Origin of the sequence: Mesobaculum littorinae (assembly GCF_004011175.1) — a bacterium.
GTDB classification, from domain to species: domain Bacteria; phylum Pseudomonadota; class Alphaproteobacteria; order Rhodobacterales; family Rhodobacteraceae; genus Tranquillimonas; species Tranquillimonas littorinae.
This window is the reverse complement of sequence record NZ_RQXX01000007.1, coordinates 54,554-153,699: the sequence shown is the minus strand read 5'-3', so window position 1 is coordinate 153,699 and position 99,146 is coordinate 54,554. Positions and strand designations below refer to the sequence as shown.

Annotated in this window: 92 protein-coding genes and 1 other RNA gene (1 of these 93 cut by a window edge); 30 read left to right on the top strand and 63 right to left on the bottom strand. The window is 68.3% G+C overall.

Going from position 1 to position 99,146, the window contains the following annotated elements:
* Positions 1 to 281: 281 nt before the first annotated feature.
* From EKE94_RS16665 to EKE94_RS16630, 8 genes are all read right to left on the bottom strand, one after another.
* Positions 282 to 1,214: an HNH endonuclease gene (locus tag EKE94_RS16665; RefSeq protein ID WP_127907758.1), complete on the bottom strand. Its 933-nt coding sequence runs from the start codon at positions 1,212 to 1,214 to the stop codon at positions 282 to 284.
* A gap of 175 nt (positions 1,215 to 1,389) precedes the next feature.
* Positions 1,390 to 1,740, bottom strand: a complete 351-nt coding sequence (locus EKE94_RS16660; RefSeq protein ID WP_127907757.1) for an H-type lectin domain-containing protein — start codon at positions 1,738 to 1,740, stop codon at positions 1,390 to 1,392.
* Positions 1,741 to 1,884: 144 nt separating this feature from the next.
* Positions 1,885 to 2,319: a F0F1 ATP synthase subunit epsilon gene (locus EKE94_RS16655; protein WP_127907756.1), complete on the bottom strand. Its 435-nt coding sequence runs from the start codon at positions 2,317 to 2,319 to the stop codon at positions 1,885 to 1,887.
* Positions 2,320 to 2,328: 9 nt separating this feature from the next.
* Positions 2,329 to 3,753: a F0F1 ATP synthase subunit beta gene (gene atpD / locus EKE94_RS16650; RefSeq protein WP_127907755.1), complete on the bottom strand. Its 1,425-nt coding sequence runs from the start codon at positions 3,751 to 3,753 to the stop codon at positions 2,329 to 2,331.
* 16 nt (positions 3,754 to 3,769) lie between these two features.
* On the bottom strand, positions 3,770 to 4,651 hold the full coding sequence (locus EKE94_RS16645; RefSeq protein ID WP_127907754.1) for a F0F1 ATP synthase subunit gamma: 882 nt from the start codon (positions 4,649 to 4,651) through the stop codon (positions 3,770 to 3,772).
* A 16-nt stretch (positions 4,652 to 4,667) separates the two neighbouring features.
* Positions 4,668 to 6,200 carry a F0F1 ATP synthase subunit alpha gene (gene atpA / locus EKE94_RS16640; protein ID WP_127907753.1) on the bottom strand — a complete coding sequence of 511 codons (1,533 nt, stop codon included), beginning with the start codon at positions 6,198 to 6,200 and terminating at the stop codon, positions 4,668 to 4,670.
* Entirely contained in the window at positions 6,200 to 6,760 is a 561-nt protein-coding gene (locus tag EKE94_RS16635; protein ID WP_164870995.1) for a F0F1 ATP synthase subunit delta, read from the bottom strand. Before EKE94_RS16635 ends, atpA begins: the two co-directional genes overlap by 1 nt.
* Positions 6,761 to 7,123: 363 nt before the next feature.
* A complete protein-coding gene (locus EKE94_RS16630; protein WP_127907772.1) occupies positions 7,124 to 7,870 on the bottom strand; it encodes a class I SAM-dependent methyltransferase in 747 nt (248 codons plus the stop codon).
* 63 nt (positions 7,871 to 7,933) lie between these two features.
* Here EKE94_RS16630 and gloB point away from each other — a divergent pair, with 63 nt between their 5' ends.
* From gloB to EKE94_RS16615, 3 genes are all read left to right on the top strand, one after another.
* The gene (gene gloB / locus EKE94_RS16625; RefSeq protein ID WP_127907751.1) at positions 7,934 to 8,704 is read left to right on the top strand and encodes a hydroxyacylglutathione hydrolase; all 771 of its coding nucleotides are present in this window, start codon (positions 7,934 to 7,936) and stop codon (positions 8,702 to 8,704) included.
* A 176-nt stretch (positions 8,705 to 8,880) separates the two neighbouring features.
* Entirely contained in the window at positions 8,881 to 11,202 is a 2,322-nt protein-coding gene (gene clpA / locus EKE94_RS16620; protein WP_127907750.1) for an ATP-dependent Clp protease ATP-binding subunit ClpA, read from the top strand.
* Positions 11,203 to 11,276: 74 nt separating this feature from the next.
* Positions 11,277 to 12,179, top strand: a complete 903-nt coding sequence (locus tag EKE94_RS16615) for a M23 family metallopeptidase (protein WP_127907771.1) — start codon at positions 11,277 to 11,279, stop codon at positions 12,177 to 12,179.
* A 94-nt stretch (positions 12,180 to 12,273) separates the two neighbouring features.
* Here EKE94_RS16615 and EKE94_RS16610 read toward each other — a convergent pair whose 3' ends face one another.
* From EKE94_RS16610 to EKE94_RS16600, 3 genes are read right to left on the bottom strand one after another with little or no spacing between them, the layout of a single operon-like run.
* Positions 12,274 to 14,589: a peptidoglycan -binding protein gene (locus EKE94_RS16610; RefSeq protein WP_127907749.1), complete on the bottom strand. Its 2,316-nt coding sequence runs from the start codon at positions 14,587 to 14,589 to the stop codon at positions 12,274 to 12,276.
* Between the two features lie 18 nt (positions 14,590 to 14,607).
* Positions 14,608 to 15,819, bottom strand: a complete 1,212-nt coding sequence (locus tag EKE94_RS16605) for a biopolymer transporter ExbB (RefSeq protein ID WP_127907770.1) — start codon at positions 15,817 to 15,819, stop codon at positions 14,608 to 14,610.
* 57 nt (positions 15,820 to 15,876) lie between these two features.
* Positions 15,877 to 16,422, bottom strand: a complete 546-nt coding sequence (locus EKE94_RS16600) for a gamma-glutamylcyclotransferase (RefSeq protein WP_127907769.1) — start codon at positions 16,420 to 16,422, stop codon at positions 15,877 to 15,879.
* A 94-nt stretch (positions 16,423 to 16,516) separates the two neighbouring features.
* Between EKE94_RS16600 and EKE94_RS16595 the strand changes: the two genes are divergently transcribed.
* Positions 16,517 to 17,548, top strand: a complete 1,032-nt coding sequence (locus EKE94_RS16595; RefSeq protein WP_127907748.1) for a DUF2125 domain-containing protein — start codon at positions 16,517 to 16,519, stop codon at positions 17,546 to 17,548.
* Positions 17,549 to 17,558: 10 nt separating this feature from the next.
* Positions 17,559 to 18,758 carry a winged helix-turn-helix domain-containing protein gene (locus tag EKE94_RS16590; protein WP_235856070.1) on the top strand — a complete coding sequence of 400 codons (1,200 nt, stop codon included), beginning with the start codon at positions 17,559 to 17,561 and terminating at the stop codon, positions 18,756 to 18,758.
* A gap of 82 nt (positions 18,759 to 18,840) precedes the next feature.
* Here EKE94_RS16590 and EKE94_RS18975 read toward each other — a convergent pair whose 3' ends face one another.
* The 13 genes from EKE94_RS18975 to EKE94_RS16525 all read right to left on the bottom strand — a co-directional run bounded on the left by EKE94_RS18975 (position 18,841) and on the right by EKE94_RS16525 (position 31,344).
* Positions 18,841 to 19,785, bottom strand: coding sequence for an extensin-like domain-containing protein (locus EKE94_RS18975; protein ID WP_235856069.1), 945 nt, complete (start codon positions 19,783 to 19,785; stop codon positions 18,841 to 18,843).
* Positions 19,782 to 20,714, bottom strand: coding sequence for a prephenate/arogenate dehydrogenase family protein (locus tag EKE94_RS16580; protein ID WP_127907747.1), 933 nt, complete (start codon positions 20,712 to 20,714; stop codon positions 19,782 to 19,784). The genes EKE94_RS18975 and EKE94_RS16580 overlap by 4 nt, the downstream gene beginning before the upstream one ends.
* Entirely contained in the window at positions 20,711 to 21,811 is a 1,101-nt protein-coding gene (gene hisC, locus EKE94_RS16575; RefSeq protein ID WP_127907746.1) for a histidinol-phosphate transaminase, read from the bottom strand. Before hisC ends, EKE94_RS16580 begins: the two co-directional genes overlap by 4 nt.
* A gap of 149 nt (positions 21,812 to 21,960) precedes the next feature.
* Positions 21,961 to 23,385 (bottom strand): homospermidine synthase, encoded by a 1,425-nt coding sequence (locus tag EKE94_RS16570; protein WP_127907745.1) that lies wholly within the window; start codon positions 23,383 to 23,385, stop codon positions 21,961 to 21,963.
* A gap of 393 nt (positions 23,386 to 23,778) precedes the next feature.
* Positions 23,779 to 24,987, bottom strand: coding sequence for an NADH-quinone oxidoreductase subunit D (locus tag EKE94_RS16565; RefSeq protein ID WP_127907744.1), 1,209 nt, complete (start codon positions 24,985 to 24,987; stop codon positions 23,779 to 23,781).
* Positions 24,988 to 25,002: 15 nt separating this feature from the next.
* Positions 25,003 to 25,872, bottom strand: coding sequence for a sulfotransferase (locus EKE94_RS16560; protein WP_127907743.1), 870 nt, complete (start codon positions 25,870 to 25,872; stop codon positions 25,003 to 25,005).
* A 41-nt stretch (positions 25,873 to 25,913) separates the two neighbouring features.
* Positions 25,914 to 26,528 carry an NADH-quinone oxidoreductase subunit C gene (locus EKE94_RS16555; RefSeq protein ID WP_127907742.1) on the bottom strand — a complete coding sequence of 205 codons (615 nt, stop codon included), beginning with the start codon at positions 26,526 to 26,528 and terminating at the stop codon, positions 25,914 to 25,916.
* Between the two features lie 12 nt (positions 26,529 to 26,540).
* Positions 26,541 to 27,074: a NuoB/complex I 20 kDa subunit family protein gene (locus EKE94_RS16550; RefSeq protein ID WP_127907741.1), complete on the bottom strand. Its 534-nt coding sequence runs from the start codon at positions 27,072 to 27,074 to the stop codon at positions 26,541 to 26,543.
* The gene (gene ndhC, locus EKE94_RS16545) at positions 27,065 to 27,430 is read right to left on the bottom strand and encodes an NADH-quinone oxidoreductase subunit A (protein WP_127907740.1); all 366 of its coding nucleotides are present in this window, start codon (positions 27,428 to 27,430) and stop codon (positions 27,065 to 27,067) included. The genes EKE94_RS16550 and ndhC overlap by 10 nt, the downstream gene beginning before the upstream one ends.
* 160 nt (positions 27,431 to 27,590) lie before the next feature.
* On the bottom strand, positions 27,591 to 28,253 hold the full coding sequence (locus tag EKE94_RS16540; protein WP_127907739.1) for a glutathione S-transferase family protein: 663 nt from the start codon (positions 28,251 to 28,253) through the stop codon (positions 27,591 to 27,593).
* Positions 28,254 to 28,299: 46 nt separating this feature from the next.
* The gene (locus tag EKE94_RS16535) at positions 28,300 to 29,556 is read right to left on the bottom strand and encodes a DegT/DnrJ/EryC1/StrS family aminotransferase (RefSeq protein ID WP_127907738.1); all 1,257 of its coding nucleotides are present in this window, start codon (positions 29,554 to 29,556) and stop codon (positions 28,300 to 28,302) included.
* Complete coding sequence (locus tag EKE94_RS16530; protein ID WP_127907737.1) at positions 29,553 to 30,215, bottom strand: HAD-IA family hydrolase; 663 nt, start codon at positions 30,213 to 30,215, stop codon at positions 29,553 to 29,555. Before EKE94_RS16530 ends, EKE94_RS16535 begins: the two co-directional genes overlap by 4 nt.
* Positions 30,216 to 30,843: 628 nt before the next feature.
* The gene (locus EKE94_RS16525) at positions 30,844 to 31,344 is read right to left on the bottom strand and encodes a hypothetical protein (RefSeq protein ID WP_127907736.1); all 501 of its coding nucleotides are present in this window, start codon (positions 31,342 to 31,344) and stop codon (positions 30,844 to 30,846) included.
* 176 nt (positions 31,345 to 31,520) lie between these two features.
* Between EKE94_RS16525 and moaA the strand changes: the two genes are divergently transcribed.
* Entirely contained in the window at positions 31,521 to 32,528 is a 1,008-nt protein-coding gene (gene moaA / locus EKE94_RS16520) for a GTP 3',8-cyclase MoaA (RefSeq protein WP_127907735.1), read from the top strand.
* Positions 32,529 to 32,558: 30 nt separating this feature from the next.
* Here the strand turns inward: moaA and EKE94_RS16515 are convergent, their stop codons facing one another.
* The 4 genes from EKE94_RS16515 to argE form a co-directional block, all read right to left on the bottom strand.
* Positions 32,559 to 33,791, bottom strand: a complete 1,233-nt coding sequence (locus EKE94_RS16515; protein WP_164870993.1) for a GAF domain-containing sensor histidine kinase — start codon at positions 33,789 to 33,791, stop codon at positions 32,559 to 32,561.
* Between the two features lie 203 nt (positions 33,792 to 33,994).
* The gene (locus EKE94_RS16510) at positions 33,995 to 35,161 is read right to left on the bottom strand and encodes a M20 aminoacylase family protein (protein ID WP_127907733.1); all 1,167 of its coding nucleotides are present in this window, start codon (positions 35,159 to 35,161) and stop codon (positions 33,995 to 33,997) included.
* 21 nt (positions 35,162 to 35,182) lie between these two features.
* On the bottom strand, positions 35,183 to 36,541 hold the full coding sequence (locus EKE94_RS16505; RefSeq protein WP_127907732.1) for an NAD(P)/FAD-dependent oxidoreductase: 1,359 nt from the start codon (positions 36,539 to 36,541) through the stop codon (positions 35,183 to 35,185).
* Positions 36,532 to 37,692, bottom strand: coding sequence for an acetylornithine deacetylase (gene argE, locus EKE94_RS16500; protein WP_127907731.1), 1,161 nt, complete (start codon positions 37,690 to 37,692; stop codon positions 36,532 to 36,534). Before argE ends, EKE94_RS16505 begins: the two co-directional genes overlap by 10 nt.
* 212 nt (positions 37,693 to 37,904) lie before the next feature.
* On the opposite strand from argE, the gene EKE94_RS16495 reads away from it, so the two are divergent.
* The 5 genes from EKE94_RS16495 to EKE94_RS16475 all read left to right on the top strand — a co-directional run bounded on the left by EKE94_RS16495 (position 37,905) and on the right by EKE94_RS16475 (position 43,968).
* Positions 37,905 to 38,909, top strand: coding sequence for an ABC transporter ATP-binding protein (locus EKE94_RS16495; protein WP_127907730.1), 1,005 nt, complete (start codon positions 37,905 to 37,907; stop codon positions 38,907 to 38,909).
* Between the two features lie 101 nt (positions 38,910 to 39,010).
* Positions 39,011 to 40,039, top strand: coding sequence for an ABC transporter ATP-binding protein (locus EKE94_RS16490; protein ID WP_127907729.1), 1,029 nt, complete (start codon positions 39,011 to 39,013; stop codon positions 40,037 to 40,039).
* A 19-nt stretch (positions 40,040 to 40,058) separates the two neighbouring features.
* Positions 40,059 to 41,798, top strand: a complete 1,740-nt coding sequence (locus EKE94_RS16485) for a peptide ABC transporter substrate-binding protein (protein ID WP_127907728.1) — start codon at positions 40,059 to 40,061, stop codon at positions 41,796 to 41,798.
* A gap of 171 nt (positions 41,799 to 41,969) precedes the next feature.
* Complete coding sequence (locus EKE94_RS16480; protein ID WP_127907727.1) at positions 41,970 to 42,977, top strand: ABC transporter permease; 1,008 nt, start codon at positions 41,970 to 41,972, stop codon at positions 42,975 to 42,977.
* Positions 42,978 to 43,062: 85 nt separating this feature from the next.
* Positions 43,063 to 43,968 carry an ABC transporter permease gene (locus EKE94_RS16475; RefSeq protein ID WP_127907766.1) on the top strand — a complete coding sequence of 302 codons (906 nt, stop codon included), beginning with the start codon at positions 43,063 to 43,065 and terminating at the stop codon, positions 43,966 to 43,968.
* 321 nt (positions 43,969 to 44,289) lie between these two features.
* On the opposite strand, the gene EKE94_RS16470 is transcribed toward EKE94_RS16475, so the two are convergent.
* Genes EKE94_RS16470 through phbB form a run of 5 tightly spaced genes read right to left on the bottom strand, consistent with a single transcriptional unit; the run spans position 44,290 to position 51,421 of the window.
* On the bottom strand, positions 44,290 to 44,793 hold the full coding sequence (locus EKE94_RS16470; RefSeq protein ID WP_127907726.1) for a hypothetical protein: 504 nt from the start codon (positions 44,791 to 44,793) through the stop codon (positions 44,290 to 44,292).
* A 22-nt stretch (positions 44,794 to 44,815) separates the two neighbouring features.
* A complete protein-coding gene (lpdA, locus tag EKE94_RS16465; RefSeq protein ID WP_127907725.1) occupies positions 44,816 to 46,678 on the bottom strand; it encodes a dihydrolipoyl dehydrogenase in 1,863 nt (620 codons plus the stop codon).
* A gap of 10 nt (positions 46,679 to 46,688) precedes the next feature.
* The gene (aceF, locus tag EKE94_RS16460; RefSeq protein ID WP_127907724.1) at positions 46,689 to 48,002 is read right to left on the bottom strand and encodes a dihydrolipoyllysine-residue acetyltransferase; all 1,314 of its coding nucleotides are present in this window, start codon (positions 48,000 to 48,002) and stop codon (positions 46,689 to 46,691) included.
* Between the two features lie 26 nt (positions 48,003 to 48,028).
* A complete protein-coding gene (gene aceE, locus EKE94_RS16455) occupies positions 48,029 to 50,683 on the bottom strand; it encodes a pyruvate dehydrogenase (acetyl-transferring), homodimeric type (protein WP_127907723.1) in 2,655 nt (884 codons plus the stop codon).
* Between the two features lie 12 nt (positions 50,684 to 50,695).
* A complete protein-coding gene (phbB, locus tag EKE94_RS16450; RefSeq protein ID WP_127907722.1) occupies positions 50,696 to 51,421 on the bottom strand; it encodes an acetoacetyl-CoA reductase in 726 nt (241 codons plus the stop codon).
* Between the two features lie 237 nt (positions 51,422 to 51,658).
* Between phbB and hisB the strand changes: the two genes are divergently transcribed.
* Together hisB and hisH are read left to right on the top strand one after the other, a co-directional pair.
* Positions 51,659 to 52,246, top strand: coding sequence for an imidazoleglycerol-phosphate dehydratase HisB (gene hisB / locus EKE94_RS16445; RefSeq protein WP_127907721.1), 588 nt, complete (start codon positions 51,659 to 51,661; stop codon positions 52,244 to 52,246).
* Positions 52,247 to 52,248: 2 nt separating this feature from the next.
* Positions 52,249 to 52,890, top strand: a complete 642-nt coding sequence (gene hisH / locus EKE94_RS16440; protein ID WP_127907720.1) for an imidazole glycerol phosphate synthase subunit HisH — start codon at positions 52,249 to 52,251, stop codon at positions 52,888 to 52,890.
* Positions 52,891 to 53,007: 117 nt separating this feature from the next.
* Here the strand turns inward: hisH and EKE94_RS16435 are convergent, their stop codons facing one another.
* From EKE94_RS16435 to EKE94_RS16420, 4 genes are all read right to left on the bottom strand, one after another.
* Positions 53,008 to 53,901: an SDR family oxidoreductase gene (locus EKE94_RS16435; RefSeq protein ID WP_127907719.1), complete on the bottom strand. Its 894-nt coding sequence runs from the start codon at positions 53,899 to 53,901 to the stop codon at positions 53,008 to 53,010.
* A 195-nt stretch (positions 53,902 to 54,096) separates the two neighbouring features.
* The gene (locus tag EKE94_RS16430) at positions 54,097 to 54,906 is read right to left on the bottom strand and encodes an inositol monophosphatase family protein (RefSeq protein WP_127907718.1); all 810 of its coding nucleotides are present in this window, start codon (positions 54,904 to 54,906) and stop codon (positions 54,097 to 54,099) included.
* A gap of 90 nt (positions 54,907 to 54,996) precedes the next feature.
* Positions 54,997 to 55,362 carry a helix-turn-helix domain-containing protein gene (locus EKE94_RS16425; protein ID WP_127907717.1) on the bottom strand — a complete coding sequence of 122 codons (366 nt, stop codon included), beginning with the start codon at positions 55,360 to 55,362 and terminating at the stop codon, positions 54,997 to 54,999.
* Positions 55,363 to 55,723: 361 nt separating this feature from the next.
* On the bottom strand, positions 55,724 to 56,578 hold the full coding sequence (locus tag EKE94_RS16420; protein ID WP_127907716.1) for a LysR family transcriptional regulator: 855 nt from the start codon (positions 56,576 to 56,578) through the stop codon (positions 55,724 to 55,726).
* 124 nt (positions 56,579 to 56,702) lie between these two features.
* On the opposite strand from EKE94_RS16420, the gene EKE94_RS16415 reads away from it, so the two are divergent.
* Both EKE94_RS16415 and EKE94_RS16410 read left to right on the top strand, forming a co-directional pair.
* The gene (locus EKE94_RS16415; protein WP_127907715.1) at positions 56,703 to 56,930 is read left to right on the top strand and encodes a DUF1127 domain-containing protein; all 228 of its coding nucleotides are present in this window, start codon (positions 56,703 to 56,705) and stop codon (positions 56,928 to 56,930) included.
* A gap of 156 nt (positions 56,931 to 57,086) precedes the next feature.
* Positions 57,087 to 57,842, top strand: coding sequence for a Bax inhibitor-1/YccA family protein (locus tag EKE94_RS16410; RefSeq protein WP_127907714.1), 756 nt, complete (start codon positions 57,087 to 57,089; stop codon positions 57,840 to 57,842).
* Between the two features lie 371 nt (positions 57,843 to 58,213).
* Here EKE94_RS16410 and rpmG read toward each other — a convergent pair whose 3' ends face one another.
* From rpmG to EKE94_RS16370, 8 genes are all read right to left on the bottom strand, one after another.
* Complete coding sequence (gene rpmG / locus EKE94_RS16405; RefSeq protein ID WP_127907713.1) at positions 58,214 to 58,381, bottom strand: 50S ribosomal protein L33; 168 nt, start codon at positions 58,379 to 58,381, stop codon at positions 58,214 to 58,216.
* A 608-nt stretch (positions 58,382 to 58,989) separates the two neighbouring features.
* Positions 58,990 to 59,382, bottom strand: an RNA gene (gene rnpB, locus EKE94_RS16400) — RNase P RNA component class A.
* 11 nt (positions 59,383 to 59,393) lie between these two features.
* The gene (locus EKE94_RS16395; protein WP_127907712.1) at positions 59,394 to 60,158 is read right to left on the bottom strand and encodes an N-acetylmuramoyl-L-alanine amidase; all 765 of its coding nucleotides are present in this window, start codon (positions 60,156 to 60,158) and stop codon (positions 59,394 to 59,396) included.
* An 86-nt stretch (positions 60,159 to 60,244) separates the two neighbouring features.
* Positions 60,245 to 61,057, bottom strand: coding sequence for a hypothetical protein (locus EKE94_RS16390; RefSeq protein ID WP_127907711.1), 813 nt, complete (start codon positions 61,055 to 61,057; stop codon positions 60,245 to 60,247).
* Positions 61,058 to 61,100: 43 nt separating this feature from the next.
* Positions 61,101 to 62,585 carry an Asp-tRNA(Asn)/Glu-tRNA(Gln) amidotransferase subunit GatA gene (gatA, locus tag EKE94_RS16385; RefSeq protein ID WP_127907710.1) on the bottom strand — a complete coding sequence of 495 codons (1,485 nt, stop codon included), beginning with the start codon at positions 62,583 to 62,585 and terminating at the stop codon, positions 61,101 to 61,103.
* Entirely contained in the window at positions 62,585 to 62,872 is a 288-nt protein-coding gene (gene gatC / locus EKE94_RS16380) for an Asp-tRNA(Asn)/Glu-tRNA(Gln) amidotransferase subunit GatC (protein WP_127907709.1), read from the bottom strand. The genes gatA and gatC overlap by 1 nt, the downstream gene beginning before the upstream one ends.
* A gap of 59 nt (positions 62,873 to 62,931) precedes the next feature.
* Positions 62,932 to 63,600 carry a ceramidase domain-containing protein gene (locus EKE94_RS16375; RefSeq protein WP_127907708.1) on the bottom strand — a complete coding sequence of 223 codons (669 nt, stop codon included), beginning with the start codon at positions 63,598 to 63,600 and terminating at the stop codon, positions 62,932 to 62,934.
* 198 nt (positions 63,601 to 63,798) lie between these two features.
* A complete protein-coding gene (locus EKE94_RS16370) occupies positions 63,799 to 64,743 on the bottom strand; it encodes an AraC family transcriptional regulator (RefSeq protein ID WP_127907707.1) in 945 nt (314 codons plus the stop codon).
* A gap of 77 nt (positions 64,744 to 64,820) precedes the next feature.
* Here EKE94_RS16370 and EKE94_RS16365 point away from each other — a divergent pair, with 77 nt between their 5' ends.
* Together EKE94_RS16365 and EKE94_RS16360 are read left to right on the top strand one after the other, a co-directional pair.
* Complete coding sequence (locus EKE94_RS16365; RefSeq protein ID WP_127907706.1) at positions 64,821 to 65,555, top strand: SDR family oxidoreductase; 735 nt, start codon at positions 64,821 to 64,823, stop codon at positions 65,553 to 65,555.
* A gap of 265 nt (positions 65,556 to 65,820) precedes the next feature.
* The gene (locus tag EKE94_RS16360; protein WP_127907705.1) at positions 65,821 to 66,513 is read left to right on the top strand and encodes a metal-dependent hydrolase; all 693 of its coding nucleotides are present in this window, start codon (positions 65,821 to 65,823) and stop codon (positions 66,511 to 66,513) included.
* Between the two features lie 370 nt (positions 66,514 to 66,883).
* On the opposite strand, the gene EKE94_RS16355 is transcribed toward EKE94_RS16360, so the two are convergent.
* Both EKE94_RS16355 and deoC read right to left on the bottom strand, forming a co-directional pair.
* The gene (locus EKE94_RS16355; RefSeq protein ID WP_127907704.1) at positions 66,884 to 69,238 is read right to left on the bottom strand and encodes an aldehyde dehydrogenase family protein; all 2,355 of its coding nucleotides are present in this window, start codon (positions 69,236 to 69,238) and stop codon (positions 66,884 to 66,886) included.
* 75 nt (positions 69,239 to 69,313) lie between these two features.
* A complete protein-coding gene (deoC, locus tag EKE94_RS16350; RefSeq protein ID WP_127907765.1) occupies positions 69,314 to 70,267 on the bottom strand; it encodes a deoxyribose-phosphate aldolase in 954 nt (317 codons plus the stop codon).
* Positions 70,268 to 70,624: 357 nt separating this feature from the next.
* Here deoC and rpe point away from each other — a divergent pair, with 357 nt between their 5' ends.
* Positions 70,625 to 71,362, top strand: coding sequence for a ribulose-phosphate 3-epimerase (rpe, locus tag EKE94_RS16345; RefSeq protein ID WP_127907703.1), 738 nt, complete (start codon positions 70,625 to 70,627; stop codon positions 71,360 to 71,362).
* Between the two features lie 200 nt (positions 71,363 to 71,562).
* A complete protein-coding gene (locus tag EKE94_RS16340) occupies positions 71,563 to 72,840 on the top strand; it encodes a glycerate kinase type-2 family protein (protein WP_127907702.1) in 1,278 nt (425 codons plus the stop codon).
* Between the two features lie 188 nt (positions 72,841 to 73,028).
* Here the strand turns inward: EKE94_RS16340 and EKE94_RS16335 are convergent, their stop codons facing one another.
* The 8 genes from EKE94_RS16335 to EKE94_RS16300 all read right to left on the bottom strand — a co-directional run bounded on the left by EKE94_RS16335 (position 73,029) and on the right by EKE94_RS16300 (position 81,108).
* Complete coding sequence (locus EKE94_RS16335) at positions 73,029 to 73,961, bottom strand: NAD(P)H-dependent flavin oxidoreductase (RefSeq protein ID WP_127907701.1); 933 nt, start codon at positions 73,959 to 73,961, stop codon at positions 73,029 to 73,031.
* A gap of 26 nt (positions 73,962 to 73,987) precedes the next feature.
* Entirely contained in the window at positions 73,988 to 74,641 is a 654-nt protein-coding gene (locus EKE94_RS16330) for a DUF1523 family protein (protein WP_127907764.1), read from the bottom strand.
* Positions 74,642 to 74,657: 16 nt separating this feature from the next.
* Positions 74,658 to 74,927 carry a hypothetical protein gene (locus EKE94_RS16325; protein WP_328590507.1) on the bottom strand — a complete coding sequence of 90 codons (270 nt, stop codon included), beginning with the start codon at positions 74,925 to 74,927 and terminating at the stop codon, positions 74,658 to 74,660.
* Between the two features lie 3 nt (positions 74,928 to 74,930).
* Positions 74,931 to 76,373: a DUF6638 family protein gene (locus tag EKE94_RS16320; protein WP_127907700.1), complete on the bottom strand. Its 1,443-nt coding sequence runs from the start codon at positions 76,371 to 76,373 to the stop codon at positions 74,931 to 74,933.
* Position 76,374: 1 nt separating this feature from the next.
* Positions 76,375 to 76,734 (bottom strand): hypothetical protein, encoded by a 360-nt coding sequence (locus EKE94_RS16315; protein ID WP_127907699.1) that lies wholly within the window; start codon positions 76,732 to 76,734, stop codon positions 76,375 to 76,377.
* 8 nt (positions 76,735 to 76,742) lie between these two features.
* Positions 76,743 to 78,686 (bottom strand): AAA family ATPase, encoded by a 1,944-nt coding sequence (locus EKE94_RS16310; RefSeq protein WP_127907698.1) that lies wholly within the window; start codon positions 78,684 to 78,686, stop codon positions 76,743 to 76,745.
* A gap of 102 nt (positions 78,687 to 78,788) precedes the next feature.
* Positions 78,789 to 79,904 (bottom strand): hypothetical protein, encoded by a 1,116-nt coding sequence (locus EKE94_RS16305; RefSeq protein WP_206615103.1) that lies wholly within the window; start codon positions 79,902 to 79,904, stop codon positions 78,789 to 78,791.
* A gap of 118 nt (positions 79,905 to 80,022) precedes the next feature.
* The gene (locus tag EKE94_RS16300) at positions 80,023 to 81,108 is read right to left on the bottom strand and encodes a coiled-coil domain-containing protein (protein WP_127907697.1); all 1,086 of its coding nucleotides are present in this window, start codon (positions 81,106 to 81,108) and stop codon (positions 80,023 to 80,025) included.
* Between the two features lie 798 nt (positions 81,109 to 81,906).
* On the opposite strand from EKE94_RS16300, the gene EKE94_RS16295 reads away from it, so the two are divergent.
* The 3 genes from EKE94_RS16295 (at position 81,907) to EKE94_RS16285 (ending at position 85,573) form a co-directional block, all read left to right on the top strand.
* Positions 81,907 to 82,953: a P1 family peptidase gene (locus tag EKE94_RS16295; RefSeq protein ID WP_127907696.1), complete on the top strand. Its 1,047-nt coding sequence runs from the start codon at positions 81,907 to 81,909 to the stop codon at positions 82,951 to 82,953.
* Between the two features lie 400 nt (positions 82,954 to 83,353).
* A complete protein-coding gene (locus EKE94_RS16290) occupies positions 83,354 to 84,832 on the top strand; it encodes an NAD-dependent succinate-semialdehyde dehydrogenase (RefSeq protein ID WP_127907695.1) in 1,479 nt (492 codons plus the stop codon).
* Between the two features lie 3 nt (positions 84,833 to 84,835).
* Positions 84,836 to 85,573, top strand: a complete 738-nt coding sequence (locus EKE94_RS16285) for a phosphotransferase (RefSeq protein ID WP_127907694.1) — start codon at positions 84,836 to 84,838, stop codon at positions 85,571 to 85,573.
* On the opposite strand, the gene EKE94_RS16280 is transcribed toward EKE94_RS16285, so the two are convergent.
* Positions 85,568 to 86,404: a DMT family transporter gene (locus tag EKE94_RS16280; protein WP_127907693.1), complete on the bottom strand. Its 837-nt coding sequence runs from the start codon at positions 86,402 to 86,404 to the stop codon at positions 85,568 to 85,570. The two genes, EKE94_RS16285 and EKE94_RS16280, sit on opposite strands and share 6 nt — an antisense overlap.
* Positions 86,405 to 86,517: 113 nt before the next feature.
* On the opposite strand from EKE94_RS16280, the gene EKE94_RS16275 reads away from it, so the two are divergent.
* Positions 86,518 to 87,465, top strand: coding sequence for a LysR substrate-binding domain-containing protein (locus tag EKE94_RS16275; RefSeq protein ID WP_127907692.1), 948 nt, complete (start codon positions 86,518 to 86,520; stop codon positions 87,463 to 87,465).
* Positions 87,466 to 87,473: 8 nt separating this feature from the next.
* Here the strand turns inward: EKE94_RS16275 and EKE94_RS18730 are convergent, their stop codons facing one another.
* The 6 genes from EKE94_RS18730 to EKE94_RS16250 all read right to left on the bottom strand — a co-directional run bounded on the left by EKE94_RS18730 (position 87,474) and on the right by EKE94_RS16250 (position 93,739).
* On the bottom strand, positions 87,474 to 87,629 hold the full coding sequence (locus tag EKE94_RS18730; protein ID WP_164870992.1) for a hypothetical protein: 156 nt from the start codon (positions 87,627 to 87,629) through the stop codon (positions 87,474 to 87,476).
* Between the two features lie 294 nt (positions 87,630 to 87,923).
* Positions 87,924 to 88,388, bottom strand: a complete 465-nt coding sequence (locus tag EKE94_RS16270) for an Hsp20 family protein (RefSeq protein WP_127907691.1) — start codon at positions 88,386 to 88,388, stop codon at positions 87,924 to 87,926.
* Positions 88,389 to 88,643: 255 nt separating this feature from the next.
* On the bottom strand, positions 88,644 to 89,468 hold the full coding sequence (locus EKE94_RS16265) for a trypsin-like serine peptidase (protein WP_127907690.1): 825 nt from the start codon (positions 89,466 to 89,468) through the stop codon (positions 88,644 to 88,646).
* Positions 89,469 to 89,574: 106 nt separating this feature from the next.
* Entirely contained in the window at positions 89,575 to 90,972 is a 1,398-nt protein-coding gene (gene glcF, locus EKE94_RS16260; RefSeq protein ID WP_127907689.1) for a glycolate oxidase subunit GlcF, read from the bottom strand.
* The gene (locus EKE94_RS16255) at positions 90,972 to 92,213 is read right to left on the bottom strand and encodes an FAD-binding protein (protein ID WP_127907688.1); all 1,242 of its coding nucleotides are present in this window, start codon (positions 92,211 to 92,213) and stop codon (positions 90,972 to 90,974) included. The genes glcF and EKE94_RS16255 overlap by 1 nt, the downstream gene beginning before the upstream one ends.
* Before the next feature lie 86 nt (positions 92,214 to 92,299).
* A complete protein-coding gene (locus tag EKE94_RS16250) occupies positions 92,300 to 93,739 on the bottom strand; it encodes an FAD-linked oxidase C-terminal domain-containing protein (protein ID WP_127907687.1) in 1,440 nt (479 codons plus the stop codon).
* Positions 93,740 to 93,865: 126 nt separating this feature from the next.
* On the opposite strand from EKE94_RS16250, the gene EKE94_RS16245 reads away from it, so the two are divergent.
* Positions 93,866 to 94,597 carry a DUF599 domain-containing protein gene (locus tag EKE94_RS16245; RefSeq protein WP_127907686.1) on the top strand — a complete coding sequence of 244 codons (732 nt, stop codon included), beginning with the start codon at positions 93,866 to 93,868 and terminating at the stop codon, positions 94,595 to 94,597.
* 180 nt (positions 94,598 to 94,777) lie between these two features.
* Here the strand turns inward: EKE94_RS16245 and fliI are convergent, their stop codons facing one another.
* The gene (fliI, locus tag EKE94_RS16240; RefSeq protein ID WP_127907685.1) at positions 94,778 to 96,124 is read right to left on the bottom strand and encodes a flagellar protein export ATPase FliI; all 1,347 of its coding nucleotides are present in this window, start codon (positions 96,122 to 96,124) and stop codon (positions 94,778 to 94,780) included.
* A gap of 76 nt (positions 96,125 to 96,200) precedes the next feature.
* Here fliI and flgB point away from each other — a divergent pair, with 76 nt between their 5' ends.
* The 6 genes in view from flgB to flhA are tightly spaced (at most 57 nt apart) and all read left to right on the top strand, a layout consistent with a single transcriptional unit that may run on beyond the window.
* The gene (gene flgB, locus EKE94_RS16235) at positions 96,201 to 96,599 is read left to right on the top strand and encodes a flagellar basal body rod protein FlgB (RefSeq protein ID WP_127907684.1); all 399 of its coding nucleotides are present in this window, start codon (positions 96,201 to 96,203) and stop codon (positions 96,597 to 96,599) included.
* Positions 96,600 to 96,619: 20 nt separating this feature from the next.
* Positions 96,620 to 97,030, top strand: a complete 411-nt coding sequence (flgC, locus tag EKE94_RS16230) for a flagellar basal body rod protein FlgC (protein ID WP_127907683.1) — start codon at positions 96,620 to 96,622, stop codon at positions 97,028 to 97,030.
* A gap of 9 nt (positions 97,031 to 97,039) precedes the next feature.
* Positions 97,040 to 97,363, top strand: coding sequence for a flagellar hook-basal body complex protein FliE (locus EKE94_RS16225; protein ID WP_127907682.1), 324 nt, complete (start codon positions 97,040 to 97,042; stop codon positions 97,361 to 97,363).
* Between the two features lie 57 nt (positions 97,364 to 97,420).
* Entirely contained in the window at positions 97,421 to 97,690 is a 270-nt protein-coding gene (locus EKE94_RS16220; RefSeq protein ID WP_127907681.1) for a flagellar biosynthetic protein FliQ, read from the top strand.
* Positions 97,687 to 98,586, top strand: coding sequence for a lytic transglycosylase domain-containing protein (locus EKE94_RS16215; protein ID WP_127907680.1), 900 nt, complete (start codon positions 97,687 to 97,689; stop codon positions 98,584 to 98,586). The genes EKE94_RS16220 and EKE94_RS16215 overlap by 4 nt, the downstream gene beginning before the upstream one ends.
* Positions 98,583 to 99,146, top strand: the 5' end (the start) of a protein-coding gene (gene flhA / locus EKE94_RS16210; RefSeq protein WP_407940927.1) for a flagellar biosynthesis protein FlhA. 1,539 nt of this gene lie beyond the right edge of the window; the window shows 564 of its 2,103 coding nt (coding positions 1–564); it begins with the start codon at positions 98,583 to 98,585; the stop codon falls past the right edge of the window. The genes EKE94_RS16215 and flhA overlap by 4 nt, the downstream gene beginning before the upstream one ends.

Sequence of the window (99,146 nt, the reverse complement as noted above, 5' to 3'; positions counted from 1 at the left end):
TGAAACTCAATGAGTCCAGAGCCGAGATACCCGCCGATCACGAAGAGGCCGATGCCGGCTTCACCGACGTTCTTTTCCGGGAACGGCCTGTGAAGGCGACCTCAGCGCATGCGAAGAAGATCGCCACGCACCCTCCCTGCCCCTCCGATCCGGCCGCGCGCCACCGGCCTGATCGATCCGACATCCCGGTCCAAGCAAGGGTGCCCCGATTGCTGCGCCTTAATTGCTTCGGCGACTTCGTCCCCGTCCCCTTTGAAGCAGCGTCGCGTCCGGGCCGATGTTCAGCCCTGGCCGGCCCACGGCGCGGGCCCCTCGGGCAGGCTGCGGCCAAAGACGTTTTCCCGGTGCCAGCGCAGGTTCTCCGGATGCGGCACGTTCCGTGGGTCCTCGGGCCTGACCAGCTTGCCATCGGGCGCCAGCAGACGCCCCACGACGTCCCCGGGCACCTTGTTGTGAGAGACGAGGATCGTCTCGCAGTCGTCGGCGACGGAGATCAGGCCGCGATCGAACATCCAATGGAGCGTGCCGGAGAGGGCGAGACCGTTGCGCACCGAGTCGCTGCCCTGGCTTTCCACGGGGCGGATATGCGCCGCCTGCACCTCCGGCCGCCCGCCGCCATTGCGCAGCATCAGCCCCGACATGGCGCAGCGGTAGCCATACGCCTCCCGCACCTTCCGGCGGAACGCGACCTCGCGGTAGGGCCTCCGGGTAAGGCGCTCGAGCACCGGACGCTCGAAGACCTCGGCGCCCTCACCCAGCTCGGCCGGTTGCGGGTCGTAGCGCGTCGCCTCGATCTGCTCCAGCTCCTGCGGCAGCCCGAGATTGACGATGCGGGCGAAATCCGCCTCGGGCAGCCGCCGCACGGCACGCTGCACCGCACCGCCTTTCTTCGGCGTCCCGTCCGGCTCGGTCAGCGCCGCTTCCATGGGGCGTCCCTCCACCAGCCGCGGCACTTCCCGGTCAAAGGAAAGGAAGGTCCCGGGCTCGATCATGGCGAGGAACCGCCCCTCGGCACCGGGCTTCGGGATCACCCGCTCAATCTTAGCCACCGCGAAATAGCCCCGAGGGCCTGCCTTCACCGGCTCGTAGTAGACGACCCAGTCACCCACCGCGTCCTCGATGGCCTTCAGGTAGGAGCGCGGGAAGTCATAGACGTCGTCCGGCACGTCATCATAGATCGAGTCGGCCTTGTGGAGGAGGACAAGCTTCACCATGCGCCCAGGAAAGCGGTAACAGGCGGAGATGCAAGGGTTTCTTGTATGGCGAGCGCGCGCATCGCGCCTTGCGCTTATCCCGGCGCCGACGCGCGCCCCTGAAGTCCAGCAACGGCCTGGGGCAGTGCAAACAGCCGCCAGGCAGAGCCCCCTGCCCCCTCAGCTCAGCACAGGCTCAGTCCACATCCCAGAGGTCGGGATCGCGTGCCGCGCCGATGGCTGTCCAGAGAATGCGTAGTCGGGCGATGCGCGTGTCGCCCCATGTTCCGAAGCGCAGAGTATACCCCTCGGCCGTGACGTCGACGGCGGTCACGTCGCCGCGCTGGTTGCTGCCGGCATCGGTGTCCCACATGCTGACGGCCACATGCACCACCGGAGGATCCCGGAACGGAGTGTCGAAGCGGACATCCTGCAGAATCTCGCGGGGGCCGGCACCGGTCCACATCTCGCCGTCATGCTTGAAGTCCGAGAACAGCAGGACCTGCCCCTGCGCCACCCCGATCTGCTGCTGGTCGAACCGCCGCATGGCCGTCTCCTGCCCCTGAACGTCCTCCACGGCCCTGCGACCGTCATCATATAGAAAAAGGCCCCGGGCAGGTGCGCCGGGGCCTCTTTATCATGTGCGAGCGTTCCGGAACGCGCCCGTTGGGTCGCGCGGCCCGGTGCGCCGCTACAGGTTCGGCTGACGCGGGTTCAGCCCAACATGCGTGCCCATGGCCACCATGTCCGACAGCACCTTGGCGATGTCGTCCGCCGCCGAATGTTCGCCGGCGTCGCGGGCACGTGCATGGGCCTTTTCAGCCTCGACCATGTAGCCCTCGAGAACCTCCTGCGTCACGTCGCTGGTGTGCAGCGACTGCTCGGCCAGCACCGAAACGCTTTCGCCGTTGATCTCGGCGAAGCCGCCCGTCACCGCGTATTCGTCGACCCCGCCGTCGGGGCCGTCGATCCGCAGGATGCCGGGACGCAGCGTGGTGATGACCGGCACGTGGCCGGGCCCCGCCGTCAGATCGCCGTCGGCACCGGGAATGCGGACCTCGGTCACCTGACGCGACACGAGCCGCCGCTCGGGGCTGACCAGATCGAATTGCATCGTGTCGGCCATGGTCCCTCCTTACGCCGCTTCCGAGGCGAGCCGCTCGGCCTTGGCCTTCACGTCCTCGATGCCGCCAACCATGTAGAAGGCGCTTTCAGGCAGGTGATCGTATTCGCCGGCAACCACGGCCTTGAACGATGCGATCGTGTCTTCCAGCGGAACCTGGATGCCGGGCGTGCCGGTGAAGACCTGCGCCACGTCGAAGGGCTGGCTGAGGAAGCGCTGGATCTTCCGGGCGCGGGCCACGGTCAGCTTGTCCTCTTCCGACAGTTCATCCATGCCGAGAATGGCGATGATGTCCTGCAGCGACTTGTAGCGTTGCAGGATCCCCTGCACGTCACGCGCCACCTGATAGTGCTCTTCGCCCACGACCTGCGGATCGAGGATCCGGCTGGTCGAGTCGAGCGGGTCCACGGCCGGGTAGATGCCGAGTTCCGAGATCGCCCGGTTCAGCGTGGTCGTGGCGTCGAGGTGGGCGAAGGACGTGGCCGGCGCAGGGTCGGTCAGGTCGTCCGCGGGCACGTAGATCGCCTGCACGGAGGTGATCGAGCCGGCCTTGGTCGAGGTGATGCGTTCCTGCATCTGGCCCATGTCGGTGGCCAGCGTCGGCTGGTAGCCCACGGCCGAGGGGATACGGCCCAGAAGCGCCGACACCTCGGACCCCGCCTGCGTGAAGCGGAAGATGTTGTCGACGAAGAACAGAACGTCGGTCCCGGACTGGTCGCGGAACTGCTCGGCCAGGGTCAGGCCGGTCAGGGCGACGCGGGCACGGGCCCCCGGCGGTTCGTTCATCTGGCCGTAGACCAGCGCCACCTTCGATTCCGACAGGTTGTCGGGGCGGATGACGTTGCCTTCGATCATCTCGTGGTAAAGGTCGTTACCTTCACGCGTCCGCTCGCCCACGCCGGCGAACACGGAGAAGCCCGAGTGCACCTTGGCGATGTTGTTGATCAGTTCCTGGATCAGAACCGTCTTGCCCACCCCGGCGCCGCCGAAGAGGCCGATCTTGCCGCCCTTGGAATAGGGCGCCAGCAGGTCGATGACCTTGATGCCGGTGACGAGGATCTCGGAACTGGTCGACTGTTCCGAAAAGTCGGGCGCGGGCTGGTGGATGGCGCGGTGTTCGTCGGCCTCGATAGGGCCGCCTTCGTCCACGGGCTCGCCGATGACGTTCAGGATGCGGCCCAGCGTCGCGTTGCCCACAGGCACGGTGATCGGTTTGCCGAGGTCGGTCACGGACTGACCGCGCACCAGGCCTTCGGTCGAGTCCATCGCGATCGTGCGAACCGAGCTTTCGCCCAGGTGCTGCGCAACTTCGAGCACCAGCCGCTTGCCGTTGTTGTCGGTTTCGAGGGCGTTCAGGATCTGGGGCAGGTGGCCGTCGAAATGAACGTCCACCACGGCGCCGATGACCTGGGTCACTCGTCCTTCTGCGTTTGCCATGTTGTTGTCTCCGGTCCTAGAGCGCCTCGGCGCCCGAAATGATCTCGATCAGCTCGTTGGTGATGACGGCCTGGCGCGTGCGGTTGTATTCGATCGTCAACTTGTCGATCATCTCGCCCGCATTGCGTGTGGCGTTGTCCATCGCGCTCATCCGCGCGCCCATCTCGGACGCGCCGTTTTCCAGCAGGGCGGCGAAGATCTGGGTCGCCACGCTGCGCGGAAGAAGATCGGCGAGGATCTGTTCTTCCGACGGCTCGTAGTCGTACTGCGCCGAGGCCGCCTGCTCACCCTCGTCCACCGCGTCGAACTTGGCAGGAATGATCTGCTGTTCGGTCGGCTTCTGGCTGATGACGCTTTCGAAACGGCCGTAATAAATGGTGGCGATGTCGAATTCGCCCTCATCGAAACGGCCCAGGATGTCCTGCGCGATCTCCTGCGCGTTCGAGTAGCCGACGCGCTTGACCTCGGAAAGGTCGACGTGGCCCACGAACTTGTCGCCGTGGTCGCGACGCAGCATATCGCGGCCCTTCTTGCCGACGGTCAGGATCTTGACGGTCTTGCCCTCGCCCACCAGCTGCTGGACGCGGTAGCGGGCAAGCCGCGTGATCGAGGCGTTGAAGCCCCCGCACAGGCCGCGCTCGGCGGTCATGACGACGATCAGATGGGTCTGGTCGTCGCCGGTGCCCGCCAGCAGGCGCGGAGCGGTCGAACTTCCTTCGACCGACCCGGCAAGCTGCGCCATGACCGCGTTGAAACGGTCAGTGTAGGGCCGCGCATTCTCTGCGGCCTCTTGCGCGCGGCGCAACTTCGCCGCGGCGACCATCTGCATGGCCTTCGTGATCTTGCGCGTCGACTTGACGCTCGAGATCCGGTTCTTGAGGTCCTTGAGGCTCGGCATTCAGTTATCCCCGGGCTCAGGCGAAGTCTTTGGCGAAGTCGTCCAGAACCGCCTTGATCTTGTCTGCGGCGTCGCCCTTGATCTTGGGGTCTTCCGTGGTGATCCACTCCAGCAGGTTCTTCTCGGACCGCAGGTGCTGCAGCAGGCCGCGTTCGAACCGGCTGACATCCTTCACCGCGACCTTGTCGAGGTAGCCGTTGGTGCCGGCGAAGATGACGCAGACGATTTCCGCGTTGGTCAGCGGAGCATACTGCGGCTGCTTCATCAGCTCGGTCAGGCGCGCACCGCGGTTAAGCAGGCGCTGGGTCGAGGCGTCGAGGTCCGACCCGAACTGCGCGAAGGCCGCCATTTCGCGGTACTGCGCCAGTTCCAGCTTCACCGGGCCGGCGACCGACTTCATCGCGTTGGTCTGCGCGGCAGAGCCAACCCGCGACACCGACAGACCGGTGTTCACGGCCGGACGGACGCCCTGGTAGAACAGGTCGGTTTCCAGGAAGATCTGGCCGTCGGTGATCGAGATCACGTTGGTCGGGATGAACGCCGACACGTCGCCGCCCTGGGTTTCGATGATCGGCAGCGCCGTCAGCGAGCCCGAGCCGTTTTCCTCGTTCAGCTTGGCCGAACGTTCCAGCAGGCGGGAGTGCAGGTAGAACACGTCGCCCGGGTAGGCTTCGCGGCCCGGCGGACGGCGCAGCAGCAACGACATCTGGCGATACGCCACAGCCTGCTTGGACAGGTCATCGTAGATGATCAGCGCGTGGCGGCCGTTGTCGCGGAAATACTCGGCCATCGCGGTCGCGGTGTAGGGCGCGAGGTACTGCATCGGCGCGGGGTCCGACGCGGTCGCGGCGACGACGGTGGTGTATTCCAGCGCGCCCGACTCTTCGAGACGCTTGTAAAGCTGCGCCACGGTCGACCGCTTCTGGCCGATGGCGACGTAGATGCAGTACAGCTTGTCGCCCTCGTCGGTGGCGGCGTCGTTGTACGACTTCTGGTTCAGCACGGTGTCGAGCGCGACGGCGGTCTTGCCGGTCTGGCGGTCGCCGATGATCAGCTCGCGCTGGCCGCGGCCGATCGGGATCATCGCGTCGATGGCCTTGAGGCCGGTCGCCATGGGCTCGTGCACCGATTTCCGCGGCATGATGCCCGGCGCCTTGACGTCGGCCACCCGGCGTTCGGTCGCGTCGATCGCACCCTTGCCGTCGATCGCGTTGCCGAGACCGTCGACCACACGGCCCAGAAGGCCCTCGCCGACGCCGACGTCCACGATCGAGTTGGTGCGCTTGACGGTGTCGCCTTCGCGGATGTCACGGTCCGAGCCGAAGATCACGACGCCGACGTTGTCGGCTTCGAGGTTCAGCGCCATGCCCCGGGTGCCATCGGGGAATTCGACCATTTCGCCGGCCTGGCAGGAATCGAGGCCGTGGACGCGGGCGATCCCGTCACCGACGGACAGCACGCGGCCGACCTCGGAGACTTCGGCTTCCGCCCCGAAGTTCTTGATCTGCTCCTTGAGGATAGCAGAGATTTCGGCTGCCTGGATTCCCATTATCCGACCTCTTTCATAGCATTCTGGAGGGAAAGGAGCTTCGAGCGGACCGACGTGTCGATCATTCTCGAGCCCACCTTGACGATAAGACCGCCGATGAGCTTCTCATCGACGGTCGTGTTCAGCTTGATGTCGCGGCCGACCTGGGCCTTGAGCGTTTCGGCGAGGCGGGCGCGCTGATCGTCCGACAGCGCCTGTGCGGCGGTCACCTCGGCGGTGACGACGCCCTTTTCCTCGGCGATCATGGCGCGAAGTTCGGTCAGCAGCTGCGGCAGAACGAACAGCCGCCGCTTCGACGCCATCAACTTGAGCGTGTTGACCAAGATCCCGGTCAAACCCATTTTCACCGCGACGGCGCCGATGGCGGCCTCCTGCGCGGTACGGGTGTAGATCGGCGAGTGGATCAGATCGCGCAGGTCCGCGCTTTCCGACAGCGCCGCATCCAGCGCATCGACGTCGCGATCCACCGCATCGAGCGCGTTGTCTTCCTTGGCCAGTTCGAAGATGGCCGTGGCATAGCGTTGCGCAATGCCGGTTGAAATCGAAGCTGGTTCGGACACGTCCACCCTTTCGACATCGTTATATGCCCCGCACCGTCCCGTAGCCGGGGCAGCGGAGGCTCTGCTTGGATCATGCTGGTAAGCATGTCATCGAAATCGGCGTGGGTGTAGCAGAGGCCTCCCCTACCCGCAACAGCCAACACCCCGCCATGATGCGTCAATGCGTCGTGCAGGAACAATACGTGGCGTATCCGCCGCGCCCTGTCGCGCGACCGCCAAGATCCCCCACACCGACCGTCCGCGGCAACCTGCGAGACCGCGCACCGCCCTGCCCCGCGTTCGCGTCATGGGTGATTGCTGCGGTGGTCTTCCGGTCCGATTCTGGACCGACCCGGCGCGGCGTGGGCTCACGGCACTTGCGCCTCAGACCGGGCGCGCCTCGGGCTGGGCGATACCGTCGAGCGCGCGCAGCGGCCTGCTGACCGCCTCGGGCAGATTGGGACGCGTGGGCGCATGGACCTGCTTCACCGCCTCAACGATCAGCACGCCGCCGGCATAGTGGTTCGAAATCCGCCGCCCCGCGTTTTCCCAGATCGGCCCGGTCTTCAGCCAGAACCGCTGGTCCGAAGGCGGCTGGAACAGGGCCGCGGCATGGCGTTCCGCGCGGAAATCATGCCGCGCCAACTGCGCCTCGAGCTGGCTCAGGCTATAGGGACGGCCGAAGCCGAAGGGCGTGCGGTCGCGCCGCGCCCACAGGCCCGCGCGGTTCGGCACGATGAACAGCGCCCGCCCGCCGGGGCCCAGAACCCGCCAGCATTCGTCCAGCACCGCCGCCTGGTTTTCCGAGGTTTCCAGCCCGTGCAGCAGGATCAGGCGGTCCACCTGCCCCGTCTGCACCGGCCACAGCGTCTCTTCGCACAGGACGGACACGTTGGGCATTCCCGCGGGCCAGGGCATCACCCCCTGCTGGCCCGGCATCAGCGCCGTCACCCGCCGCGCCTCGGCGAGATACGGCCGCAACAGCGGCGCCGCGAAACCGAATCCCGCCACCGTCTGTTTATGGGCCTCGGGCCACAGCCGCTGCACCTGGCCCCGGATCGCCTTTTGCGCCGCACGGCCCAAAGCCGTGCGGTAGTAGAAGGTTCGAAGATCCAGCACGTCGAGATGCATTGCCGCGGCCCGGAAATGTCGCATGTCCTGATGCGAAGATAGGAACAAGGAGCCCGGAACGCCATGCCGCTTGAAATTCTCACAGTGCCGTGTCTCGCCGACAACTATGCCTTCCTGCTGCACGATCCCGCCTCGGGGGAAACCGCGCTGGTCGACGCGCCCGAGGCCGGGCCGATCCTGAAGGTGCTCGACGATCGGGGTTGGCGTCTGAACCACGTTCTGTTCACGCACCACCACGACGACCACGTGGCCGGCCTGCCCGAGCTGCAGACCCACCAGCCCGACCTGCGCACCATCGGCGCGGCGGCGGACGCCAACCGGTTGCCCCCGCTCGATCTTGCCGTGACCGAGGACGAGCCCTTCGAGATGATGAACCACGAGGTCCGCGTGCTGGACGTGCCGGGCCATACCGTCGGCCACATCGCCTATTGGATCCCGCAGGGCGAGGCCGTGTTCACCGCCGACACCCTGATGGCGCTGGGATGCGGGCGCCTGTTCGAGGGCTCGGCCGAGATGATGTGGCACAGCCTGTGCAAGATCGCCGCCCTGCCCGACCGGACCGTGGTCTACTCGGGTCACGAATACACCCAGGCCAACGCGCGGTTTGCCCAGACGATCGAGCCCGACAACGTTGCGCTGCAGAACCGGATCGCCGGGATCGAGGCGTCGCGTGCGGCGGGCAAGCCCACGGTCCCCTCGACGCTGGCCGAGGAGAAAGAGACCAATCCCTTCCTGCGCGCCCACTTAAACCCGGTAAAGGCCGCCCTATCTATGGAAGGAGACGACGACGCCGCCGTGTTCGCCGAGATCCGGCAGCGCAAGGATGCCTTCTAGCCCGCCCATTCCTGCGCCCCACCCGGGTCTTTCGTATCGTTCACGCAATTTGTGAGCGGCACGCGGCAGTTTTCTCTTGAAGCATGGCCCGGAACAACCAAGCTTTAACCTTGTGAGGCCACGGTCAGGACGGGCCCCGACCCATCCCGGCCCAAAGACAGGAAGGAGCACGCCGCGTGCCTTCATTTTCGAATACGCTCGAGCAAGCCATCCACGCCGCGCTGGCGCTGGCCAACGCCCGCCGGCATGAACTCGCAACCCTCGAACACCTGCTTCTGGCTCTCGTCGACGAACCTGACGCCGCGAAGGTCATGCAGGCCTGTTCGGTAGACCTGGAAGAGCTTCGCAGCGTTCTCGTCGATTTCATCGACGACGACCTGTCGACCCTGATCACCGAGGTCGAAGGCTCCGAAGCCGTCCCCACCGCCGCGTTCCAGCGGGTGATCCAGCGTGCCGCGATCCACGTCCAAAGCTCTGGCCGGACCGAGGTGACCGGCGCCAACGTGCTGGTCGCCATGTTCGCCGAACGCGAATCGAATGCCGCCTATTTCCTGCAGGAGCAGGACATGACGCGGTATGACGCAGTCAACTTCATCGCTCACGGGGTCGCCAAGAATCCCTCGTTCGGTGAAAGCCGGCCTGTCTCCGGAGCTCCGGAGCTCGAGGAAGAGATGGCGAGCGAGGATGGCGGAGACCAGAAGGAATCGGCGCTTGGCAAGTACTGCGTCGACCTGAACACGAAGGCCAAGAAGGGCGACGTCGATCCCCTGATCGGACGCGAGCACGAGGTCGAGCGCTGCGTGCAGGTGCTATGCCGTCGGCGCAAGAACAACCCCCTGCTGGTCGGCGACCCCGGTGTAGGCAAGACGGCCATCGCGGAAGGTCTGGCGCGCAAGATCGTGAAGGGCGAGGTGCCCGAGGTCCTGTCCGGCGCCACGATCTTCAGCCTCGACATGGGGGCCCTGCTTGCCGGGACCCGCTATCGCGGCGATTTCGAGGAACGGCTCAAGGCCGTGGTGACCGAGCTTGAGGAACACCCCGACGCGGTGCTCTTCATCGACGAGATCCACACCGTCATCGGCGCCGGCGCCACCTCGGGCGGCGCGATGGACGCCTCGAACCTGCTCAAACCCGCGCTGCAGGGCGGCAAGCTGCGCTGCATGGGCTCGACCACGTACAAGGAGTTCCGCCAGCACTTCGAAAAGGACCGGGCCCTGTCGCGCCGGTTCCAGAAGATCGACGTCGCCGAACCCTCTGTCGAGGATGCCGTGAAGATCCTGAAAGGGGTCAAGGAGTACTTCGAAAAGCACCACGACATCAAATACACCGCCGACGCCATCAAGTCGGCTGTCGAGCTGTCGTCGCGCTACATCAACGACCGCAAGCTGCCCGACAAGGCCATCGACGTCATCGACGAGGCCGGCGCGGCGCAGCACCTCGTGGCCGAATCGAAGCGACGCAAGACCATCGGCACCAAGGAGATCGAGGCCGTGGTCGCCAAGATCGCCCGGATCCCGCCGAAGAACGTCAGCAAGGACGATGCCGAGGTTCTGAAAGACCTCGAAGGCACGCTGAAGCGCGTGGTGTTCGGACAGGACGCGGCGATCACCGCCCTCTCCTCGGCCATCAAGCTGGCGCGGGCAGGCCTGCGCGAACCCGAAAAGCCCATCGGCAACTACCTCTTTGCCGGCCCCACCGGTGTCGGCAAGACCGAGGTGGCCAAGCAGCTGGCGGATTCGCTGGGGGTCGAGATGCTGCGTTTCGACATGTCGGAATACATGGAGAAGCACGCGGTCTCGCGCCTGATCGGCGCACCTCCGGGCTACGTGGGCTTCGACCAGGGTGGCATGCTCACCGACGGCGTGGACCAGCACCCGCACTGCGTGCTCCTGCTCGACGAGATCGAGAAGGCGCACCCGGATGTCTTCAACATCCTTCTGCAGGTGATGGATCACGGCAAGCTGACCGACCATAACGGCCGGGCGGTGGATTTCCGCAACGTGATCCTGATCATGACGTCGAACGCGGGCGCCGCGGAACAGGCCAAGGCGGCCATCGGCTTCGGCCGCGACCGCCGCGAGGGCGAGGATACCGCCGCGATCGAGCGGACGTTCACGCCCGAGTTCCGCAACCGTCTGGACGCGGTCATCAGCTTCGCGCCGCTGCCCAAGGAGGTCATCCTGCAGGTGGTCGAGAAATTCGTCCTCCAGCTTGAAGCACAGCTTCTGGACCGCAACGTCAGCATCGAGCTGTCGCCCGCGGCCGCGCAGTGGCTGGGCGACAAGGGCTACGACGACAAGATGGGCGCCCGCCCGCTGGGTCGCGTGATCCAGGAGTACATCAAGAAGCCGCTGGCCGAGGAATTGCTCTTTGGCAAGCTGTCCAAGGGCGGCGTGGTGCATGTCGGCGTCAAGGACGGCGAAATCGATCTTCGGATCGATCCGCCCGAGACCCGGCGCCTCGGGTCCAAGAAGCCACCGCTTCTGACCGCCGAGTGATCCGCGCCGGCCTTGCGGCGGTTCTGACGCTCACCCTCGCGGCGCCCGCCGCCGCGAGGGACCCCGTTTTGAACATGCCCATCGCCTGCACGCCGGGCGACGACTGCTACATCCCCCGATACTTCGACGCTGACCCGTCCTCCGGGGCGGCTGATTACATGTGCGGCCCCCTGACGGACGACGCGCATTACGGAACGGATTTCGCCGTTCCTTCGCTGGCCGTCATGGAGGCCGGGGTGGACGTGCTGGCCGCGGCCCCCGGCACCGTCCTCGCCATTCGCGACGGCGAGGAGGACCGCATCAAGGGCGCCGAGGACCTTGCCGCGATCGAAGGGCGCGAATGCGGCAACGGCGTGGTCGTGGCCCATGGCGACGGGTGGGAAACCCAGTATTGCCACCTGAAGAAGGGCTCGATCACCGTCACCGAGGGGCGGCGTGTGGCCAAGGGCACGATGCTCGGGCAGATCGGACTTTCGGGAAAGACCAATTTTCCCCATGTCCACCTGTCGGTGCGCCATGACGGGCGCGACATCGATCCCTTCGCGCCGCGCTCGCAGGCCTCCTGCGGCGACGACGACGTGCGCCCCGAGGACATGCTGTGGCAGGAGCCCCCGGCCTATAGCCCCGGTGGCCTGATCGCGACGGGCTTTGCCGATGCGATCCCCGACTACCAGACCGTCAAGGCGGGCACTGCCGCCAACGACACCCTGCCCGCCGAAGCCGCCGCGCTCGTGATCTGGGGCTATGCCTACACCGGACGTGCGGGCGACGAGATGGTCTTCGACATCACCGGGCCCGATGGCCCCGTGCTTTCGGAAACCGTGTCGCTGGAGCAGTCCCAGCCCGCCTTCTTTCGCGCCGTCGGTCGGCGCAGCCCCGAAGGCGGCTGGCCCATGGGCAACTACGAGGGCGAGGTGCGGCTGATCCGGGACGGCAAGATCATCCAGTCCCGCCCCGCCACCACCCGCATCGAATAGACCCGCGGCCAGTCCGCCCGGCGGCCTGTCGGGCGGCCGTTAACCCTGGGCCAAGCCGCCGAACGAACGGCTTCGGACCGACGGCACCCGCGCCTCAGCGTTCGGTCAGCTTCAGCTCGATCCGGCGGTTCTGGGCGCGGGCCTCGGCGGTGCCGGCGGTGTTTACCGGGCGGTATTCCCCAAAACCCGTGGGGGCCAGGCGGTCGGCGGGGAATCCCAGATCCTCGGTCATGAAGCGCACGACCGACAGCGCCCGGGCCTGACTCAGCTCCCAGTTATCTTCGTAGGCCGCGGTGGGAAGCAGGGGCACATCATCGGTGTGGCCGTCGACGCGGATCACCCAGTCGATATCGTCGGGTATCTCGTCGGCCACGTCGAAGAGAAGCCGCGCGACCTCGGCAATCTGCGCCCGGCCCGCGTCGGACAGGTCGGCCGAGGCGCTGTCGAACAGCACCTCGGAGGAAAAGACGAAGCGGTCGCCGACAATCTGCACGCCCTCGCGGTCGTCAAGCACGTCGCGCAGCTGGCCGAAGAACTCGGACTGGTAGCGTTCGAGACGTTCGCGTTCGGCGGCCTCCATCTGGGCGCGCTCACGCTCGGCCGCGAGCGCGCGGGCCATCGCGGCGTTGACCTGCCCGCCCAGACGGTCGATCTGCACCTGCGCCTCTTCATCCCGTTCGTCGGCGAGGTCCAGAAGCGTCTGAAGCTTGCCCAGCTCGGACCGCAGCTGGGCCACCTGCTGGTTCAGTGCCTCGACCTTGCGCTGGCCTTCATCTGTCAGGCTCTCTTCGTCGGACAGGGCGGCCCGCGCCTGTGCCAAAAGCTCGGCCTGACGCTCGGCTTCGGTCAGGCGGGCCTCGGCCGCGGCTTCCGCCTCGCCCTGCGCGGCCAGCGCCGCGGCCAGCCGATCGCGCAGGTCGCCGGCCTGTGCCTCGGCTGCGTCACGCTGCGAGAGCAGGTCCGCGATGCGCGCATCGGTGTCTGCCGTGGCATCCTCGGCCAGGGCGCGGGCGGCCAACGCGGCCTGCAACGCGGTTTCGCTTTGCGCCAGATCATCCGCGGCCGCATCGCGCGCGGCCAGCGCCGCGGCCAGACGCTCCTGCAGATCGGCCTGATCCGCCCGCGCGGTGTCGAGCGCGTCGGTGCGGGCGGCAAGGCTGGCCTCGGTTTCGGTCTGCGCCAGCAGCGCGGCGGCCAGACGGTCGTTCAGTGCCGCGCGATCCTCTTCCGACGCCGCAAGCCGGGCATCCGCCTCTTCCGAAGACACCAGGGCCGCGGCGAGACGGGTGTTCAGGTCGGCCCGGTCGACCTCGGCCGCGTCCAACGCCGATTGCAACGCGTCGACCTGCTCGGCGTTGCTGTCGCGCGCAAGGACGGCGACGGCCAGCCGCCGGTTGAGGTCGGCACGATCCTCGTTCGCCGCGTCCAGCTGCTCGACGGCGCTGTCGCGGGCCAGGACGGCCGCGGCAAGCCGGGCATCCAGATCCTTTTCGGCGGCGCGGGCCGCGGCCAGCAAGGTCAGCGTCTCTTCCGCCTCCCTGCGCCGCTCTTCCAGAGCAAGGGACATCGCTGTCAGCTCGGCCTCGGACGAGGCGAGCCGGGCACGCAGCGCTTCGGCTGCCGCGGCTTCGGCGAGGCGCGCCTGCTCTTCGGCATCAAGCGTGTCCTGCCGATCCGCCAGACGGTCGCGGAGGGCCTCGGCGGCGGCCAGCTCCTCTAGACGGCGGGCCTCCTCCTGCGACAGCTCGTCCTCAAGCTCGGAGACGCGGGCGGTCAGCGCCTGCGTCTCGCCCGCGCGATCGTCAAGCCGCGCCAGCGCGTCCGTCAGCGAGGCCTCACTTTGCGCCACCTCGGCGCGCAGCTCGGCGGTCAGGCTTTCCAGCGCCTCGCGGCGGGCGGCGGCAAGGCGCGCCGCCTCGGCTTGCGCGTCAATCTCGTCCCGGGCCGTGGCCAGGGCGAGGTTCAGCGCCTCTTGTTCGGAGACAAGCGCGGTGCGCTCGGCCTGCGCGGTGTCGCGTTCGGCGATCAGGCTGGCGACGCGATCCTCGAAACTGGCGATCCGGTCATCCTGCCGGGCGCGTTCGGCGGTCAGCGCAGAGATCAGATCCGCCTGTTCGGCCGCACGATCCCGCGCCGCGGCAAGGTCGGCGGACAGGCTTTCATTCGAGCTTTCCAGCGTCTCGGCCCGGTCGCGTTCCAGCCCCAGAAGACGGGTCAGTCCCGCGACCTCGCCCGACAATTCGTCCAGCTGGCTTTCCTGCCCGGTGATGGTTTCGCGCAAGGTGAACTGCACCACCATGAAGATGGTCAGCACGAACATCATCACCAGCAACAGCGCCGTCATGGCATCGACGAAGCCGGGCCAGATCGGGGCCGAGGCCCGGGCGGAGGAACGTCGCGACAATGCCATAGCTCGGTGCGCCCCCTATCAGCCGCGGCTGCCGCCCACCCGGCCCAGATCGCCACCGGGACGACCGGCGGGCGCCTGGTTGCGCACCGCCCGCAGCAGCTGGCGCAGGTCCTGCCGCAACTCGCTGGTCGCCTCCTGCCGGCCGGCCGAGATCTCTTCGAGCAGGCGCAGAAGCTGCACGTCGATCGACCGCAGGCGCATCCGGCTTTCCGCGTCGATACCGCCCGAGGCCTGTTCGATCTGCGCCTCCAGCACCTCGGCCAGGCGCCCCTGCCCCTCGGCCACGCGGTCGAGCGACGCGGTCACGCTGCCCTCGGCCTCCATCCGGGCGGTCAGCCGCTCAACCGAGCCCGCCAGATCCGCCAGCCGCGCATCGACCTGCGCCCGGCTTTCGTCCGACGCGACATAGAGCGCCTGCAGCCGGTCCATCTGCTGGGCCACATGCTCCATCATCGAGGCGATCATGGCCTGATCCGAGGACATTTCGCCTTCGCCCGTGGAAAAGCCCAGCCGGGTGATCGACGACAGCCATTCCTCAAGCTCGCGGTAGAACCGGTTCTGCCCGTGGCCCGCGAAAAGCTCCAGCAGCCCCACGACCAGCGACCCGGCCAGCCCCAGAAGGGACGAGGCAAAGGCCACGCCCATGCCGCCCAGCTGCGCCTCGAGCCCGCTCATCAGGCGCGAAAACACCTCCATCCCATCCTCGCCCTCTTGCGGGGCAAGGTTGCGGATGGTGTCGACGATGGCCGGAACGGTGGTGGCAAGACCGTAGAAGGTGCCGAGAAGCCCGAGGAAGATCAGAAAGTTGGCGATGTAGCGGGTGATGTCCCGCTCTTCGTCGATGCGGGTGGCGACGGAATCCAGGATCGACCGCGACGAGGTGGGCGAGATCTGCATCGCCCGCCCGCGCGACCGCATCAAGGCGGCCAGCGGCGCCAGCAGCCGCGGCGCGGCGACGTTCTCGTGGCCCGGATTGCCTGCGGCGTGGCCTTCGATCCAGTTGACGGAGCCCACCAGCTGCATGACCTGCCAGAAACAGGCCATTACCCCCAGCACGAAAACCAGCCCGATGAAGCCGTTCAGCCAAGGGTTGGCAAGGAAGACGGGCGCCACGCGGGGAAACGCCACGTAAGCGCCCAACGCCACCAGAACCAGCACGATCAGCATCATGACGATCTGCCGCACCGGCTGGGAAAACTGCGCCGCGGCCTCGCGGTCCGGCTCGCTCATCATAGACGGGTCCTGACCTTGTCGTTGCGCCGCAGCATAAGCGCGACGCAGGGGAAATCAAACGGGCGAATCGGACGCGCCCCCTTTTTCTATGTCACGAACGCGGGCGGCGAGCCATTCAAGCGCCTCGTCCCCGATCCCCAGATCGGCAAGATGTTCGGCGGTGTTGTAAAGATATTCGGCATTGGGCCCGCGCCCGCCATGCGCGTGGGCGATGATGCGCGCCTGCTCGTCCAGCTCAAGCTCGCAATACTGCACATGCGCGGGGTCGATGACATAGGCCAGCGCCTCGACCTGCCTCCCGTCTACCAGATCGAGCGTCACGTGACGTTCGAGATAGGCCGAGGAGATGAGCTCGCGTTCACGCAACGCGGTCAGCGTCACCTCTTCGGCGCCCTCCTCGACCCGGAAGGCCAGGCCGGTGCAGGTGTCGCCCGCCGCCTCGGCCAAAGCCAGGACCAGGCCGGGCGTTTCAACACTGCCGCGGTGGTGGATCGAGCGCATGCAGAACGACCGGGCATAGCCCGGCAACGTGGCGACGATCCGCTCAGCCTCGGGAAAACCGGGGTTCCAGATCAGCGATCCGTAGCCGAAGACCCACATCGGGCGGTTCTGCATCTTGGCCGTTCTCCTTCGATCATGGCCCTTGCGGCCGCAGACTTGTAAACAACATCCCAGTTGGGGGGAAAGGGCCGGAATGCGACTGTTGAAAATCCTCGTCGGGCTTCTCGTCGTCTTCACAGTGGTGTGGAGCGGATACTGGTTCGTCGGACGGGCCGCGATCGCACGGCACGTGCCGGGCATCTTCGAAGAGATCCGGGCCGGCGGCCGCGTGGCCGAGGCGTCGGAGATCGCGACGTCGGGCTTTCCCAACCGGTTCGACACCACCATCACCGCCCCGCAGTTCGGCGATCCGCAGGCGGGGTGGCACTGGCAGGCGCCGTTCGTGCAGATCCTTGCCCTGTCCTATCGGCCGAACCACGTCATCCTCGCCCTGCCGCATACCCAGACGCTGACCCTGCCCGACGCGCAGCTCAATATCCTCAGCGACAGCATGAAGGGCAGCGTCGTCGTAGCCCCGAACACCGATCTGGCTCTGAACCGCGCCACCTTCGTCGCCCGCGACCTGTCGATCGAGGGGAATAACGGCGCCGGCGCGACGCTGGCCGAGGCGCGCGCCGCCCTGCGCCTGATGCCGGCCGCAACAGCGACCTACGAGATCGGGATCGAGGCCCTCGACCTTTCCCCGGGGTACGAACTGCATCGCATCCTCGACCCGGGCGACCGCCTGCCCGAAACGGTCGAGCGGCTGCACCTCGACGCGACGGCCGAATTTGCCGCGCCGCTGCGCGCTACCGGCGCGCCGCAGACACCGCGACGCATCTCGGTGTCGGACCTCAGCGGCCACTGGGGCGAGATCGAGATCGCGCTGCGCGGCGACCTCGACATCGATGCCGCGGGCGTGCCGACGGGGCGGCTGACGGTGACGGCGCGCAACTGGCGGATGCTGTTGGCGCTGGCGACGGATTCCGGACTTATCACCCCCGACATGGCCCGGGGGGCCGAGGGCGGCCTTGCGATGATGGCGGGCGTCGGCGGATCCGGCGCCGCGGCCGGGGGCGAGGCAGAGGGCGGCGCGACCATCGAGGCGCCACTCAACCTGCGCGACGGCGGCATCTACCTAGGTCCCCTGCCGCTGGGCCCCGCGCCGCGCCTGCGGGTCCGCTGAGGACGGGGGCGTGAGCGACCGGCCTCTCCTGCGCAACGGTACGGCCCGGCGGCTGTTTCTCGACCGGCACGGGCTGCTTGCGCCCCCCTCCGGGCCCGGGCGCGGGGCCGACCTGATGTCGGTCATCCGGGGCCTGGGCTTCGTGCAGCTCGACAGCGTCTCGACGGTCGAGCGTGCGCACCACATGATCCTCCACGCCCGCCGCACCGCCTACCGTCCGGCGCATCTGGCCCCGCTTCTGGACCGCGACAGGCTGCTCTTCGAACACTGGACGCATGACGCGGCGATCTTGCCAACAGACTGGCTGCCGCACTGGCGTCACCGCTTCGCGCGCGATGCGGCCCGGTTGCAGCGCCGCTGGAAGACATGGCGCGAACCGGGGTACGAGGCGCGCTTCACCCCCGTTCTCGACCGGATCGCCGCAGAGGGGCCGCTGCGGTCAGACGACTTCACGGGCGAACGCCCCGGGCGCAGCACCGGCTGGTGGGATTGGCACCCGTCCAAAACGGCGCTCGAATACCTCTGGCGCACCGGGCAGCTGGCCGTGGCGCGGCGCGACGGGTTCCGCAAGGTCTACGACCTTGCCTCGCGCATCTACCCCGACCATCCGCAGGTCTCCGAGACCGAGACGCTCGACTGGGCGGCGACCGCCGCGCTGGACCGGCTGGGCTTTGCCTCGCCCGGGGAACTCGCGGCGTTCTGGGATCTCGCCACGCCCGAGGAGATGAAGACATGGGCCGTTGCCGCGGCAAACAGCGGCATGGTCGAAGAGATCCTGGTCGAAGGCGCCGACGGGCGCCGCCATCCGCGGCTTGCCCGCCCCGGCACCGTCGCCGAGGCCCAAGCGCTGCCGCCCGCGCCCGGCCAGATCCGCGTGTTGTCACCCTTCGACCCGATGATCCGCGACCGTGCCCGGACCGAGCGGCTCTTCGGCTTCCACTACCGGATCGAGATCTTCGTGCCGGCCCACCGCCGCCGCTGGGGCTACTACGTCTTTCCCCTGCTCGAGGGCGAACGCCTGGTCGGCCGCATCGACATGTCCGCCGACCGCAAGGCCGGCGCCCTGCACGTCGCCGCCCTCTGGCCCGAACCCGGCGTGCGCATGGGCACGGGCCGGCGCGCCCGGCTCGACGCCGCGCTGGCCCGCACCGCCCGCTTCGCAGGCCTCGACACGGTCACATGGGCCCCCGACGCACTGCGCCCGGACTGACCGCACAAAACTCTCGCACGCCCATCATTTCTCCTTTTCGAAAATACTCCCGCCGGAGGCGCAGGTCTCCTGCCCGCGCAGGTCAGCGGCAGTAGGGCCCGCGGCCCGAGGCCGGCACGTCGAGATGCAGGTGATCCTGGTGATACCGGTCCGCCTCCGGTCCCAGAACGGTGCCGAAGGGCCCGCAGGCCCCCTGGTGCAGCCGGTGCCAGAGCGGCCCGGCCTGCGGATCGCGCCAGCCGCGCAGGATGTCGAGCGTCGTGCCGTCGCGCAGGACGACGGCGCTGATGTCGATGGCCCGGCCCCGGCCATGCTCGGACACCTTCGCCCCCGCCCGGTTGTTGCGCGTGCGGCAGATGTAATGTGCGGCGACGTGCAGCTGCGCCAGGCCGCCGCCCGCGCGGCCCACGGCTGGCTTGGCGGTCCGGGTCACCCATGTCCCGAGCGCCCGCGCCGCCCCGCAATCCAGCGTCGCGGGCTGGCTGAGCGTCACGCCCGCCACCGCTGTCACCTGCACAGGCTCGGCGATGCCGCACCCCCTTGTGCTGCTGCGGATGCGTGGCAGGCGTTGCCCCGTCAGCTGAGGGTCGCCGCAGATAGCGCCGCCGCGTCGCTGCCCCATCGCCGGCACCACGTCGGGCCGCCCCGGGGGGCGTGGCGAACTGAGCAACAGCGCCCCGCCCGCGCGGGTGACTTGCGGCCGGGATACCTGCATCCGCACTGCCGGCCCGCCGCCGGATGCCCCGGGACGCGCCTGCGGCCGCGGTGAGACGGCAAGGATTGGCTGGGTCTGGTCGGTCGTTGCCTTCTGCGACACGTCTCCGCCCCTGGCCGTGACCGGCTGGTTCGCCGAGGCGCCGGATACGGCGTCTGCCGCGCCTCGCTCCTCAGCCCCGGTCGCGGGCGTGCCCGGCGCCCCGTCGGTGGGGATCTGCCGGGCCCGATCGGCCCATGCGCCGGGTGCGGTCCCGCCAAGGGCCAGACCCAGGGCCAGACCCAGGGCCAGGACGATCGCCGTGCGTTTCATCCCGCCTTCTGCGCCCGGCTCAGGCCGCGCCCGAAATCCGGGGCATCGGTGTCCTGGCCCGCGTCGATGATCCCGCGGCGGATCGCCCGGGTGCGGGTGAAGTAGTCGAAAAGCTGGTCGCCGTCGCCGGTGCGGATCGCGCGTTGCAACGCGAACAGCTCTTCGGTGAAGCGGCCAAGTATCTCCAGCGTCGCATCCTTGTTGGTCAGGAACACGTCGCGCCACATGGTGGGGTCGCTGGCCGCGATGCGGGTAAAGTCGCGAAACCCGGCAGCCGAGAACTTGATGACCTCGCTATCGGTCACCCGCCGCAGGTCGTCGGCCACACCCACCATCGTGTAGGCGATCAAGTGCGGCGTGTGGCTGGTCACGGCGAGCACCAGGTCGTGATGCTCGGGGTCCATCTGCTCGACCTGCGCGCCGAGCGCCTCCCAGAAACCGCGCAGACGCTCGAGCGCGCCGGTCTCGGTGCCCTCCACCGGCACCAGCAGGCACCAGCGGTTGTCGAAAAGTTCGGCAAAGCCCGCGCGCGGGCCGGAATGCTCGGTCCCCGCCAGGGGATGCCCGGGGATGAAGTGCACGCCCGCCGGGATATGCGGGCCCACGGCCTCGACCACCGCCTTCTTGACCGACCCCACGTCGGTGACCGTCGCGCCGGGCTTCAGGTGCGGGCCGATCTCCTCGGCGACCGCGGCCATCGCGCCCACCGGCACGGCCAGCACGACCAGGTCAGCATCCGCCACGGCCTCGGCCGCGGTCGCAACGATGCGGTCGCACAACCCGATCTCTTGAGCTGTGGCGCGGGTCTCGGCCGACCGGGCCGTGCCCACGATGTCGCCTGCCACACCCGCGCGACGCATTGCGTGGGCCATTGATCCCGCGATCAGGCCAAGCCCGATCAGGGCGACGCGGTCGTAGATCACGCTCACGCCCGGTGTTCCCCGTAGGTATCGCGGAACCGCGCGACGGCGTGGACAACGCGGCGGCACGAGGCTTCGTCGCCCACCGTGATCCGCAGGCAGTTGGGCAGCTTGTAGCCCGCGACCTGCCGCACGATCAGCCCTTCGCCGCGCAGGAACCGGTCGCAGGCCTGCGCCTCGTCGGCATCGGTGAACCGCGCCAGAACGAAGTTCGCGCACGAGGTATCCGAAGGCACGCCCAGCTCTGCCAGCGCCTTGGCCAGCCAGGTGCGCATGCGCGCATTCTCGGCCCGGCAGCGGTCGGCCCAGTCGCGGTCGCGCACGGCGGCCTCGGCCGCGGCTAGCTGGGTTTCGGACAGGTTGAAGGGTCCGCGGATGCGGTTCAGCACGTCGATCACATGCGCGGGGCCGTAGCCCCAGCCGATCCGCAGACCGCCCAGCCCGTAAAGCTTGGAGAACGTCCGCGTCATGAAGACGTTGTCACGCTTGTCGACCAGCCCGGCGCCCCCGTCGAAACCATCCACGAATTCGGCATAGGCGCCGTCCAGCACCAGAAGCGTGTGCGGCGGCAGGTCGGCGGCCAGCCGCGCGATGTCGTTCGCACCGATCATCGTGCCCGTGGGGTTCGCCGGGTTGGCGATGAACACCAGCTTGGTGCGGAAACAGCAGGCATCGAGGATCGCGTCGACATCGACGGTCCGCTCACGCTCGGGCACCTCGACGGGGTGGGCCCCGGCGGCCAGGGTCGAGATGCGATACATCGAGAACCCGTGCTCGGTGTGGATCACCTCGTCCCCCGGGCCGGCATAGGCCTGGCAGAGAAAGTGGATGATCTCGTCCGAGCCCGCGCCGCAGATGACACGCTCGGCATCCAGGGAGTGCACCTCGGCGATCGCGTGGCGCAGGGCCGCGTGATCAGTGGGCGGATAGCGGTGCATCAGGTGAGCGGTGCGGCGCATCGCCTCCTTCGCGCTTTCGGGCGGGCCGAAGGGGTTTTCGTTCGACGACAGCTTCACCACGTCCGAGACGCCGTCGACATGGCTTGCCCCGCCCTGGTAGAGCGAGATGTCCAGGATGCCGGGTTGCGGATGGATGGCGTGGGTCATGAAGTTCCTCTTGGCTGACGTCTGCATAGCGCCGGCGCAGGGGTGTGGCCAGAGCCCGCAGGCCCCGGCCGGATCGTTTCGCTCCCCCGGGTCAGGCCGGCACCCACAACCGGAGGCTTACGCCGGGCACGGGACCGCGGGCCGGCGCGTCAACTGGCCAGCACGTTGCGGAACAGCCAGGGGTCTGAGGGGTCGATATCCTCCTCGAAATGCTCCCACCGGTCCTGCAACGGCGTCCAGTCGGTATAATGCGCCTCGACCGGTCCGAGGTAGGGACGCTGCACCTCAAGGCACCGGGCATGGTCCATCTCGTCGGTCTCGACGATGCCCGCCTGCGGATTTTCGAGCGCCCAGACCATGCCGGCCAGCACCGCGCTGGTCACCTGAAGCCCGGTTGCGTTCTGGTAGGGCGCCAGTTGCCGCGTCTCTTCGTTCGACAGGCGCGAGCCGTACCAGAGCGCGTTCCTCTCGTGCCCGTAAAGCAGCACGCCCAGTTCGTCGATGCCCTCGACGATCTCGGATTCGTCGAGGATCTCGTGCACGCTTTGCTGCCGGCCCGAGCCGAACATCTCGTGCAGCGACAGCACCGCGTCGTCGCAGGGGTGGTAGGCATAGTGGCAGGTCGGGCGGAACTCGGGCGCGGAGACGTCGCCCAGGGTGTAGTAATCCGAGATCGAGATCGCCTCGTTATGCGTGACGAGAAAGCCGAACTGCGGCCCCGGCGTCGGGCACCAGGTATGGACCCGGGTGATGGCGCCCGGCCGCGCCAGCCAGATGCCGGACTGGCAGCCGGTGTCGAAGCTGTGGCCATTTTCGGGGAACCACGTCTCGTGCGTGCCCCACCCCAGTTCGGCCGGCTGGAAGCCTTCGGCGATGAAGCCCTCGACCGACCAGGTGTTGACGAAGGTGCCACGCGGGCGGGGGCGGCGGCGGGCCTGGGTGTCGCGTTCGGCGATGTGGACGCCCTTGACGCCCAGGTCGCGCATCAGGGTCGCCCAGTCCGCGCGGTTGGCGGGTGCGGGGGTCACCCGGCCGGTGTCCCGCGCAAGCGTGGTCAGAGCCTCTTTCACGAACCACGACACCATGCCGGGGTTGGCCCCGCAGCAGGAGACCGCAGTGGTGCCGCCGGGGTTGGCCGCCTTTTCGTCACGCACCTTCTGGCGCAGGGCGTAGTTCGTGCGCTGCGCGTTGTCGGTCGTCTCGAAGTAGAACCCCGCCCAGGGTTCGACCACCGTGTCGATGTAGAGCACGCCGCGTTCGCGGCAGAACTTCATCAGGTCGAGCGACGAGGTGTCGACCGAGAGATTGACGCAGAAACCGCCCTGCCCCTCGGGGAACAGCCGCCCCAGAACCTCGCGGTAGTTCTGCGGCGTCAGGGCCTCTTGCACGTGGGTGATGTCCCGCTGGGCCAGAAAGGTGCTGGCGGCGGGGTCGGGTTCGACGACGCAGAGCTTCTCCGCGTCGAAGTCGAAATGCCGTTCGATCAGCGGCAGCGTGCCACGGCCGATCGAGCCGAAACCGATGATGACGATGGGGCCGTCGATCCGGCCGTAAACGGGATATTGCGTGCGCATCGCGGGTCCTCGAACAAGCTTTACCCGAGGAATAGCGAATGCACGGGAGGATGGGAACCGGAGCGGCGGCGCATCATGGGCGGCCTGGCGCGGGAGGTGGCGCCGCTTTCAGGCGGCGCGGCATGGGAGGCGTGTCACCGGCGGCGTGGCGCGGGCAGGGCCTTATGGATGTCGGGCGCGTGAGGGGTGCGAGACATGAACCCGTGGCCGCAGCTGGCCGGCGTCGGAGCCTCCGGCGGGAGTATTTTTGAAGAGAAGAAACACTAAGGGCGCTAGGGGATGGGCCCGGGCGGCGCGGGGCGGCGGTATCGCCGGTGCGGCGGCGGGCGTCGTGATGGGGGGCGGCCCTCCGCGTGCCGGCCCCGACGGGCGCGGCACGCGGTGCGGCCGGGATCAGCGGTCGACGCCGCCGAACACGACGTCGAGCGAGCCGATGATCGCGGCCACGTCGGCCAGCTGGTGACCCTTGGAGACGTGGTCCATGGCCTGCAGATGCAGGTAGTCCGGCGAGCGAAGCTTGATGCGGTAGGGGCGGTTGGTACCGTCCGACACCATGTAGACGCCGAATTCCCCCTTCGGCGCCTCGACGCAGGCGTAGACCTCGCCCTCAGGCACGTGAAAGCCCTCGGTGTAGAGCTTGAAGTGGTGGATCAACGCCTCCATCGAGGTCTTCATGTCGCCGCGCTTGGGCGGGCTGATCTTGCCGCGCGTCATCACCGGCCCGGGCTCGGCCCTGAGCTTGGTCAGGGCCTGCTGGATGATCTTGGTCGATTCGCGCATCTCGGCCATCCGGCAGAGGTAGCGGTCGAAGCAGTCGCCGTTGACGCCGACGGGCACCTGGAACTCGAACTCGTCATAGCATTCGTAGGGCTGCGCACGCCGAAGGTCCCATGCCAGGCCCGAGCCGCGCACCATCACGCCCGAGAAGCCCCATTCGAGGCATTCCTGCTGGCTGACCTTGCAGATGTCGACGTTGCGCTGCTTGAAGATCCGGTTGTCCGTCAGCAGGCTGTTGAGGTCGTTCAGCACCTTCGGGAAGTGATCGGCCCAGGCATCGATGTCGTCGATGAGCTTGGGCGTCAGGTCCTGATGCACGCCGCCGGGGCGGAAATAGGCCGCGTGCATGCGCCCGCCGCTGGCAGCCTCGTAAAAGCCCATGAGCTTTTCCCGCTCGGAAAAGCCCCAGAGCGGCGGGGTCAGCGCGCCCACGTCCATAGCCTGCGTGGTGACGTTCATCAGGTGGTTCAGCACCCGGGTGATTTCGGAGAAGAGCACCCGGATCAGCTGGGCCCGGCGCGGCACCGGGGTACCTGTCAGTTTCTCGATGGCGAGGCAGTAGGAATGCTCCATCGACATCGGCGAGACATAGTCCAGCCGGTCGAGATAGGGCAGGTTCTGCAGGTAGGTGCGGCTTTCCATCAACTTTTCGGTGCCGCGATGCAGAAGGCCGATATGCGGATCGCAGCGTTCGACGATTTCGCCGTCGAGCTCGAGCACAAGGCGCAGCACGCCGTGCGCCGCGGGGTGCTGCGGGCCGAAGTTCAGGTTGAAGTTCCGGATCTTCTGTTCGCCGGTCTGGGCGTCGTTGAATTGTCCGTCCATCTGAAAAGATCCTCGTTAGCTTCGCCGCCCACGGGAATTTTCCCATGCGTCGGGCAGCCGGCCCATCCTGCGGGCCACGAAATCGTATTGCGGCGCGAGCCAGTCCCGCGCCTTGTCGCGCTGTTCGTCGGTCATGTCCAGCCGCGTGCCGGCATGGACGCGACGGTCACTGCCCTGCACCCGGCCGATCCCGAGGAAATCGCACAGCGGATCCAGCCCGCCGGGCGCGACCGCGTCCTCGTAAAATAGCACGAGCCGCCGCTGGGGCGAGACCGCGGCATCGAGCCGGGTCAGCGCGGCAGCGTAATCGCCGCGCACCGCGATTTCCGTTTCCTCTCCGCCCAGGGTGCGGCGCAACACGTTGCGCGCCCTCTTGGGGTCGAGCGCGCCGCCCCCGCGCCGGGTGGCGATCATGCGCACGTGGCTCCAGAGCCGGGCGACCGGATCGCGCAGGAGGTAGACGAATCGCACGTCGGGCGCGATCGCCGCCATTTCGCGCAGGCGTCGTTCGGGCAACAGCGCATAGGCGGGCGTCACGTCGCCCACGACCCGCGCTTTCCCCACCCCGTCGGTCAGGTAGCCGGTATAGGCCTGCAGGTTTCCACGTTCGATCACCGGCAGCCAGGCTTCGCGGTCGGCGATGCGGCGGGCGATATCGGCCAACCGTGCCGCGGGGGCATCCTCCAGCCGACCGCGCAGGATGTCGGTATGCTTGCGGATCTGCGCCGCCTGCCCCTCCCGTTGATCATGCTCGAGGGCGTCGAAGTAGTGCAGCTCCTTGACGCTGCGAAAGTGGCATTCGGGATGGTCCGACAGCACCTCGTGCAGCCAGCTGGTGCCCGCCTTGGTGGCGCCCGTGCAGAACATCACGACGGGATCTGTCATGGCCCCTGACCGTCAGTCCGCGGACCGGCGGATGCCCGCCGTCATTTCGGCGGCTCCGTCGTGGTCTTTTCGTCGCCCGGCAGGATGTAGTCGGCGCCTTCCCACGGGCTCATGAAATCGAACTGGCGGTATTCCTGGACCAGGCGAACCGGCTCGTAGACCACGCGCTTCTGCTCTTCGTCATAGCGCACCTCGGTGTAGCCCGTGGTGGGGAAGTCCTTGCGCAGCGGATGCCCGCGGAATCCGTAATCGGTCAGGATGCGGCGCAGGTCGGGATGGCCCGAGAACAGGATGCCGAACATGTCGAACACCTCGCGTTCGAACCAGTTGGCCGAGGGGTGCACATCGATGATCGACGGCAGCATCTCTTCCTCGCGCACGCCGACCCGAAGACGGATGCGCTGGTTCTGGTGCATCGACAGGAAGTGGTAGACCACGTCGAACCGCGCGTCCCGCTCGGGGTGGTCTACCGCGGTGATGTCGACGAGGCTGGTAAAGCGGCAGGTCTGGTCGGTCTTCAGGAATTCGACCATCGACACCACCGATCCCGGCGCGATGTCGAGCGTGAGCTCGCCATAGGCGATGCTCCAGCTCAGCACACAATCGGTGCGGCGCGCCTCGATATGGGTGCCGAGTTCGTTCAGGACGTCGGACATCTGGCGCGCCTCCTAGCGGGTGATGGTGCCGGTGCGGCGGATCTTGCGCTGCAGCTGCAAGAGCCCGTAAAGCAGGGCCTCGGCGGTCGGCGGGCAGCCGGGGACATAGACGTCCACGGGCACGATGCGGTCGCAGCCACGTACCACCGAATAGCTGTAGTGGTAATAGCCGCCGCCATTGGCGCAGGACCCCATCGAGATCACGTAGCGCGGCTCGGGCATCTGGTCGTAGACCTTGCGCAGCGCCGGCGCCATCTTGTTGGTCAGCGTGCCGGCGACGATCATCAGGTCGGACTGCCGCGGGCTGGCGCGCGGCGCCATGCCGAAGCGTTCCAGGTCGTAGTGCGGCATCGAGGTCTGCATCATCTCGACCGCGCAGCACGCCAAGCCGAACGTCATCCAGTGCAGGCTGCCGGTCCGCGCCCAGTTGATGATGTCGTCGGTCGAGGTCAGCAGGAAACCCTTGTCCGTCAGCTCACGGTTCAGGCTCTGCGTGGCGACCTCCTTGTCCGGGCCGGCATCATAGGTTGCGGTGCTCACTCCCATTCGAGGGCCCCCTTCTTCCATTCGTAAGCGAAGCCGACGGTGAGAACGGTGAGGAACACCATCATCGACCAGAAGGCGAGATCGGTCATGACCGGGAACGTCACCGCCCACGGGAACAGGAACGCGATCTCGAGATCAAAGATAATGAAGAGGATCGACACAAGGTAGAACCGGACGTCGAATTTCATTCGCGCGTCGTCGAAGGCGTTGAACCCGCATTCGTAAGCCGACACCTTTTCGGGATCGGGGGCGCGCACGGCGACGATCGCCGCGGCGGCCAGAAGCACGAGGCCGAGAGCGACGGCAAGCGCGATGAAGATCAGGATCGGGGCGTAATTGGCGACCAGGTCTTGCACTGGGTGGCTCCTTTGGACCGGCGTTCCCTGCGGTTTAGTCCCGCCGCCGCCGGGGGTCAACAGAACCGCGCCGGCCACAGGGCCCTGCCGTGACGCAAGCAGGCGGCGCCCGGGGTCGGCCGCGCGCCGGCGGGGCGCAGCGGCCTGCCGGCAGGTCCTGTCAGTCCGGCACCGGGTAATAGGCCTGCGTGAAGATGCGCTGCACGTCCTCGGGCGGCAGTGCGGCGACGAAGCCCGGCCGCTCGGTCAGCCGGTCGTACCACGCGGCGGTTTCGGGAAAGGCGTCGAGCGGCAGGAAGTGGCGCGCCATGTAAACCGCCTGCCCGCAGGCGATATCGGCCGCGGAAAAGCCGCTGGTCAGAAGGTAGTCGCGGTTTTCCAGCGGTGTCGAAAGCCGCGCCTCGATCGCGCCGTAGCACTTGGCCAGTCGCGCCGCCTCGATCTTCATCAGCGTGGGCGAGCGCACGGTGTCGTCCAGCACCATGTGCTGCTGGATCAGGGCGCCGACATGGTGGCTGACGGTCTCGGCAAAGTGAAGCCAGATCAGGTAGTCGGGCCGGTCGATATCACCCGGCAGACGCCCCAACCCGCGTTCGGGGAAGCGTTCGCAGAGGAATTCGAGAATCGCCCCCGACTCCCAGATCGTCTCGCCATCGATCTCGATCGTGGGCACGCGGCCCACGGGGTTGAGCGTCAGGTAGGCCGGGGATCGCAGCGTTGCGTCGAAGGGATAGACCGACAGGGTGTATGTCAGGTCAAGCTCGTTAAGCAGCCACAGGACACGCATCGACCGCGTGTCGTGGCAATGATGAAGGGTTATCATGACGCGCTAGAAAGCACGGCCCGGCCCCGGGGTAAAGCGCGGCCGATCATTCCGCCACGTCCCCGGCAAGGGCCTGCGCATGCGACACCTCGTCGGACACGATGCGCGCGACCGTGGCGCCATCCTCTCGCGAAAAGCTGAGCGGCAGGCGCATGTCGATCAGCCCCGCCAGCACGGCGTCGGTCCGCGGCAAATCGGGCGTGGCGCCCGCGGCCCCGCCCCAGTGACGGTAGGTCGAGGTATAGCCCTGCGCCCGCGCCGCACCGAACCAGCGCAGGTCCACCCCGCGCGCGGCGCAGCCCTCCAGCACCGCCCCGATGGCGCGGGCTGACCAGCCCTGCAGGCGGAACTGGATCGAAGAGCCGACGAACCCCTCGCGCGCAGGCCGGTCGATCAGCGTCAGGCCCGGCGTGCCGCGCAGGCCGGCTTCCACCACGCGATAAAGCGCCGTCCATTCGGCGCAGGCCGCGTCGAGTCCCGCCAGCTGCGGGCGCAGGATGGCGGCACGCAGGTCATCCATCCGCGCCGACATGTTGGGAACAGCAGTGCGGTGACGGTCAAAGACCTCGGTCCCCGGCGCGGCGCGGTGCCGGTCGTACAGCATGTAGCTGCCCGACATCAGCACGGCGCGGGCCGCCAGGTCGGGATCATCCGTCGTCAGCAGACCGCCCTCGCCCGAGTTCATGTGCTTGTAGGTCTGGGTCGAGAAGCATGCCGCGATCCCGTGCCGACCCGAGCGGACGCCGTCCCACCGCGCCCCCATGGTATGCGCGCAATCCTCGATCACCCGCAGGCCCGCGGCATCGGCCACCCGGCACAGGCGATCCATGTCGCATATATGACCGCGCATGTGGCTGAGCAGCAGCCACCGCGCCCCGGTCTCAGTCGCGCGCGCCGCCAGGTCGTCAAGGTCGATGGTCAGGTCCTCCGCCACCTCGACCAGTACCGGCCGCGCCCCCACCGCGGCGATGGCGCCGGGCACGGGCGCCAGGGTGAAGGCGTTGGTCAGCACCGGCTCGTCCGGGCGCACCCCCGCGGCGCGCAGCGCGATCGCCAGGGCCTGACCGCCCGAGGCCAGCGCCACGCAGTACCGTGCGCCCTGCCAGGCGGCGAATTCCTCTTCCAGCAGCGTGGCCTCGCCCGCCTCGCCGGGGGCCAGGGTGTAGCGATGCAACCGGCCGTGGCGCAGCACCTCCGTCGCCGCTGCGATCGCCGCCTCGGGCAGCGGCGACTGGCGGGTAAAGCTGCCCCGGAAGCGGTCGGAGGGGCGGTCCGAGGGGTGGTCGGAGGAGCGCCCGGTCATCCGATCAGCCTTTCGACCTCGGCCCCCAGGTCGTCGAAATGATGCAAGAGGCCGTCGGGCGCGAGCCGCGCGATATCCCCACCCTCAGGCCCGAAGGTGACGAGCAGCGATTTCGCCCCGGCGGCCCGCGCGGTGCGATGGTCGGTTTCGGTATCGCCCACCAGCACGGTCGCGCCCATGTCACCGCCCACCCGGTCGACGGCCTCTCGCAGCGCGGCAGGATCGGGCTTTTTCACCGTCAGGGTGTCGGCCCCGACCAGCGCGCCGAACCAGTCGCGCGCACCCAGGCCGGTCATCAGATCATGCGCCATCGCCTCGGGCTTGTTGGTGCAGATGCCGATCCTGTAGCCCCGCGCGGTCAGCGCCGCGACGGCCTCGGCCACCCCGGGAAAAAGCGTGCTGTGCACCAGCAGGTTGGCGCCGTAATGCTCAAGCAGGCGGGGATAGAGGGCGTCGATCTCGTCTGATTCTGGGCGGCCCAGCCGCGCGAAGCCGAGGCGCAGCATGGACCGTCCGCCGCGCAGGGCTGCGCCCCGGTCGGCCACGGGGTCCAGCAGTTCGCCATACCCCGCCTCGCGGAAGCAGGCATTCGCCGCCGCGGCCAGATCGGCCGAGGTATCGGCCAGCGTGCCGTCAAGGTCGAAGATCACGCAGCGCATGGGAGGCTCCGGCGGATATGCGGGGTGGAAGACCGTGTAGACAAGTTCGATCGCCCAAGCTCGCGGTACGATGAGCCCAAGGCGTAGACCGGCTTGGCAGAAAACGAAAGAGCCGCCCACAGATCGACGACCCGACGAATGACTTCCCCCTCATGGCGCAGAGCGGACCACCTCAGGCTAACCCGGAAGGCCCGAAAGGGGATGGGTGTGATAATTGTATACAGTCTTAATTACTATACCAAACATTCACTTATCAGTACTTCTTTGTTCGATACACGAACCCGAGGCTGGTTCCCTCCGCAGGTATCGCCTCATGCCGTCCCTGTTCGCCACAACGAGCGCGTGCATCAGCTCCGAAGGCGGCCCAGCAAGCCCAGCCGAGGGTGGAAGACACCCGGCCCGGAGAGGGCCTAACGGCGCATGTCGCACATCGCAGCCCTGTCCGGCATGGGCCGCGACCGTATTCCCGGCCCGGCTGCCCGGCCATTCTTAAAAGGCCTGGCAGCCGCCGTCATGCCGGGACAATACACGTTACTCTGCCTGGCAGAGACTGCGGGCCCGCCGTGAGGAACGGCGCCCCGCCCGGCCCTGCCCCTTCAGGTCCGTTGGGAGCGCACCCGCGCCCGCGTCACTCGGCGTAGACGACCAGCGTGGGCAGATCGGTCAGCGGCGCGTCGATCAGGCGGAGAGCGGCGAGCGACACCTCGCTGCCGCCCGACCCGCCGCGAGGGCGCAGCTCGACCGACGCGCTCTTGCCAGTGGACGGGTACTCGATCCGGCCTGACCGCGTCTCGGACACCAGCGGCGTCTTGACCCACAGGCCCGGATCGGTCGGGTCGCCCAGAGAGGCAACGGTTTCGCACAACCGCGTCTCGCCGCCCGTGGGTGCCATCGTCGCGGCGGCCTTCTCCTCTTCGGACACCGTGTCGAAATCGTCGGCGGTGCGTGCGGCCGTGGTGGGCGCCGGGGCCTGCGGCCGCACGGGATCGCCGGTGGTGGCGGGCACGCCGGTCTCCTGCGGGCCCGCCGCGGCGGGGACCGTCTGGCCGGGACCGCGACCGAACGGATTGGGAAGGTTCGAGCAGGCCGCCAGCGCGACCATGGCGGAAAGGGCGAGATACTGTTTCATGGCGTCACGATACCCTAGTCCGCCCGACGGGGGAACATGGGTCGCGTGCGACCCGGCGGCGAGGCGCTGTCGCCCCGGCCGATGGCTACCCGACGACCCTGCCACATGCGGAGCCCCGCTCGGCCCCCGACCTTGGGGCCTTGTCCCGCACCGCCGCGGCACCTACTCTCCAAGGCATGACCGCGCCCCTAATCGATCCGTTCCAGCGCCGCATCGACTACCTCCGGGTGTCGGTCACGGACCGCTGCGATTTCCGCTGCGTCTACTGCATGGCGGAAAACATGACCTTCCTGCCGAAGAAAGAGCTTCTGACGCTGGAAGAGCTCGACCGGATGTGTTCGTCCTTCGTCGGCCTCGGCGTGCGCAAGCTGCGGATCACCGGTGGCGAGCCCCTTGTGCGGCGCGATATCATGACCTTCTTCGACGGCATGAAACGCCATCTCGACAGTGGCGCGCTGGACGAGATGACGATCACCACCAACGGATCGCAGCTCGCCCGTTTCGCCGATGCGCTTTATGCCGCGGGCATTCGCCGGATCAATGTGTCGCTCGACACGCTGGACGAGGAGAAGTTCGCCCGCGTCACCCGCTGGGGCCGGCTTCCCCAGGTGCTGAAGGGGATCGACGCGGCGCAGGCCGCAGGCATCCACGTCAAGATCAACGCGGTCGCGCTGAAGGGCTTCAACGAGGACGAGCTCTTGCCGATGACCGAATGGTGCGCGGCGCGCGGCATGGATCTGACATGGATCGAGGTCATGCCGATGGGCGATATCGGCAACGAGGATCGGCTGGGGCAGTACTGGTCGCTGAAGGACGTGCGCAGCGCGCTGGCGCAGCACTACACCGTCACCGACCTGCCCGACCGCACCGGCGGGCCCGCCCGTTATGTCCGGCTGGAGGAAACCGGTCAGCGTATCGGCTTCATCACGCCACTCAGCCACAATTTCTGCGAAAGCTGCAACCGCGTTCGGCTGACCTGCACGGGCGAGCTTTACATGTGTCTGGGGCAGGAAGACATGGCCGACCTACGCGCCCCGCTGCGGGATTTCCCGGGCGACGACAGGGCACTGGACAACGCGATCCGCGCGGCCATCGCGCTGAAACCCAAGGGCCATGATTTCGACTATTCGCGGCAGCGGCTGGACGGCCAGATGCCCCGGCATATGAGCCATACGGGCGGCTGAAAACTCCCCGGGTTCCCCCCGGCCCGCCCCCTAGCCGGAAGAGAGCTTCAGAGCGGGCTCTTCTTCCGTGACCCGCCAGCCCGGCAGACGCAGGACGACGCTGGTCCCGAACTCTCCGGCCTCGACCCCCATGTCGCCGCCGTGCAGCTCGATGATCTTGCGCGTCAGGGGCAGGCCAAGCCCCAAGCCCCCCACGGAGCGGGTGTCGACATTCTCGCCCACGCGGAACGGCTGGTAGAGTTTCTCGATCGCGGCCTTGTCCTTCAACTGGCCATTATCGCTGAACCGCAGCTCGACATGGCCCAACTCATCCCGGTTGACCGTCACGGTCAGGCACGAGCCGCCGTGCAGACGCGCATTTTCGATCACGTTCGTCAGGGCGATGCGGATATGGTCGGGATCGAGGTCCACCCATGCCTCGAGATCCGACTGGATCAGGCAGACGTCCTTGTCGTTGGCATGGAACACCGGAAGCTCGGCCTCGATTATATCCTCCAGCAGCAGGGGCAGATCCATCTTCCGGGTGTTGATGGCCAGCTCGCCCGTCGAGGCATCGGCATAGTTGATCACGGAGTTGATCAACCCTGTCAGATTTTCGCAGGAGCGTCGGATGGCCCGGGTCATCCGGTGCTCCAGCCCGTCGGGAAGACGCGTTTCCAGCAGGCGCGCATTGCCGTACATCACCGCGACCGGGGTGCGCAGTTCATGGGCGATCAGGGCCATGAACTCGGCCTGCAAGTCGGAATCGGCCTCGTGCTGCGGCGTCTCGGCGGCGGCGGGGGAATCGAATAGGGCCGCTGCCGAGCGCGCGAGGTTCACGAGCGTCTCGATCTCGTGCGGGGCGGGCATCTCGCGCGGCTCCCAGTCCAGCACGCACAGGCTGCCGATGCGATGCCCCGAGGCAAGAATGATGGGTGCGCCCGCGTAAAACCGAATATGCGGCGCGTTGCGCACCAGGTACTGGTCGGCAAAGCGGGGATCCTCGTGCGTATCGAGCACGACCATCGGCGCATCGGTGGTAATTGTATGGGCGCAGAACGACCAGTTACGCGGCGTGGCCCGCTGATCCAGCCCGACCATGCCGGTAAAGACCTGCTCGTCCTCCTCGACAAGGCTGACGAGCCCGGCGCCGCCGCGCAGAAGGCTGCGCGCCGCCTCCGCCATCGCATCGAAAACGGCCCCTTCCTTTTCCTTCCGGGCCATGCAGGCACGCAGGGCGGCAAGGCGATCGGCTTCGTTGAATGGAATCGGATAGGTGCGCATGGGGGCAATCATACTCGGGTCACTACTAACTGACCGTTATACCTAATGGTTGAGCTGCCGTCAGGCGCAGCGAAGACGCCCCGATCCGGTGTCCGCCGGTTTTCGCGACCTGTTGCCCTGGCGCCGCGGCCCGGGGCCAACCGACGCGGCCACCGGGCCAGGCATGATGGCCCATACCGGCCAAGGGGGCACCGCAGCCCCCCTCACCCGTCGACGGGCAGCCGCCGCTCTACGATTTCGGCCCACCACGAACAGCCCGCGGGAATCGCGGCGTCGTTGAAATCGTATTCCGGGTGGTGAACCGCCGCCGTATCGCCGTTGCCCACCAGGATATAGGCCCCCGGCCGCGCGTTCAGCATGAACGAGAAATCCTCGCCCCCCATGACCAGGGGCGCCTCTTCGCAGCTGCCCGAAACGGCGCGCGCGACATCGGCCGCGAACGCGGTCTGCGCGTCCGAGTTCACCATCACGGGATAGTTCCGGGTATAGCTGACCCGGGCGGTGCAGCCCATCGCGGCGGCGGTGCCTTCGACGATCTCGGAAAAGCGCCGTTCGACCAGATCGTGCACGCCCTCGTCCAGCGTGCGCACCGTGCCCTTCAGGTGCACCCGGCTGGGGATCACGTTGAACGCCTTCGACGACGTCTCGAACGAGGTGACCGAGATCACCGCCTGCATCACCGGATCGACGTTGCGCGCGGCGATGGATTGCAGCGCGGTCACCACGTGCGCGCCGGCCAGCGTGGGATCGACCGTCTCGTGCGGCTTGGCGGCGTGACCGCCGCGGCCCTCGATCGTGACCTCGAAGAGGTCCGTCGCGGCAAAGAAGGACCCCGCGCGGATCGCGAAACTGCCAAGCGGCTGGCCCGGCCAGTTGTGCATGCCATAGACCTCTTCGATGCCGAAACGGTCCATCATCCCGTCCTCGACCATCTCGCGGCCGCCGCCGCCGCCCTCTTCCGCGGGCTGGAAGATGACCGCGACCGTGCCGTCGAAATTGCGCGTCTCGGCCAGATACTGCGCCGCGCCCAGAAGCATCGCGGTATGTCCGTCGTGCCCGCAGGCATGCATCGCGCCGGGCGTTTTCGAGGCATAGGCGAGGCCCGTTGCCTCTTCTATCGGCAGGGCGTCCATGTCGGCGCGCAGGCCGATGGTACGCCCCGAGTCGGTCCGGCGACCGCGGATCAGCCCGACGACGCCGGTGCGCCCGATCCCCTCGACCACCTCGTCACATCCGAAGTCGCGCAGCTTGGCTGCGACGATGGCGGCGGTGCGATGCGTTTCGAACAGGATCTCGGGGTTTTCATGCAGATCCCGGCGCCATTCGGTGATCGTGTCATGCAATTCGGCGAGGCGGTTCTTGACGGGCATGCGGCGCGCTCCTTCGGCGTGTCAGAGATGCGGTCCGAGGTCGATCTTCGAGCCGTCGGAGAAGCGCGACAACCGGAACCGGGACAGATCGTGGCCCGGCGCGCGGTCCATGGCAAGGTCAGCCGCGACGCGCCCCACCCCCGGCCCGATGCCGAAGCCGTGGCCTGAGAGGCCCGTGAGGATCACCAGGCCCGGCAGGCTGTCCGCCCGGTCGATCACCGGTACGGTATCGGGCATGGTGTCGATCATCCCCGCCCAGGCGGCCCGGACCCGGACCTCGCCCAGCTGCGGGAATGCCGCCCCGAAGAGCTTTGCCGCCTCCTGCGCCTTGCCCGCGTGCGGGGGCGGGTTCAGCACCCGCATCCGCTCGAACGGCGTCACCTCGTCGCCCGTCCAGTTCCGCCGCGTGCGCCACGCGTCGGGATAGCCCGCGGGTGCCGCGGGGCGGTAGGCCGACCCGAAGGGATCGCTGCGCAACTGCGGCACGAAGCTGCGGAATGCGCGAAAGGCGTCGGGTCCGATGTAGAAGTCATGGTAGTTCGACGGTGCAAGCGAATAGCCCCCGTCGGCCCGGCGGCGAAAGGCGATGCGGTCATCGGCGGCACAGCCGTCGAACACCTCGGGCAGTGCCTGGGTCGCGACGACGGTCGAGCGCACCGAGAGCTGCGGGATCGCGATGCCGTGCGCCCGCAGGAACAGCGAGGACCACGCGCCGCCCGCCAGCACCACGCGCGGGGCGCGGATCCGGCCCAGCTCGGTGACGACGCCGGCCACCCGGCCAGCCTCGATATCCAGCCGCCGCGCGGCACAGCCTTCGCGGATCACGACGCCTTCGCGCACCGCGGCGCGGGCCAGCGCGGGGACGGCGATCCATGGCTCGGCCCGCATGTCCGAGGCGGTCCAGAGCGCGCCGTGCCACGTCGTCGCCGCGCCGGGCAGCAGATCGGCGGTTTCCTTCTGCGTCAGCATCCGGCTGTCGAGCCCGTGTTCGTGCGCGAAGGGCATCCATTTCTCGTAGCGGTTCAGGTCGGCCCGGTTGCGGATCAGGTAGGCGGTGCCGGTCTGGCGCAGGCCCAGATCCTCGTTGGTTTCGGCCTGCATCGCCGTCCAGATGCGCTGCGCCTCCATCACGATGGGCAATTCTGCGGGATCGCGGCCCTGCTGGCGGATCCAGCCCCAGTTGCGCGACGACTGTTCGCCCGCCACCCGGCCCTTTTCCACCAGCACCACGCGCTGCCCCGCCTTGCGGCAGAACCAGGCCGTCATCACCCCCGCGACGCCGCCGCCGATGACGACGACGTCGGCCTCGGCGGGCAGGCTGCCGCGATGTTCCAGCGGGCGCGCCTCGGTCACGGGGCCGTCGGGCAGGTCTAGCGGCATAGGCTCTCCAGCAGATCGGTCATGAAGGCTTCGCCCGCCTCGAACTGGGGAATGGTGATGAATTCGTCGGCCTGGTGCGCCTGCGCGATGTCGCCCGGCCCGCACACGACCGAGGAATAGCCCGCCGTCTGGAAATGCCCCGCCTCGGTGCCGTAGCTGACCACGTGGCGGGCGTTGTCACCGGTGATCCGGCGCACGGTTTCCTCGGCCGCCCCGTCCGTTTCGGGGGCAAGCGCCGGCACGCCGAAGGTCGGGCGTACGTCGATCCGGGCCTCCGGGCGGACGGCCTGCATCGCCGCCTCGACCCGGGCGACCTCGGCCAGGAAGGCATCGCGCCAGGTTTCGACCGGGTCCGACGGCACGCAGCGCATCTCGATGAAGAACCGGCATTCCCGCGCGGTGATGTTGTGGGCGGTGCCGCCCGCGATCTTGCCCACGTGCAGCGTGGTGAAGGGCGGATCGAACAGGGCCGCCATCGCGTCGGGCGGTGCGGCGGCAAGCTCGGCGTTGCGGTCGTTGGCCCACTGGACCAGCCGCGCGGCCTCCATGATCGCGCTGACGCCCTGCGGCAGAAGCGAGGAGTGCACCTCGACCCCGTGGACTGTGACTTCGAAGCCGATGCCGCCCTTGTGGCCGGTCACGGGCCGCATCATCGACGGCTCGCCGATGATAGCGCAGGCGGCGCGCGGCAGGTCCGCCATCGCCGCGATCAGGGGCGGCGCGCCCTCGCAGCCGATCTCCTCGTCGTAGCTGAGCGCGATCTGGATCGGCCGCGCGAGGGACATGCCGCGCCCGCGCACCAGCGCGTCGATGGCCAGCGCATCGAAGCCCTTCATGTCCACCGCTCCGCGCCCGAACAGCTTGCCCTCGCCCTCGCGCAGGACGAAGGGGTCCGACGACCAGTCCTGCCCGTCGACCGGCACCACGTCGGTATGCCCCGACAGCACCACGCCGCCGGGCACCTCCGGCCCGACCGAAGCATAAAGCGCGGCCTTGCTGCGGTCTTCGTTCCAGTGCCGCTGCGAGGCGATGCCATGATCGGCCAGGTAGCCTTCGACCCAGTCGACGAGGTCGAGGTTCGAATCGCGGCTGACGGTCGGGAACGAGACGAGTTTTCCAAGGATCTCGCGTGGTTTCAGGCGGGTGGTCATGGCGCTTCCCTTCTCGGTTGAGGCGAGCGTGATACCGGCCGCGCGCAAGGTCAAGGCCGGGCGCCCATCCTTTGGGCAATCGCCCACGCCCTGACCAAAGGTCACCGTTTTGGCTGTTGCCGGATGCATTTTATTCGGTAACAGTTTTGGGACGGCGGCCAGCGAGATCGCCGATGAAAGGGCCGAAGAGCCCGACACACAGGGAGCTATCTATGCCGGACGGGGCCCAGCCGGTGCTGGACGTGCGCGATCTGAAGACGGTGTTCCGTACCAGATCGGGCGAGGTTCATGCCGTGAACTCGGTCAGTTTCGACCTGCGTCCGGGCGAGCTTCTGGGCGTTGTCGGCGAAAGCGGATCGGGCAAGTCGGTCACGATGATGTCGCTGATCGGGCTCGTCCCCATGCCCCCCGCCGAGATGCGTGGCGGCGAGGTGCTGTTTGGCGGGCAGGATCTGCTGCGCGCCGGCCCCGCCGCGATGCGCGCCATCCGGGGCAAGCGCATCGGCTTTGTCTTCCAGGACCCGATGACCTCGCTCAACCCCGTGTTCACGGTGGGCTACCAGCTGTGCGAGCCGCTGCGCCGCCACATGGGACTGTCGAAGGCCGCTGCACGCAAGCGCGCCGCCGAGCTGCTGGACCTCGTCGGTATCCCCGATGCAGCCCGGCGGCTGTCGGACTATCCCCACCAGTTCTCGGGCGGGATGCGGCAGCGGGTGATGATCGCGATGGCGCTGGCCTGCGACCCCGAGGTCCTGATCGCGGACGAACCGACCACCGCGCTCGACGTCACGATCCAGGCGCAGATCCTGGAGCTGGTGAAGGACCTGCGGCAGAAGCTGGGGATGGCGATCATCTGGATCACCCACGACCTGGGCGTGATCGCGGGGATCGCCGACAGGGTTCTGGTCATGTATGGCGGTCAGATCGTCGAACACGCGCCGGTGCGCGAGCTCTTCGCCAATCCCCAGCATCCCTACACCCGCGCCCTGCTCAAGACCGTTCCCAGCGTGCGGGGCGACCGCGCGCCGCGGCTGCGGGTGATCGAGGGGCAGCCGCCGATCCTGACCGCGGCCCCCGATGCCTGCCCCTTCCGGTTCCGCTGCGGCCACAGGTTCGATCGCTGCGATGCCGAGAACCCGCCGCGGTTTCCCACCGGCCCCGCGCATGACGCGGCCTGTTTCTGGGACCCCGCCACGGATGCCCCCCGCAATGCCTGATCGCGCAATGCCTGACCGCGTCCCGCCCCTGCCCCGCTCTGCCCCGGCCCTGCCGGGGGCCTGCGCCGTGCCGCAATGGCCCCGCCGCGAGGAGACCGCCGATGTCTGACGCCCGTGCCGCCAAGCTCGTTCAGGTGCGCGACCTCAAGATGCATTTTCCGATCCATGCCGGCGTGCTGCGCACCCGCGTGGGCGAGGTGAAGGCCGTCGATGGCGTCAGCTTCGACATCTACGAAGGCGAAACGCTGGGCCTCGTGGGGGAATCCGGCTGCGGCAAATCCACCTGCGGCCGCGCGGTGCTGCGGCTTTACGACCTGACCAGCGGATCGGTCCGCATCGACGGCACCGAGATCGGAGATGCCGGCCCTCAGCGCCTGCGCCGGATGCGTCGGGTGATGCAGATGGTATTCCAGGACCCGCAGGCCAGCCTGAACCCCCGGATGACGGTCGCGGGCATCATCGGCGAGCCGCTGGTCGAACACATGAAGATGTCGCGCAAGGACCGGCAGGAGAGGATCTATCAGCTGATGGATGCGGTGGGACTGAACCGGGCCTTCGCCAACCGCTACCCGCACGAATTCTCGGGCGGGCAGCGGCAGCGCATCGGGATCGCCCGGGCGCTGGCGCTGAACCCGAAGTTCATCATCTGCGACGAACCCATCGCCGCGCTCGACGTGTCGATCCAGGCGCAGGTGGTGAACCTGCTCGAGGATCTGCAGGAAGAGTTCGGGCTGACCTATCTCTTCATCAGCCACGACCTGTCGATGGTGCGCCACATCGCCGACCGCGTGGCGGTGATGTACCTGGGCAAGATCGCCGAGCTTGCGCCGCGCGACGCGATCTATGCCGAGCCGCTGCATCCCTACACGCAGGCGCTTCTGTCCGCCGTGCCCGAACCCGACCCGGTGCTGCACGACACCCAGCAGCGCACCGTCCTGAAGGGCGACGTGCCCTCGCCCGCCAAACCGCCCGAAGGCTGCAACTTCTGCACACGGTGCCCCCGGGTGATGGACGTCTGCCACCGGATCGACCCCGAGTATCGGGAGGTGGCCCCCGGCCGCTACGTCGCCTGCCACCTCTACAACGATGCACAGACCGCGGAGCAAACCGCGGCAGCGATGCCAGCTTGAATCCAGCAAGGAGACTGACATGAAACTGAGGACCGCACTGCTCGGCGCCGTGGCGCTGGGGCTTTCGGCCCTGGCGGGCTTTGCCCAGACCGAGGGCGACGCCGGCAATCCCGGCGGCGAGCGTGGCCGCGACGGCCAGCTCAACATCATCTACTGGCAGGCGCCATCGATTATGAACCCCTATCTCACGGGGGGGACCAAGGACTACGAGGCGGCGAGCCTCGTGCTTGAACCACTGGGCAGGTTCGACCCCGAGGGCAACCTGGTGCCTTACCTCGCCGAAGAGATCCCGACGGTCGAGAACGGCGGCGTCTCCGAGGATCTGACCAGCATCACCTGGAAGATCAAGGACGACGTCGAGTGGTCCGACGGCACGCCCGTCACCTCGGAAGACGTGCGCTTCACCTGGGAATACTGCACCGCCGAAGGCGGCGGCTGCGCGCAGGCGGCCAAGTTCGACGGGATCGAGGATGTCGAGATCGTCGATGAAAAGACCGCGACCGTGCATTTCGACACACCGAAACCCTACCCATACGCGGCCTTCATGGGCGGCCAGTCGCCCATCCTCCAGGCCGCGCAATTCGCCGACTGCCTGGGCCCCCGCGCGCCCGAATGCACCGAGGCGAACTTTAACCCCATCGGCACCGGCCCCTTCGTCGTCACCGACTTCCGTCCCAACGACGTGATCCAGCTGGAAGCCAACGACAACTTCCGCGACCCCGAAAAGCCTGCGTTCCAGACCGTCACGCTGAAGGGTGGCGGAGACGCGGCCGCCGCGGGTCGCGCGGTGATGGAGACGGGCGAATTCGACTATGCCTGGAACCTCCAGCTGGCGCCCGAGGTGCTGGACCAGATGGCCGCCGGCGGCCAGGGCGAACCGATCTCGGCCTTCGGCACGCTGGTCGAGCGGATCGAGATGAATCTCACCAACCCCGACCCGTCCCTGCCGCCCGAAACCCGCGCGACCCGGGCCGAACCGCACCCCTTCCTGTCGGAACAGCCCGTGCGACAGGCGCTGTCGATGGCCATCGACCGCCAGATCCTGACCGAGATCGGCTATGGCGTGGCGGGCCGCCCGACCTGCAACCTCGTGCCCGCGCCGGCGAACTATGCCGCCGACAACACCGACTGCCTGACGCAGGACATCGAAGGCGCCAAGGCGATGCTGGAGGAGGCCGGCTGGACCGACACCAACGGCAACGGCACCCGCGACAAGGATGGCGTCGAACTGACGATGCTGTTCCAGTCCTCGACCAACGCGGTGCGGCAGGACTTCCAGGCGCTGATCAAGGATTGGTGGCGCCAAATCGGTGTCGATGCCGAACTGCGCAACGTCGACAGCTCGGTCTTCTTCGGCGGTGACCCGGGCAGCCCGGACACCTTCCAGAAGTTCTATGCCGACGCCGAGATGTACGCCAACAACTTCGACGGCACCGACCCGCAGGCCTACCTGTCGATGTACCGCTGCGATAACGAGCCCCGGCCCGAAACGCAGTGGCAGGGCGAAAACATCAACCGCTTCTGCGACGAGGAATACGATGCGCTGCTGGATGAGCTCAGCCAGACCGCCGACCTCGAAGAACGCGGGCGCATCGCGAAAGAGCTCAACACCATCCTGACGGCCGACACCTACACCATCGTGCCGCTGGTCGATCGCGGCCGCGTCTCGGCCCGGGCGATGGATCTGGGTGGTGTCGAGCTTAACACCTGGGACAGCGAGTTGTGGAATGCGGCCGACTGGTACCGCATCGCCGAATGACCATTCCCGCCCCCCGCGTTCCATACGCGGGGGGCTTCCTTCCACGGCAGGACAGGCAGACGGCATGGCAGCGGCCCTGGTACAAAGACCCCATCGTCCCAAGCCCCCGGTGCACCGCGCCATCGCGACCCCGCTTTGCCGCCCCCGTTTCCCCAGACCCGGTGTGACCACATGCTGAACTATACCATCCGCCGGCTTCTGATCTCGATTCCGACGCTTCTCTTCATCTCCCTGGCGATCTTCCTGCTGCTCGAGCTGGCGCCAGGCGATCCGATGGCGCAGGTTCCCCTGACCGTGCCGCCCGAGGTCAAGCAGGCCATGCGCGAGGCCCTCGGCCTCGGCGAACCCGTCCATATCCGGTTCTGGAAGTGGATCGTGCAGTTCTTCTGGACCGAACCCCTGCACCTTTTCGACAGCTGGTTCGGCACCGCCTGGGCCGAAGGCCAGCAGCGCGTGATCTCGTGGCAGACCCGGTCCCCGGTGATGGAGATCGTGGCCCAGAGGATGCCGCAGACCCTGTGGGTGGTGGGCCTGTCCTACATTATCGGCACCCTGATCGCGCTGCCCATCGGCATCATCTCGGCCTATCGCCAGTATTCGATTTTCGACCAGATCGGCACCTTCGTGTCGATGGTGGGCTTCTCGGTCCCGACCTTTTTTACCGGGGTACTGCTGATCGTGATCTTCTCGGTCAAGCTGGGGTGGTTCCCGTCGATCTACGACACCACGCTGGTGGTGAACGACTGGTCCAGCTTCGTGCTGCAGCTGAAACAGATGGTGATGCCGGTCTTTGTGCTGGCGCTCTACAATGCCGCGCAGATCAGCCGCTTCATGCGTGCCTCGATGCTCGACAATCTCAACCAGGACTACGTGCGCACCGCCCGGGCCAAGGGCCTGACCGAACGCGTGGTGGTGCTGCTGCACGTGCTGCGCAACTCGATGATCCCGGTCGTCACGGTCATCGCGCTGGGGGTACCCACGGTCTTCGGCGGCGCCATCATCACCGAGCAGGTGTTCAAGGTGAACGGGCTCGGCCAGCTTCTGATCACCGCGATCCAGGCCAACGACCTGCCGATGGTGCAGTCTCTCACCTTCATCTTCGCCGTGCTGATCGTGCTCTTCAACCTGATCGCCGACGTGCTCTACGGCCTGCTCGACCCGAGGATCCGCTATGACTGACCGTCTCGCAGACGAACCCGCCCGCGGTCCCGACCACGGCCCCGATCGCGCCCATGCCGTCCCCGCCGGTGCCGTACCCGGCGGCATGGCGGTCGAGGGCGGCACCCCCGCCCCGCCCCGCAGCCAGTGGTGGGACGTGTGGGACCAGTTCAAGACCCACAAGGGCGCGATGGCCGGCGCGTTCGTCTTCCTCGTCATCCTTCTGGGCGTGATCCTCGGACCCTGGCTCTGGAGCATCGATCCCCAGGCGATCGACATCCGCGCCCGCAACTCGGGCCCCACGCTCGCCCATCCCTTCGGCACCGACCAGCTGGGCCGCGACACGCTGGCCCGGATGATCGCGGGCGGCCAGACCTCGATGGCGGTGGGCATCACCGCGATGCTGCTCAGCCTGGTCGTGGGCACCGCGGTGGGCGTGCTCGCCGGCTATTTCCGCAGGCTCGACGGGATCCTGATGCGGCTCACCGACCTTTTCCTCGCGCTGCCCCTGCTGCCGCTTTTGCTGGTGATCATCCTGCTCTTCCGCGACCGGCTGCGCGCCGTCTTCGGGCCCGAGACGGGTATCTTCCTGCTGATCGTCTTCGTCATCGGCATCACCAGCTGGATGCAGACGGCGCGGATCGTGCGCGGCGACGTGCTGGCCATCAAGGAACGCGAGTTCGTCCTTGCGGCGAAATCCATCGGTACGCCGGCGCACCGGATGATCTTCCGCCACATCCTGCCCAACGTGCTGTCGCCGATCATGGTCTCGGCCACGCTGGGCATCGCGACCGCGATCATCACCGAAAGCGCGCTCAGCTTCCTTGGCCTGGGCTTCCCTTCGGACTACCCCACCTGGGGGCGCCTTCTCTACGACGCGACCGACTACCTGCAGCAATACCCCGAGCGGGTGATCTGGCCCGGTATCGCGATCTCGCTCACCGTGCTCTCGGTCAACTACATCGGCGACGGACTGCGCGACGCGCTCGACCCCCGCATCCGCGGTCGGTAGGGGCCCCGCATCCGCGGTCGATCGGCCCCGCGCTCCGCGGTCGATCGGCCCCGCGCTCCGCGGTCTGTCGCGCTGTCAAGGATCGCCGCAAGGCGACGGGGCGCCAGCCCCGCCTGTCCTTGACAGCGCGACAGGCCGCACCACCCTCGGGCGGGCGTCTTGAGAAGCAGCCTGCTTCTCAAGCGCCTCCCCAGCAAACGGCACCATACGCCGAGGCCGGGAGAAGCCCCCGCCCCCGAAGCGTCGCTCACGAGATTTCGGACATGGAAATGCGCGGAAGCGCACCTTGTGACAGGTCGCTCCCGCGCAGACCGGGTCCGGCTATTTCGCCGGATCCTTGGGGGTGGCCTTCGGCGCGGCCTTGGCGGCCTTTTCCAGGTTCTCGACCGCCTCGTCGACCTGTCCGCGCACCTGCGTGAAGGCCTGTTCATTCGCCTCGCGCGTGGCTTCGGCCATACGGCGCATCAGCCGAAGCGCCTCTTCCACAGCGTCCGACATCGACCGCGTCTTCGCGGTCAGCGTGTCGGGCCCCGCGGTATCCTCGGCCCACTCGTACTGCTGGCGCGCGGCGAGGGTGAGTTTGCCGAAGATCTCCATCTGCTTGTCCAGCATGTCCTTGTAGGCCTCTGCCGCGGCCTTGTTGGCCTCGGACATCGCCTCGAAGTTGCGCTGGTTCGCCTTGATGATGGACTCCATGTCGAAAAGCTCCGCCTTGGGGGGCTGGAACATCGCGAACATGGACTGCGGGTTGAACATTCGTGCCATCTGCTCTGGGTCGAAACCCTGCATGTACTGGCTCATGTCCCACGGGTTCTTGGTCGTCATCGGCAACTCCTCCTCTGCGCCGTCACCCCCGCTTTTTCGGGGGCATGAGATCGGTGATCGTGCCTTCGAACATCTCTGCCGCGAAATTGACGGTCTCGCTCAGCGTCGGATGCGGGTGGATCGTGTGGCCAAGATCGACCGCGTCTGCCCCCATCTCGATCGCCAGGGCGACCTCGGCGATCAGCTCGCCCGCATTGGTCCCGACGATCGCGCCGCCGATCACCCGGTCATCCTCGGGGTCGAAAAGGATCTTGGTCATTCCGTCGGACCGCCCGTTCGACAGCGCCCGGCCCGACGCCGCCCAGGGGAAGACCCCCTTGCGATAGTCGATGCCCTGCGCCTTGGCTTGGGTTTCGGTCAGACCGACCCACGCGACCTCGGGGTCAGTATAGGCGACCGAGGGGATCACCAGCGCATCGAAGGCGCGCTTTTCGCCCGACGCGACCTCGGCCGCGACCTTGCCCTCGTGCACCGCCTTGTGGGCAAGCATCGGCTGGCCCACCACGTCACCGATGGCAAAGATGTGGTCCTGCCCGGTGCGCTGCTGGTGGTCGACGGCGATAAATCCGCGGTCGTCGACCTTCACGCCCGCCTTCTCGGCATCGATCAGCTTGCCGTTGGGGCTGCGGCCCACCGCGACCAGAAGCTTGTCGAAGGTGTCGGTGGTTTCCTTGCCGTCGGCATCCTCGAAGGTGACCTTCAGCCCGTCGTCCTGCGCCTCGACCTTCGTCACCTTGGTCTTGAGCAGGATGTTCTCGTAGCGCTTGGAGATGCGCTGCGACAGCGGTTTGACGATGTCCTTGTCGGCGCCGGGGATGATCTGGTCCATCAGCTCGACCACCGTCACCTTGGCGCCGAGCGCGTCGTAGACGCATGCCATTTCCAGCCCGATGATCCCGCCGCCCAGCACCAGCATGCGGCCGGGAATGTCGGACAATTCCAGCGCGCCGGTCGAATCGATCACGCGCGGATCGTCATGCGGTACGAAGGGCAGCTTTACCGACGACGAGCCCGCCGCGATGATGCACTGGTCGAAGGAGACAGTCTGCGTGCCCTCCGCGCCCGCGACCTCGATCATGTTGGGACCGGTGAACTTGCCCCAGCCCTGCACCACGGTGACCTTGCGCTGCTTGGCAAGGCCCTTGAGCCCGCCCGTGAGCTGGCCCACGACGCTGTCCTTCCAGTCACGCAGTTCGTCGAGGTCGATCTGCGGTTTCGCGAAGGTGATGCCGTGATCGCCCATCTCCTCGGCCTCGGTGATGACCTTGGCCGCGTGCAGAAGCGCCTTTGAGGGAATGCAGCCCACGTTCAGGCAGACACCGCCCAGCGTGGCGTATTTCTCGATCAGGACCACGGACTTGCCGAGATCCGCGGCGCGGAAGGCGGCGGTGTAGCCACCCGGGCCCGACCCCAGGACGACCACGTCGGCCTGGACGTCGCCCTTGCCCGACGCATCGCCCGCGGGCTTCACCGCCTCGGGCCGGTCGGCATGCGGGGCGCGCCCCCGGCCGCCGTATCCGCCGGGCTGCGAGCCACCCGCAGCCTTGGCATCCGACGATGCGGCACGCGCCGGATCGGCGGACCCTGTCGGGCCCTCTTCACCCTTGCCGGTGCCGGCATCGCCGCCGTCGCCGGCGCCGGCCTCATCGCCGGCGTCCTCGGCTTCCAACACCATGATCAGCGAGCCCTGGGCGACCTTGTCGCCCTCGGCCACCTTGATCTCGACCACCTTGCCGGCGGCGGGCGACGGCACTTCCATCGTCGCCTTGTCGGATTCCAGTTCGATCAGCGGATCCTCGGCGGCGACGGTGTCGCCGACCTTGACCAGGACGCCCACGACGGGGACGTCCGAGAAATCACCGATATCGGGGACCTTAACATCCATGCCGGTCTCCTTACAGCATCAGCCGGCGCACGTCGCCGAGCAGGTGTTTCAGGGTCGCGCAGAACCGGGCTGCCAGCGCACCGTCGATCGCACGGTGATCGTAGCTGAGCGACAGGGGCAGCATGTTGCGCGGCACGAACTGCTCGCCATCCCACACCGGCGCCATCTTGGACCGCGTCAGGCCCAGGATCGCCACCTCGGGCGCGTTGACGATGGGGGTGAAGGACGTGCCCCCGATCCCGCCCAGCGACGAGATGGTGAAGCTGGCGCCCTGCATGTCCGCGCCCTTGAGCTTGCCGTCGCGCGCGGCCGCGCTCAGGTCGCCCAGTTCCTTCGAGATCTGGATGATCCCCTTGCGGTCGGCATCCTTGATGACCGGAACCACGAGACCCTGCGGCGTGTCGGCGGCAAAGCCGATATGGTAGTAATCCTTGCGGATCAGCTTGTCGCCGTCGGGATGGAGCGAGGAGTTGACCTCCCAATGCTCCTTCAGCGCCGAAACGCAGGCCTTGATCGCGAAGGACAGAAGCGTGACGCGATAGCCGTCCTTCTTCGCCTCCGTGTCGAGCTCCTTGCGGTACTTGTCGAGCTCGGTGATGTCGGCCTCTTCGTTGTGGGTGACATGCGGGATGTTCAGCCACGACCGGTGCAGCGCGGGGCCCGAGATCTTCTTGATCCGGGACATCTCGACATCTTCCACGGGCCCGAACTTGGTAAAGTCCACGGCCGGGATCGGCGGGATGCCCGAGCCTTGCGCCGGGGCTGCGCCCTGACCCGCGGGCGCGCCGCCCTGCTGGGACTGGAAGTGCTTGGTCACATCCTCACGCAGGATGCGGCCCTTGCGGCCCGATCCGTTCACGCGCTGGATGTCGACGCCAAGGTTGCGGGCAAAGGCCCGGACCGAGGGCGAGGCATGCGCCTTGCCCGCGTTGCCGTCGGTGACCGAGGTCACGGGTTCCGATTTCGGCGCGTCCGACTTGGCCGCCTCTTTCTTCGGCGCCTCCGCGGTCTCTTCGGAGCGGGTATGCTCCTTGTCCTTGTCCTTGTCATCCGTCTTGGTCGCGTCCGCGTCGCTGGCGCCTTCGCCGGCGTCCTCTTCGAGGATCAGGATCAACGACCCCTGGCTGAGGTTGTCCCCCTCGGCGACCTTGATCTCCTTGACCTTGCCCGACGCGGAGGAGGGAACCTCCATCGTGGCCTTGTCGGATTCAAGCTCGATCAGAGGGTCTTCCTCCTTCACCGTGTCGCCCACGCTGACCAGGACCGACACCACGGGGATGTCGGTGAAATCGCCGATGTCGGGCACTTTGACTTCGATTGCCATCGTTTCTTGTCCTTTCTTCGGCGTCTTCAGACCAGCCGCGGGTTCGGCTTGTCGCCGTCGATTCCGTATTTCTCGATCGCCTGTTTCACCACGCTCTCGTCGACACCGCCCTGGCGGTACAACTCGACCACCGCGGCGGCCGCGATGTGATCGGCGTCGACCTCGAAGAAGTCGCGCAGGTTCTTGCGGCTGTCAGACCGGCCGAAGCCATCAGTGCCCAGCACCGTGAAGGGCTGCTTGACGAAGCCGCGGATCTGTTCGCCGAAGTTCTTCATGTAGTCGGTGGCGACGATGATCGGGCCCTTCGCGTCCTCAAGCGTCTTGGTGACATAGGGCACCTTCTGCTCGCCCAGCGGGTTCAGGCGGTTCCAGCGGACACAATCCTGCCCGTCACGCGCCAGTTCGTTGAAGGACGTGGCCGACCAGATGTCGGAGGTGATGCCGAAATCCTCTTGCAGCATTTCGGCCGCCTTCATCGCCTGCACCAGGATCGTGCCCGACCCCATGAGGTTCACGTGCTTCTTGCCCGGCTTGGCGGTCTTGGACAGGCGGTAGAGACCGCGCTTGATCCCCTCTTCCGCGCCCTCGGGCATGTCGGGATGCGAATAGTTCTCGTTCATCAGGGTGAGGTAGAAATACACGTCCTCCTTGTCGGCGAACATGCGCTGCAGGCCGTGCTGCACGATCACCGCGACCTCGTACTGGAAGGTCGGGTCGTAGCTGATGCAGTTCGGCACGGTCGAGGACAGGATGTGGCTGTGCCCGTCCTCGTGCTGAAGCCCCTCGCCATTCAGCGTGGTGCGCCCCGCGGTGCCCCCCAGAAGGAAGCCGCGCGCGCGGCTGTCGCCTGCCGCCCAGCACAGGTCGCCGACCCGCTGGAAGCCGAACATCGAATAGTAGATGTAGAACGGGATCATCGGGACCCCGTGGTTGGAATAGGCCGTCGCCGCGGCGATCCAGTCGGCCATCGCACCGGCTTCGTTGATGCCTTCCTGCAGGACCTGACCGTCCTTCTGTTCCTTGTAGAACAGCATCTGGTCGGCGTCGGCGGGCGTGTAGGTCTGGCCCAGCGGGTTGTAGATCCCGACCGAGCGGAACAGCCCTTCCATCCCGAAGGTGCGGCTTTCGTCCGGCACGATCGGCACGACCCGGTCGCCCACCTTCTTGTCCCGCAGAAGCTGGGTCAGGATGCGCACGAAGCCCATGGTGGTGGACACTTCGCGGTCGCCCGTACCCTTCAGCAGCGAATCGAACGCATCGAGCCCCGGCACCTCGAGCGCGGGCGCCCCGGTGTAGCGCTTGGGGAATTCGCCGCCCAGGGCCTCGCGCTTTTCAAGCAGGTAGGATTTCTGCGCGTTGTTCAGCTTGATATAGGGCGCCTTCGGCAGATCCTCGTCCGACACGGGAATGTCGAAGCGGTCGCGCATCGCGCGCAGCTGGTCCTCGGCGACCTTCTTGGCCTGGTGGGCGGTGTTCTGGCCCTCGCCGGCCTTGCCCATGCCATAGCCCTTGACCGTCTTGACCAGCAGGCAGGTCGGCTGATCCTCGGCCGCGGTCGCCCGCTTGAAGGCGGTGTAGACCTTCTGGGTATCGTGGCCGCCGCGACGCAGATCCCAGATCTGCTCGTCCGTCCAATCCTCGACCAGCGCCGCCGTCTCGGGGTACTTGCCGAAGAAATGTTCGCGGATATAGGCGCCGTCCTTCGATTTAAAGGTCTGGTAGTCGCCGTCGACGGTTTCCTCCATCAGCTGGCGCAGGCGGCCGCTGACGTCCTTTTCCAGAAGCTCGTCCCAGCCGCGGCCCCAGAGCACCTTGATGACGTCCCAGCCCGCGCCGCGGAACGACCCCTCAAGCTCCTGCACGATCTTGTGGTTGCCGCGCACCGGACCGTCCAGCCGCTGCAGGTTGCAGTTGACCACGAAGATCAGGTTGTCGAGCTTTTCGCGCGCGGCAAGACCGATGGCACCCAGGCTTTCGGGTTCGTCCATCTCGCCGTCGCCGAGGAAGCACCAGACCTTGCGGTCGGACTTCTCGATCAGGCCGCGGTTCTCCATGTATTTCATGAAGCGCGCCTGGTAGATCGCCATGAGCGGCCCGAGGCCCATCGAAACGGTCGGGAACTGCCAGTAATCCGGCATAAGCCAGGGGTGCGGGTAGGAGGACAGCCCCTCGCCCGCGACCTCTGAGCGGAAGTTCTCAAGCTGCTCTTCCGACAGCCGCCCCTCGAGGAAGGAGCGTGCGTAGATGCCGGGGATCACGTGGCCCTGGAAGAACACCAGATCGCCGCCGTGGGTTTCGCTGCGCGCCCGCCAGAAATGGTTGAGGCCCACGTCGTACATCGCCGCCGACGAGGCGTAAGAGGCGATGTGCCCGCCGTATTCGCTGGATTCCTTGTTCCGACGGACCACCATCGCCATCGCGTTCCAGCGATTGATGGCGCGGATCCGGCCCTCCATGTCGACGTCGCCCGGGATCTCCATCAGGTCGTCGGCGGGGATCGTGTTCTGATAGGGCGTGGTGGCCGAGAAGGGCAATTGCGCCCCCGCGGCCCGGGCCTGTTGCACCGCCTTGTCGAGCAGGTAGTGCGCCCGGTCGGGACCGTCGCGCGCGATCACGTCCTCGATCGCTTCTTGCCATTCCTGCGATTCGACCGGATCGATATCGGGTGTGCCGTCTTTCATGGAATCCTTCCTTTAGACGAAGAACTGGCCGCCATTGGCGGTGATCGTCGCACCGGTGATGAAACCCGCGTCATCCGACGCGAGGAACTTGACGCAGCGCGCCACCTCCTCGGGTTCGCCCAGACGCCCCACGGGGATCTGCGGCAGGATGCGGTCGTTCAGCACCTTTTCGTCGATCGCGCGCACCATCTCTGTCCCGATATAGCCCGGACAAATGGCGTTCACAGTGATGCCGGCGCGGGCCCCTTCCTGGGCCAGCGCCTTGGTGAAGCCCAGATCGCCGGCCTTGGCGGCGGAGTAGTTGGCCTGCCCCGCCTGTCCTTTCTGACCGTTGATCGAACTGATTGTGATGACCCGGCCGAACTTGCGCGACCGCATTCCCGGCCAGGCGCAGTGGGTCATGTTGAAGACGCCGGTGAGGTTCGTGCCAATGACCTCGTGCCATTGCTCGGGCGTCATCTTGTGAAACATGGCGTCTCGGGTGATGCCCGCGTTGTTGATCAGGACGTCGACCGGACCGATCTCGTCCTCGACCTGCACGATGCCGGCCTTGCAGGCCTCGTAGTCGGCGACCGACCACTTGAAGGCCTTGATGCCGGTTTCGTCTGTGAAGGCGCGCGCCTTGTCGTCGTTGCCGGCGTAGTTCGCCGCCACGGCGTATCCCGCCTCTTTCAGACCTGTCGCGATGGCCGCGCCGATGCCGCGCGTTCCCCCCGTCACAAGTGCAACCCGTGCCATATGTCCCCTCCCAAGGTTGTCGTCGGCCCGTCCGGCCGGTCTTCCGCCAGTTGCCCGCTGCGTTGACGCTTGTATCTGGGCAATCCCGTCATGCGGCTCCGGTTCCGTTTGCGCCAACGCAATAGGGACACGGCTTTGCGCCCCGTTGCAAGGGCTGCAAGACCCCGATTAGACAGGCTTTTCATGCCGCACTGCAGCGCGTATAAGCGGCCCGGACACATCCGGAAGGGTCGCCCCATGCGCAGCGCAACAATCACCCGCAAGACCGCCGAGACAGAGATCGAAGTTATGATCGAGCTCGATGGGCAAGGGAGCTATGACAATCGCACAGGGGTGGGTTTCTTCGATCACATGCTTGATCAACTTGCGCGGCATGCGCTGATCGACATGCACGTGAAAGCTCAGGGCGATCTGCATATCGACGACCACCACACGGTCGAGGATTGCGGAATCGCCCTCGGCCAGGCCCTGCGCGAGGCGCTTGGCGACAAGCGCGGCATCCGCCGCTACGGCGAATGCCACCTCCCGATGGATGACACGCTGGTGCGCGCGGCACTGGATCTGTCCGGCCGGCCCTGGCTGTCGTGGAACGTCGCGATGACGGCGCCGCAGATCGGCCGCTTCGACACCGAGCTGGTGCGCGAGTTCTTCCAGGGCCTCGCCACGCATGGCGGCATCACCCTGCACGTCGACCTGATCCGCGGGGTCAATTCGCACCACATCGCCGAAGCGGCGTTCAAGGCCGTGGCCCGCGCCCTGCGCATGGCGGTCGAGGCCGACCCGCGGGCGGGGGGCATCCTGCCGTCCACGAAGGGGGCGCTCTGACGGTGCTGACGGTTCTGATCGATTACGAAAGCGGCAACCTGCATTCGGCCGAAAAGGCGTTCCAGCGGATGGCGCGCGAAACCGGCGCGGGCGAGGTTCTGGTGTCGTCCCGCCCCGAGGACGTGGCCCGGGCCGACCGCATCGTCCTGCCCGGTGACGGGGCCTTTCCGGCCTGCCGCGCGGCATTGATGCACGACCGGGCGGGCCTGCACGAGGCGCTGCTCGACGCCGTCGAGGTCCGCGCCCGCCCATTTCTGGGCATCTGCGTCGGCATGCAGCTGATGGCGACGCTCGGGCGGGAATACGAGGATACGCCGGGCCTGGGATGGATTTCGGGCGAGGTCGTGCGGATCCAGCCCGGCAACGCCGCGATGAAGGTGCCGCACATGGGCTGGAACGATCTGGTGATCGACCGCCCCCACCCGGTGCTAGACGGCCTGTCGACGGGGGATCACGCCTATTTCGTGCACTCCTACCAGATGCGGGTGACAGACCCGGCCGAGTTGCTGGCACACTGCGACTATGGCGGCGACGTCACCGCCGTCGTCGGCACGGACAACAAGGTCGGGGCACAGTTCCACCCCGAAAAGAGCCAGAGCGCCGGGCTGCGCCTGATCGCGAACTTCCTGACCTGGACTCCCTGAACCGCTCATCCTGACCTGCCCCCCAGCCGCGCGGGCACAGGGCGATGAGACCAAGGGCCGGCTGGGGAAAGGCAGCCTGTGCCGCCCTTCCCCGTTACGGCCAGGACGCTTCTGCCCTCAGCTGACCGGCTTGCCGCCGGTGACGGCCAGGATCTCGCCCACGGTAAAGCTCGCGTCGTTCGAGGCGAGGTAGACGAAGGCGCCCGCGATCTCGGCCGGCTGGCCCGGACGGCCCATGGGCGTCTCCTCCCCGAAATGGGCGACCTTTTCCTGCGTCTGCCCACCCGCGGGCTGCAGCACGGTCCAGAACGGCCCCGGCGCCACGCCGTTGACCCGGATGCCGTGGTCGACCGCCACCTGTGCGAAGGCCACGGTAAAGCCACGGATCGCGAACTTGGTCGTTGCGTAATCCAGCAGGTGCGGGCTGGGATCGAAACCCTGTGTCGACGCGACGGTGATGATCGAGGCGCCCACCGGCATCACCTTCATGGCCTCCTGGCTCATCCAGAACATCGCGTAGACATTGGTCTTCATCGTCTGGTCGAACTGTTCCGAGCTGATCTCGGTGATGTCGGGCTGGGTCACCTGCTTGCCCGCGTTCAGCACCATGATGTCGAGCCCGCCCAGGGCCTCGGCCGCCTGGCGCACGATGCCGCGCGCGGTCTCTTCGTCGGTCAGGTCGCCGGGCAGCTTCACCAGCTTGCGCCCCTCGTTCTCGAAAAGGCCGGCGAGGTCGTTGGCGTCATCCTCTTCCTGCGGCAGGTAGTTGATCGCGACCTCGGCGCCCTCGCGGGCATAGGCGATGGCCACGGCGCGTCCGATGCCGCTATCTCCGCCGGTGATCAGGGCGCGGCGCCCCTTCAGCCGGTTCGACCCGCGATAGCTGTCCTCGCCATGATCGGGCTCGGGCTTCATCTTGGCGTCGAGGCCCGTGGCCTCCTGCGGCTGCTTTTCGAAAGGCGGGCGGGGGTAGAGATCGCGGGGATCGCGAAGGTCGGGGGCGTCGGCCATGATGGCTCCTTGCGGCTTGCTGTCAGCTGTCGCCGACAAACGCCGCGCCGGGCGGGGGCGGTTCCGCCCACCTGGGCAGAATGCGCCGAAGGGCCCCCTGCCCGTCACCTTTGATCGTCACCGTTGCCCGTCGTCTTTGCCCGCCACCTGAGCACTTCACCCCGGCAAAACCGGGGACCACGCTCGGCCAGACGCTCAGCTCCGGCCGGACAACCGCGCCAGCGCGTCCGCGTGAATCTGCGCATTGGCCGCGGCAACGACCCGGCCGCCCTGGTGCGCCGGGCCGCCCTGCCAGTCGGTGACGACGCCGCCGGCGGCCTCGATCACCGCCAGAGGTCCCTGGATGTCGTAGGATTGCAGGCCCGCCTCGATCACCAGATCGATCTGCCCGGCCGCCAGCAACGCATAAGCGTAGCAATCCATGCCGTAGCGCACCAGTCGCGCCGCCTCGGCCACGCGGGTGAACCCGGCACGCTCGTCGGTCGTGCCGACCTCGGGAAAGGTGGTGAAGACGATGGCCTGATCCAGCGGACGCGCGGGCCGGGTGCGCAGATCCGCGCGCCCCTGCGGCCCGTCGCACCAAGCCGCTCCGAACCCGCCGAAGAACCGTTCGCCGATATAGGGCTGGTCGATGACCCCCAACTCGGGCCCGCCATCGCGCCCGACGGCGATCAGCACGCCCCAGGTGGGCGTGCCGGACAGAAAGCCGCGGGTGCCGTCGACCGGGTCCAGAACCCATGTCCACCCTGAGCGCCCTTCGGTCGCGCCGAACTCTTCGCCGAAGATCGCATCATCCGGGCGGCGCGCGGCGAGGATCTCGCGCATCGCCGTCTCGGCCTCGCGGTCGGCGGCGGTCACGGGGTCGAACCCCTCGCCCGCCTTGTTGTCGGCGTCGAGATCCGCGCGACGGAAATGGCGCAACGTGGCGACGCGCGCGGCATCCGCCAAGGCGAGCGCGGTTTCTCTCAGCTCATGCTGCGTCGCGGCGTCGGGCAATCCGGGCATCACGCCCTCCGGGCAGCGACGCACCCCGCGCGGCACGCCGGACCGGACCGGACGGCACGCGCGGCGGCTGGACGAGTCGGCAGGTGCGGATCAGGCAACGTCGCTCAGCACCCGGGCCAGATCGAACAGACGGCGGCGCTGGTTCTCGGGAATCGCGTAATAGGACCGGACCAGTTCCAGCGCTTCCTTGTCGGCAAGAATATCGCCCGGCATGGTCGCGGGGGCCTCGTCCTTCTGCTCGGACAGGCCTTCGAAGAAGAAGGCGACCGGCACCTCCAGCGCATCGGCGATGTCCCACAGGCGCGAGGCGCTGATGCGGTTCATGCCGGTTTCGTATTTCTGGATCTGCTGGAACTTGATTCCAACCTTCTCGGCCAGCTGCTGCTGCGTCATGCCGACCATCCAGCGCCGGTGGCGCACTCGCTTGCCGACGTGGACGTCCACCGGGTGTTTCATAATCACTCTCTCCTTTGGCTCCGTGCCGAGCCGAAATGCAGGCGCGGATGCGGGCGCCGCCTTCCTCTGGTCCATATTCAATCAAAACGTCAACAAATTCAGCCAAGAAAAGTTAAGGCTCTGCGCAATGCCGAGTTTGCAGTACTCGACCTGTGCGGTTTTCCCGACCAAACGCTTCAATCACTACGCGCATAAAATCCGAACCCGTCCCTTATTCCACGCGGTCGCCCGACAGGCGAGCGTTTCCCGAAGCACCCTCGCGTCATCGGCAGTCGCCCGCCAATGCCGCCCCCGGGCATATGCCGGTCAGGAGACCGCACCGCAGTGCCGGGCCGGGATGCCGGGGTCGCCCGCGCCGTGATCACGCCAGCAGATAGTGCTGGCGGACAAGCTCTGCAAAGCGCTGCGGCACCTCGCCGCGGGCGAGGTCCGACATGTAAAGATTGATGCGTTGCTGACCCAGGTCCGGCAGGGCACCGCCATGGGCAATGACCTCGGTATGCGGCGGCTCGCTACCCGCGATCATGGCGTGAATGGCAAGATCGGCGCTGACGATCGCCTCGATCGCCCGGTCGGAATCCGATTCGACGGCCAGTTCCCACGCAATGTCGGCCGCGTCGAGCGCCCGCAGCGCGCCCGAGCGGAAGATGCAATGCGCCCCGAAGGCCACACGTACCGGACGCCCGCGCCACGCGGCCCCGCCCGGGGCACCGACCCAGACCAGGGGCCGGCGGATCAGCGTCTCGCCGCCCGGATCGCATCCATCCTCGGTGGTCAGGATGAAATCGCATTCGCCGCGGGCAAACATCGCCTTGAGGTTGCGGGTGAAGGACGACACCAGGTTGACGCGCATTCTCGGAAATTCCGACGCAAAGGCCTGAAGAACCCGCGGGATGGCCGGATAGACGATGTCGTGCGGCACGCCCAGCACCAGCTCGCCCTCGAAGGCGCTGTCGCTCATCCGGCCGATCACCTCGTCATTCAGCTCGATCATCCGCCGGGCATAGCCCAGAAGCTGATCGCCCGCCCCGGTCAGCGCCAGACTGCGCGCCGACCGGTTGAAGAGGCTCGCCCCCAAGGACTCCTCCAGCCGTTTCAGCTGCATCGAGACCGCCGACTGGGTGAGATTCAGAAAGCCCGAGGCCTTGGTCACCCCGCCGGTATCGGCAACAGCCACGAAGGACCGAAGGGCGGTCAGGTCGAGGTTGCGCGGCATATCAATCCTCGTGATGCATCACGTCATGAACAATCGTTTTTCATGATACAAAGTTTTCGGCATAACATCAATCAAGTTGATGCACCGCGCATTTTTCATCACATCCAGTTAAGGAGTCTGTTCCATGTCCGCCATCTCGTTCCTACGCCGTCTGCCCCTGACCGGCGGCTATGCCTCGTCTTCCCGGCGCCCGCGTCCGGGGCTGCGCTATGCGCTGGCCATCTTCCGCGAACGGCGGCATCTGGAGGATCTGGACGACGCGCTTTTGCGTGACATCGGCCTCACCCGCGAGGCGGCCCGGAGCGAGGCCGCGCGCCCCTTGTGGGACGTGCCCACGCGCTGGCGCAGGTAAAGGGGCGCGTCCTCTCAGCGACATCCGGTCACGCCGTGGTTATCCCCGCGCGAAGTGCTTGAAAACCACGCCCGGCTTTCCGATATTCCTACGGAACGCGGCCCTTGCCCCAGCGGCGGGATTTCTGCGTGAGCGTAACCTTTTTGGAGGCTATCCATGGCAGACTATCAGACGATCCGCGCCGGTGCCGGTGTTCGCACCGCGCAGATCGACGCGGGTCTTCGGGCCCATATGAACAAGGTCTACGGCACGATGTCCGTCGGCATGCTCATCACCGCGCTTTCGGCCTGGGCATTCGCCGGGCTGGCGGTGACTGGCGGGCTTGAGGGCGAGATCGCGCTTAGCCAGTTCGGCCAGGCAATCTACGCCTCGCCGCTGAAATGGCTGATCATGTTCGCCCCGCTCATCATGGTCTTCGCCTTCGGGGCGGTGATCAACAAGCTGACCGCCGCCGCCGCACAGCTGTACTTCTACGCCTTCGCGATGCTGATGGGCCTGTCACTGTCGTCGATCTTCCTCGTCTACACCGGCGTGTCGATCGCGCAGACCTTCCTCATCACCGCGATCTCCTTCGCGGGCCTGTCGCTGTGGGGCTACACCACGAAGAAGGACATCTCGGGCTGGGGCAGCTTCCTGATCATGGGCGTGATCGGCCTGATCGTCGCGTCGCTGGTGAACATCTTCCTCGCCAGCCCCGCGATCAACTTCGCGATCTCGGCTCTGGGCGTTCTGATCTTCGCAGGCCTCACCGCCTACGACACGCAGCGGATCAAGACGGACTACATCCAGCACGCGCAGGTCGCGGACAAGGAATGGCTGGGCAAGTCGGCGATCATGGGGGCGCTGAACCTCTATCTCGACTTCATCAACCTGTTCATGTTCCTGCTGCAGTTCCTCGGCAATCGCGAGTGATCTTCACGCATCGGACCTGACGGTCCCACCCCGCCAGCCCCTAAGGCTGGCGGTTTTTTTTGTGCCGTGGGGCAGCCCTTGGACAGCTGTGTCCAACCGGCTGCGCCCGGCCGCAACGATGCCCTGCTTCGGGACGCGAACCGTTATCGGAGAGGGTCTGGCGGGCGTGCCGATACGCCGTCCGCCATCGCGACCGGTCCCGCACGCCCCGTGGGAGGCGCAAGGATACCGCGGCCCTACGATCGGGGCACCGCTCGACCATCCAAGACAGCCCGCCGTCGGCGGTCCATCATCGGCACGTCGGGCCAAAACGGAAAAAGCCGCGCGGGCGACCGCGCGGCTTGTGCTCTGTCCGTCGGACCGGCAGGATCTTACTTGATCTTGCCTTCCTTGTATTCGACGTGCTTGCGCGCGACAGGATCATATTTCTTGATCGACATCTTTTCGGTCATCGTGCGCGCGTTTTTCTTGGTCACGTAGAAGTGGCCGGTATCCGCCGTCGAGTTGAGACGGATCTTGATCGTGGTCGGCTTCGCCATGGGTCTCTCCTCGTCCGGCACCCGGTCATGGGGCGCCCGGTCAGCAAAGGTACAAAACTCTGAAGCCCGCCTTTTACGCACGCCTGCCGCGGTGTCAACCGTCTAGCCACGTTCCCGCACGGCCCGCAGTGTCAGGTCGCCGGGCAGGCCCCGCCTCCGCTGGCAAGGGGCGGGGGTTGGCGTCTCCACCTCGCCCCCATCGTTCTAGATCGGCGTCCCCGCGGAATCCCAGGCACGGCCCCCTCCCGCCCCGAGACGGACGCGATGGCAAGGCGCAGCGCCCCCTAACCGGCCGGGCCGTGGCGCGGACCGGTCCGCAGCGGGCCAGAGATACTCCAGAGCGCAGCCCTTGACCGTCAGAGCCGCCGAAAGCCGGGGCCTTCGCGCACCACACCGCACGGAACCGACACGCGCGCCGGCGGCGTCGGCATCAGGATCGGAGTCGGTAGACTCCGCAAGGAGGTCAGCGCCGGGCGGCCGGGCGCATCGGTGGCGGTCGTTTCGACGGGACCAGGCGAGGCGGAACCTGCGGGTCATGCCCCGTCACGCACGACGCTCTCTGCGCTTACGAGCCGGGAGAAGCGGAACGGGCATGGGAAGAATCATATTTGCGCGGATGGCCTGTAAGCCGGATTCTGTCCCGAGCGCCCAAAGGCGCCCATGGATGACCATTCATCTGGTCCCGCCCTTGCGGACGGGATCCTGCTGCCAACCCGGATTCCTGGGCCGAAGCAAAGCCCTGGACCGCCCCGCAAGGGGGCCGCATCCGCGGAATCCCTATTCGGCATTGCTCCCGGTGGGGCTTGCCGTGCCGGCCCGGTTACCCGGCCCGCGGTGGGCTCTTACCCCACCGTTTCACCCTGACCTGCCCCGGGGGGCAGGCGGTCTGTTTTCTGTGGCGCTTTCCGTCGGGTTACCCCGCCCGGGCGTTACCCGGCACCGTCGCTTCGTGGAGTCCGGACTTTCCTCACCCCGAGGGGTGCGGCCATCCGGCCATCCGCGCCCGGCGGGCTTAGGCGGTGGGGGCGCCCCGGTCAACGGGAAAGGCACGGGCGACAGCTTCGGCCACCGCGACGTCCTGCGCGTCCAGTGCGCCGCGCGCCCAAGGACGGAAGCGGAGGCGGAACGCCGCAAGGCAGACGTCGGGCGCGACATCGGCAGGATATCCCACGGCGGTGCAGGCCGCGGCAAAGCGGGCCTCCGCCACGGGCGGCGCGGCCCCGGGGGCCGATACAGCCGCGACGTCCGGCCACACCGCCTGCCCTTGGCGCGCCAGTCGCCGCCAGTCAAACCGGGGACCGGGATCGACCTTGCGGCCCGGCGCCATGTCGGAATGCCCGATGACACGGGCGGGCGGGATGTGCCAGCGCGCACGGATCCCCGCGATCAGGTCGACCAGCGCGCGCATCTGCGGTTCGGGGAACGGCGAGCGCCCGTCATTGGCCAGCTCGATCCCGATCGAGCGCGAATTGACATCGCGCACCGGGCCCCAGGCTCCCGCGCCCGCATGCCAGGCCCGCAAGGCCTCGGGCACCATCTGGACCAGCATGCCCCGCGCGTCGATCAGGTAATGCGCCGACACCTCGGCCGCGGGCTGGCAGAGACGATGCAGCGCGGCCGTGGCAGACGCCATCGCGGTAAAGTGGATCACGATCAGGTCCGGCCGCGCCCCGCCGCGACGTTCGCCGCAGTTGGGCGAGGGATGCCAGATCGCGCTGGCACGCTCCGGGGGCGAATTACCGGCGGCGAACTGCGGCAGCGGCGGAAGCGTCTGCATGGCGGCTTGGGCCCGGGGAGCCGCCATAATGGCCCCGGCCCCCGCTGGCGCACCGGAAGCCCCGGGTATGCTCGGGGCGTCCGGGATCAGTTGCGGGCCGCCTGGCGATAGGGCGCCGGGTCCCAGCTGCAGGCAAAGCCATCGCCATCGGGATCGACGCCCAACCGGTCACGGTCTGGGCCGCCTTCGCGCAGGAACGCCGTCTGGGCAAGGTCGGGCGAGGCATAGGCGGCGCAGGCGCGGGCGTATTTCTCCTGGCTCTTGAAGCCGAAGCGCGAATAGACCTTCTGCCCGCGCTGGTTCGAGGTCGAAAGCGCGTATTGCACCACGTTCGGCCCGGTATCGCCCGGGCGCGTCGGAACGGCAGTGGGCTGGATCACGCGGTAGGCCTCGCGCTGCGCCTCAAGCCGGGCGCGGTCGGATTCGATCGATTCGCGGGCCGCAACGGCCTTGAAATCCTGCTCGTCGGAAATGCCCGGGTTATTCAGGTCGACCTCGGCGCCGATTCCGACACCAGCGCCCAGAGGCGGCAAGGCGCCCCCGGTCGACCCCCCGGTCGTCCCAGCTCCGGAACCTGTCCCCGTCCCTGCGGGCGGCGGCGTCACGGTGGCAGTGGCCGATCCCACGGGCAGGCCCGCGGCGCTTAGCTCCTCGGACGAGATGACCTGGGTGCGGCCCGACGTGGCGGCCCCGCCCGAAGCGCCGCCGCTCGCTCCCGCACCGGCGGGAAAGCCGGCCGCGGCAGGTGCCTGACCGGTGCGCAGTTCCGAATCGCGGGCGGCGCGGCTGCGTTCATAGCTTTGATAGTCAGAGAACCCGACCCCTGCCGCGCTGTCGGGGATCGACGGCGCGCAGGCCGTCAAAGCCAAAAGAGCGACAACTCCGCTGATGATCCGCATGTGCCCTTACCGCTCGCTTACCATTTCTTTACGAACGACGTGTTTACCACCAACGCGCGGGTTTGGAAACAAATCCGGCCGCACGTTCCAGTGCGTAGGCGGTGTTCAGCAGGTCGCCCTCTTCCCACGGCCGCCCGATCAGTTGCAGGCCCAGTGGCAGCCCCTTGCGATCCGTCCCCGCGGGCACCGAAATCCCCGGCAGCCCGGCCAGGTTCACCGTGACCGTGAACACGTCGTTGAGGTACATCTGCACCGGATCCGCCTCGGCCATCGCGCCCAGCGCGAAGGCGGCCGAGGGCGTGGTGGGCGTCAGGATCGCATCGACCCCGTCGGCGAACACCGTCTCGAAATCCCGCTTGATCAGCGTGCGCACCTTGCGGGCGCGGTTGTAATAGGCGTCGTAGAAGCCCGCCGACAGCACGTAGGTGCCGACCATCACCCGGCGCTTGACCTCGTCGCCGAAGCCCTCGGCACGGGTCTTTTCGTACATCTCGGTCACGCCGTCGCCCTGCCCCAGGCTGGCGCGGTGGCCGAAGCGGACCCCGTCATAGCGGGCGAGGTTCGACGACGCCTCGGCCGGCGCGATGACGTAGTAGGTGGGCAGCGCGTACTTGGTGTGCGGCAGGGTGATGTCGCGGATCTCGGCACCGGCGTCCTGCAGCATCTCGCGGCCACGGGTCCACAGCGTCTCGATCTCCTCGGGCATGCCGTCCATGCGATATTCGCGGGGAATGCCGATGACCTTGCCGCGGATGTCGCCCGTCAGCGCGGCCTCGAAATCGGGGACGGGAATGTCGGCCGAGGTCGAATCCATCGGGTCGTGCCCGGCCATCGCCTGCAACAGGATGGCCGCGTCGCGCACGTCCTTCGTCATCGGGCCCGCCTGGTCCAGCGACGAGGCGAAGGCCACGATGCCCCAGCGCGAACAGCGCCCGTAGGTGGGCTTCAGCCCCGTCGTGCCGGTCAGCGCGGCGGGCTGGCGGATCGACCCGCCGGTATCGGTGCCGGTGGCGGCAAGGCAGAGATCCGCCGCGACCGCCGCCGCCGACCCGCCCGAAGAGCCGCCGGGCGTCAGCTCGGCCGTCTCGCCCTCGCCGCGCCAGGGGTTCACGACCTTGCCGTAGACGCTGGTCTCGTTCGACGAGCCCATGGCGAATTCGTCCATGTTGAGCTTGCCCAGCATCACCGCGCCCGCATCGCGCAGCTTCTGCGTGACGGTCGATTCGTAGGCAGGGCGGAACCCGTCGAGGATGCGGCTGGCCGCCTGGCTGGGCACGCCTTCGGTGCAGAAGAGGTCCTTGATGCCCAGCGGCAGGCCGTTCAGCGCGGGCGCTCCGTCACCCCGGCGGGCATCGGCGGCGCGCGCACGCTCAAGCGCGATGTCGGGCGTCATGTGGGCATAGGCGTTCAAGGCGACAGCCTCTCCGGCGGCCTTCAGGCAAGCCTCGGTCAGTTCGACCGAGGTCACGTCGCCCTTCTGCAGCGCATCGCGGGCGGCGGCGAGGGTCAGGGTATTGGGCTGCGTCATCACTCGACCACCTTCGGCACGGCAAAAAAGCCCTCGCGGGCGTCGGGGGCGTTCGACAGGATCTTGTCGGGCATCCCGCCCGTCGTCACCACGTCGTCGCGGCGGCAAAGCCGCATCGGCGTAACGCCGGTCATCGGCTCGACGCCGTCGACATCGACCTCACCCAATTGCTCGACAAAGCCGAGGATGGCGTTGAACTCCTGCGCAAGCGCGGGCAGCTCCTCCTCAGGGACGGCGATGCGGGCGAGCTTGGCGACCTTGCGGGCGGTCTCGGTATCGATGGACATGGGCGGTTCGCTCCGTTGCAGGAAGACCGGCCCGGCTTTAGCGAAGCGCGGGCGCGGCTTCAAGGCGCCCCCCGAAGATGGCCGCCATGATCTTCCCCAGAATGCCGGAGATAGACCTCGATCATCCAACCCAGCATGACGGCGTTCAGGATGTGCCACATCGGGTGCGTCCCCAGCGGCCACGCCTCGCACAACGGCATGTCGAGCGACCGGAAGGTCAGCGACAGCGTCAGTAGCGCGGCGCCCAGCCCCAGCCCGCGCGCGGTCGCCGGGCTGCGGCGGCGCAGCGCCACGGCATAGGCCGCGATCAACAGCGGCACGGGCCAATAGACGGCCGAGATCGCGATCCCCGGGATCGCCCGCAGGACCGGCGTCAGCGCCGCGGCATAGGGCAGGAATGCCAGGGTGCCCAGCAGCGCGGCCCAGGGCGGCATGTTCCAGAAGCGGCGGTTCGCAGCGAAGATGTAGAGCAGGATGAAGCCCAGGATCGGAAGCACGTCGGCCAGCGAGGCCCAGGCCGTCGCGTGGGTGTGAAACAGGAAGGATCCAACGCCGATCACCCCCAGCACCGCGGCCATGCCCCGCGCCATCGGCACCCCGCGGCTGCGCCGCCACAGGATCAGCGCGGCGATCACGAAGGCCGCGTTGGTCACCGCGTTCACGGGCTCGGCCCAGTAGCCCGGGCCCAGCCGTTCGCAATAGCCGTCGATCTGCCGTGTCCAGTCCATGTTCCCGGCCCTTCTTCATCCGCACGGGGTCACCCCGCCCGCGCCCGTATCAGATGTCCGGCTTAGCCGACTTTCCAGTCCGGTCGCTGACCCAGATCGCATTTGCAGGGAAAAGCTGCCGTTTGCGCCCCATGCGGCGAAGGTCGGGTACGAGCCCTAAGCGACCGTCACGCTGAAGCCTGAAATACCGCTAGCACCTCAAGGTGCCGAGGTGCCGTCTTTCGCACGCGTGTCGGCACTCGGCGATCGCCCGAAGGTGCGCAGGAACGCCTGGGAAAACGCGCTTTGCGATTGGTAGCCGACGGCATGGGCAACGTCGGCGACGGTGGTTTCGCCCTGAAGCAACCGTCTGCGTGCGAGAGTCAGGCGCCAGGAGCGCAAATACGATAGCGGCGGCTGACCGATGCGACGACAGAATTCTGCCGAGAACGCGGCCCGTGACATTCCGGCGACAGCCGCAAGTTGGGCCACGGTCCAGGCGCGTGCGACGTCGGCGTGAAGGGCCTGCAGGGCTCTGCCGATCCGCGGATCGGACAGCGCACCGAACCATCCGCATTGTGCAGATCCGGCCTGCTCGGCATGGGCGCGAAATGTCTCGACCAGCAGAAGGTCTGCCAAGCGCGCGCCCACGATCGTGGACCCGATCGCCTCTCGCTCGATCTCTTGCGACATGAAGGACAGGACGATCGAGATGACATCGGCCCCTGCGGTGTGGCGCTGGACAAGGAGGAAGTCCGGCAACATGTCCAGCAGGAAATCGCCGCTCGGCCCTGAAAAGGTGACTGTTCCGCCGATCGAGACCACCTCATCCCCGCCGAGGCGGACAAAGTCCCGACGGGGATCCTCAAAGAGGTGCCGCCCGTCCTGTGGCACCAGCGTCGAGTCACTGGAAACGGCATAGTCCGTGGTGCCGATCAGGCAGATATCCCCGGCCTGCATTAGGTGCGGCGCGCGCCCTGCGGCCTGCATCCAGCACTTCCCTTGCAGCAAGGCCACGAATTTCAACCGGTCCAGTGCGGGGAAAGACAGCGCCCAGTCCCCGGAAGCCTCCAGACGGGTCTGCCGTGTCACGCGGGCGCCGAGCACTTCAAGAACGTCAGAGAGCGGATCGGGCCGAAACGTAGACGATTGCGACAAAATCATGGACCTACTGACATCGATAATCTTGCGAAGGTGCCATAGATCCGTGGCAAGCGAAATAGACCGAAGGGCCGCAACTCATGACACTCGAAGGCAAAGTGGTCGCCATCACCGGCGCAAGCAGCGGCATCGGGCATGCCACGGCGACACTGCTGGCGGCCCGGGGCGCTGCGGTGGTGCTGGGTGCTCGCCGCGAACAGATCCTTGAACAGCTGGTCGCCGAGATCACCGCCGAGGGTGGCAAGGCCGCCCACAAGGCGACGGACGTGCGCCGCCGTGCTGACCTCGAAGCCCTCGTGGAAGCCGCGGTCCAAAGGTTCGGCAGGCTCGATGCCATCGTCAACAATGCCGGGATTGGTCCGATCTCGCGCTTCGACGCGCTGCGGGTCGAGGAGTGGGACGCGATGATCGATGTGAACCTGCGCGGCACGCTCTACGGAATCGCGGCCGCCCTTCCGGTCTTCATCCGGCAGGACTGCGGGCATGTCATCAACGTCGTGTCCACGGCCGGGCTGAAGATCCTGCCGACGATGGGAGTCTATGCCGCGACCAAGAATGCAGTGCGAACGGCGACCGAGGCGCTGAGGCAGGAAGCGGGGCCGAACCTGCGGGTGACCGAGGTGTCTCCAGGCATGGTTTCGACAAACTTCACGCAGACCATAACGGACCCCTCGGTCAAGGAGATGATCGACGGTCGAATGGGTGATATCGGAATGGCCCCGGAGGCGATCGCTCGAGCCGTCCTCTATGCGCTCGAACAACCGGCAGATGTCGAGGTTGGGAGTATCGTGGTTCGGCCAACAGCACAGGGCTAACGGAGTTGGCGAACGGGTGGTTTGTCTGCAAAGCACACACGCCCGCGGGGCGGGTCGGACATGCATGGCAACTGAATCAAGGTTTCTTGGCTCGGCCTCTCGACGACATCCAGAAATCCAAGGGGTCGGGTCGCTTTTGCAGAGGGTTCGACAGCCCCTGCCCGTAGCCCCCGGCCCGCGTTCGACGCGGTCAGCGGCGCCGCGGGCGTGACAAGCCGTCCGCGTCCGCTAGTCTTTCGCCCCGAAAGCGATAGCGGAGCACGACATGAAAATCATCTGGCTCGGACATGCCAGCCTGCGGATCGAGATCGGGGATCAGGTTCTGCTGATCGACCCATGGCTGGACGGCAACCCCGCGTTCCCCGACGGCCTTCGCGGCGCCGCGCTCGCGGGCGTGACGGCGATCCTCGTCACCCACGCGCATGGTGACCACGCAAGCGAGGTGCCGCAGATCGCGCGCGAGACCGGCGCCCCCGTCTACGGCATCGTCGAGTTGATGAACTGGTGGGACAAGACCGAGGGGCTGGACACCACGGGCTTCAACCGCGGGGGGACGGTGGCGCTTGGCGACGTGCGGGTGACGATGGTCAACGCCACGCATTCCTCGGCGATCACGACCGAGGACGGGCCGCTCTACATGGGGGGCGAATCTGGGTTCATGATCCGCGGCGAGGGGCGGACGATCTACGTTTCGGGCGATACCGACATCATGGCCGACATGGCCTGGATGGGCGAATACCACCGCCCCGACATCGGCATCCTGTCCGCCGGCGGTCATTTCACGATGGACATGGAGATGGCGGCCTTCGTGGCGACGAAGTACTTCAACTTCACCACGGTCATTCCCTACCACTACAAGACCTTCCCCCTGCTCGCCCAATCCGCGAAACCGCTGATCGAGGCGTTGCCCGGCACCGACGTGCGCGAGCCCGAGGTGATGCAGGCCATCGACATCTGATCGGCCGAGAGGTCGCGCGGCAGGCCCTAGGGGAGGGCCGCGCGATCACTCCGCAGCCGACCGATCCGGTCGGTCGGCGCCAAAGGGCCGCCCCCCGGCGCACTCAGCGTCCTTTGGCGGCGTTCCGAGGCTGTCCGCGGGTGGATCTTTTGACGCTCGCAGCCGGGGCCATAGACGAGATGAACCGCGCGGCTACGAATCCCCGTCATCAGGATAAGCCGGGACAGAAGCGGCCGGCGTCGGGTCCGAGGTCGCGTGATCGCGAACCATGGACGCCCAGCCGCGCCCCGGCCTCCCCCTCCGGGCGGGTGACCGAGACAGGGCTTCGCCCGTCCGCTCCAGCCCCACCGGCGGGGGTCCGGGACGGCGCTCACTCCCCGTAGGGTATCCAGATGGTCTTGACCTCGGTCGCGGCGGTCAGGAACTCGCTCCCCTCGCCCGCCGGCGTCAGCCAGTCGCGCGCGCGTCCGTGGTTCACCCAAGTCCGCTTGAGGTTGCCGGCCGACTCGCGCTCGATCAGCGCCGACACGTCGGTCGAGGAGAAGCTCCAGACCGCGTCGATGTCGAAATGGCCCGCCATTTCTCCGGCGAGATCGCCGTGCGCGCCCGTGAGGATATTGACCACCCCCGCAGGCACGTCCGAGGTGTCGAGCACCTGATAGAAATCCGTCGCCGCCAGCGGATAGGCCTCGGAGGCGAGCGTCACCACCCGGTTGCCCATCGCGATGGCGGGCGCCACGACCGACACGAGGCCCAGAAGCGGCGCTTCGTCGGGCGCGATCTGGCCGATCACCCCCACGGGTTCGTTCATCGCCAAAGCCACGCCGCGGATCGGCACGCCCTTGGCGGCACCGTCGAACTTGTCGGCCCAGGCAGCCCAGGTGAAAAGCCGGTCGATCGCGGTCTCGACCTCGGCCTCGGTCTCTTTCGCCTTGGCGCCGGTCAGCGCGCCCAGACGTTCGACGAACTCGGCCCGCCGCGCCCAGAGGTTCTCGCCCACGTAGTAGAGGATCTGCGCGCGGGCATGCCCGGTGGTGCGCGCCCAGGCCTTCGCGCCGCGCGCGGCCTCGACCGCGTTGCGCAGGTCCTTGCGGTTGGCCTGCCCCACGTGGCCCAGCAGCGGCCCGCCCTTCGCGCCGAAGACGGGGCGCGAATAGCCCCCGTCGGGCCGCGCCTGCTTGCCGCCGATATACAGCTTCGCCGTCCGGTCCATCTCGGGCGCGTCGTAGCGCGCGGGTGCGGGCGTGGGCAGTACCGGCTTCAGCGGCGGTGCCTTGGCGCGGGCGCGGGTGTAGGCCTGGAGCCCCTCCCACCCCCCTTCGCGGCCGAAGCCCGATTCGCGAACGCCGCCGAACCCGGCCGCCGCGTCGAAGAGGTTGGTGGCGTTCACCCACACGACCCCCGCCGCGAGCTTGGGCGCGATGTCGAGGGCGAGGTTCACGTTCTCGGTCCAGACCGTCGCGGCCAGCCCGTAGCGCGTGTCGTTGGCCAGGCTCACCGCCTCGGCCGGCGTGCGGAAGGTGGTCGAGACGAGCACGGGACCGAAGATCTCTTCCTGCATCAGCCGGTCCGAGCTTGCGAGCCCGGTGATCAGCGTGGGCGGGTAGAACGATCCCCCCTCCGGCAGCGCAGCGGAACTGCGATGCACCTCGCCCGCGGTGCCCGAGACCAGCTGCGTGATCCGGTCCAGCTGCGCGGGGTCGACGATGGCGCCCACGTCGATCGCCTTGTCCAGCGGATTGCCGACGCGCAGCTTTTCCATCCGCGCGATCAGCTTGGCATGGAAGACCTCCGCGACGTTTTCCTGCACCAGCAGGCGCGACCCGGCGCAGCAGACCTGCCCGCCGTTGAACCAGATCGCATCGACCAGCCCCTCGACCGCGCTGTCCAGATCGGCATCATCGAAGACGACGTAAGGCGACTTCCCTCCGAGTTCGAGCGTCAGGGACTTGCCCGTCCCCGCCGTCGCCTCGCGGATCTTGCGCCCCACGTCGGTCGAACCGGTAAAGGCGATCTTGTCGACCTCGGCCGCGACCAGCGCGGCACCGGTGTCGCCATCGCCGGTGACGATGTTCACGACCCCCTTGGGCAGCCCGGCCTCGCGGCAGATCTCGGCGAAATAGAGCGCGGTCAGCGGCGTGTACTCGGCAGGCTTCAGCACGACGGTGTTGCCCATCGCCAGCGCCGGCGCGATCTTCCACGACAGCATCAGCAGCGGAAAGTTCCACGGCACGATCTGACCGCAGACGCCCAAGGGCGCCACGCCCGGCAGTTCGCTGTCCTGCAACTGCGCCATGCCCGCGTGATAGTAGAAATGCCGCGCCACCAGCGGCACGTCGATATCGCGGCTTTCGCGGATCGGCTTGCCGGTGTCGAGGCTTTCCAGCACGGCGAACATCCGCGCGTGTTTCTGCACCAGACGGGCCAGCGCATAGAGCATCCGCGCCCGCCCCTTGCCGCCCAGGTCGGCCCAGGGCCCTTGCGCCTTGCGCGCGGCCTTGACCGCGGCGGCGACATCCTCGGGCGTCCCTTGGGCGATCCGCGCCAGCGTCTCCCCCGTCGCGGGGTTGCGGGTATCGAACGCGGTCTTGCCGGGTTCGGTGAAGCTGCCGCCGATGAAGTGGCCGAAGCGACGCGCGCCGCCGTCCAGCCAATCCATCGCCTCGCCGGCGCTTTCCGGGGCGGGGCCGTACTCCATGGTCTCGAAGATCTGCGAAATGGTCATGCTGCGGTGTCTTTCGTGGATGGGCCCCGGCGGGCGGCGGCACGGGCCCGGCGCCCGCGCCGCGCGCAACCCGGATCAGGCCTGCGGATGGCGATGCGCGGCCGAATAGCGGCCGGTCACGTGATGTTCGAGCTGGCGTTCGATATCGCCCAGCAGCGACGAGGCGCCAAAGCGGAAGAGGTCGGGCGACAGCCACGCATCGCCCAGCTCGTCCTTGACCAGCGCAAGGTAGGTCAGCGCGTCCTTCGCCTTGGAAATCCCGCCCGCGGGCTTGTAGCCCACGCGGAAGCCGGTCGCCGCCTCGTAGTCGCGGATCGCCCGCATCATCACCAAGCTGACGGGAAGCGTGGCGTTCACCCCCTCCTTCCCGGTCGAGGTCTTGATGAAATCCGCGCCCGCCATCATGCAGACCCAGCTGGCCCGCGCCACGTTGCGCAGCGTGCCCAGCTCGCCCGTAGCGAGGATCGCCTTGACATGCGCCTGGCCGCAGGCCTCGCGGAAGGCGCGCATCTCGTCGTAAAGCGCCTGCCAGTCGCCGGTCAGGACGTGGCGGCGCGAGATCACGATGTCGATCTCGGATGCGCCTGCCGCGACGCTCTCGCCGATCTCGGCCAGGCGCAGGTGAAAGGGCGAAAGGCCCGCGGGAAACCCCGTCGACACCGCGGCCACCGGAATGCCGGATCCGTGGAGCGCGCGAACGGCCGGCGCCACCATGTCGTGGTAGACGCAGACGGCGCCGGTGGTCAGCCCCGGGACGCCGAGGGCGTCGAGGATATCCGCCCGCACCGGCTGCCGCGCCTTGGCGCAAAGCCGCCGAACCCGGCCCTCGGTATCGTCGCCCGAAAGCGTGGTCAGGTCGATCAGGCTGATCGCCTTCAGAAGCCACGCCGCCTGCCAGTCCTTCTTGACCGACCGGCGCCCCGGCAGCGTCGCCGCGCGACGCTCGATCGCCGAGGTGTTGGCCGCCTGTGCCCGGATCCGCGACAAATCCAGTGCCGTGCCCGCGTTGCGCGGCGCGCCCGCGTGCATCTCCGCCTGCGGCGTGACCTGCGGCAACTGCGCGCCCTCGGGGCGGGGCCCGCCCCGGTGTGCGGCGTCCTGATGCACGCCGTCCTGCGGGTGCGGCCGCAGGCCCGGGTCAGCGTCTGTGATCTCTTCGCTCACGGCGATGCCTCATTCGTCGTCCGATCGGAAGGCTCGCACGAGCGGGGCGCGAAACGCAAGATGTGCGCTGCGGCACGTGGCTGTTGCATGCCCCTTCGGGCACCTCCACTGTCGACGCCCTCTGCTGCGGACACCTCGCGCCGGGAACCTCGCTCTGGGCAGGCGGGCGCGGGTGCGCTATGGCCGGGCGGACCAGAAGCCCCGAGCCCGAGGAGCGCACCCATGACCGCCGCCGAAGCATCCCAGCCGCGCGCGTCCGACATCTCGTCCAAGGGCGCCCGCCGTCCCCTGATCGCGCCGTCGATCCTGGCCGCCGATTTCGCGGCTTTCGGGGCCGAGTGCCGCGCCGCCGAGGCGCAGGGCGCCGATTGGATCCATGTCGACGTGATGGACGGGCATTTCGTGCCCAACATCTCGTTCGGGCCGGCGCTGGTCGCGGCGATCCGGCCGCATGTGACGACGCTGATGGACGTGCACCTGATGATCGCCCCGGTCGACCCCTATATCGAGGCCTTCGCCGCGGCGGGCGCCGACCGGCTGTCGGTTCATGTCGAGGCCGGGGTTCATACCCACCGCACATTGCAGGCGATCTCGTCCGCCGGGCTGCGGGCAGGCGTCGCGCTGAACCCCGGCACCCCGGTCGAGGCGGTGCTGGAATTGCTGGACCTTGTCGACCTGGTCGTGGTGATGACGGTGAACCCGGGCTTCGGCGGTCAAAAGTTCCTCGACAGTCAACTGGCCAAGATCGCGCGGCTGCGCACCGCCATCGGCGACCGCCCGGTGATGATCGAAATCGACGGCGGCATCGACGAGACCACCGCGCCGCGGGCGATGGACGCGGGCGCCGACGTGCTGGTCGCGGGCTCGGCCGTGTTCGGCAAGGGGTCGGTCGACGCGCCCGAGGGCTATGGCCACGCGATCACCGCGATCCGCAACGCCGCCGCGGGCGCCTGGGCCTAGGCCGCGACGCGGACCCCCGGCAGGGTCGGCACCGACCTACGCGGCCCGGACCCGATCGCGCGCCCCGGGTCGTCCGGGCCTGACATCGGGCGGCGCGCGCGGGATCGGCGGGATACCCTGCCCCTGGGGCGGGCGGAAAATCATGTCCCAAGGCACCGGCCGGTCTTGCCAATCCCGCCCGCTTCGGTGTCCTTGGCGGCATGCATGATCAAGACCGCGCCCTGCTGACCCGCCTTTTCGACGCCGCCGTGGCGGCTGCCGACCCCCGCGAGGCCCTGAAGGGCCGCCTGCCCGACCCGCCGCGCGGACGCACCGTCGTCATCGGCGCCGGCAAGGGGGCGGCGCATCTGGCCCAGGCCTTCGAAGAGCTGTGGGACGCGCCCTGCGAGGGCGTCATCGTCACCCGCTATGGCTATGCCGCGCCCTGCCGGCGGCTGCGCGTGATCGAGGCGGCCCATCCCGTCCCCGATGCCGCGGGTCTGGCCGCGGCGCAGGAGCTCTTCGCAGCGATCGCGGATCTTGGCCCGGACGATCTGGTGATCGCGCTGGTGACGGGCGGCGGCTCGGCCCTCCTGCCCGCGCCCGTCGAGGGGTTGACGCTGGAGGACGAGATCGCGCTCAACCGCGCGCTTCTGGCTTCGGGCGCGCCGATCTCGGCGATGAACGCGATCCGCAAGCAGGTGAGCCGGATCAAGGGCGGGCGGCTGGCCGCCGCGACCGCCGCCCCGGTGGTGAGCTTCGTCGTCTCGGACGTGCCGGGGGACGATCCGGCTCAGGTCGCCTCGGGCCCCACGGTGCCCGACCCGGTTGGGCCCGCCGAGGCCCGCGCGCTGGTCCGGGCCCACGGCATCGCCCTGCCCCCGAGCGTCGCGCGGGCGCTTGAGCGCGCCGCCCCTGCGCCCGATCCGGCCGACCCGGTCTTTGCCCGCGACAGGGTCGAGGTGATCGCCTCGGCCCGGCTGTCACTGGAAGCCGCGGCACGGGTGGCCGAGGCCGAGGGGCTGGCCGCGCATATCCTGTCGGATGCGATCGAGGGCGAGGCGCGCGACGTGGGGCAGGTCCACGCCGCCATCGCGCGCGAGGTGGCCGGACGCGGCCGTCCCTTCGCCGCCCCTTGCGTCCTTCTTTCGGGGGGCGAGACCACCGTGACGCTGCGTGGCGAGGGCGGGCGCGGCGGGCGCAACACCGAGTTCCTGCTGAGCTTCGCTCTGGCGCTGCAGGGCACCGCCGGCATCGCCGCGCTGGCCGCCGATACCGACGGCATCGATGGGTCCGAGGACAACGCGGGCGCCTTCGCGGACGGCGACAGCCCGGTGCGGATGCGCGCGGGCGGGGTCGATCCGGCCGAGGCGCTGGCCCGCAACGACGCCTGGGGCGCCTTTGCAGCCGCCGGGGACCTGTTCGTGCCCGGCCCCACCGGGACCAACGTCAACGACTTTCGGGCGGTGCTTGTGCGGGGCGGCGCGGCTGGCAGATAGCGCGCCTTCGGCGCACCGCTTCTGGCCCTGCGGATCCCGTTCCGGGATCCTTCGGGCGGGTTTGCCTCCGGCGGGAGTAGTTTCGAAGAGAAGAAGGGCCCGGGGCGGACTGGACCCCGAGGGTGATGAGGAGCTGCGGGCGAAGCGTGGTTGCGGGCCGGGCGCACGAGGGTCGCCCGGCCCGGGTCTCAGGTAGCGACGAAGGGGTCGCTGGCCGCCGCGGCCATCGCCGCGCGGTATTCGGCCACCAGGCGTTCGACGAGGTCGGCGGCGGCCGGTTCGTCGGAGATGCCGCCGGTGCCGTGGCCCGCGGACCAGACCGTGCTCCAGGCCTTGGCCTCGGAGCCGACATCGACCTTGACATGGGGCGGCAGCGCATCGGGATCGAGCCCGGCGGCGAGGATCGAGGGGCGCAGGAAGTTCGCGGCCACCCCAGAGATAGCCGGGGTGTAGAGGATGTCGGACGCGGCGGTGTCGCGGATCATCCGCTTGTAGTCCGCCGGCACCATCGCTTCGCGCGTGGCGATGAAGCGGGTGCCGAGATAGGCCAGATCGGCGCCGGCGATGCGCGCCGCGGCGATCTGGGCGCCGGTGTTGATCGCCCCCCCCAGGATCAGCGTGCCGTCGAAGACTTGCCGGATCTCGGCCAGAAGCGCGAAGGGGTTGAGCGTGCCCGCGTGGCCGCCCGCCCCCGCCGCGACGGCGATGATCCCGTCGACCCCGGCCTCGGCCGCCTTTTCCGCGTGGCGCCGCGTGGTGACGTCGTGGAACACGAGACCGCCGTATCCGTGCACCGCCTCGACGACCTCTGACACCGCGCCGAGAGAGGTGATGACCAGCGGCACCTTCGCCGCCACGATGCGCGCGAGGTCCGGTTCGAGCCGCGGGTTCGAGCGGTGGACGATCAGGTTGACGCCGAAGGGGGCCGCGCCCGCAGTCCGTTCGCCAATCTCGGCCAGCCAGTCGCCGAAGCCCTCGCCGGTGCGCTGGTTCAGCGCGGGGAAACTGCCGACGATGCCCGCCCGGCAGCATTCGACCACCAGATCGGGGCCCGAGGTCAGGAACATCGGCGCGGCGATGGCAGGCAGTCGCAGCCCGGACAGGGCGGAGGGGACGGGCATGGCAGGGCTCCTTTGCAGGTCGGCGGTCAGTAGCGCGGCGGCTTGCGGCGCCAGCCATCAAGCCAACGGCGCAAGCCCGACCGGCGTTCGTCGGCATAGGCGTCGACCCTGTCCCACTGCGCCCGGCCGTCAGCGACCATTGGGTCGACCATGCGCCGGCGGAAGCGGCGCAGGAGGCCCCAGAGGAACAGCAGGAAAATCGCGAGGAAGGTCAGGAAGACGATGTTGAACCACGGGATCAGCGTCACGTCAGGGCCAGCCACGGGGCGCACGCCCACGGCGTTGGGGTAGATCGTCATGAACTCGTTCCTCCAGCCGTAGTGACGCACCGCCACCCAGCGCGGATCGCTGCCCGAGGAGACCATGTCGCCAGCCTCGGCCTGCAGGTTCGAACTGTCCAGCTTGAAATACGGCGGCCAGCCCCAGCCCGTATCCTCGTTGCGGTAGACGATGGGGCGGCCCGAGGGGCGGATCGCGTTGATGAAGCGCACGTCGCGGTTGGACCCGCCCGTGGTGCCCGTATCGGCATTGGCCCAGAAGATCGAGTTTTCCCCGAAATCGACGCGCCGCACCTCGGTGTCCACGATCCGCACGATATCGCGTTGCGGCAGGGTGTAGTGCAGGAAGGCGAAGACGATCAGCGCGAGCGCCACGACCACCGTCCATTTCAGCCATTTCAGCATGCGCGCAGGCTCCTCAGTAGAAATTCGTCAGGTAGATCACGGCGAGCACGACCAGAGGCGGCACGACGTAGACCAGAAGGATCAGCTTGCGTCTGACCGACCCGTCATAGGCGCGCAAGCCGTCTTCGACAAATGTCTCGCGCGGGCCGGGGCGACCGGCCTCCTCCCATGCCCGTTCCAGACGCTCGCGGCGGATCGAGCGGGAGTAGAGCGAGACCAGCCAGTAAAGCACCGACAGCGCCAAGAATCCCAGGACGGCGAGCCGGACGATCTGGAACAGCATGTCTCACCTCCTGACCGCGCCCCAGGGCCCGACACGGGCGATCAGGTCGCGGTCCTCTTCCTTGTCTTCCCGCCCACGCCGCGGCGCGGGCCGGCGCCCCCAGGGGCCGGCCCGGGTTTCGGGCGCGGGCTGCGGATCGGGGCGGCGCGTAGCGGGGCCTTCGGGCGTGTCCATCCCCGGTTCAGGGCCGAAGAGTGCGGCGCGGGCGCCTGCCTTGTCCACCTGATATTCGGCGGCAAGGAAGTCCGCCACGTAGCTGCGCCGTGGCTCGGACCACGTGGCGTAGCGGCGGTAGAACAGCTCCTTGTGGCAGATGAAAAGCTGCCGGACGTCCAGCGGCGCCAGTTCGGCCAGCGCCATGTTGACCAGGTCGCGGTCAGGCCCCGGCGCGGCGCGCAGCGTGTAGAAATAGGCCGGGTGGTCCGGGCCGATGCGGGGCATGGGGCCGCCGCCCTCGATCCCGCGCAGAAGATCCGCGAGCCCCAGGAACGCATCGGGCAGCGCCGGCCCCAGGCGTCGGGCGAGGCCGCGCAGGTCGCGCCGCGTGACCTGCCCCAGGTCCAGTTCCAGCGTCGCGGCCGCGTCGATCAGGATGAAATCCATCTTCTGGCGCAGGATCGCGGCGGCGTCGGCCCCCCTGGCGCGGGCGATGGGTTCGATCAGGTCGTTTTCGGCCAGCGTGCGGGCGATGGCCTCGGCCCTGTCGGTACCGAAGACCGCAAAGCCGATGCCCGGATCGGCCGCGAAGGGCGCGGGGTCGGCGGCGATGGCAAAGGGTGCGGGGCTGTGGTGGAACAGGTAGGCGCCGCCGAAATGCGCGGTCCAGAAGTTGCCCGCGTCATAGACCATGCGGTCGAGCGTCACCGGATTGCGCGTCACGTCTCCGGTGCGGCTGGCCAGGGCGATCATCTCGGCCACCAGCGCCTCGTCCGCCCAGGCCATGGGCTGGCTGCGGAACCGGTCGATCCGCTCCTGCAGGCGGCGGGCATCGGCGACATGGGCACGCGTGGTGTCGGCCTCGACCGTGATGCGGCGGATGTCAAGAAGCCGCGAGGGCCGCGAGACGTCGAAGACCGAATTCGACAGCTCGCCCGCCACGGCGTCCTGCGCCGTCAGGGCGAAAAGCGCACTTTCGTTTTCCTCGATGAACCCCTTCAGAACCGGGCGCGAGGTGGTGAAATCCATGTTGAGCAGCGGCGCGCGCTTCTGGCTGGTGCTGAGCAGGATGAACTGGCGGTTGCAGCCGTTGGGATTGAGGTAGAGTTCGTCTTCGAATTCGTCCCCGATCTCGGGCGAATAGCCCGACAGGTCGATGTGGAAATCGGTCAGCGCGGTGCGCCGCCCGGTCAGATGTTCGAGCGCGCGGTTGTAGCGGTCGACCAGCGCGGGGCTGGTCACCGGAACGAGGTTGCCGAACATCAGACCCTTGTCGATCAGCCTGCGCATGTCACCGTCCCCCTGCCCGCATCCGCGCGGCGCGCCGGGCCTCCATCCTCTGGCCAAGGCCCAGCGCCGCCAGCAGGAAGGGCGGCCCCCAGGCCAGGCCCGAGATCAGGCCCAGCCACGCCAGGTGCCGCAGCAGCGACACGTCCGGCCCGGCCAGGCCCGTTTGCGAAACGGCGCCCGACAGGGCGTAAAGGCCCGCGAAGAGAAGGCAGGCGCACAGGTAGACCAGGACAAGAGCCAGAAGCATCGCCCGCAGGAACGCCGCCATCGTCGCGGGCCGCGCCCGGGCACAGAGAGCCCAGGGAATCGCCACCCCGAGCGCGCCCAGCGCGAGAAGCGGCAGCCAGGTTTCGGGCCCCATGTCGCGTCTCAGCCGCGATGGCGTTCGGCATAGCGCCGTTTCGCGGCGTCCATGCGCTCCATCTCGCGCACCGCGGTGTCGATCGCGGCTTCGTCGGACTTGTCGGCGTAGCGGAATTCGCTGTCGGCATAGCGGTTGACCTCCTGCACGACCATTTCGGCGGTGATGGGCTGCGTCAGCTCGCCGATCATGCCCAGTTTCTCGTCATAGCCTTTGCGCAGGAACAGGTCGGGCTCGTCCATCCATGCGTCGGGCAGTTCGACATCCAGCGCGCGGACCTTCACCGCGTCGGTGATGTTCTTGATCGCGCGGCCGGTAAAGCGGGGATCAGCCTCCTGCACGGCCTTGAGGTAGGTGCCGATCTTGGCCAGCGTGTCCAGCGGCCCGACCCGGCCGGCCACCTCGTCCCAGACGGCGCGCAGGCCGGCTTCCTGTGGCGTGCCGTGCTGGGCATAGCTGCGCGCGACGGCCTGCTCGATCGCCTGCGCGGCATAGAGGTCATGCTCGCCCAGCGGGATCTGGTGGCGATTGCCCAGAAGCAGCGTCAGGATGTCGATATAGTCGGCGCGGGTCTGCGGCCCGTCGACGAGGAACCGCGCCCCGGCCCGCTGGCGCAGCGCGTCGTCGACGTTCTCGGGAAAGTTCGAGAACATGCCGAAGGTCGCGTTGCCCCGCACCACGGTGTTGGCGCCGGCAAAGGCCTCCATCAGCACCGCCGTCACCTCCTGCTGGCCGGCCGAGGATTGCCGGTCGCCGCGCTTGCCCGCGATCTGGTCGATGTCGTCGATGGTGCCGAAGCCGATGGCCCCGGGATCCAGCACGGCCTGGATGAAGGCCTTGGCGTTCTGCCCCGACTTGCCCTGGTAGCTGTCGATCTGGTCGATCGAGAAGTTGCGGTAGACAAAGGGATAGCCGGCGACCTCGCAGTAGTCCGAGATCAGGCCCGCCATCATCTGGATCAGCGTGGTCTTGCCCGTTCCCGGCGCACCGTCGCCCATGAAGGTGAAGATGAACCCGCCCAGTTCGGCAAAGGGGTTCATCCGGCGTTCGAAGTCGTAGGCCATCAGCATCTTGGCCAGCTTCATCGCCTGGTACTTGGCGATGTGGTTGCCCACGACCTCGGTCGGTTTCTTGAAGCTCATGGTCAGCGTGGTGCCGCGGCCGCGCGGCGCGGGCGCAAAGCCCGCGATCGTCAGCTCGTCCGCCTCGACCCGCCAGCTGGCCGAGGTGAAGGCCTCGAGCCGCGGCGCGGTGGAGGCGCGGGCGCGCACCTTGTCGGCCAGCGCCTCGGCATAGGCCAGCGCGGTCGCGACCAGTCGCCCCTCTTCGGTGGCGAATGCCTCAAGATCGCGGTCAAGCTCCCAAAGCGCGCCGTGCAGGGCGAGGGGCGCGTTATCGGTCAGGATTTCCTCGACCTCGCCGATCTCGACCGCGGCCTCGCCCGCGTGGGCCGACAGCAACGCGCCCGTCGCGGTGGCGAAGACCCCCAGCACGACCAGCGACTCGGCGGCCAGAAGGTCGGTGAACTCGGTCTTGCGGCCCGCCGCGAGCGTGCCGGCGAGGTTGTCGCGCTTCAGCGCATCCAGTCCGCTGCGCTCGGAATACTGCCCGCCCATCGCCAGCGCGATGGCCAGAGCGCGGCGCAGCGCCTGCAGGACCGTCGCCTGCACCGGCGAGGGCAGCGCATCGTCGCCCGCGCCCTCGATCCGGTCGATCAGGCGCACGCCGTCGGCGGCGCGGGTCTGGCGGGTCACCAGCCCAGGGGTGGTCGAGCGAAACCGCCGCCGGCTGCCGATCCCCGGCGACCGCTCGGGCCGGGCCGCGGCGGCGGCGGGGGCGTCCGAGGCCACCCGGGGCGCGTGGTCGAACCCCTCCATCAGCGACAGCGCCGCATCGTAATGCTTGCGGATCTCCGCCTCTCTCAGCTCCATCTGATCGTTCGGCAGGCTCACATCGCCGCTCCTTCTTGTCGTCTTGCGGCAGGCGCGCGGCCCGCCTTGTCTTTCATCCCCGGCCCGGCGGGGGGCCGGTGCACGCGGGGCCCGGCGGGGCCGTCAGCGATAGGTCAGCACCCGCCCGCCCGGCGACACCACGTACTTGGTGACCTTGCGAAAGCCCGGCGGATCCATCTCGGCCAGCACCTGGAAGGGGCGTTCGGGCAGGATCGCGGCGCGGGTCGTGCGCGTCGCGCCGGTGTCCGGCCCCTGCCCCGAAAACGGGTCGAGCGCGAAGACCTGCCGTTCGACCGTTCCGAACCAGCCCTTGCGTTCCTCGACCGCGCGTTCGCTTTCCAGCTCCTCCAGCGTCCACGACAGGCACCAGTCCTGCCCCTCGGGGGCGGCGGCGGTGCTCAGCACGTCGTGGATCGGCCCCGTCTGCCGGGTGTAGGCCGAGGAATAAAGCGGACCCAGGTGCAGCCGCCGCAGGCGCTTGGGGTGAAGCTGCTCGAAATCGGCGTCGAGTCCGCGCGCGATGGTCAACAGCTTCAGCCCCGCCACCGACTGCGCCTTGAGATGGTCCTGCACCTCGGGCCAGATATCTCCGACCGGCAGCGCCGCCTGCCCGGTATCCTCGACGTTCAGAAGGTAGACAACGGGCAGGTTGATCTGGCTGTCATAGGCCGCCCAATGCACCAGGTAGGACCGCCGCTGCCCGGTTTCGGACAGCCACAGCGCGTCGGGCTCGATCTGCGGCCAGAACAGGTCGCCGCCCGCGATCAGCTCGCGGTAGAGGCGCTGGGACAGGGCATACTGCGTCCGCCGCGGCACCTGAAGCTCGCCCAGGATCTCGCGCAGCATGGTTTCGATCAGGGCGTCGCGGTCGGGCGTGGTCTGAAGCTGGCGCGTCGCCTGCGCGGCATCATTGGCCAGCGACAGAAGCTCGGGATAGACCGGGAACCCACTTTCCTCGACATCGATGGTCAGCGCCTGGGGCCCGGTGCGCCCGGTCATCAGGTACTTCATCCCGAGCGCCGCGAAGGTCCGCTCCAGCCGGGAGAGGTAGCCCGAAAGCACGTCGATCTCCAACCGGTCGAACCCGCCGTCGCGCCGCATCTCGGCGGCGACACGCGGCAAATGCGCGAAGATCGCGTCGAACTTGGCAAAATAGCGGCGGGCGGCCTCGCCCTGTTTCAGGGCGACATGGTCGGCGGCAAGGTCGACGCCGGTCACGCCACCCCCCTCCGCCTCCGGAGGGCGGTCAGACGGCAATCGGACGGGGACCGGGCGGGGGCACACATGGCACAGGCCCCGCCCTCGCGAAGGGTCGGGTCAGGCTGCATTTGTCGCCTCACTGCCCGGCCGAGCCATAGAGGTTCTTGTCGTGACGCTCGACGATCTTCTGGAACCGGCGGGCAAAGCGTTCGTCGGCGCGGGCCTTCTGTTCCAGCACGTCGCGGGCGAACACCATCTGGCCTTCGTGGTTTTCCATCATCTCGGCCATGCGAGTGTTCGTCGCCGAGCCGATGGCCGCCATCGCGGTCTGCGCCTCCTGGTCGGTCTTGACCCCGATCTCGTTGATGCGGTGGGCCACGTCCTGCTGCTGCGCCGTCTTCAGCGATTTCGACAGAGCGTCGTAAAGCACGATCCGCTGGCGGGTATCCGTCTGCAGCTTGTTGATCAGCACCATCTGCGTCGCCGCCTGGTTCTGCAGGCTGTCGACCCAGGTCTTGCCCTTCTCGATATAGCGTTCCAGCGTCTGGCTTTTCGCGATGGCCACCTGTTCGGCCTGCACCTTGTCGTTGTACTCGGCGTTCAGCGCGGCCAGCTCGCTTTCCAGCCGGGTGCGGGCGGCGGCATCCTGCTCCACGGCGATGCGGTTCTCGATCTCGATGATCTTCGGATCCATCGCCTGGATCTCTGCGCGCAGGGTCTCAAGCTTCGCGACCGTCGCCTCGCGGTCGTCAAGGGTTTCGGTCAGGTTCGCCTCGACCCGCGATTTCTGCTCTTCCAGCTGCGCCAGCTGACCTTCGAGCAGCTTCACGATCACGTCGGATTTGGACAGCAGGTCCTGCAGCTTGTCGTCGATGCTGGCCTGCCGGATCCGTTCGGCTCGCATCGTGTCGGCCTTGGCGCCCGAGAAGATGCCGACGAAGCTCTCCCACCCGGTTTTCGAGCGCATATCCTCGAAATCGCGCGAAAACCCGGCGGTGACGTCGTCGAGCCCCATGATCAGTTCGGCGATGTTGGCGTTCATCTCCTCGGTATGGCTGTGGACGTCCTCCAGCGACGCCGTCTCGATGTCGACGGCGGCCCCCTGCCCCTGCGAGATCTTGCTGCGGTCAGTTTCCATTCGGGCGGTGACCGCGGTGATCTTGGCCTGACTTTCAGCCACCCGTGTCTGGGTCTCACGGATCTGCGCGTCTAGATCGGCCATTGTCGTTCCCTTTGCCAGCTGTCTGTTTCCCGCGACATATAAGGCGCGATGCGGGCGGCGTCATCACCGCCCGGCCCTGATCGGCAAGTCTCGGCTGCCGCGGGCCCTTCGATCCCATTTGCGCCAGCGCCACGGCCGCCCGGGTTTCCGCGGCGAGAGCCCCTGCAAAGGTGGGCCCGTCTTTTGGCTGTCCCGGCGGCATGACCGCGATCACCCGCGCGCCCGGCCGAGGCAGTCGGACGGGCGCTGCCGGCTCGGGTCGGCGGGGGAGGCATAGCCAGACCTCGCAGCTTCGAGGTCTCGTCAGCCAGTTCCCGCAACGCGGCCCGGGTCGATTTCCGCGGCGCAAGGTCGATCTGCGCCTGCTTGCGCATGGTCCGCGACAGACTGCGGTCCTCGACGACCCCGGCCACCAGCCGGGCCGACCGGGAACCGCGCTCGGCACGCACATTCTCAAGCGCACGGGGCGAGTCCCTCGATTCACTCATGCAGCCAGCCCAGCGCCTGACCCGTTTCGTCGCCGCCCCAGTCACAGATCAGCGCCGCGACCTGCGGCAGGTGCGCGGCACGGCGCCTGGCCGCAGCGCGCCTGTCCCGCATGCAGTGCCTCGGCCTGCGCGCGGGCCTGCTTCGGCATATCCGCCGTCTCGGTCCTGTCGTCGTCTCTCGTGCCTCGCCGGCCCAATGCACAGCCCCGCCGCCGGGATGCGCCCCTTGCGCCGCGGCGGGCCACCCGGCACCCTCGGGCGCGCAGCAGGACGCACCAGGGCGCTCCAACGGAAAAGGGACACCACGCGCATGACCGACAATGACACCGCGGGCGCGCCGGGGCCGCGCAACCTGATCACCGACGTGCCGGGGCTTCTGGTGGGCCATGCCGCCGACGCGCGGATCAAGACCGGCGTCACGGTGCTGACCGGGCGTGATCGCCTGGCCGCGGCCGTGCATGTCATGGGCGGCGCCCCGGGCACGCGCGAAACCGACCTCCTGCGCCCCGAGAATTCGGTCGAGCGGATCGATGCCATTGCGCTTTCGGGCGGCTCGGCGCTGGGTCTCGCGGCAGGCAGCGGGGTTGCCGACGCGCTGCGGGCCGAGGGGCGCGGCCACGTGGCGGCGGGATTCGCGATCCCGATCGTGCCGGGGGCGATCATCTTCGACCTGATGGCGGGCGGCGACACCGGCTGGCAGGAGAATCCCTATCCCGCCCTTGGTACGCAGGCCCTGGCCGCCGCGGACGAAGATTTCGCGCTGGGCACGGCCGGGGCAGGCACCGGGGCGCTCGCCGGTCGGCTGAAGGGCGGCGTCGGGTCGGCGTCGTGGCGGCTGCCCTGCGGCACCATGGTGGGGGCACTGGTGGTGGCCAACCCGGTGGGCAGCGTCTGCCACCCCCGGACCGGCCAGTTCTGGGCCGCCGGGGCCGAGATAGGGGCCGAGTTCGGCGACGCGGGCCTGCCCCCCGCACCCGGCCCCGACCTGCCGCAGACCAAGTTCGCCCCGGGCGCACCACCGCCCGACGGCGCCGCGACAACCATCGCCGTCGTCGCGACCGACGCGCAGCTGGGCAAACCCGCGCTGACACGGATGGCAATGGCCGCACAGGATGGCATGGCCCGCGCGATCCTGCCCAGCCATACGCCCTTCGACGGTGATCTGGTCTTCGCCGTCTCCACCGGCGCCCGCCCGGCTGCGGCCGACGATCGCGCGCTCTGGATCGGTCACTATGCGGCCCAGTGCCTCAGCCGGGCGATCGCCCGCGCCGTTCACGCCGCGACGCCGGCCGAGGGAGATCCCTTCCCCACATGGCAAGGCTGGCGCGCCGCGCATGCAGCCTCTTCCGCGGTCTAGCCCCCCTCGCCCCGCCTCGCGGACCAGCCCCGGCCAGCCCTGCAGGAGGCGCCCCCGCCGCGCTCGACCAACCCAGATCTCCCGGCCACCTCGCGCCCCCTCCACCACGGCAAACCCACCCAAGCCCAGACCCACCCTTCCCCGCGCCCTGTTTCTCTTCTTTCAAAAATACTCCCGCCGGAGGCTCCCCCGCCCGGAATCGCAGCTCCCCGCCAGCCCCGGCGCGCGCCCCCTGCCGATATCCCCCGGCCCCGTCTGCCCGGCTCCGCCCGGGCTGGCACGGAACCACCTCCCCCTCTCGCGCCTTCGACAGGTACCCGAACACCATGCGGACGGTGCGGGCCGGCCCGACCGCGGGCGGCCAGGCGCGACGCCCGCCAGGACAAGGATCTCGACCGCCATGCTCGACCAGACCACGGATCTCACCGGCCTGCTCTCCGACCCCTCGCTCTTCGTCACCCAGGCCTATTCAGGCGGCGACTGGACCGACGCCGAGGGCGGCCGCACCTTCGAGGTCACGAACCCCGCCCGCGGCGACGTGATCGCCAAGGTCGCCGACTTCGGCCGCCCCGAAGTCGCCGCCGCCATCGACAAGGCTCAGGTGGCGCAACGGGACTGGGCTGCACGCCCGGCCAAGGAGCGCGCCCAGATCCTGCGCAAATGGTTCGACCTGATGGTCGAGAATGCCGACGACCTCGCCACTATCCTCACCGCCGAACAGGGCAAGCCCCATGCCGAGGCGAAGGGCGAAATCCTCTACGGCGCGTCTTTCATCGAGTGGTTCGCCGAAGAGGCCAAGCGCATCTACGGCGAGACCATCCCGGGCCATGCCGCCGACAAGCGGATCAGCGTCATCCGCCAGCCCATCGGTGTCTGCGCCGCGATCACGCCGTGGAACTTCCCGAACGCGATGATCACCCGAAAGGTCGGGCCGGCCTTGGCGGCTGGCTGCGCCATCGTGGTCCGTCCGCCCAGCCAGACGCCGCTCTCGGCGCTTGCGCTGGGGGTGCTGGCCGACCGCGCGGGCCTGCCGAAGGGAGTTCTGTCGGTGGTACCCTCCTCCTCGGCCTCGGATATCGGCAAGGAGTTCTGCGAAAACCCCATCGTGCGCAAGCTGACCTTCACCGGCTCGACCGAGGTGGGGCGCATCCTGCTGTCGCAGGCCGCCGACCAGGTTATGAAATGCTCGATGGAGCTGGGCGGCAACGCGCCCTTCATCGTCTTCGACGACGCCGACCTCGACGCCGCGGTCGAAGGCGCGATCGCCTGCAAGTTCCGCAACAACGGGCAGACCTGCGTCTGCGCCAACCGCATCTACGTGCAGTCGGGCATCTACGACGCCTTCGCCGAGAAGCTCGCCCGGGCGCTCGCGGACAAGACCGTCGGCGACGGGCTGGACACCGGCACCGACTTCGGCCCCCTGATCGACGACAACGCGGTGAAGAAGGTGAAGGCCCATATCGCCGACGCGCAGAAGAAGGGCGGCAAGATCTACCTCGGCGGGTCCGAGCACGAGCTGGGCGGCACCTTCTTCCAGCCCACGATCATCACCGGCGCCACGCAAGAGATGGACTTTGCCGAGGAAGAGACCTTCGGCCCCATAGCCCCCCTCTTCAGATTCGAGACCGAGGACGAGGCGATCCGGCTGGCCAACGACACGATCTTCGGCCTCGCCTCCTATTTCTACGCCCGCGACGTCGGCCGCGTGACGCGGGTGCAGGAGGCGCTGGAATACGGCATCGTCGGCGTCAACACCGGCCTCATCTCGACCGAGGTCGCACCCTTCGGCGGGGTCAAGCAATCGGGACTGGGCCGCGAAGGGTCGCGCCACGGGATCGAGGAGTTCACCGAGATGAAATATATCTGCCTCTCGGTCTGACCCGTGGATGCCGCCCCGCCCGGCCTGCCGCCCACCCGCCTCTGGGGCGTAAAGGGGCGGCTTGAGCCTTGCATTGGCGGCCACCGCAACCGGGTCCTGCGCAGCACGGGCCCGGGGGAGCGGGTGATATTCAAGTCTACCCGCCGCGGCGCCGGGGCGCTCGCGTGGCTCGGCGCGGTTCACGACCGGGCCGAGGCCGCGGGATTTGCGGTCCCCCGGCTGATCCCCGCCCGCACCGGGCGGCTGATCGAATCGGGCTGGACCTGCGAGCCCGAGTTGCCCGGCCGACAGCTCACGCCCACCGAGGTTGAGGCCGTCCTTCCCGGGATCGCCCGGTTCCACGACCTCTGTCACGACATAATGCAACGCCCGGGCTTCGCCTCGGCACGGGCGCTCTGCGCATGCGACCGGGGTGGCGACGTGGACCTAACTCTCCTGCCCGAAAACCTGCGCAGGGCGTGCCGCGCTGCCTGGCGGGCCCTGCCGCCCGATCCCCTGACCGTGGTGCATGGTGACCTGTCGCACGGCAACCTGCTCTGGTGTCCGGACGGCCGCATCGGCCTGATCGACTGGGATGAGGCCCGCGTCGACGCCCCCGTCTTCGACCGCGCGGCCCTGGGTGCGGCCGGCGCCGCCGCCCGGCGGGCCGCCATGGCCTGGGAAATCGCCTGCTCCTGGGTCATCGAGCCCGCGCATGCCCGTCGCCTTGCCGCACGGTTTTCGGCAACGCCCGGGTCATAGCCGCATCGCGACAATCCCGGCGGCGATCAGGGTCGCCGCCGCCCAGCGCCAGCGGCCCACGGGTTCGCGCAACCACAGCGCGGCAATCAGGATCGAGAACAGGATGCTCGTCTCGCGCAGCGCCGCGACCAGCGCCAGCGGCGCCTGCGTAAAGGCCCAGACCGCGATCCAGTAGGAGGCAAGCGACAGCGCCCCGGCCGCGCAGCCGCTGCGCCACCCACCGCGCATCGCGGCAAGGACCGCAGGCCCGCGCCGGGACACGGCCCAGAGGCCCATCAGGACCGCGTCGCCGACGACCATCCACAGGATGTAGCCCGACGGCGTTCCCGCCACCCGCGCCCCGGTGCCGTCGACCAGCGTATAGCCCGCGGTAAAGCCCGCCGTGCCCAGCGCATAGGCCAGCCCGCGCCCGGCCATGCGCCGGGGTGCGCCCTTGAGCGCCATGGTCAGCACACCGGCCGAGATCAGCACCACCGCGCCGATCTGCACCGGCGCCACCGCCGCACCCAGGGCGATAACCGAGATCAGCATCACGACCAGCGGCGCCGTGCCGCGGGCCAGCGGGTAAACCTGACTTAGATCGGCATGATCATAGGCCCCGACAAGGAACACCTTGTAGCCCGTGTGCAGCACCATCCCCGCGACGATCCAGCCCAGCGCCGCCGGATCGGGCGGTACGACGAAGGGCAGAAGCGGCAGCGCGATCGCCGCCTGCACCAGCGCCAGCAGAAGCATGGTGGCTACGCGGTCTCCGCCCTGCTTGATGGCCGTGTTCCATGCGGCATGAAAAAGGGCGGCCAGAAGCACCGCGGCGAAGACATGCACGCTCATGTTGCGGATCCGGTTCGGAAAGGGAGAGGTGTTTGTGACATACCCTCTTGTGCCCGGACAGAAGGCACGGGCAAAACGAAACTCTCTGCAGTGCGACAGGAGGTTTTCTCACAATGAAACGTGGCGCCCTGCCCCTCAACGCGCTGCGCGCTCTGGAAAGCGCCGCGCGCCTGGGCGGGATGAGCCGCGCGGCAGACGAGCTGGGCGTGACCTATGGCGCGGTCAGCCGGCAGGTGCGGATGCTCGAGGCGCGGCTGGGGGTGACGCTGTTCGAGGGACCGCGCAACAGGCCCCGGCCCTCGGCCACGGCCCTGCGGCTTCTGCCCGCGCTGACCGCCGCCTTCGACGGGATCGAGGCCGCCGTCGCCCGGGCAGCGGTGCGGCCCGAAGGACCGGTCGTGCTCGACATCTCCTGCCTCGGGACGTTGACGATGCGCTGGCTGATCCCGCGGCTTTACGGCTTTCGCGCCGCGCATCCGGGGATCGAGCTGCGGCTGACCGAAAACGACGGCCCCGTGGCGTTCCGTGCCCAGGGCCCCGACGTGGCGATCCGCGTGGGTGGCACCCGCCCTGCCGACTGGCCGGGGGCGCGCATCGCGCACCTCTTCCCCGACCGCACCGGCCCGGTGCTGAGCCCCGCCCTGATGCCCGCGGGCGGCCTGAGATCACCCGCCGCGCTGGCGTCCCTGCCGTGGCTGCACACGCGGTCGCGCCCACGCGCATGGCACGACTGGATCGCCGCCAGTGGCGCGCCCCTAACCGCCGATCCCGCGTCACTGGCCGAGGCGACGGCGGGCTACGAACACTTCTACTTCCTGCTTGAGGCCGCGGTCACCGGGCTGGGCGTCGCCGCCGCGCCGGAAATCCTGGTGCGCGACGACATCGCCTCGGGCCGGTTGATCGCGCCCTTCGGGTTCTGCCCCACGGGGCGAAACTACGTGCTGCTGACCCCCGACCCGCCCGGCCCCGAGGCAGAGGCGTTCGGGGCCTGGCTGCTCGACCTCGTGACGCGGGAAGACATGGCGGAAAACACGGCGGAAGTCACGGCGCCCCCGACCTGAAAGACTGGCTACTCGGTTGCCTCGGTGCGCACGCCCTGCGGCCGCGGCACGGACGGGCCTTCATCGGGCGCGCTGTCCTCCGTGGCCCCTCTCGTGACCAACAGGTAGGTCACAAGAGCCACGAGTTTCAGCGCCACCAGCGCGAGAAGAAGCTTGAGAACCATGTCGCCTCGTTCACCAGTGTCATGCGGGCGGCAGGCAATCGCCCCGCTCCCTGCTCAAAACCTGAGCTACGACCCGGGTTCCCTGCCGGCGCCCCCGTGGTCCTCCCTGCCTCAGTTGCCGTGCTCAGGAACGAAGGTGACGCGCGACACGCCGTGCCTGGCCCAGCCCATACGACCCCGGGGGGCGCACATGCGAAAACGCCCCCGCGATGCATGGCCGCGGGGGCGTCGGATCTAGGTATCGGTGCCGCAGGGCGAAGAGCTAAGTCTCCCGCGCGCAACCAAGCGAGGCGATCAGGCGGGCTGACCCTCGACGGCCTTCTGCTCGACAGTATCGCCCTTGGCGATGTCGATCCGGCGGGGCTTCAGCGCCTCCGGCACCTCGCGCACCAAATCAATGTTCAGCATGCCGTTGACATGCGCGGCACCGGTCACGCGGACGTGGTCGGCCAGCGCGAAGCGACGCTCGAACGCGCGGGTGGCGATGCCACGATGAAGATACTTGCGACCTTCATCCTCGGCGCTTTTGCGGGCCGACACGATCAGCGAATGCTCACGCACCTCGACCGACAGATCTTCGTCCGTGAAGCCTGCGACGGCGATGGAAATCCGCCAGGAATCATCGGCGGTCTTTTCGATATTATAGGGCGGGTAGGTCTGGCTGCCGACATTGTCGGACAGGACGCGGTCCATCAGGTCGGCCATCTGGTCGAAACCGACGGTGGCACGGTAAAGGGGCGCAAGGTCAAACGTACGCATGGGGGTCATCCTCCGTAAAGCGATACCATATGTGGCCCTCCAACACAGGCAGGGCCGGTCTTCCTTTTGGTGTCGAACCCTATGCAGGCGTCCGACACCGGGAATATGGGTGGCGCTTTCGCGGCGTTCAAGATCCACGATGCACGGCAGTCTATCGATCCTCGCGGGATGCGGGCGGGGCCATGCAGCCCCCCGTCTTATCGTCCGTCAGGCCCCCGACGCACGCGCCCAGCGCACGCCCCCGGCCCCGCCGGCCTAGGGCCGGACGAACTTCGCCCCACCCGCGCGGGTCGCTGGCGCATCGCCCAGGCTGCCCTGGGTCGGTGCGGCGCGATAGAACACGCCGTCCGAGGCCGCCATCAGCTGCCGCAGATCCGCGAGCGGCGCGCCCAGGTCCGTGCCCAGCGACACCTTCTGCGCGTTCATCTCGGCCTTGGCGGACACCACCGAGACGATCCGCGCCTCACCGCCCTGCACCACGAAGATCGGCGCCCCCGAGGATCCGAAATCGACGTCGCAGGACAAGATCAACGTGCCGCCGCGCCGGGTCAGGACATGGCAGACCTCCTGCAGCGACGGCCGCTCGGCCCGGTCATGGGCGTAGGAGACGATCCCCACCTCGTCGCCCTGCCGCGGGCGGGCATCGGTACGGAAGGGGCGCACATGCGGGTTGCGGATCGGCTGGTCCAGCTCGATCAGGGCGAGGTCATGCGCGACCTCCGCCGTCTCGGCACCCGCGCCGGGCCGGTAGGCGGGATGCTCCATCGCCCGCCGCACGCCGCGATAGGCCTCGGCCCGGCCATCGCGCCACCCGGCGAGGAACTCCATTGCCTCGGGTGCGATCCGGGCGCCGGTGCGCTTGTCGAAAAGGCAGTGCGCCGCGGTCAGGACAAGCTGTTCGTCGATCAGCGCGCCGGTGCAGAACCCGCCCTGCCCCAGGTCCAGTCGCCCGACGCCGTCCCAGCCGCGCGCCTCGTCCGCCGTGGTCAGCGCCCGCAGGTCCGAGGTCTGCGCGATAGCGGGCAGCGGACCGAAAAACGCCGCCACCACCAGTATCAAGGCCGCCCCGAATTGCCGCATGCCGCTTCTCCCTCGTGTTCGTCACGGTCAGGGCTAGGCAGACGGTGGGGCAGGAATATGGCCCGGGCGGCGCCTTCGCGCGGCGCTTCCCTGACCTCTCGAAGGCCTACCGCGGCGGCACGGCAGGCGGCGTCAGATCAGCGGGCAGCTTGGCCGGCCGCGGCCCGCCCGTGGCCCAGTCCAGAAGCTCGACCGTATGGACGACGGGCACCGCGGTGCCCTGGGCGATCTGCACCATGCAGCCGATATTGCCCGCGGCCACGATCTGCGGCGACCGGGCCTCGATCGTCGCGACCTTGCGGTCGCGCAGCTTTTCCGACAGCTCGGGCTGCATCAGGTTGTAGGTCCCGGCGGACCCGCAACAGAGATGCGCGTCGGCGGGTTCGACCACCTCGAACCCGGCCCGGGTCAGAAGGGTCTTGGGCGCGGCGCGCACCTTCTGTCCGTGCTGCAGCGAACAGGCGGCATGGTAGGCCACGCGCAGTCCCGCCGAGGGATGCGGCGTGGCGGCCGGGGCATCCGTGCCGGCGATCCCGCCCTTGCCCGGCGTCTCGGCCGGATCGGCGCGGACGGCGCCCTCGGGCCCGTCATCGCGCGCGATCTCCGCCAGCACCTCGGTCACGTCGCGCGCCAGGGCAGAAACCCGTGCGGCGTCCCGGGCCAGGTCGGTGGTGCGCAGCATATGACCGTAATCCTTGACCGTCGTGCCGCAGCCCGAGGTGTTGACGACGATGGCATCAAGTCCGCCGTCCTCGGCCGCCTCCAGGAAGGCGCGGATGTTGCGGGCGGCGGCGGCATGGCTGTGGTCGGTCCGCCCCATGTGATGGGTCAGCGCGCCGCAGCATCCCTGGGCCCGCGGCACCACAACCTCGCATCCCAGCCGGGTCAGCAGGCGGATCGTCGCGGCGTTGATATCGGTGTCGAGCACCTGTTGCGCGCAGCCTGCCAACAGCCCCACCCGTCGGCGGCGCAGCCCTTGGGCGGGATACACCTCGGCCAGCGGTTCAGGCGCGGCCGTGCGATCCGGCGCCAGCCGCAGCATCGCCGCCAACCGCCGGTCCGGCATCAGCCCGGCCAGGGGGCGCCCGATCCGCGCCAGTCGCAGCGCCGCGCGAAAGCGCCGTGGATAGGGCAGCACGAACGCCAGCATCCGCCTGAGCGCGCGGTCCCGCCAGGGGCGTCGATAGGTCCGTTCGATATGGGCGCGCGCGTGGTCGACCAGGTGCATGTAATGCACGCCCGAGGGGCAGGTCGTCATGCAGGCGAGGCAGGAGAGGCAGCGGTCGACATGGGTGACCGTCTCTGTATCGGCCGGCCGGTCGTTCTCCAGCATTTCCTTGATCAGGTAGATGCGCCCGCGCGGGCTGTCCAGCTCGTCCCCGAGGATCTGGTAGGTAGGACAGGTGGCGGTGCAGAATCCGCAATGCACGCAGGAGCGCAGGATCTGGTTAGACCGCGCGGTGTCGGGATCGGCAAGCTGTTCGGGCGAGAAATCCGTGCGCATCAGGTCGTCCTGCCGAAAGTCGCCGGGCCCGCTACCGCCGGGCCATCGCTTTTTGCATCCGCGGTTGCCAGGTCCGGCGATCGCCAGCCTCCGGGCCGCGGGCCTTGCTCCGCGGTGTCCGGCTCCATCCGTCCTGTCGCGAACCGCCCCCGGGGATCGAAGCGCGCGCGCAGATCCCGGCTCAGCCGGGCGACAGCCGCCGGTTCGGGCGGGAAGGTGGCGAGGGCCGGATCCGCGCCGGGGGTGGCACGTTCCAACCGCGCATGCCCGCCCAGCCCCGCCAGCTCGGCGCGCAGATCGCGCCCGGGCTCGGTCAGCGCCCAGATCAGGCCGCCGCCCCAGTCCAGCAGGACCGGCCCGCCGATCCGCGCCACGGCCTCGGCCGCGCGCGACGGCCGCAGGGAAATCCGCCAGACATCGCCCGGCACCCCGTGGAACGGCCCGACATCCCGCACCGCGACCCACGGGTCGGGGGCGGCCTCTCCATCCAGTCGCCGCCGCACCGGGCCATGCGGCTCAAGCATCCGCGCCAGCCGCACCGCCCGATCCTCGACCGACGGGGCGAAACCTTCCAGCCGCAAGAGCGTCACCACCCCCTGCCCCAGGTCGCCATGCGCGGCCCCCGTCACCTCGAAGGGCGAACCCAGCGCCGCCGACATCGCCGCGACCGCGGCCACCGGATCCAGACCCGGGATCTCGAGCGTCGCGCGCGCCTCGGGCGCGGGCAGCACCTTGAGCGTCACCTCGGTAATCGCCCCCAGCGTGCCCCATGATCCGGTCATCAGCTTGGCCAGATCGTAGCCGGTCACGTTCTTCATCACCCGCCCGCCGGACTTCACCACCGCGCCCTCGCCCGTGACAAAGCGCAGCCCCAGCACCGCGTCGCGCACGGCCCCCGCCACCATCCGCCGCGGTCCGGTGGCGTTCGCCGCAACCATGCCGCCCAGAGTGGGGGTGCCGGACGTGCCCAGCAGGCCCCGGTGATCCATCGGCTCGAACGCCAGCCGCTGCCCTTCGCCTGCCAACAGCGCCTCGATCTCGGCCAGGGGCGTGCCCGCGCGCGCCGAAAGCGTCAGCGCCCCGGGCTCGTAAAGCGTCACGCCCGAAATCCCCGCGACCGACAGCCCCCGGCCCCGCGCGGGACGACCCACGGCCCGGGTGCCCCCGCCCTCCAGCAGCAGGGGCCCGCCGTCCAGGGCCACCATCCGCGCCAGGTCTGCCTCCGTCTCGGGCCTGCGCATTTCTTCTCTTCGGAAATACTCCCCGGGGGGGCCGCCCGTGGCGGGCGGGGGGGCGGCGCCCCCCCTCCTGTCCTCGCCACCCGCGCTCACGCCGCAGCCTCGCGCCGCGCGGCACTGGCGGCCAGCGGGAACACCTTGGCCGGGTTCAACAGCCAGCGCGGATCGAAGACGTCCTTGACCCGCATCTGCATCTCGAGATCCCCGGCCGAGAACTGGGCGGTCATCAGGTCGCGCTTCTCGACCCCCACGCCGTGTTCGCCGGTCAGGCAGCCCCCCACCTCCACGCACAGCCGCAGGATATCGGCGCCCAGCGCCTCGGCGGTCTCGAGCTGGCCTTCGGTATTGGCGTCGAACAGGATCAGCGGGTGCATGTTGCCGTCCCCGGCATGAAAGACGTTGGCCACGCGCAACCCGCGCGCCTGCGCCAGTTCGGACATCCGCCGCAGGGTCAGGGGCAGCTGCGACACCGGGATCGTGCCGTCGAGGCAGATATAGTCGCCCAGCTGGCCCATCGCGCCGAAGGCGGACTTGCGCCCCAGCCAGATCCGCGCGGCCTCGTCGGCATCCGCCGCCTCGCGCGTGGCGACAGGATCATGCGCGGCGGCGACTGCCAGGACGCGCCGCAGCGTCGCGGCGATCTCGTCCTCGGACCCCTCGACCTCGACGATCAGCAGCGCCTCGCAGTCCGGGTACCCCGCGCCCGAGAATGCCTCGCAGGCCTCGATGCAGGGGCGGTCCATGAACTCGATCGCGACCGGCAGAACGCCCGACCGGATGATATCGGCCACGCAGGCGCCCGCCGCCTCGGCACTGGCGAACCCCATCAGGACGGGGCGCGCGCCCTCGGGCTGGGGCAGGATGCGCAGCGTCGCCTCGGTCACCACGCCCAGTTGCCCCTCGGACCCGCAGATCAGCCCCAGAAGGTCCAGCCCCGCGGCATCGAGATGCCCGTCGCCGATCTCCATGACCTCACCCTCCATCGTCACCAGGGTGACGCCCAGAAGGTTGTTGGCGGTGACACCGTATTTCAGACAATGCGCACCGCCCGAGTTCATCGCGATGTTGCCGGCGATGGCACAGGCCAGCTGCGACGAAGGATCGGGCGCGTAGAAGAATCCCGCCTCCTCGACCGCTGCTGTGACCTGCAGATTGGTCCGCCCGGTCTGGACCCGGATCAGCCGGTCGGCGGTGTCGACCTCCAGCACCTCGGTCATCCGCGCCACGCCCAGAACGACGCAATCCGCGGTGGGCAGCGCGCCACCGGCCAGCGACGTGCCAGCTCCGCGCGGCACCACCGGCACGCCCGCCGCATGGCAGATCCGCAGCACCGCGGCAACCTCGCCGGTCGAGCCGGGCAGGACCACGGCCAGCGGCGTACAGGCATAGGCGGTGAGCGCGTCGCACTCGTAGGCCCTGAGCCCGACGGGATCGGAGATCAGCGCGTCCCGCGCCACGACCGCGGCCAGTTCGGCAAGCAGCGCGGGGCGGCGGGCAAGCGCGCCGGCATCGGGGGACGGCATGTCCATCGGGATCCTCCCTGTCGCGGCGTATCGGTGCGTGGCGGGACAGCCCGCCACCGGGCGGCGAGACCCGAGGCTAGAACGCCGCGCCAAGGCTGGCAAGTGGCGTCCCCGCGGCCTAGTCTGTGTGCCATGATGCTTCTGGACCGCTTTCTTCTCCTGACGCCGCTGGATTTCGCGGCCCTTGCCCTGCTGCTCGTCGCTTCGCGCGGCATCGGCTGGTGGATCGAGAACCCGGGCCTTGCCCGCCCCTCGGTTACGGTGCTGATGGCCGACTACCGCCGCGCCTGGCTGCGCGAGTTCGTGACCCGCCAACCGCGGATCTTCGATGCGACGATCCTGTCGACCCTGCGGCAGGGAACGACGTTCTTCGCATCGACCTGCGTCATCGCGATCGGCGGGGTGATGGCGCTGCTTGGCAATTCCGAGGCCCTGGGCGTGATCGCCGAGGATTTCACCGAAGCCAACGTGCCGATGGTGGTGTGGGAGATCAAGCTGCTGCTCGTCGCCCTGTTCCTCACCGACGGGTTCCTGAAATTCGTCTGGTCGAACAGGCTCTTCGGCTATTGCGCGGTGGTCATGGCCGCGGTGCCGAACGACACCGACGACCCCGTCGCCTATGCCCGCGCGGCCCAAGCGGGCGAGATCAACGTGCGCGCGGCCTGGAACTTCAACCGCGGCCTGCGTGCGATGTATTTCTCGCTGGGCTCCGCGGCGTGGCTCCTGGGCCCCTGGGCCCTGATCGCGGCCACCTGCTTTACCTGCTGGATCCTGTGGAGCCGGGAGTTCCGCTCGCGCCCGCGCGAGATCCTGCTGTCCGCCCCCTCGCCCATCGCCGAGGGCCCGCAAGTGGCTCGCAAGTAAAATGAGCGCCTGTCGGCGCACGCCTTCTGGCACCCGGTCTCCGGGCCGGAACCCGGGCGCATATTTCGCCTCCGGCGGGAGTATTTTTCGAAGAGAAGAAAGAAGCCCCGGGGAGAGACTTCTTCTCTTCCGAAATACTCCACGGGGGTGCGGGGGTGTGAAACCCCCGCTGTCGGGCCATCAGCCCGGAAGCTCCACGCCCGCCGCATCGAGCAGGCGGCCGAGCTCGGCAAAGCTGGTCGCGGCGGAGCTCGTTTCGTGCTTGCGCTGGGTGAGGAAGGCATCTGCCGGCCGGTAGAAACGGATGGCGGCGTCGGTTTCGGGATCGCTTCCCGGACGGTAGGCGCCGATGCGGATCAGCTCTTCCATGTCGGCATATTTCGAAAGCGTGCGGCGGGCCGCCTGAAGGATGGTGTATTCTGCCTGGGAATGGCAGTCGGGCAGCATCCGCGACAGGCTGGCCTGCAGGTTCACCGCCGGATAGCGGCCTTGTTCGGCGATGCGGCGGTCGAGCACGACGTGCCCGTCCATGATCCCGCGCACGGTGTCGGCCACCGGTTCGTTCATGTCCCCGCCCTCGACCAGAACGGTGAAGAGGCCGGTGATGTCCCCCGCGCCCTCGGGCCCCGGGCCGGCGCGCTCCAGCAGCTGCGGCAGCTCGGCGAAGACCGTGGGGGGATAGCCCTTCGTGGTCGGCGGCTCGCCCCCGGACAGACCGATTTCGCGCTGCGCCATGGCGAAGCGGGTGACGCTGTCGATCAGCAGCAGCACCTGCAGGCCCGCATCCCGGAAATGCTCGGCCACCGCGGTCGCCGTCCAGGCGGCCTGGCGGCGCATCAGCGGCGGCTCGTCGCCCGTCGCCACCACGAGGACCGACCGCGCCATGCCCTCGGGGCCCAGATCGCCCTCGATGAAATCCTGCACCTCGCGCCCGCGTTCGCCGACGAGACCGATCACGATCACGTCGGCATCGGCATTGCGCGCCAGCATCGCCATCAGCGACGTCTTGCCCACGCCCGAGCCTGCGAAGACGCCCATGCGCTGGCCCCGGCAGAGCGGGGTGAAGACGTCGAAGGCACGCACCCCGGTTTCAAGCCGCGCGCCCACGCGGCGGCGATCGAAGGCGGCGGGCGGCTGCGCGCGCACCGGCCGCGCGGCTGGGCCGTCGTGCAGCGGGCCCTTGCGGTCGAGCGGCCGGCCCAGCGCATCGACCACCCGGCCGATCCAGCCCTGATCGGGGCGCAGCATATCGCCGCCGGGCGCCAGGTCCACACGGTCGCCGACGGCAATGCCGTGCCACGTGCCGAAGGGCAGCACATGCGTGCCGCGCGCGTCGATGCCCACCACCTCGCCCAGCACCCCGTCGCCCCGGGCGCCGTGCACCCGGCAGCGCTGGCCGATGCCCAGCGCCCGTTCGAGCCCCGACACGGTGAGGGTGAGCCCCGTCACCGCCGCAACCTGACCGCTGACCCTGTCGGCACCGAGGTCACGCGCAAAGCTTGATAACTGGGAGAATGCGGTTTGCATGGAAAGTTCCATAGCAAAACAAATTTATCCATGCTATCCATCAAATCAAAAAGAACAACGAGGCAGGTAACAAGTTATGCAGATGGACTCGATGGCCTTTTTCCGCGTCGCGTCGGACCGGATGGAATGGCTGACCACGCGGCAGAAGGTGGTGGCGGAGAACGTCGCCAACGCGGATACGCCCGGCTACGCGGCGCGCGACGTGTCGTCGTTTCAGCAGATGCTGGAGGGGCAGCGCGGCCAGGGCACCACTCTGGCGCGCACCGACCCGATGCACCGCCCGGGCTCGACCGGTGCCGGGCCGGTGCGGGTGATCGAGGATCAGGCCCCCGCCCACAGCCCCGACGGCAACTCGATCTCGCTGGAAGAGCAGACCGTGAAGGCGGCCGAGATCAGCTCGGAATACCGGATGGCGGCGACGCTTTATCGCAAGGGCTACGAGTTGCTCACGCTGTCGGTCACCGGCCGCAGCTGATCGCGCAAGGACGGACACACATGGACTTTCTCAAATCCATCGCCTCGATCGCGGCCAGCGGGATGCGGGCGCAGGGCGAACGGCTCAAGGTCGTGTCGGAGAACGTGGCCAACGCCAATTCGATGAGCACGGAACCCGGGGGCGATCCCTACCGGCGCAAGACGATCTCGTTCGCAGAAGCCGTCGACCGTGCCTCGGGCAGCTCGATGGTCGCGGTGGCCGCGGTGTCGCGCGACATGTCCGAGTTCGAGCTGTCCTACGACCCGGCCCACCCGGCCGCAGACGAGCAGGGCTTCATCAAGATGACCAACGTCAACCCGCTCTTGGAGATGGCCAACATGCGCGAAGCCTCGCGCAGCTACGAGGCCAACATGAACATGTTCGAAGCGGGCCGTGACATGCGCAACCGCATGATCGACCTTCTGAAGTGAGCGTGACGCATGGCTGATCCCCTGATCTCCTCCTCCCTCGCGCGCGGGGCCTACCAGAGTTCGCGCAGCCTGCGCAGCGACCCCGCGGCCGAGATGCCGCAGCCCGAGGCCGACCGGGCGGCCTTCGCGCAGTCGCTGAAGACCGCGACGGCGGATGCGGTGCAGACCATGCACCAGGCCGACACCATCGCGCAGGCCGGGCTGCGGGGCGAAGTCGACACCCAGGCGGTGGTCGAGGCGACGATCGCGCTGGAATCCTCGGTCAAGATGGCCGTCGCCATGCGCGACAAGTTCGTGCAGGCCTATCAGGACGTCCTGAAGATGCCGATCTGACCGGATCGCGCCCCCTGGCGGGGGCTGTCCGGCCGGTAGCGGCGATAGGGTGAGACGATGAGCGAAGGCGACATCTACACGATCCTCAGCGACATGATCTGGACGGTGCTCCTTGCCTCGGGCCCGATCCTGATCCTTGCGCTGGGCGTGGGCCTGGTGATCGCGTTCTTCCAGGCGCTGACCCAGATCCAGGAGATGACGCTGACCTTCGTGCCGAAGATCGCGGCCATCTTCGTGGGGCTGGTCGCGTCCCTGCCCTTTGCCTACGGGACGCTGGAACGGCTGTCGTCTCATGTCTTCGACCTGATCGCGAGCGGCGCGCCGTGAGGGGGCTCGCCGCGCTCGTCCTGGCGCTGGCGCTGGCGCTGCCGCATGCCGCGCGCGCCAACTGGCAAGGGTTCTACGCGGCCCCCGCTGGGGGTGGCACCCCCCGCGCGGCGGCCTCCGGGCAACCGGCCGAGGCGATCTGCGTGCGCGAAATCCTGAAGGCCCAGCTGCGCCACGGCATTCCCGGCAACCTGCTTCTGGGGATCGGGCTGCAGGAGACGGGGACGACCCGGGGCGGCCAGCTGACCGTCTGGCCCTACGCGGTGAATGCCGCCGGAGAGGGCCGCATCTTCGACAGCCGCGCCGATGCGATGGGCTGGGTGAGCCAGCGCCAGGCCGAGGGCGTCGAGTCGATCGACGTGGGCTGCATGCAGATCAACCTGCGCTGGCACCCCGATGCCTTTGCAACGCTCGAGGACGGCTTCGATCCGGCGGTCAACGTCGATTACGCCGCGCGTTTCCTGCGGGGACTTTACGACAAGACCGGCGACTGGGTGCTGGCGGCGGGCTCCTACCATTCGTTCAGCCCCGAAAAGCGCGAAATCTACCTTTCGGCTCTGGCCCGTAACCAGCAGGTGGCGAACGATCGCATCGACGGGTTCCGTATGCTGGCCGGCGCCGGTCGCGGTCCGCAGGACAGTGCTTCGCGCCCAGCCGCGGATCACGGCGCCCGCGACACCGCGGACCGCCGCACGCCCAGCACCACCCCTGCCCGCACCGCTCCTGCCCGCACCGGGCCGATCTGGACCTCGGCCCTGTCGGGCGGGGCCCTGCCGAAGGCCGGCCCGTCGGGCGCCGGCCTGCCCGGCGGCGGGCGGCGCGGCATCTACTCGGGAGCCGAGCTTGAGCCGGTGCTGCCCCTCTTTACCCGTGTCCCCGCGGGGTCCGGCGGATGAGCCTGCAAACCGGCACACCGGGCCGGCTGTCGCGCGACAGCATGACGGCCATGGGCCTCGGCAACCGCGACGTGGCCTTCGCCATCGGCGTCACGCTGGTGCTGGCGATGCTGTTCCTGCCGCTGCCGCCGGTGCTGCTGGATTTCGGGCTGGCGATTTCGCTGTCGCTCAGCGTGCTGATCCTGATGGTGTCGCTCTGGATCGCGAAGCCCCTGCACTTCAACTCATTCCCCACGCTGCTGCTGGTCGTCACCATGCTGCGGCTGTCGCTGAACGTGGCCTCGACCCGGCTGATCCTGTCGCAGGGGCATACCGGCACCGGGGCCGCGGGCGGCGTGATCGAAGGCTTTTCCCAGTTCATCGTCGCCGGCAACTTCGTCATCGGCATGGTGATCTTCGCGATCCTCGTCGTCATCAACTTCATCGTCATCACCAAGGGCTCGACCCGCATTGCCGAGGTGTCGGCGCGGTTCTCGCTGGACGCGATGCCGGGCAAGCAGATGGCGGTCGATGCCGACCTCGGCGCGGGCCTCATCGACGAGGAGGAGGCGCGCCGCCGC

Bases quoted from the DNA above. Each gene is read 5' to 3' on its own strand.
- EKE94_RS16665 (WP_127907758.1), bottom strand. From the start codon at position 1,214: ATGGTGAAGCTTGTCCTCCTCCACAAGGCCGACTCGATCTATGATGAC.
- EKE94_RS16660 (WP_127907757.1), bottom strand. From the start codon at position 1,740: ATGCGGCGGTTCGACCAGCAGCAGATCGGGGTGGCGCAGGGGCAGGTC.
- EKE94_RS16655 (WP_127907756.1), bottom strand. From the start codon at position 2,319: ATGGCCGACACGATGCAATTCGATCTGGTCAGCCCCGAGCGGCGGCTC.
- atpD (WP_127907755.1), bottom strand. From the start codon at position 3,753: ATGGCAAACGCAGAAGGACGAGTGACCCAGGTCATCGGCGCCGTGGTG.
- EKE94_RS16645 (WP_127907754.1), bottom strand. From the start codon at position 4,651: ATGCCGAGCCTCAAGGACCTCAAGAACCGGATCTCGAGCGTCAAGTCG.
- atpA (WP_127907753.1), bottom strand. From the start codon at position 6,200: ATGGGAATCCAGGCAGCCGAAATCTCTGCTATCCTCAAGGAGCAGATC.
- EKE94_RS16630 (WP_127907772.1), bottom strand. From the start codon at position 7,870: ATGCATCTCGACGTGCTGGATCTTCGAACCTTCTACTACCGCACGGCT.
- gloB (WP_127907751.1), top strand. From the start codon at position 7,934: ATGCCGCTTGAAATTCTCACAGTGCCGTGTCTCGCCGACAACTATGCC.
- EKE94_RS16615 (WP_127907771.1), top strand. From the start codon at position 11,277: ATGCCCATCGCCTGCACGCCGGGCGACGACTGCTACATCCCCCGATAC.
- EKE94_RS16610 (WP_127907749.1), bottom strand. From the start codon at position 14,589: ATGGCATTGTCGCGACGTTCCTCCGCCCGGGCCTCGGCCCCGATCTGG.
- EKE94_RS16605 (WP_127907770.1), bottom strand. From the start codon at position 15,819: ATGAGCGAGCCGGACCGCGAGGCCGCGGCGCAGTTTTCCCAGCCGGTG.
- EKE94_RS16600 (WP_127907769.1), bottom strand. From the start codon at position 16,422: ATGTGGGTCTTCGGCTACGGATCGCTGATCTGGAACCCCGGTTTTCCC.
- EKE94_RS16595 (WP_127907748.1), top strand. From the start codon at position 16,517: ATGCGACTGTTGAAAATCCTCGTCGGGCTTCTCGTCGTCTTCACAGTG.
- EKE94_RS18975 (WP_235856069.1), bottom strand. From the start codon at position 19,785: ATGAAACGCACGGCGATCGTCCTGGCCCTGGGTCTGGCCCTGGGTCTG.
- hisC (WP_127907746.1), bottom strand. From the start codon at position 21,811: ATGACCCACGCCATCCATCCGCAACCCGGCATCCTGGACATCTCGCTC.
- EKE94_RS16570 (WP_127907745.1), bottom strand. From the start codon at position 23,385: ATGCGCACGCAATATCCCGTTTACGGCCGGATCGACGGCCCCATCGTC.
- EKE94_RS16565 (WP_127907744.1), bottom strand. From the start codon at position 24,987: ATGGACGGACAATTCAACGACGCCCAGACCGGCGAACAGAAGATCCGG.
- EKE94_RS16560 (WP_127907743.1), bottom strand. From the start codon at position 25,872: ATGACAGATCCCGTCGTGATGTTCTGCACGGGCGCCACCAAGGCGGGC.
- EKE94_RS16555 (WP_127907742.1), bottom strand. From the start codon at position 26,528: ATGTCCGACGTCCTGAACGAACTCGGCACCCATATCGAGGCGCGCCGC.
- EKE94_RS16550 (WP_127907741.1), bottom strand. From the start codon at position 27,074: ATGGGAGTGAGCACCGCAACCTATGATGCCGGCCCGGACAAGGAGGTC.
- EKE94_RS16540 (WP_127907739.1), bottom strand. From the start codon at position 28,253: ATGATAACCCTTCATCATTGCCACGACACGCGGTCGATGCGTGTCCTG.
- EKE94_RS16535 (WP_127907738.1), bottom strand. From the start codon at position 29,556: ATGACCGGGCGCTCCTCCGACCACCCCTCGGACCGCCCCTCCGACCGC.
- EKE94_RS16530 (WP_127907737.1), bottom strand. From the start codon at position 30,215: ATGCGCTGCGTGATCTTCGACCTTGACGGCACGCTGGCCGATACCTCG.
- EKE94_RS16525 (WP_127907736.1), bottom strand. From the start codon at position 31,344: ATGAAACAGTATCTCGCCCTTTCCGCCATGGTCGCGCTGGCGGCCTGC.
- moaA (WP_127907735.1), top strand. From the start codon at position 31,521: ATGACCGCGCCCCTAATCGATCCGTTCCAGCGCCGCATCGACTACCTC.
- EKE94_RS16515 (WP_164870993.1), bottom strand. From the start codon at position 33,791: ATGCGCACCTATCCGATTCCATTCAACGAAGCCGATCGCCTTGCCGCC.
- EKE94_RS16510 (WP_127907733.1), bottom strand. From the start codon at position 35,161: ATGCCCGTCAAGAACCGCCTCGCCGAATTGCATGACACGATCACCGAA.
- EKE94_RS16505 (WP_127907732.1), bottom strand. From the start codon at position 36,541: ATGCCGCTAGACCTGCCCGACGGCCCCGTGACCGAGGCGCGCCCGCTG.
- argE (WP_127907731.1), bottom strand. From the start codon at position 37,692: ATGACCACCCGCCTGAAACCACGCGAGATCCTTGGAAAACTCGTCTCG.
- EKE94_RS16495 (WP_127907730.1), top strand. From the start codon at position 37,905: ATGCCGGACGGGGCCCAGCCGGTGCTGGACGTGCGCGATCTGAAGACG.
- EKE94_RS16490 (WP_127907729.1), top strand. From the start codon at position 39,011: ATGTCTGACGCCCGTGCCGCCAAGCTCGTTCAGGTGCGCGACCTCAAG.
- EKE94_RS16485 (WP_127907728.1), top strand. From the start codon at position 40,059: ATGAAACTGAGGACCGCACTGCTCGGCGCCGTGGCGCTGGGGCTTTCG.
- EKE94_RS16480 (WP_127907727.1), top strand. From the start codon at position 41,970: ATGCTGAACTATACCATCCGCCGGCTTCTGATCTCGATTCCGACGCTT.
- EKE94_RS16475 (WP_127907766.1), top strand. From the start codon at position 43,063: ATGGCGGTCGAGGGCGGCACCCCCGCCCCGCCCCGCAGCCAGTGGTGG.
- EKE94_RS16470 (WP_127907726.1), bottom strand. From the start codon at position 44,793: ATGACGACCAAGAACCCGTGGGACATGAGCCAGTACATGCAGGGTTTC.
- lpdA (WP_127907725.1), bottom strand. From the start codon at position 46,678: ATGGATGTTAAGGTCCCCGATATCGGTGATTTCTCGGACGTCCCCGTC.
- aceF (WP_127907724.1), bottom strand. From the start codon at position 48,002: ATGGCAATCGAAGTCAAAGTGCCCGACATCGGCGATTTCACCGACATC.
- aceE (WP_127907723.1), bottom strand. From the start codon at position 50,683: ATGAAAGACGGCACACCCGATATCGATCCGGTCGAATCGCAGGAATGG.
- phbB (WP_127907722.1), bottom strand. From the start codon at position 51,421: ATGGCACGGGTTGCACTTGTGACGGGGGGAACGCGCGGCATCGGCGCG.
- hisB (WP_127907721.1), top strand. From the start codon at position 51,659: ATGCGCAGCGCAACAATCACCCGCAAGACCGCCGAGACAGAGATCGAA.
- EKE94_RS16435 (WP_127907719.1), bottom strand. From the start codon at position 53,901: ATGGCCGACGCCCCCGACCTTCGCGATCCCCGCGATCTCTACCCCCGC.
- EKE94_RS16430 (WP_127907718.1), bottom strand. From the start codon at position 54,906: ATGCCCGGATTGCCCGACGCCGCGACGCAGCATGAGCTGAGAGAAACC.
- EKE94_RS16425 (WP_127907717.1), bottom strand. From the start codon at position 55,362: ATGAAACACCCGGTGGACGTCCACGTCGGCAAGCGAGTGCGCCACCGG.
- EKE94_RS16420 (WP_127907716.1), bottom strand. From the start codon at position 56,578: ATGCCGCGCAACCTCGACCTGACCGCCCTTCGGTCCTTCGTGGCTGTT.
- EKE94_RS16415 (WP_127907715.1), top strand. From the start codon at position 56,703: ATGTCCGCCATCTCGTTCCTACGCCGTCTGCCCCTGACCGGCGGCTAT.
- EKE94_RS16410 (WP_127907714.1), top strand. From the start codon at position 57,087: ATGGCAGACTATCAGACGATCCGCGCCGGTGCCGGTGTTCGCACCGCG.
- rpmG (WP_127907713.1), bottom strand. From the start codon at position 58,381: ATGGCGAAGCCGACCACGATCAAGATCCGTCTCAACTCGACGGCGGAT.
- EKE94_RS16395 (WP_127907712.1), bottom strand. From the start codon at position 60,158: ATGCAGACGCTTCCGCCGCTGCCGCAGTTCGCCGCCGGTAATTCGCCC.
- EKE94_RS16390 (WP_127907711.1), bottom strand. From the start codon at position 61,057: ATGCGGATCATCAGCGGAGTTGTCGCTCTTTTGGCTTTGACGGCCTGC.
- gatA (WP_127907710.1), bottom strand. From the start codon at position 62,585: ATGACGCAGCCCAATACCCTGACCCTCGCCGCCGCCCGCGATGCGCTG.
- gatC (WP_127907709.1), bottom strand. From the start codon at position 62,872: ATGTCCATCGATACCGAGACCGCCCGCAAGGTCGCCAAGCTCGCCCGC.
- EKE94_RS16375 (WP_127907708.1), bottom strand. From the start codon at position 63,600: ATGGACTGGACACGGCAGATCGACGGCTATTGCGAACGGCTGGGCCCG.
- EKE94_RS16370 (WP_127907707.1), bottom strand. From the start codon at position 64,743: ATGATTTTGTCGCAATCGTCTACGTTTCGGCCCGATCCGCTCTCTGAC.
- EKE94_RS16365 (WP_127907706.1), top strand. From the start codon at position 64,821: ATGACACTCGAAGGCAAAGTGGTCGCCATCACCGGCGCAAGCAGCGGC.
- EKE94_RS16360 (WP_127907705.1), top strand. From the start codon at position 65,821: ATGAAAATCATCTGGCTCGGACATGCCAGCCTGCGGATCGAGATCGGG.
- EKE94_RS16355 (WP_127907704.1), bottom strand. From the start codon at position 69,238: ATGACCATTTCGCAGATCTTCGAGACCATGGAGTACGGCCCCGCCCCG.
- deoC (WP_127907765.1), bottom strand. From the start codon at position 70,267: ATGCACGCGGGCGCGCCGCGCAACGCGGGCACGGCACTGGATTTGTCG.
- rpe (WP_127907703.1), top strand. From the start codon at position 70,625: ATGACCGCCGCCGAAGCATCCCAGCCGCGCGCGTCCGACATCTCGTCC.
- EKE94_RS16340 (WP_127907702.1), top strand. From the start codon at position 71,563: ATGCATGATCAAGACCGCGCCCTGCTGACCCGCCTTTTCGACGCCGCC.
- EKE94_RS16335 (WP_127907701.1), bottom strand. From the start codon at position 73,961: ATGCCCGTCCCCTCCGCCCTGTCCGGGCTGCGACTGCCTGCCATCGCC.
- EKE94_RS16325 (WP_328590507.1), bottom strand. From the start codon at position 74,927: ATGCTGTTCCAGATCGTCCGGCTCGCCGTCCTGGGATTCTTGGCGCTG.
- EKE94_RS16320 (WP_127907700.1), bottom strand. From the start codon at position 76,373: ATGCGCAGGCTGATCGACAAGGGTCTGATGTTCGGCAACCTCGTTCCG.
- EKE94_RS16315 (WP_127907699.1), bottom strand. From the start codon at position 76,734: ATGGGGCCCGAAACCTGGCTGCCGCTTCTCGCGCTGGGCGCGCTCGGG.
- EKE94_RS16300 (WP_127907697.1), bottom strand. From the start codon at position 81,108: ATGGCCGATCTAGACGCGCAGATCCGTGAGACCCAGACACGGGTGGCT.
- EKE94_RS16295 (WP_127907696.1), top strand. From the start codon at position 81,907: ATGACCGACAATGACACCGCGGGCGCGCCGGGGCCGCGCAACCTGATC.
- EKE94_RS16290 (WP_127907695.1), top strand. From the start codon at position 83,354: ATGCTCGACCAGACCACGGATCTCACCGGCCTGCTCTCCGACCCCTCG.
- EKE94_RS16280 (WP_127907693.1), bottom strand. From the start codon at position 86,404: ATGAGCGTGCATGTCTTCGCCGCGGTGCTTCTGGCCGCCCTTTTTCAT.
- EKE94_RS16275 (WP_127907692.1), top strand. From the start codon at position 86,518: ATGAAACGTGGCGCCCTGCCCCTCAACGCGCTGCGCGCTCTGGAAAGC.
- EKE94_RS18730 (WP_164870992.1), bottom strand. From the start codon at position 87,629: ATGGTTCTCAAGCTTCTTCTCGCGCTGGTGGCGCTGAAACTCGTGGCT.
- EKE94_RS16270 (WP_127907691.1), bottom strand. From the start codon at position 88,388: ATGCGTACGTTTGACCTTGCGCCCCTTTACCGTGCCACCGTCGGTTTC.
- EKE94_RS16265 (WP_127907690.1), bottom strand. From the start codon at position 89,468: ATGCGGCAATTCGGGGCGGCCTTGATACTGGTGGTGGCGGCGTTTTTC.
- glcF (WP_127907689.1), bottom strand. From the start codon at position 90,972: ATGCGCACGGATTTCTCGCCCGAACAGCTTGCCGATCCCGACACCGCG.
- EKE94_RS16255 (WP_127907688.1), bottom strand. From the start codon at position 92,213: ATGCGCAGGCCCGAGACGGAGGCAGACCTGGCGCGGATGGTGGCCCTG.
- EKE94_RS16250 (WP_127907687.1), bottom strand. From the start codon at position 93,739: ATGGACATGCCGTCCCCCGATGCCGGCGCGCTTGCCCGCCGCCCCGCG.
- EKE94_RS16245 (WP_127907686.1), top strand. From the start codon at position 93,866: ATGATGCTTCTGGACCGCTTTCTTCTCCTGACGCCGCTGGATTTCGCG.
- fliI (WP_127907685.1), bottom strand. From the start codon at position 96,124: ATGCAAACCGCATTCTCCCAGTTATCAAGCTTTGCGCGTGACCTCGGT.
- flgB (WP_127907684.1), top strand. From the start codon at position 96,201: ATGCAGATGGACTCGATGGCCTTTTTCCGCGTCGCGTCGGACCGGATG.
- flgC (WP_127907683.1), top strand. From the start codon at position 96,620: ATGGACTTTCTCAAATCCATCGCCTCGATCGCGGCCAGCGGGATGCGG.
- EKE94_RS16225 (WP_127907682.1), top strand. From the start codon at position 97,040: ATGGCTGATCCCCTGATCTCCTCCTCCCTCGCGCGCGGGGCCTACCAG.
- EKE94_RS16220 (WP_127907681.1), top strand. From the start codon at position 97,421: ATGAGCGAAGGCGACATCTACACGATCCTCAGCGACATGATCTGGACG.